Here is a 115343-nt window from a genome sequence, read left to right as displayed (position 1 = left end):
GTATTTGATGCCAGTTATGTTTGGAATTGGATGCACAAAACACAAGAGTATAACGAAGGGAAAATTTCTTTTTCAGATTTAAAAAATTTATTGACAAAATATTCCAATATCGGAGACTCTTCAATGAGAGCCTGGTTTACAAGCAATCACGATGAAAATACATGGAACGGAACCGAGTATGAAAAGTACGGTGACTTGGCAATTCCTTTAGCCGTTTTTTCTGTGACTTGGAATGGAGTTCCGCTTCTTTACAATGGTCAGGAATTACCGATGAAAACAAAACGTTTAGAGTTTTTCGAGAAAGATCCAATTCCGTGGACAGGCAATTATGAACTTCAAGATTTCTACAAAATATTATTGACTTTAAAATCTACTAATTCAGCCTTGCGAGGTGGCGATCCCGCGGCGATTACTCATCTTTTAAAAACTTCAGCAGATGATAAAGTACTGGCTTACGTTCGCAAGAATGGAAAAGATGAGGTGTTGACGGTTTTAAATTTCTCCAAAGAAAACGTATCATTTACGATTGATGACGAAAATATTTTCGGAACTTTTAAAAATGTTTTTTCTGGTCCAATAAAAGATTTTTCAAAAGATAAAAGTTTTTACTTACCGATTGGCGGTTATGCGGTGATGGAGAAATAAAGTCGGTTCAAAGAAATAAATAGGAACGAACTTTAGCCCTTTTTACTTGGCCAGATATTTAAATGACTTTAGCCAAAATTTATTTTTAAATTACAAATGAACAAATCAGAAATCCTTCAAATCATTCACGATAAACTTTCAGAGAAGATCGCAACTTTAGAAAAAATGATTTCTGAAACCCGCGCTTCTAACAACGAAACCAAAAGTTCGATGGGCGATAAATATGAAACTTCGCGAGAAATGGTTCAGCAACAAATCAACAATCTGCAGGTTCAGTTGAATGAAAATATCAATGCCCGAAATTCTTTAAAAATAATCAACACCAATCTTCACCAAACAGTTGGTTTAGGAAGTGTAGTCGAAACTGATAAAGGACTATTTTACATTGCAGTTTCATTGGGTGAAATTATATTTAATGAAAACAAAATTTTTGTTATATCTACGGAAAGTCCTTTCGGTAAAGCCTTATTTGGCAAGAGAAAGGGCGATGAGATTTCTTTAAATAATACCAAACAAACGATTCAGAACCTTTGGTAAAAATTCCTATTTTTGTAAATCATTAAATAAATTTTCAATAATTACTCATTGCTCATTATTGATTACTCATTACTTATAACACAACATGCAAAACTACCTCGACCTTCTTCAACATATTTTAGACAACGGAACCGACAAAACCGATAGAACCGGAACTGGAACTCGCAGCGTTTTTGGCTACCAACTTCGTTACGATCTTTCAAAAGGTTTCCCGATGGTGACGACGAAAAAAGTCCATTTGAAATCAATTATTTATGAATTGCTTTGGTTTTTAAAAGGTGATACCAATATTAAATATCTGAATGATAACTTCGTTTCAATCTGGAATGAATGGGCAGATGAAAATGGTGATCTCGGTCCTGTTTACGGCGCACAATGGAGAAGTTGGACAGGTGCAAACGGAAAAGTAGTTGATCAGATTACCGAAGTTATTGATCAAATTAAAAAAAATCCGGATTCTAGAAGATTAATCGTTTCTGCCTGGAATGCTGCAGAAATTCCGAACATGGCTTTAGCGCCTTGTCACGCTTTGTTTCAGTTTTATGTAGCCGATGGAAAATTATCGCTTCAATTGTATCAAAGAAGTGCAGATGTGTTTTTGGGGGTTCCTTTTAATATTGCGAGTTACGCTTTGTTATTAATGATGGTTGCTCAGGTTTGTGATTTAGAAGTGGGCGATTATGTACACACTTTCGGCGATGTTCATATTTACAACAATCATTTTGAACAGGTTCATAAACAACTTTCCCGCACACCGAAACCTTTACCGACCATGAAATTGAATCCGGAAATTAAAAATATTTTCGATTTTGATTTTGAAGATTTTACTTTAGAAAATTATTCTCCAGATCCGGGAATAAAAGCACCAGTTGCGATTTAAAAATATAATTAAAGTGGAGTAGTATAACTTCACTTTTTTTGTAACTTTTCTTTTAAATTAGATACCAATCATTTAATGAAATCATTAAAAATTAACCTCGAAGAAAATGCTGATCTCGGTAAGTTAACCGAACTTTTAATTTTGATTAAAGGCATCAAGTCTGTTGAACTCATCAATCATGAAAATGATGAAAGCGATTTGAAAAAAGCCGTCAACAAAAGCAAAGAACAATTAAAAAGTGGTGACTATGAATCGTTTGTGAATGATTTGTTCGAAACCTTTGTCAATAAGAAATCTTAAATAGAAAACTACACTTTAAATATGAGAAAACTAATTATATCCATTAGTTTAGTCGGGATTTTCTTTTCCGGAAATATCTTCGCACAAACCAATACTTCTGGTAGAACAGAAATTTATCAGCAAACGCATACGCTTACAACCGAACTTAAACATACCAAACTAAAGGTGAAGTTTGACTATGAAAAAGAACAGATGGCGGGTGAAGAATGGCTTACTGCTGCGCCTTATTTTTATCCAACCGATTCTTTGGTTTTGGATGCGAAAGCGATGTTGATTCACGAAGTTGCATTGGATAAAAACGGAACAAAATCTCCTTTAAAATTTGAGTATAAAAATGATATGCTCAAAATTAATCTGGATAAAACCTATACCAAAAATCAAGATTATACGGTTTACATTAAATATACGGCTCGTCCGAATGAGGTTTCACAAAAGGGAAGTGCTGCAATTAGCGATGCCAAAGGATTGTATTTTATAAATGCGCAGGGAAAAGATCCAGATAAGCCAACACAAATTTGGACTCAAGGTGAAACTGAAGCAAGTTCTGCCTGGTTTCCGACAATCGATAAACCGAATCAAAAAACAACTCAGGAAATCTACATGACCGTTCCCGATAAATACGTGACTTTATCGAATGGTTTAATGAAATCTTCCACCAAAGAAGGCAATGGTTTGCGAACTGACCATTGGGTAATGGATAAAAAACATGCACCGTATTTATTTTTCATGGGAGTTGGTGATTATGCAATAGTGAAAGACAAATGGCGAAATATAGACGTGGATTATTATGTTGAAAAAGAATACGAACCTTATGCAAAACAGATTTTTGGCAACACCCCAGAGATGTTGGAGTTCTTTTCTAAAAGATTGAATTACGATTATCCGTGGTCCAAATTTGCTCAGATGACTGCGAGAGATTATGTTTCAGGTGCCATGGAAAATACAACTGCCGTTCTTCACCAAGAATCTGCGCAACAAAAACCTGGAGATTTAATCGATGAAAATGGTTGGGAAGATACCATTGCGCACGAATTATTTCACCACTGGTTTGGTGATTTAGTAACGGCTGAAAGTTGGAGTAATTTAACGGTTAATGAATCTTTTGCAAACTATTCTCAATATTTGTGGAACGAACATAAATACGGAAAAGATATTGCTGATTACGGTTTGATGAAAGAAAGTAAAGGATACATGATGGATCCTTCTAATCCGACCAAAGATTTGGTGCGTTTCAATTATCATACGCGCGAAGATATGTTTGATGGTGTTTCTTATAATAAAGGAGGTGCAATTCTTCACATGTTGCGAAATTATTTAGGCGACGATGCGTTTTTTGCTGGCTTAAACGATTATTTGAAAACCAACGAATATGGAACCGGTGAAGCACAGCAACTTCGTTTATCATTAGAAAAAGTTTCGGGCAAAGATCTGAACTGGTATTTCAACCAATGGTATTACGGCAGCGGACATCCCAAACTTAGTTACACAACTACTTTCGAACCGGTGAAAAAACAAGTTACGGTAACCATTAACCAAAATCAACTTGGCGACAAATTTCAGTTTCCGTTAGCGCTTGATTTATATGAAAATGGAAAACCGACCCGTAAGAATGTTTGGGTAAATGCGAAAGAGAAAAACAATTTCACTTTCACCGTTTCAAAAAATCCTGAATTGGTTAATATTAATGCAGATGGAGTTTTGCTTTCAGAAATTACCGAGACCAAAACACCGGAACAATATTTTACGCAATATCAAAATTCAAAGGAATTTTTGAGCAGGTTTAATGCGGTTGAAAATGCTGGCGAAAACGCTGCTAAAAATCCAACTGCATTAAAAACTTTGGTTGCTGCTTTAAAGGATTCTAATTTTAGAATTAGAATGAAAGCCTTGAGTGGGTTAGATTTATCAAAACCTGATCAGGCAAAAGTGGCAATTTCTGAAGTGGAGAAAATGGCTTCTGCCGATCCGAAAACTTTGGTTCAAGGTGCAGCAATTTCTGCTTTAGGAAAAACAAAAGACAAGAAATATCTTTCACTTTTTGAAAAAGGAATGAACGCTGTTTCTAATTCGGTGAAAGCAAATTCCTTGGCAGGTATCGCAGCGGTTGATCCATCAAGAGTCACAGTTTTGGCAGAAAAGATTGACTTAGAAGGAGCGAGCGATGATTTGATTGCAGAACTTTTACCCATTATTGTGAAAAATAAAATCGAAAAGCAAATGTCGGCTATTGCATCAACTGCAGCGTTTTATCCGTTTCTAAAATTCCAGAATCCAGAATTGGGAGCCGCCGCAGAAGATGGTTATAACTGGATTATGAGTTCTGATAACTTGAAAGCAACCGAAAACATAACCAAAGTTTTAGGTCAGGTTAAAGGTCAAATCGGGAGCAATCCACAAGCGAAAATGATGATTGTTCAAATTTTACAAGATGGACTATCTAAAAAGATGCAGGTTTTAAAAGCGAATCCGAGCAGTACAACCATTAATGCTCAGATTGATTTAATTAATAGAATGATTGAGAATTATAAAAAATAGATTTTGCTAAATATAAAAATGACTCTGGAATTGGTTCTGGAGTCGTTTTTTTTGGTGCAATATTTTAAAAGACATACTTTTTTTAAGTTGTCCATTGATCGTTAACCACTGCGACTAAATAAAACGTTCTATCTAATTCCTCGAAAACGAATCGCAAGCAATTCCAGTCCATGCCGCCGTATTCTTCAGAACCAGGGATGTAATTTTCTGTGAAATATTGGGTTGGATAAACCTTTTTTAGGTTGTTCAAAGAATTTCCGTTGCCTTTAAAAGTGTTAAAATAAAATTCACCTTTAGTAAAGTCTTTTCTGAAAACCCAATCTTCTAAATATTTTCTAATAGAAAGTACGAGTGGATCACCAGTTCCATCTTTTTCGCCCCAGGTAAATTTAATAGTGCTGGGCGCATACTTTAAATAATCTTCTTTCGTGAACCGCTTGTCTTGTTTTGGATTAAGGTGAGCATACATTGAAAACTGAACCCCTTTTTGCGGATGGATGTAATTTGAAAATTTTGCGAAATCTTTAAACTTCAAGGTTGACAGGATTTCGTGGTTCAGCATTTTCAAACTTTCTTCTTTGTTTAAAGTTTCACTTTCTGTAGTTGTTTCAGCCATTTTAGTAGAGTCAATCGGAATAACTGAAGTATAATCTTTCTTTGAAATTTCGGAATTGGTTTTGCTTTCTTTGGAGCAGAATACCATTGAAAAAAGGATCAATATATAAACGAGTTTTTTCATAGTGTCAGATCTTTGTTAATGAAATTAGTTTCTTTAAAAATAGGAAAATATAAATAGAAAGTTTTAACAGAACTTTACCACATCATTCATTTTAGATTTTTTAAATTTGAGTAAATCATTTTTCTATGGCATATATTGATTATTACAAAGTTTTAGGCATTGATAAAAAAGCGACTGCCGACGAAATAAAAAAAGCCTACCGGAAATTGGCACGGAAATACCATCCAGACGTAAATCCTGGTGATAAGGAAGCGGAAAGAAAATTTAAAGAACTTAATGAAGCCAATGAAGTTCTGAGCAATCCGGCGAATAGAGCCAAGTATGATCAGTATGGTGAACACTGGAAACATGGCGAACAATATGAACAGGCTCAACAGCAACACCGCTCCCATCAATCCAGACAAGGTGCGAATTATGGTGGGTTTTCTGAGTCAGATTTTGGCGAAGGTGCCGATTTTTCTGATTTTTTCCAAAGCATGTTTGGCGCAGGTAGTGGCGGTTTTTCAGGAAGTTCTAGAGGAAGAGCCTCTGGTAAATTTAAGGGTCAGGATGTGGAAGCAACATTAAATTTGCATTTGCGTGATGCTGCGAAAACACATCAGCAAACTTTTGATATTAATGGCAAGAAAGTAAGAATTACCATTCCGGCAGGGATTGCTGATGGCCAGAAAATTAAACTAAAAGGTCACGGAAACCCAGGTCATAATGGCGGACCTAGTGGAGATTTGTTTATTACTTTTAATATTGCAGAAGATCATCAGTTTAAAAGAATAGGCAATGATTTGACTGCCGATCTGGAAATCGATTTGTATACGGCAATTCTGGGTGGCGAAACATTAGTGAAAACAATAGATGGAGCCGTAAATTTAAAAGTGAAGCCAGAAACGCAGAATGGAACCAAGGTTAAATTAAAAGGCAAAGGTTTTCCGGTTTATAAAAAAGAAGGAGAGTTTGGTGATTTGTATGTTACTTACGTGGTGAAAATACCAACCAATTTAACCGATCAGGAAAGAGAGTTATTTCTTCAACTAAAAAAAATATCGAAATGAGCGACAGAATATCACGCGAAGAGTTGGTGAGAATCTACAATATTGAAATCACTTTTTTTGATTCATTGGAAGAAGCAGGCCTCCTTAAAACTGAAACAGAGAACAATACTACCTATTTACGTTATGACGAACTAGCAACTTTTGAAAAGTTTACTAACTGGCATTATGATCTAGAAGTAAATCTTGCCGGTTTGGAAGTGATCCATCATCTTTTACATAAGATTGAAGAACTTCAGCACAAAAAAATTAGTCTAACTGAAAATATAAATCTGTAAAGAAAAGCGGTTTTTTATTCGAATATTATATTTTTAACATCAAAAATATAACGATATTTCATTGGTTGATTTTTTTATGTGAATATATTTTATTTTATTTGTAATACATTTAAAAAATTATTTATATGAAAAAACTTTTACTATCGTGCTTTTTAGCACTTGGAATTGGTGCAAATGCACAGTACAATTATGTCGGGGACTTCGAGGGAAGTGCGGCTATCTATGGACAATTTGGAACGGGTAGCATTACGGCGGCGGCTGCTTGCACCGGTTCATTTGGTGGGCAATTAGCACCCACAGCTGTAACAACGCAGACTGGTTGGATGATGCAATTGGAGGAGGTAACACTTTTGAATCCTGCACAAACAAACAATAGCCAGGCAGCTACTGTGACGATCGGTTATAAAAAAGATTCTGGTCCAGTTGGAAGTGTGGTCCCAATGTTATTTGTATATGACGAAGATGCTGATTCATGGAGTTTAGTTCAGATTGGTAATCCTGTAGCTGTAACCTCTGCTGCAACTACCACTTGTGCAACAATTACCGGTACAATTCCTGCTGGGGTTATGACTGCAGATGGTGTTTATGGTGTAGGTGCGTGGTATATAAGAACATCAGGAACCGGAAATGTTTATTTCGATAATATTTCTATTGTTCAAGATATTGTTGCTACCGCTCCGGCTTGTACTATATTCACGGCTCCTTTGGATGGTTCTACTGTTGGTTATGGAGCGTTTAATATGAAGTGGGCTCCAACAGCTACAGCAACTGCATACAAATTGACAGTTGGAACAACTCCAGGTGCTTCAGATGTATTTAGTGGTACTATTACAGGTGGTGTTACTAATAAGTTCGTGCCAGTACAGAAAAACAAAACTTATTATGCAAAAGTAGTTCCTACGAATGCTAATGGGGATGCAACAGGTTGTACTGAAATTTCATTTATGACTAATTCAACACTTGATTATTGCGCAGTAGATGTTACAACGCTTAATCCAAATTATGAAAGAATTTCTAATGTTAAATTTGCTAATATTAATAATCCTTCAACTGCTGTAGTGGCATATGAAGATTTTACATCGATTGTAGCAAATGTGGTAAAAGGTAAAACTTACCCAATGACTGTAACCATTACTGGTTTCGATACCGATAAAACAAGTGTGTGGATTGACTATAACCAAGATGGCGATTTTAGTGCTAGTGAAAGAGTTGATCTTACAAGTACTGCATCTGCTACTGGAAATATTGCAATTCCAACTACTGCACTTACAGGTAATACAAGAATGAGAATCAGAGTAAATTATTCTACTGCTCCTGAAGCTTGTGGGACTACGTCGTATGGTCAGGTTGAAGATTATACCGTAAATATTGCTGAGCCTACATTACCAAACTGTACAACGGTTACTGCAGCGCCGCTTCAGGCTCCAAATACAACATTAACTTGGGTCGAAGATTCGATGGCTACAGGATATAAAGTTTATGTAGGATCTACTCCGGGTGCGACAGATATTGCTAACGGTGTAGTTGTTTCTACGCTTAACTTTGTAGTAAATGGACTTCAGAGAAACACAGCCTATTATGCTAAAGTTGTTCCAACGAACAGTCTAGGAGATGCTTCAGGATGTGCCGAAATTACATTCACGACTCCTGCAAACTGGACTTACTGTGCGGCTACACACACTACTGTTAACGCAGATAGAATTTCTAATGTAGCATTTGCTAACATTAACAACCCAAGTACACTTACGACTGTACCAGGTGGTTATGAAAACTTTACTGCTGTTGTTGGAAATGTTGTAATTGATGGAATGTATCCAATATCTATTACTGCAGCAAGTGGTAATGCAAATGACAAGGTAAAAGTTTGGATCGATTATAACCAAAATGGTGTTTTCGAAGATTCTGAAATGACCCTGTTAACTTACGCAAGTATTACCTCATCAACTGGAAATATTACAATTCCTTCAGATGCATTACTAGGGAATACTCGTATGAGAATCAGATTGGCAAGACAAGCAAATGCTGCTTCAATTGTAGCTTGTGGTAACATTTCTGGGCAAGGTAGGACTCAAGACTACACAATTAACGTAGCAGCTCCAACTCAGGCGACTGCTTCAGTTTCTAAAAACAGCGTTTCTGTTTATCCTAACCCTTTCCAGGATGTATTGAAAATTTCTGATGTGAAAGGAGTTAAATCAATCTCTGTAAGTGATGCTTCAGGAAGAGAGGTTAAGAACATGAAAGCTTCTGCTGAACTGAACCTTTCAGACTTGAAAACAGGAATGTACATGGTTACTCTTCATATGGAAGATGGAACTGTAAAAACGTTCAAAACGATTAAAAAATAATCTTTAGTTATTATTTATATAGGAGCCGCCTCATTTTTGAGGCGGCTTTTTTGTTGAAAATTGGCAAGATTTATTTTTTATTTAAAGGCTGACTGTAAACAGGATTTCAAAATAAAAACATCTTAAATATGAATGTGGCAATGAAAATTAAAAAACCTTATGAATAATTAATCTTATTATTTTTTTATGTGACTATATTTCATTTTATTTGTGATACATTTAAAAAATTATTTACATGAAAAAAATTCTACTAGCGTGCTTTATGGCACTAGGTATTACATCAAACGCTCAGTACAACTATACTGGCGATTTTGAAGGGGGCGAAAATCCTGGACCAGGTTATGCTCAGTTTGGTGGCGGTGCTGTGGTTGCCTCAGCAGCGTGTAACGGAGCGTTTGGAGGAGAGATTGCAATTAGTAACACTTATACCAATTCAGGCTGGATGGTTGATACAAGTGATTTGCCACAGACTGGAAACGGGCAAAAGGTTAGTCTAAGCGCAAGTTATAAAAAACCTGCAGGTTTTGTAGGAACGATCTCCTTAGCATACTTTGTTTATAACGATGCAACAGACAACTGGACAGTATATCCGCTTGGAACCGCAACAAGTTTAACTGCACCAGCAATTACATCATGTACTACGCTAACAGCAACAATTCCTACAGGAACATTGCAGCCTAGTCAAAAGATAGGATTTGGAGTATGGATTGTAAAACCTGCTTCAGGTGGTGTGAATGGAAGTGTTTACGTAGATGATATTACAATCAGTCAAGAAATTGTTAACTCTGCACCAGCATGTACATCTTTAGTAACGCCTGTTGAAGGTTCTACTATTTCGGGTGGAACAGGTTTATTTACTTGGGCAAGTGCAGACAAAGCGGTAAATTATAAATTAACTGTAGGGACTACTTCTGGTGCTTCAGACCTTTATAATGGAACTGTTGCAGGAACTTCAGCAAATGTTCCACTACCGACCAATAAAACTTTATTTGCTAAATTGGTGCCATCTAATAATGTTGGCGATGCGACAGGTTGTACCGAAGTTTCCTTTAGTACAAATGATCAGATTGCTTATTGTGGTCCAATCATTACGACCCTACCAGGATCGGCCTATCCAATTTCTGCGGTTACTTTTGCCGGAAAAGGACCTAATACTTCAAGTGCGACAGTTGGTTCTGTGGGTTATGAAAATTTTACAAGTTATGTTTTTGATGCGGTTGCGGGTAACACTTATCCATTATTGGTATCAGGGACAGGATTGGGTGCAAACAGATTTGGTATGACTGTGTGGATTGACTGGAATAACAATGGTAACTTTGATGATGCTGGAGAGCAGTATTTTGTTGCTCCTGGAACTCTTCTGGGTGGTACTGGTGCAGTCGTTAATTTGACAGGAAATATATCTGTTCCAGCTTCTGCTACTCTTGGGAACAAAAGAATGAGAATTAAGTACAATTTCAGCAGTTCTACTACTGCTTTACACGAAGCTTTATCTACGGCTTGTACCAATATGGGTAACGGTCAGACTGAGGACTATACCATAAATGTTATTGAACGTACTTTACCAAGTTGTACATCTGTTACAGCATTGCCGCTTCAAGCTCCTAATACAACTTTGACTTGGGTTCAAGATACTATGGCTACAGGATATAAAGTGTATGTAGGATCTACTCCTGGAGCAACAGATATTGCTAACGGTGTGGTTGTTTCTACGCTTAGTTTTATGATAAATGGACTTCAGAGAAACACAACCTATTATGCTAAAGTTGTTCCAACGAATAATTTGGGAGATGCTTCAGGATGTGCTGAAATTTCATTTACTACGCCAGCAAACTGGACTTACTGTGCTGCAACTCATACGACTGTAAATGCAGATAGAATTTCTAATGTAGCATTTGCAAATATTAACAACCCAAGTGCACTTACAACTGTACCAGGTGGCTACGAAGACTTTACTGCTGTAATAGGAAACGTAGTTGTTAATGGGATGTATCCAATGACTATTACAGCAGCAAGTGGTAATGCAAATGATAAAGTGAAGGTTTGGATTGATTATAACCAAAATGGTGTTTTCGAAGATTCTGAAATGACTTTATTAACTTATTCAAGTGTTACCTCATCAGCTGGAAATATTACAATTCCTTCTGATGCTTTACTAGGGAATACCCGTATGAGAATCAGATTAGCAAGACAAGCAAATGCTGCTTCAATTGTAGCTTGTGGTAATATTGCTGGTCAGGGTAGAACTCAAGACTATACAATTAACGTGGCGGCTCCAAATCAGGCGACTGCTTCTGTTTCTAAAAACAGCGTTTCTGTTTACCCTAATCCTTTCCAAGATGTATTGAAAATCTCTGATGTAAAAGGAGTTAAATCGATCTCTGTAAGTGATGTTTCAGGAAGACAGGTTAAGAACATGAAGCCTGCTGCTGAATTAAACCTTTCAGATTTGAAAACCGGGCTGTATATCGTTACTCTTTACATGGAAGATGGAACGGTTAAATCGGTTAAAGCAATCAAAAAATAATATTTTTTATTATTAACATAGGAACCGCCTCATTTTTGAGGCGGTTTTTTTTATTGAAAATTTTCAATATATCTTCTTTATTTGAAAATGCGAATTGTAAAAAGAGAATTATTTTTAAATTAGAATATGGTAACAAAATGTAAAAAATATTATGAATAATTAGTATAATTATTTTTTTATATGAATTTATTTCATTTTATTTGTGATACATTTAAAAAAATATATTTATATGAAGAAAATTTTACTATCGTGCTCTTTAGCACTGGGAATCTTTGCAACTGCTCAGTTTTCCCAAAATTTTGATGCAGCGACAACAGTACCTGCAGGTTGGACAGTCATAAACGGTGGTGATCCAAATGGTTTTACTTTTGGTATTCCTACAACTAGCGCTGGTGTTCCAGCAGCTCACAGTGGTGCTAACGTTGCCAGAATTGCATTTAATGCTGCCGCTCACGATGATTATTTAGTTACCCCCGCAATTACCGTAGTCGCAGGTGTTAATGACAGGATTTCATTTTGGGTAGCGAGTTATAGTAGTGCTTATTTGGAAAATTATAACGTTATGTTGTCAACAACAACTCCAACTGCTGAAGCTTTTACTACAACACTTAAAGCGACTTCTAAAGCACCGAATGCTTGGACTAAAGTGAGTTTAGATCTTACTCCTTATGTTGGTCAAACGGTGTATGTTGGTCTTCATGCTGTAGATACGGATCAATTCCATTTATACTTTGATACTGTTGTGAATGATACAGCGCCAACAACTATTCCTGCTTGCACATCAATTTCATCACCTGCAAATGGTGCAACTGCTGTTACTGTAAGACCAAACTTCACTTGGAGTAATTCTGAATTGGCAGATGGTGGTTATAAATTAACAGTTGGAACCACAACAGGTGCAAGCGATGTAGTAAACGTAAATTTACCAGCGAGCACAACTTCTTATATTGCACCGACCTCGTTAACACCATTGCAAGCGAATACTACTTATTATGCGAAAGTAGTAGCATACAACGGTGTTGGTGATGCAGAGAATTGCGTAGAAACTACTTTTACAACTGGCGCAAATCCTCTACAACCTTATTGCGGACCAATGGCTACTAATGCCCCTACACAACTTGCTCCTATTACTTCTGTGATTTTTGCAGGAGAAACGAAAACCTCAGATGAAACAGCAACAACTGTCGGGGTGTTCGATCTTAATCAAGCATTTTTAAATCCTAGTTTTTCAGTAAAAAATAACGTTACTTCTGTTCCGTTAACTATTGAAGGTATTGCTCTAGGCGGTGGAAATGGTTGGGCAATGTCAGTATTTGTAGACTGGAATGATGACGGTGATTTTGTTGATGCAGGTGAATCATACTTTAATACTACGGCCACAATGAAAAGAACAACCGTAGTTTCTGCAACAAACAAAGCTACTTTAACTGGTAATATTACCATTCCAGCAGGAACTACTTTTGGTGTTAAGAGAATGAGAATTAAGTATAACTTCTCTGGGACTACAATAAATCTTCCGCTTACGACTGCTTGTACCGACATGTCTAATGGTCAAGTTGAAGATTATACAATCAATTATGAAGAGTTTTTAGCCGTAGGAAATAATACGAAAACTTCGTTGTCTGTTTTCCCTAATCCTTTCCAGGATGTATTGAAAATTTCAGATATTAAAGGTGTTAAATCAATTTCTGTTAGTGATGTTTCAGGAAGACAGGTTAAAAATATGAAGCCTGCTGCTGAACTGAACCTTTCAGATTTAAAAACTGGAATGTATATCGTTACTCTTAACATGGAAGACGGAACAGTTAGATCATTCAAAACAATCAAAAAATAATAATTAGTTATTATAAAGTAGGAACCGCCTCAATTTGAGGCGGTTTTTTTTATTGCTTATTTAATGATTTAATGGGGGTTTCCATCAATATTAAAATATAACTAATATAAACTTTAAATAATTTAAAATTTTACTACTTTGTATTGCATAATACTAAAATGTTTTTATATCTTTGCATTGTAAGATTGGTTAAAACGATTCATTTTAGTAAGGATTGATTTTAGATAATCTTGCAAGTAATTATTAAACTAATTAATAACCCATAAATAATGAACACAGAAAACACCAAAGCGCAAATGCGAAAAGGAATTCTGGAATTCTGTATTTTAAGTTTAATTAATGAAAAAGAAATGTATGTCTCTGATCTCATTGATGAACTGAAAAAAGGAAAACTAGATGTGGTTGAAGGAACTCTTTATCCGCTCCTTACCCGATTGAAAAACGGCGAGTTTCTTTCCTACCGCTGGGAAGAATCTACCGGAGGGCCACCCAGAAAATATTACCAGTTGACCGAAAAAGGGAAATTATTCCTGACAGAACTGCTCAATACCTGGAATGAACTTACAGATTCTGTAAACCAAATTACTAAAAACAATAACCCAATGAACGCTCCTGAAAATTCGTTCGAACCTAATAACTAAAACGATGAATAAGACACTCTCAATAGGACTTGCCGGTTTCTCTTTCACCATAGAGGAACACGCCTACATAAAACTTAGCGATTATCTTGCAGCTCTTAGAAGTTCTTTGGATGTAACCGAAGCAGATGAAGTGATGCACGATATCGAAATTAGAATGGTCGAGATTTTTAAGGATGCACTCGGAAAAAGAGAAGTAATTAATGATACTGATGTTGAAAGAGTAATTGCTCAAATCGGCACCCCAGAAAAGATTGAAGAACAGGAGGAAGCTTATTTTTCCGAAAAAACATCGAAAGGTAAAAAAGAACAAAAATCTTCTGCAAACTTCAATGGGCAGAAACAATTGTTCCGTGATCCTGAACATGAGAAAATTGCTGGTGTTTGTGCTGGTTTAGCACATTATGTCGGTATGGATATCAGCGCGATGCGTGCTATTTGGTTAGGAATTGCAATTTTAGGAATTTTTACAGCCGCGATCTCTACCTCATTAATCATTCTTATTTATATCATTCTTTGGATTGTTTTGCCGAGAGCAGAAAATGCAACCGATTTTTTGAAAATGAAAGGGAAACCCTTAAATTTCGATAACCTTAAGGAAGAATCAACCAAAATTGTACAGTTTGCAAATGAATCTACACAGAAGGTAGGAGCGTTGTATAACGAAAATAAACCTTACATCAACAAAGCAGGTAGTGGACTTTGGGCAGTGGTAAGATATTTTCTGGGAGCGATTTTAGCAATGATGGGACTTTCATTACTAGTAGGGTCATTTGCAATCCTAGGTTTCGGTTTTAGCGGAACCAGTAATATCAACTTTTTTAGCAACCTTGGATTTTATTTGCAAGACAGTAATCTTGGTTTCATCGTAATTGCATTGTCGTTTTTGACTGCTTTTATTCCAGGACTCATCTTTACCTATTTGGCAATAAAGTTATTTTCTCCCAAAACCAAATTTAATAATACAGGATATGTGATCGGGGCTTTGGTTTTACTATGGATTGGTTTGGGGGCTGCAACAGGTTTTTCTGCCATCAAATTCAAAACACAATACAGCGGAACCAATGATGATACAGAGAATGTAGCCATCAATACGACCTCAGATTCTATCCTTATAGATATGAAAAAAGTAGTCATTCCACAAAACTTTAAATCATATTGGGATGATGTTTATTCTGATGGGAAAACCATTTATAAAGAGGATTACCCAAGATTAGATGTTACCAGAAAAGATGTAAAAGCGCCGTATCTTGAAATCAAAAAAAGAGCAGACGGTTATAATTTGCCGATGAGAGTAAATGTACCATTGGAAATAGTTGACAATAAAATTACACTTCCAAATTACTTCTCTTATCCATACACCGATCGTTTCCGGGATTACCGGGTTGATTATGAGTTGGTTATTCCGAAACATATGAAAGTTGTTTCGTTAAATGATGAACGTGGATTTTCGGTTGATGATGATGAGTATAATGATAACAGTAACAATAATACAAATAGCAGCGAAGATGATGACTCGGTAACCGTGAAATCAGGAAAAAATTCAATCATCGTTCCTTCTGATAATGCAGATTCTATTATTGTTAATGGTAAAAAAGTAGGTAAAAAAGAAGCAGAACTCATCATCAAAAAAATGAAATTTAATTCAGATGATGTTGAGAATGTAGATATCTCCATTAAAAATGGAAAAAAAGAAATCTCCATCAAAACTAAATAATGAATAGGAAATATTTAATAAAAATTAACATTTACGAAATTCTTTTTATAGAATTTTATTCTTAATTTCGTACAGTTAATTTATAACAGATTAATTAACACCTAAAAATCTCGTATTATGGTACAGTTTGTTTTAGAAATAGCAATTAAGATAATAGATTTCGTTAGCAGTTTATTATTCTAAGAATATTAATTCAATATCTTTGTAAAGTATAACCAGTTGAGTTTGGTTATACTTTTTTGTTTAAAAACTCACTAAAAAATACTGGTTTTCAATTCCAAATTTTCAATTTTATGAAAAAACTATTCGGTAAATTAATGCTTAAGATTCTCGGCTGGAAAGTTGTTTTAGAAGGCGACGTAGATAATCTTGATCGTTGCATTCTCGTTGTAGCTCCACATACTTCAAATGACGAATATATGTTGGGTAACTTCGCTTATTGGTCTTTAGGAAAACCCTTGAAAGTTATTATTAAAGATCAACATACCAAAGCTTGGTATGGCTTTTTAATCAAAGCAATGGGTGGTGTAGGAATTGATCGTTCCCAGAAAAATGATTTGGTAAAGTTTGTGGTTGACCTCTTTAAAAAGGAAAGTTTTTCTTTGGTTATTACTCCAGAAGGAACTAGAAGTTGGGTGCCAAAATGGCGAAAAGGATTTTACCATATGGCGATCAATGCAAAAGTGCCCATCGTAATTGCTTCTGGTGATTTTAAGGAGAAAACGATTTATCTGGGTAAAAAGATTTCGGTGGAGGAATTAGAAACCAGATCTTATGAAGATATCATGACCGAACTCGAAGAATATTATACCCACAGAACCCCGAAAGTTCCTGAAAATTGGAATCCGAAGATTTTCTAATTTTAACAAGTAATTTATGGAAAACAAAGAACAAATCTTAGAAAAATTAAATAACTGGGGTGGCGAATCCTTAGGAAAAACTTTAGATATTATTTTTACTGATGTTACTGATGATTCGTTAACTGCAACAATGCCAGTAACGCCAAGAGTTCATCAACCTTACGGAATTATGCACGGTGGTGCGAGTTGCGTTTTGGCAGAAACTTTGGGCTCTTGCTTATCAGTAATCCACGTTGATACGAAAAAATTTGCTCCTGTTGGAACAAATATTAACTCAAATCATTTGCGAAGTAAAAAAGACGGGATCGTAACTGGGACTGCAAGATTCATTCGAAAAGGAAATACCATGCATGTTTCCGAAATCGAGATTCGCGATGAAAAAGGAACGCTCATTAATCATACCACGATGACCAATAATATTATTCCGCGCTAAATATTACGAATTGATGTTGTGTTTCCGATATCCTTTTTCTGACCAAATTTTTACAACTGAAGAAAACTCAAACAGTAATCTGGTTCGTTTTGTGTCATTTAACAATTCAGAACAGGTTGATTTTAAAGGAGATATTAAAGAAATTTCCTTAAATCAATTTTTAGAAGATGAGGTTTTTTCAGATGTTTCGTTATCAGAATTAATTGATTTTGAGGAAGAAACAGAACCGCATTATTTAGAAAAAATTCAGCAGGTTATTGAATTTGTTAAAGAAAACAGTCTCTCTAAACTGGTTATTTCCCGTAGAAAATTGGTGAGGTTAGAGCATCAAAAAATCAGTTTATCTCAAACTTTTCTTAATCTTTGCAATTCTTATCCAAATGCCTTTGTCTATTTTTTTATTAAAAATGATCGATGTTGGATTGGCGCATTTTCAGAAGTTTTGGGAAGGTTTAATAAAAAATCGTCTGAGTTTGAAACGATGAGTTTGGCCGGAACAATTCCCATAAATGAAAACTGGACGACCAAAGAAATTGAAGAACAACAAGCGGTTACGGATTATGTTGCAACGGTTTTAAAAGATTATTCTGCTCAGGTTACCTGTTCTGAAACGCATGACCATCCTTCCGGAAACATCAAACATTTACGAACTGATTTTAAAGCGAATATCAAAAGCGAAGAGGTAGAAAAATTAATTTCAGACTTGCATCCTACTCCAGCTGTTTGTGGTTTCCCGAAAGAATTTTGTAAAAATGCAATTGCGCAGTTTGAAGAGCATTCACGCGCTTTTTATGCGGGTTATATTAAAGTAGAAGATGAGGAAACGATACAGTATTTTGTCAATTTAAGATGTGCGGAGATCTTCCGGAATGCCGCATTATTATATGTCGGCGGTGGCATTACCGCAGAAAGTTCGCCCGAAAAAGAATGGCGGGAAACAGAACTGAAAGCAGAAGCAATTTTGAAAAATTTATCTTTTACTTAAAATCTGACTTTCTTTTTTTCTATCTAAATGAAAACCGAGAATTTCTGATTTTTCATCAAAAACACACGCAAGCTTTTAGTGAGTAAACCCCATTAAGAAACTCACGAGCATGATTCCTAAAACGATTAAAGAAATGATTACATAAGTGTAATCTTTTTCTTTAATGTAACCAATCATTGCGAAAATAATCCTTACCAAAGGAGTGAAAATCAGTAGTAAAATTCCCAGTTGAATAATCCCAACTCCTTCAAAATTTAAAAGAGAGATCCAGAAGTTTCCCCAAATATTTTCTCCCGTAACTTCCAAGGAAGTGTAATTGTCGGGCATTTTAAAACCTTCTGTAAAAAGTTTAATAAAACCAAACAGAGACGTGATTACAGATAAAATTACGCCAAGTCGCAGAAGGTTTCCTACGGAACGGTTAAGGTCGATATCGGTAAAATGACTTTTCATTTATTTGAAATTTTTGGTAATACCGTTATACATCATATAAATCGAAAGAATGGTAACTACAATTCCGAAAATAACTTTCAATTTTTTAGTTTGGGAAACAATTAAAGTTTTCGACCCGATGTAACTTCCTAAAACCACACCGATTAAAACAGGTGCCACGATCACCGGAATGATTTCGCCACGTTGAAAATAAATGAGTGAACTTGCCACCGCAGTTACGCCAATCATAAAATTACTCGTGGTTGTAGAAACTTTAAAAGGAAGTCGCATCATATTATCCATGGCTAAAACCTTTAGTGCGCCAGATCCAATTCCTAGCAATCCGGACATTGCACCGGCGAAAATCATCATCAGAAAACCTGGAACGGTGTTTCTTGCAGCGTAATCTTTAATAATTCCATGATCCGGGAAAGTCCCATACAATTGAAGTTTGTCTTCTAAACTCCCTTTAATTAAAGGTTCTTGATGATCAGGTTTTTTCTTCAGATTTAATATGACGGTAAGAATTAGGATACTGGCGAAAATAATTCCGATGGTGTTGGGATTCAATATTCCCGAAATCATAGCACCAATAATTGCACCGGTTGTAGTGGCAATTTCTAAAAACATTCCGACTCTTACGTTGGTAAAACCTTCTTTTACGAAGGCAGCCGCAGCACCAGAAGACGTTCCGATGACCGAGACCAAAGAAGCACCAATTGCATAATGCATCGGTATTCCAAAGCCAAGAGTTAATAATGGAATGATGACAACGCCGCCGCCTAAACCAGTTAAGGATCCCAGTAATCCAGCGGCAACGGCTCCAAAGAACAGAATTAATATTTCGGTCATGTCACAAATTTAAGTAATTTGAAACTTTTAAATAAACTTTTTAGACTTAAAATTTTATAGAATTTATTTAAACCGTATTTTTGTTTTTTCCCCTACAATGAAACTATTCCATATTATTCTTGGCGCCACGCCAAATGGTAGAAATATCGAACAACACGATGTTTTCTTCGGTATTGCCGAAACGTTGAAAGATCTTGTTCCTGCCGTGAAAAATTTTTGGCCCGAAGCCAAAGGTAAAATTCACATCGACTGTTACCAAGAAGTAAAATTTGTAGATGGTTTCGAAATCGAAATCGTTGAACGAAAAGTAAAGGAAGATGAAAATCAACTTTTTTTCATCAATCTTGGTGGGTATCAGGTTGGGCAGTTTCAGGAATTTCATGAACAGTTTTTAATGGTTGGTAAATCCATGTCAGAAATTATTAAAAGAGTAAAACAAACTACTTTTTATAAAACAATGGGTTTCGAAAATGCAACGAGCCATATCGACGATAAACACGGGGTTGACATTGATGATATTTTTAAAGTAAATGATATTTTGCCTTTAGAAATGAAAGAGAAATATTCGATTGTATTAAAGAAATCTGTAGCAGAAGTTCAGGAAAATAAAACCGCAATTGGTTATTTAAAAATTGATAAATTAAAGTAAAGATGAAAATAGGAATTTTAGGTGGTGGACAATTGGGCAGAATGTTAATTCAGGAAGCCCTGAAATATGATGACGAATTTTACGTCTTAGATCCCAATGAAGACTGTTCCTGCGCGCATATTTCTTTTTTCACCAAAGGAAACTTTAATGATAAACAAGATGTTCTCGATTTTGGAAAGGATAAAGATGTTGTTTCCATTGAAATTGAACATGTGAATGTAGAGGCGTTAGAAGAACTGGAAAATCTAGGAATAAAGGTGATTCCGAATTCTAATATTATCAAAATTATTCAGCAGAAAATTTTGCAGAAACAATTGTATAAACATCATCAGATTCCAAGTCCGGATTTTCAGGTGATCCAATCTTTAAAAGAGGAAATTAGAATTGGTTTTCCTTTTGTTCAAAAACTTAATACAGGTGGTTACGATGGCAAAGGTGTCCAGGTAATTCAGTCTGAAAATGATCTTGAGAAAATGTGGGATGAACCATCAGTCTTAGAAAATTTAGTAGATATTGATAAAGAACTCTCTTTGATTATCGCAAAAAATGAACAGGGTGAAATCAAGAGTTTTCCTGTGACTGAAATGGTTGCAGATCCGAAATTGAATTTGTTGGATTTTAATATTTGTCCGACCCAGATTTCAGATGATGTTCAAAATCAAATCAATCGTATCGCAGAACAATTTATGAAAGCAGCAGATTCGGAAGGACTATTTGCCATCGAATTATTCCTAGATAAAAGTGGAAAGGTTTGGGTTAATGAAACGGCGCCAAGACTTCATAATTCTGGTCATCAAACCCAAGAGGGAAATGCAAATTCTCAGTTTGAACAATTCTATCGGGTACTTAAAAATCTTCCTCTTGCAGATACCTCCAGTTTTGGATTTTCCGGAATGTTGAACTTGGTCGGAGAAGAGAAATCCTCTGGAAAAGTACAATATGAAGGTTTAGAAAATGTATTGAAACTACCAAATACTTACGTGCACCTTTACGGAAAAACAGAAACCAAACCTGGGCGAAAAATGGGACATATTAATGTTTTAGCAAATTCACGCGAAGAACTTTTAGAGCAACTAGTTTATATTAAATCTTTGGTAACAGTTACTGCATAAGGGTTTCTATTTTCATCTTTAAAACCTGCTCATAATTCTAATTTTTGTAATAACTTTATAGGACAAAAAACTTTGATTATGAGCAATATAGACACAATTCTCACCCGTAAGGGAAGTTCTTACATTACTGTAGGACCGGATTCTACCGTTTTAGAAGCTTTGCAACTGATGGCCGATCAAAATGTGGGCTCAGTTGTCGTGCAGGATGCTGAAAAATATCACGGAATTTTCACGGAAAGAAATTATTCCAGAAATGTTATTTTGAAAAACCGACATTCTTCCAATACCAAAGTGCGCGATGTGATGTCCGTGGATTTACCCGTACTTAACACGCAAGATAGTTTAACCCACTGTATGCAGTTGATGGCCGATCATAATCTACGTTATCTTCCAGTAATGGATCAGGAAGAAATGATGGGAATCATTTCAATTACCGATGTTATTAGAGAAAAAGTAATCGATCAAAAAGAAGTCATTCGGCATCTTAAAGAATATATTCAGGGTTAAGTAAACTTTTATTTTTTGGCAAACATCCCTTTTTGATAATTGGTGATGAAAACTCCGCAGATAATTAAAACCGTTGCCATTATAAAAGTGAGAGAGATTGGTTCGTTGAGAATCAGCCAACCCAGGAAAATAGCAATGATAGTATTCACATAAGAAAGGATAGAAATCTGCGTAGGTGTGATTTTTTTCAGAGCATAATGAAAAGCGAAAAAAGCGATAACAGAACCGAAAATTGCTAAATAAATGGTGGCCAAAATACTTTTGGAACTCCAGGTAAAAACTGTAATTTCATCTGAAGCAATGAAGCCGAAAATAATCTGAACGATTCCCGCAAAACTAAATTGATAGAAAAGATTAAGGGAAATATTCTGCGGCAAATGATTGGTTTTTTTGGTGTAAATAGTTCCGAATGCCCAGCCGCCAATAGCGATGAAAATATAAACCACGCCCATTCTGTATTCGGGATTGAGTAAATCTTGAAGTCCATCTTTGAAAATTAATAAGATTCCCGAAAAACCAAGCAATACTCCTACTAAACCGCGAATACTGAATTTTTGCATGCTAAAAACGATGCTTAAAATAAAAACTGCCAAGGGAGAAGTAGAACTGATGAGTGATGCTAAACTGCTGGTTAAATGCTTCTCGGCAACCGTTGTCATTCCATTTGCGACCACCAGCATCAATGACGCCAGAATGATTTGGTTTATGTAATTCTTCCACCCGATCCATTTTAAATTTTTGGTAAAAAGAAGAACAACCAATAATATAATTCCAGCTAAAAACTGACGAAGTCCAGCCACAAACCAAGGTGGAATAGTTTCTACAGCGATTCGAATCCCTAAAAATGTAGTTCCCCAAACCAAAGCTACAATTACAATGGCGAGGACTAATTTGGGATCTTTGAACATTTAGAAACTGAATTATAAAGTGGAAATAATAAATAGGATTTCGTTGCAAAAGAACAACTTTGCAAAGGTAGATTTTATCACTGCAATAGCCAACAACGATTTAAATATAATTTTCTTTCGGAAACTTCTTCGGATTTTCAACTATTTTTGTAGTCTTTTAAAAATCTTTAATATTTAGGAATTATAAAATGGGAGTAGAAATAGAAAGAAAATTTTTGGTTAATCATGAGAAATGGGAAGAGGTCAAGAAACCTGCGGGAGAATTTTACAGACAGGGATATTTATTGACGAATCCGAAGAAAACAATTCGCGTACGACAAACTTCTGAAAAAGGTTTTTTGACCATCAAAGGAATTTCTTTTGGTGCAACAAGAGCAGAATATGAATATGAAATTCCGTTTGCGGAAGCCAAAGAATTATTGGATCAATTTGCAGTTGCGGAACTGTCAAAAATAAGATATAAGATTTCCATCGATAATCATGTTTGGGAAGTTGACGTGTTTTCTGGGAAGAATGAAGGATTAATCGTAGCAGAAATCGAACTGAAAAGTGAAGATGAAAAGTTCGGTATTCCAGATTGGATCGATGGAGAAGTAACAGGAGAAGAAAAGTATTACAATTCAAAATTGGTTACTAAACCATATAAAGATTGGCATTAATTGATATGTAAAATAATATCACTTTAAGCATTTGCGCGGTACTTTCCCCAGTTTTACTTTAATAGAAAAACAAAACCCTTACTTTTGCACCAAATGCAAGAAAATCAAATTATCATCATCGGCGCTGGTCCTGCAGGATTAATGGCTGCACAGATTTTAGCCGAAAAAGGTTTCAAAGTTCATGTTTACGAACAAAATAAAGCTGCAGCCAGAAAGTTTTTGGTGGCTGGAAATGGTGGATTTAATTTGACTCATAGTGAAGAATTGGATTCTTTTATTCAAAAATATGAAGACATAGAAATACAAAATATGGTGATAGAATTCGATAATAAAAAAGTTGTTGAATGGCTTTCTAATCTGGGAATTACCACTTATATCGGAAGTTCAGGCAAGATTTTTCCTACCAAAAATTTCAAACCGATTCAGGTTTTAAAAGCATGGCTGGATCGTTTGGAAGAACTTGGGGTCAACATTCATTACGAAAACACCTTTCTGGATTTCGATGATTCTTTAATTTATTTTAAAAATAATAGCGGAGATTTTTCAGTTAAATATTCAAAATTAATTTTAGCCATGGGCGGCGGTTCTTGGAAAAAAACAGGTTCTGATGCTAAATGGGTGGAAACATTAACGAAGAAAAATATTACAATAATTCCTTTGCAATCTGCCAATTCTGGTTATAATACGCCAGAAAAATTTCATTCATTACAAGGTCAATACCTAAAAAATATTAAAGTTTCATTTGGTAATCAGGAGAAAATTGGTGAAATCGTTTTCACAAAATATGGCATCGAAGGAAGTCCAATTTACTACATGAACCGTTATACCCGAAAGCATGATTTCCCACTAATGCTCCATATTGATCTAAAACCTAATTTGTCGGAAACCGATATTTTGGAACAATTAAAAGGGAATTCAAAAATAAGTTCGGTTTTAAAAAGGAATTTAAAATTATCTACAACCGCCATCAATGTTTTAAAAACATTGGATAAGGAAAGTTATCTTGATATCGAAAACCTAGCAAAAACCATCAAGAAATTTCCAATTGAGATTTTGAGTTTTAGACCAATTGATGAAGTGATTTCTACTGCAGGCGGCGTCGCATTTTCTGAACTGAATTCTCAACTTGAATTAAAGGATTTCCCGAATGTTTATTGTGCGGGAGAAATGATTGATTGGGAAGCGCCAACAGGCGGTTATCTTTTGCAGGCGTGTTTCAGCACAGGAGTTTTTGTTGCTAATTCGATTGTGAATTCCTAATTATTTTTTTTAAATTCTGTTATAATTTATCTCAAAATTAATCTGCGTCATCAGTAAAATCTGAGACAGAATGTATTAAAAATGATTACAAATGAAGCAGGTTTTTTAAATATCCATTTCAGAACCTCTAAATTTTCTTAACTTTAAACCTTAAAATTTATACTAAAAATGGTCGGAATAATAATGGGCAGTCAAAGCGATTTGGCAATAATGGAACAGGCAGCAGATTTTTTAAAATCTTTAGAAATTCCATATGAATTGACTGTCGTATCAGCGCACAGAACGCCGGAAAGAATGTTTGAATATGCAAAATCTGCAAAATCTCGCGGCTTAAAAGTTCTGATTGCTGGAGCGGGCGGAGCGGCGCATCTTCCGGGAATGGTGGCGAGTTGTACAACTTTGCCCGTGATTGGTGTTCCGATTTTATCTTCTAACTCTATTGATGGTTGGGATTCTGTATTATCAATTTTACAAATGCCGTCTGGAATTCCTGTAGCAACGGTTGCTCTGAATGGTGCAACAAATGCCGGGATTTTGGCAGCGAAAATCTTAGGTTCTTCAAATGGGGAGATTTCCCAGAAATTAGAGATCTACCAGAATTCTTTAAAAGAAAAAGTTCTAGGAACGGTTACTGAAATTAGTAAAAAACACCCGAATCATTTTGATGAATAAATATTTAAACTGACAAAAAAAGACTTCACAACGAAGTCTTTTTTTATATAGTAAAGAAGGTTTTTTAAAATTTACAAAATTCCAATATGTTCCATGCACCATTTCATTTTGTCATAGGTTCTTTTAATATCGTGATCCAAACCAATTGACATACGGATTAATCCTTGTGAAAGTCCCATTTCTTTCTGTTCTTCTTCTGGGATTTCCGATGATGTTGAACTTCCTGAGCAAGAGAATAATGTTTTGTAGAAACCAAGACTTACGGCTAAATAACCCAAGTTTTCTTTTTGCATTAATTCCATTAACTCATTTGCTTTTTCTGTGGTTGTTACATCTAATGTTAATAAACCGCCGAAACCATATTCTGCGTTCATCATGCTTTTGAAGAGTTCGTGTTGTTTGTGACTTTTCAAACCTGGATATTTTACTACAAGCCCATCTTTTTCAAATTGTTCCGCCAAATATTGTGCATTTTCACTATGCTTTTTAATTCTGATGTGAAGCGTTCTCAAGTTTTTAAGAATACTCGCCGCACGGAAACTGTCTAAAGTCGGTCCCAGCAACATACAAGCGCCAGAATTCACATCTTTCAAATTATTAATAAATTGAGTAGAAGCACAAACAACTCCTGCAACTGCATCACTACTTCCGTTAATGAATTTAGTTAAACTGTGAATCGTAATATCGGTTCCCAAGGTTTGCGGAGAAATCGAAAGCGGAGAAAAAGTATTGTCAACAATCAATTTAAGGTTATGCTTTTTCGCAATTTTTGAAAGTTCACGCAAGTCAGCAATTTCTAAAAGCGGATTGCTCACCGTTTCACAAAAAAGAACTTTTGTATTTGGCGTAATCGCATTTTCAACTGCTGATAAATCGGTGATATCAACAAATGAAGTTTTGATATTATAACCAGGCAAAAAGTTTTTCATGAAGGCATAAGTTCCGCCATAAATGGTACGGCTCGAAATAATATGATCGCCACCTTTGCAGAGTTGAAGCAGAGTAGAAGTGATTGCGCCCATTCCGGAAGCGGTCACATTTGCACTTTCTGTATTTTCCATTTGTGCCAAGGCTTCTCCTAAATAAAGGTTGCTTGGTGTAGAATGTCTTGAGTATAAATAACAACCTTCTGTATTTCCTTCGAAAGTATCGAACATGGTTTTCGCAGAAAGAAATGTATAAGTCGAACTGTCAGATATTGAAGGGTTTACGCCTCCGAATTCTCCAAAATATTGTAAATCCTGAATGTTATTTGCTGCATCAAAGTTTTCCATAATAGTAATTTTTGTTTTGATAAAAGTCAGTGTTTTCAAAATCAAAAACAATTATTTTAAATATATTTAGAAAATGAATCTATTGTATTCATGATTATTAGATTTAAATTTTATATTTGATGAATAATAAAAGTATTAACCGAAAATATTTCATTTGATGTTAGATGCAAAAGATAAAAAATTACTGATTTTACTGCAGAATGATTCCAAAAAAACTACGAAAGAATTAGCCAACGAATTAGATTTATCAGTGACGGCAGTTTTTGAACGCATTAAAAAATTAGAGAAGCAGCAGATTATCAAAAAATATGTTGCGCTGTTGAATAATGAAAAGGTTCAGAAAAATTTCATCGTCTTATGTCATGTGAAGTTGGTTCAGCATAAAAAGGAATACATCTCTCAATTCGAAAAAGAAATCACGCAGTTTCCTGAGGTTTTAGAATGCTTTCACGTTTCCGGAGATTACGATTATATCCTTAAAATTTGCGTGCGCGACATTCAGGAATACCGAGAATTCATGGTAAGTAAACTGACGAATCTACAACATATCGCCAGCACACAAAGTTCTTTTATGATTAAAGAGGTTAAAAATTCAACCGTGATTGAACCTTAAAAGTTAAGATTACTTTTGAAAGAAATCCATTAAATCCATATAGTTTTTTTGATTCACGCCGTGCCCGCTCATATATTCACGGAAAGAAAAATAGGCACTTAAGTCGTACAATAAGTCTGCAGCTTTTCTGCCCCAATCCAATGGAATAATCGCATCATCGGTTCCATGAGAAATAAAGAACCGTAATTTCTCGATTTTCTTTTTGTCTTTCACCATATTCGTTAACAACTTCTCTTCAGCGTAACAACTCATACAAGCAACCTTTGTAAATAAATCAGGATTATTCAGGGCCAAAGCGTAACTCAAAATTCCACCTTGCGAAAATCCGCACAAATGCGTTTGATTATCTGTTAAGCCGTATTCATTAGAAATTTTCAAAATGTTTTCTAAAATTGCTTCTTGTGATTCTTTGGCTTGGGCAACATCGATTCGGTTTTCTTCATTCATTAAATCAATATCATACCAAGAATATCCTTCGTAATTCGTACTGAAAGGCGCTCTGAAACTTACAATCAACCAATCTTCTGGTAATGTTGGAGCGAATGAAAATAGATCTTCCTCATTGCTTCCATAACCATGAAGTAGAAGGAGTAAAGGCGTTTTTGAGGTAATATTTTGAGGTTCGCGAACGATGTAGTGTAAATCCATTTTGCAAAGATAATAATTTAGGTTGAAGGTTGCAGTCATTAGGTTTCCAGTTGTACTATTTACCAAATAAGAAATTAAAGTCAATAGAATGTTTCTTAAAAAATAGGCGCATTATTTTGAATGACTTTCAAATTTGTAATCTGTTTATTTTAATAATATCTTTGTAAAAATTAAAATTATGAGTGATACCGTACTTTGTCCGAAATGTCAGTCAGAGTTCACCTACGAACAAGATGATATGATGGTGTGTTCACAATGTTTCAATGAGTGGAAACCTGGAGAAACTGCTGATGAGGATAAGATTTTAGATGCTCACGGACATGAATTACAAAATGGAGATTCTGTAGTCGTGATAAAAGATTTACCTGTGAGAGGTGCGCCGAAACCTGTGAAAGCAGGAACCAAAGTAAAGAATATTCGTCTTCGTCCCGGAAATGATCACAATATCGATTGTAAAATTGATGGTTTTGGGTCGATGGCTTTGAAATCTGAGTTTGTGAAAAAGGCATAAAAAAAGGAAAAATTTGGCAGGGTTCCGTTTCGAAGACTAGTTGTACAAATGAATTGCACTAATTTCGTCTCAGGGGCAGAAAGAGAATTAACCAAAAATTTCCTTACGTTTTGAATAACAAATCTAAGAATTGTTTTCGAATAATAAAAGAGAGATGAGAAAAGTCAAGTATCAATTCGCAACCCTAGAATTGGCTTGACTTTTTTCTTTTTTAAAGATTGATTTTAATTAAATTTTCGACTTTTTCCGGAGTGTAAATAATGAGTTTTTTACCATTCATTGAAACCTTCGTCCAGAAGTGGCTTCCAGAAAAACGACTTTCTAGAACTTCAACTTCTTTCCCATCGTCTGTAATTTTGATTTCATGCGGATACCAAAAATTTTTCTTTAGGTTTAATGATTTTTTTTCTTCGTCTGAAAAAACATTTACTTCACCAAAAAGTTTCGCAACATATTCATTATAAGGATTATTGTAAGTTTCTTCTGCATTGTCATTTTGAATTAATCTTCCTTCTTGCAAAACAATAATCTGATCCAGCCAAGGCATCACTTCCTGAATTTCATGAGTAGAAATGAGGAGTGAAATATTCTTTTCCCGAACGTAATTAAATAATCTTTCGCGCAATTCAATCTTTCTGGAGAAGTCGATATTGCTAAATGGCTCATCTAGCAACAATAATTTCGGCATTACGGAAAGTGCTCTTGCGATGGCAACTCGCTGCATTTGTCCACCACTTAAATATTTAGGTAAAGTATTTTCGAATTCTTCAAGACCAACAACTTTTAAAAGTTCTTGTATTCTTTCTTTTTTTTCTTCTAAATTAATATTTGATATAAATTTCCCCACATTATCAGCAACAGTAGAATAGGGCATCAAATCATAATTTTGAGCCACCAGTTTCATGTTTTCTTCGCCGGGAACCAAATTTTTTGTAGGACCTAAAATAGGGGAGCCATTAAATATAATAGTACCTTTTTCCCATTCCAAAAGACCATAAATTAAATTGAGAAGTGTAGATTTTCCACATCCGCTCTCACCCGCCAGAGCTATAATTTTTCCTTCCTCAACTTTTAGATTAAAATTATGAAAAAGTCGTAAATCTGGTCGATGTGAAAAAAATAGATTCTTAATTTCTAGTAGCATGTTGCAAAAATAACATATTTGTCTTTAATACCGATATTTTTATTATTTTAGCCAATACAATTTAATTTAAGTTTTTTAATGATGAAATCAGTTAAAAATTCAATTTTTCTCGCTCTTTTTTCAGCGATGATCTTGGTCTCTTGTGCCAAAGATAAACCTTTGACAAGCGAATCGGCAGATGTAGAAACAACCAGTCATGGTGCAACTTATGTGGTAGATACTCTGAACAGTAGAATCGAATGGAAAGGTTATAAAGTCGTAAAGACAGAACAGTCAAGTCATTTCGGCACCATTAAATTTGAAAGTGGAGATTTAACCGTGAAAGACGGAAAACTGGAAAGTGGCAAATTTGTGGCAGATATGAATTCATTGACATCTGTTGATTTAAAAGAAGACGCAGAACAGTTAGCAAAACTAAATGGTCATTTAAAAAGTGGAGATTTCTTTGAAACAGATAAATTCCCAACTGCATCTTATGAAATTACCAAAGTTTCAGCAAAGGAGTCTGGCGATTACAATACGATTCTTGATGGAAACTTAACCATCAAAGGAATTACAAAGCCAGTTCAGTTCAATGCAAATGTTTCTGTAAAAGATGGTGAAACAAGTATTGCCACAGAACCTAAAGATATTAAGCGCGAAGATTTCGGTGTGAAATTTCAATTGCCCCTTGCAAACGGTTTAATTAAAGATGAGGTGAATCTTCAGATTTTAATTAAAGCCATGGAAAAAAAATAAGATATTGATCTTAATTAAAATAAAGAAATCCGTCTCATTTTTTGGGACGGATTTTTTTGTTTAAATTTATCTCTAATAATGAAAAGTAAACTCACCAAAAAATATTATGTACCAGGATTGATAAGCGCACTTATCATCCCGCTTTTTTTTTGGTTTTACGGAACTAGAGAACTGCAACGGCCCATTCCAAATATTATGGATTTAGGTTTGCCTGCGAAATACAATCCGAATATTCCATTAAATGAGCAATTTTCTGTTGAAACCTTTAAAAATTGGAATTATAAAAAGATAAAAGTTGCTTCTAAGGCAAAAGAAAATTCAAAATTCTATGTTTCAGAAATTAAGAATCTTCAAAAAAGGAATGAGAAAAATACGGGGATAGAATTTATTCTTGATGACGAAAATTCATATAACGATTTTGTATCTATTTTAAATGATTTATCAATTGCAAAACACCAGATTTATGGTTTAGATTTAGATAAAACAGGACATGTCTTTGCTTTAGTGGATTATCAAGATTCACGAGCAAAAAAGGAAGAAATCGAATGCTTACTTTGTAATGATGCTATTGTAAACTACGTCGATAATCGGTCGGTTGTTGAAAGAGTTTTTCTTTCAAATATTGTCGAAAAATATAGAGCATTATCCGAAACTCTAACTAAAGAATCATTATATCTTCTATTCGGATTTCTTATTCTTCTAACTGTTTCTATTTTAAACATCAAAAAATTCATATAAAAAAAGGTTGCCTTTCGACAACCTTTAATTTATTACTTCGCTGCTGGCAGCGGGTTTGCTTTTTTCGCTTCTTCAAATACGGAAAGCGGAATGTGGCAATATCCACCCGGATTTTTATCTAAATAATCTTGGTGATAATCTTCGGCTTTGTAGAAGTTTTTCAAAGGAATCGTTTCTACGACAACCGGTTTATTATAATTCTTAGCCAATTTTGCAACTTCAGTTTTTACAATGGCTTCTGTAGTCTCATCGGTAGAATAAATTCCACTTCTGTAATTATCTCCAATATCGTTTCCCTGTCGGTCTATAGTTGTAGGATCAATTGATTTAAAAAAGAGATCAATTAACAATGGCAAGTTTACTTGATTAGCATCATACTTTACTTTCACCGCTTCAGCGAAACCTGTCGTGTGACTGATTACCTGTTCATAAGTAGGGTTTTTAATCTTTCCGTTTGCATATCCAACTTCAGTATCTACAACGCCTCTTACGAGTTGAAAAAGATGTTCCGTTCCCCAGAAACATCCACCAGCAAAATAGATTTCTTTAATGTTTTTACCTTCCATATTTGTTTCATTTTTTTTGTTTTCTGCAATAGGTTTTGCTTTGGCTTTCGAGCAAGAAAAGGAGGTTGCCGCAAAAATGCCAACTCCAAAGATAAATGCCAAGAGTGTTAAAATATTTTTCATTTTTTGATTGTTATTTTTATTCATTGTGTTTGAATTAATTTTAGTGTACATGCAAATATAAGGCTGAAATTTAAAGGAATTAGAAGTAATTATCTATCGCTCTCATTTCAATAATTAGAAATTTTCTACTGACAATTTTATATACGAGAACAATTCGAATTCGGTTTTTCGTGAGTAATTTAAAAATGAAAAATTTTAAAAATGAATATTTTTAAATTCGCGAACACATTATTCGAGAGTCATTTTAAAAATCATTAAATTTGCCAACTTATATATACGCTAAAGCCAATTCAATCATGACTTCACAACAAATAAGACAACAGTTTTTAGATTTTTTTAAAGAAAAAGGGCATCTTATCGTTCCTTCCGCACCAATTGTGTTGAAAGATGATCCAACTTTAATGTTCTCAAACTCTGGTATGACGCAGTTTAAGGATTATTTTCTGGGTTATAAAGAACCGAAATCTCCCAGAATTGCGGATACCCAAAAATGTTTGAGAGTTTCCGGGAAGCACAATGATCTGGACGATGTTGGTCGTGATACTTATCACCACACCATGTTTGAAATGTTGGGAAACTGGTCGTTCGGCGATTACTTTAAAAAAGAAGCGATTGATTATGCGTGGGAATTGTTAACAGAAGTTTATAAAATTCCGAAAGAAAATCTTTACGTAACTATATTTGAAGGAGATACTTCTGAAAATTTAGACCGCGATAACGATGCTTACAATTTCTGGAAAGCACATATTTCTGAGGACCGAATTATCAACGGAAATAAAAAAGATAATTTCTGGGAAATGGGCGAAAGCGGACCTTGCGGACCTTGTTCAGAAATTCATATCGATATTAGAACGGAGGAAGAAAAAGCCAAAGTTTCCGGTTTAGAACTAGTAAACAATGATCATCCACAAGTGGTGGAAGTTTGGAATTTGGTTTTCATGGAATTCAATAGAAAAGCAGACGGAAGTTTAGAAAAATTACCATCCCGACACGTTGATACCGGAATGGGTTTTGAACGTTTGTGCATGGCTTTACAAGGCAAAACTTCGAATTATGATACCGATGTTTTCATGCCTTTAATTACTAAAGTAGAAGAACTTTCAGGAAAAAAATATACCGGAATTTTAGAAGACGAAAAAGATATTGCAATTCGCGTTGTGGTTGATCACATCCGTGCAGTTGCTTTTGCGATTGCCGATGGACAGTTGCCTTCAAACGGTGGAGCAGGTTATGTGATCCGTAGAATTTTACGTCGTGGAATTTCTTACGCTTACCGGTTTTTAGGAATGAAAGAAGCCTTCCTTTATGAATTGGTTGCTATTTTAAAAAACGAAATGGGTGCATTTTTCCCAGAGTTGGTTAAACAGGAAAAACTGGTTACAGAAGTTATTAGAGAAGAAGAAATATCGTTCTTAAAAACCATCGAACATGGTTTGAAAAGAATTGATTTGGTCATCAATGAAACACTTTCTAAAAACCAGAAAACTCTTCCAGGTACAGCGGTTTTCGAATTGTATGATACGTACGGTTTCCCCGCAGATTTATCCAGAATCATCGCCGAAGAGAAACAATTGACTGTTGATGAAGTTGGTTTCGAAGAGGAAATGAACAAACAGAAACAGCGTTCAAAAAAATCATCAGCACAGAAAGTGTACGACTGGGTTGTTTTAGAAGAAAAAACAGAGTCTTTTGTTGGTTACGACCACACAGAAAGTGAAACTTATATTACGCGTTATCGAAAAGTTGAAAATAAAGACGGTGAGTTTTATCAAATCGTATTGTCGAAATCGCCTTTCTATCCCGAAGGTGGTGGGCAAGTTGGTGACAAGGGAATTTTAATTCCAAGTTATGCGGAAGGTTTTGATATTTCAAATCCAAGTGTTTCAGAAATTAAAGATTGTTCAGAAATCATCGAAGTTCTGGAAACGAGAAAAGAAAATAATCTGATTATTTCTTTAATTAAAGAATTACCGAAGGATGCTGGTGCAGTTTTCTACGCTAAAGTAAATGAATCGGAAAGAAAAAATACGCAGGCAAATCACTCAGTAACCCATTTGTTGCACGAAGCGCTGCGTGAAGTTTTAGGAACACACGTTGAGCAAAAAGGTTCCTTCGTAGGTCCTGATTATTTGCGTTTCGATTTCTCCCATTTTTCTAAAATAGATGAGGAGCAATTGAAAATCGTAGAGGAAAAAGTAAATGCGAAAATCAAGGAAAATATTGCATTGCAAGAATTCCGTGAAATTCCAATTACTGAAGCGATGGAAAAAGGAGCAATGGCTTTGTTCGGTGAAAAATATGGCGATAAAGTAAGAATGATTCAGTTCGGTTCTTCTAAAGAATTGTGTGGAGGAACGCATGTGAAACATACGGGAGAAATCGGTCATTTTAAAATTCAGAATGAAAGTTCAACTGCGGCAGGAATCCGTAGAATTGAAGCGATTTCCGGTGATCAGTCTGCGGCGTATTTTAGAAATTTAGAAACCCAATTAAAAGAAATTTCTTCTTTATTAAAGTCGAAAGATTTAATAAAATCAGTTGAGAAATTGATTGAAGAAAACACATCTTTAAAATCTGAAATTGAATCTTTGAAAAAAGAAAAAGCAAAATCAGAAACCTCAAACTGGGCGAATGATTTCGTTCAAAAAGAAGATAAAAAATTATTGGTCAAGAAAGTTTCGCTGGATGCCGGAAGCGTGAAAGATATCGTGTTCCAGTTGAAGAAAGATATTCAGAATTCAATAAGCATCATTATTTCTGATGCCGGCGAAAAACCAATGATTACCGTTGGCGTTTCTGCGGATTTAGAATCGAAATACCACGCGGGAAATATCGTTAAAGATTTAGCGAAAGAAATCCAAGGCGGCGGCGGCGGAAATCCAGGCTTTGCAACAGCAGGCGGAAAAAACATTGATGGTATAGAAAACGCCTACCAAAAAGCACTTGCTTTATAAAAAGATAAAAACATCTATTAAAAAAAATCCCGATACTTTGAAGTTTCGGGATTTTGATTTTTATAAAACCAGTAAATTTAATTTTCTTTAATCTCAACAGCGTATTGCAGTTTGTTCAGTTTCTCTTCTAATTTAAGAATGTCTCTTTCTATTTTCTCTAATTTCAGATTGCTTCTTCTCAAGTCTTTATTAGCAGATTCGGTTTGTCTTAAAAGTTTTGCTGCATTTCGGGCATCTTTCGCGGTAGTTTTAGGATCAGAAGGGGAGAATTTATTCGTAGTCTTATCGGCTTTTTTATCAAAATATTTAACTTCGTCGGCAATCTTAATATTGTTCTGTCTTTCTTTTTCCAAATCGATTTTTTTTGCCACCAGATCAGCATTAAGTTTTACAACTTGAGATTGTTGTTTTAATGTTTTCAGATCTTGCTTTTGCGCATTTCCATTAATTGAAATCATAACGAAACCTAAGGCGAAAAGAAGTGCGATGAATTTTGTTTTCATTTTGTATTAAACTATTTTTTAATTGGCTGCAAAAGTAATTTAAAAATTGATGCGATCGAATTTTTATCCATTGAATTTTACTTTTAGTTGTATTGATTTTTAAGCACAAAAAATCCCGAAACTTTAAAAATTTCGGGATTTGTTATTTATAATAATGTACTTATTTATTTCCACCTCCTCTTGCTACTAAAGCAATGATAACGATAATAACTAAGGCTCCAATTACCCAAACCAAAGGATTGCTCATCCAATCTCCGCCCATTGATTCATTTCCTTTATTGATGTCAACATCAACTTTTAAGTCCGGCGCTTTTTCCTGGGCTTTTACTAAAACTACAGCAAGGTTTGCCATAACTGCTAATGCGAAAATCTGAATCTTTGAAAGTAAATTAGTACGTGTCATATCTTTATTTTTAATGTTAATGATTTTTAACTTTCTAAAATCATACCAAAAAAAATCACTGTTATATTTCTGATTCGATAAACTGAAGATTTAAAACTTGAATTCCATAAGGAAATCATCCATTACAAAGCCATTTCCGATATCAAAAACTTCTTCGTGATACACCTGAAATCCTTGTGATTCATATACTTTTTTCGCGGGATTATTTTTGTTAACATTTAAGATAATTCGTTGATCTGAACTTTCTTTAACTTTTTCTTTTAAGAAATCCAGTCCTTTTTTTCCCAGACCTTTTCCTTTAAACTCTTTTAAAAGATATATACGGTGAAGTTTGGCCGTGCCTTTTTCATAATGATTTTCAAAGCCGATAAATCCAGCATTAACATCATCATTTAAAATCAAATAATAATGATAGTTTGGATTTTGCAAGTGATTCGAAATTTCTGAGTGAGAATACATTTCGCTTAACATATAGTCGATTTGCTCTTTCGATAAAATCTTTGCGTAAGCCGAATTCCAGGATTTTTCTGCAATTTCCTGCAGAAGTGGAATGTCTTTTTCAGATGCTTTTTTAAAGGAAATCATTACTGTTCTTTTTAGATTAACTCAATTCAAATAAAGTGATTTCGGGTTCAATACCGACTCTTCCCGGATATCCAATGACACCAAAACCTCGGTTTACGTAAAGTGATTTTCCGTTGCTTTCATATAAATCAGCCCATTTTTTATAACGGTATTGCACCGGAGACCAACGAACATTTTTCAAATCCAGACCAAACTGCATTCCGTGCGTGTGACCAGACAGCGTTAATTGTACGTTTGCTGGATGATCTTTTACAACCGCATCAAAGTGCGTTGGATCATGACTCATCAGGATTTTGGCGGCTTCTGGCGGAACTCCGTTAGATGCTTTATCCAAATCACCATATTGTGGGAAAGGTTTTTCGCCCCAGTTTTCTACACCAAGTAAATAGAGTTTTTCGCCGTTTTTCTCAATAATTCGATGTTCATTTCGCAGCATTTCGAAACCAGCCTGTTTTTGTAATTCAATAAGATTTGGAATATTTTGCTCTTTTTCGTGCATTGATTCCCAAGCGCCGTAATCGCCGTAATCATGATTTCCAAGGATTGAGAATTTTCCGTCGTTTGACTGAATGCTTTTGAATAAAGGGACAAAAGGTTTAAATTCATCCGCATAATTGTTAACCATGTCACCCGTAAATAAAACCAAATCTGGTTTTTGCTCATTAATCATATTAATGGCGGTCTGCAATTTGGCGGGATTAAAAAAACTTCCGGAGTGAACATCTGAAATCTGAATGATTCTATAGCCTTTAAAGCTTTTGGGTAAACCTGCGATTTTCAATTTTACTTTTCTTACGCTGTGACGGTATTTACCTAAGATAACACCATCTAAAAATAAGCCTGAAAGTATTGCAGCACTTCCTATTCCTAAGATGCTTAAAAATTTGCGGCGTTCCGGAAAATGGTTTTCACCTGAACCAAATGATTGAAATGTAAACTGAAGTGCTCTACTTATGTCCCCAATTAAAAGAAAAAAAGCGACAAGAAGTTTAGGAAGCATAAAAACCATGAAGACTGATGAAATAAGTTGTACCCGAGAATGGTCGCGTTCTGTTCTTTTAAAATTCAGTACTTCATAGAGAAAAAACAAATAAACCAAGATCGTAATTGTCCAATAGGCAATTCTTAAATAATTATTGTTGGTTAGGGTTTTAAAGGCTTGGTAAGCGTAGAATTCCAGAGCGAACAGAATTCCGGTGATGATTAAAATATTTCTTTGCATGTCTGATTTAGTAAATAAAAAAGCACAAAAACAAATTTTGTGCTATTCTTTATATTTAAAGTTTTTGATTAGGGAAAACGATACACAATCGCGTTAATATTCATTCCGGCTCCTACCGAAGTAAAGACAATATTTCCTTTTTCTTTGAAAGATTGTCCTTTCATTTCTCCTTTTATAATAAGGTCGAACATCGTTGGTATCGTGGCCACAGATGAGTTTCCTAAATACTGTATGGTCATTGGAGAAACTGCGTGATCGTAATCGGTTCTGCCGTACAACTTAAATAAACGCGAAATCATAGCATAATCCATTTTCGCATTTGCTTGATGAATGAGGATTTTATCAATATCGTCGATCGTTAAATTCGCTTTATCAATGGTTTCTTTAATCGCATCTGGAACATTTTTCAAAGCATATTCATAGATTTTACGACCATGCATTCTGATGTATAAAGGTCTTCGGTCTTCATCCTTTTTTAAGGAAGGTGAATTTTCCAAGTAATTTAATTCCGGGCCATTATCGCAAATTGTAGAATCAGCAATAATTCCGACATTCTCGTCGTCTGTCGCTTGTACTACAACCGCTCCGGCACCGTCGGCAAAGATCATTTTATTTCGGTCAAAAGCATCTGTAACTCTACTTAAAGTTTCGGACCCAACCACCAAAATCAATTTTGCTTTTTTTGCTTTAATAAGAGTATCTGCGAGAATCATCGCTTCAACCCAACCCGGGCAACCAAAAATCATATCGTAATTTACGGTTCTTCGGTTTTTAATGCCGAGTTTATTTTTTACTCTCGCTGACATGGAAGGCATAAAGTTAGTCATTCCATTTTTATCAACTTCGCCGAAGTTGCTGGCATAAATGATATAATCGAGATCTTCTTGGTCGATGTTCGCGTCATGAATTGCTTCTTTGGCAGCTCTGTAACCAAGATCAGAATTAAATTCATCATCTTCCAGATAACACCTTTTTTCTATTTCGGTGATTTCTACAAATTTTTGAATGATTTCCTCATTAGGTTTGTCGATTAAGTCACCCTCATCTGTATAAAAAACAGAATCCATGAAATGGTCTTTAGTGATTACCTTTGTAGGAATATAACTTCCTGATCCGATTATGATTGTGTTAGGCATATATTTGAATGAAAAATTTAAGGCAAAGTTAATCATAATATTGTATCGTGGAGAAACAAAATTATTATTAAATTTGCAAAAGTTTTTTTACCAGAATATTTTTATGAAAATGAGCGCATCTACCAAAGGTTTAATAATATCCATCATCACCGTTTTGGTTGCGTTTGGTATTTACAATTTCTTTTTAGCCAAAAAGAATTATTATCTTGTGGACAATCCGACTGAGAAAACTTATTATTTTAATATTAATAATGGAGAGCAAAAAACAATTACTGGCGGCCAACAATTTCAAGTAGATTTAAAAAAAGGAAAAAATGATATCAAGGTTTTTGATGGTCAAAAGAAACTTTTGTTTGACTCTGCTTTTGTAGTAAAGAAAAACCGTGGATTAGTTAATATTGCTCATGAGGATTATTATATCAATGAGCAGTTTTATGGTTATGGTCTTAATAAAGATTCATTAATTGCAGTAAGAAAACAAACCACCATTGATGGGAAATTGTACGTGAATTCGCCAGTGCGTTTTAATAAATTGTATACTGATGATTTTTACTATAATTTAGATGAGGATTATGATGCTGTTGTAAAAAACATTCAAAAAGTAGAATCGAGAACAAAGATATTTCGAAAAGCAGATTTTTTGAATTACTATAAAGAATACTATAAATTTTAATAAACATATTTTGAACCAAGTTACCCCTTATAACACCGAAGCCGGAAAGAAAAAAGAAGTCGAAGATATGTTCGACAACATTGCGCCGAAATATGATTTATTGAATCATGTTCTTTCAATGAAAATTGATGTTCTCTGGAGAAACACTTTGGTGAAATGGATGAGTGCTGACCAACCAAAATTAGTTTTGGATGTCGCCACTGGAACGGGTGATTTGGCAATTGCAGTACAAAAAGGAACCGGTGCTAAGATGATCGGTTTAGACCTATCTCAGCAAATGTTAAATGTTGGTATTGATAAAATCAAAAAGATTAATTTAACCGATCAAATTGAAATGATTAAAGGAGATGCAGAAAATCTTCCTTTTGAAAGCAATAAATTCGATGCGGTTTCCGTTGCTTTTGGAGTGCGTAATTTCGAAAATTTAGAAAAAGGTTTATCTGAACTAAAGAGAGTAGTTAAGGAAAACAAGAGCGTTTACATTTTAGAGTTCTCTAAAGTTGAAGGATTTTTAGCTCCGTTTTATATGTTCTATTTCAAAAATATTTTGCCTCAAATTGGTAAATTAGTTTCGAAGGATAATCGTGCATATACGTATTTGCCAGATTCTGTAAATGCTTTTCCATTCGGAGAAAAAATGAAAACGATTCTGTTGAATGTTGGTTTTAAAAAAGTAGAATACAAGAAATTAAGTTTAGGAATCGCAACTATTTATAAGGCAACCAAATAATATGGGGAACACTTTTTTCAGAATTAGTATTATTACAGCATTTCTACTCTGCAACTTTGCCGATGCTCAATTGTTCCGAACCAAAGACCGGATGGATAATCTGGAAGATTTTGATGACCAAAAAATGAGTTATGGTTTTTTTCTTGCAGCCAATAATTTCGATTATAAATTAGTGCTTCATCCTAAGTTTGGAATGAGTCAGGATGGTAAGAAAAATTTAGTGCAAACAAAATCGGCGTACAGTTTTGGTGCCGGCTTAATTGGGAAATTAAGGTTGAATGATAATTTTGATTTAAGAATAGAACCGGGTTTACAGTTTGTAGAACGCGAAATTTATTTTGATACGCAGTCCAACGATTTTTTCGCGGGTGGAACTCCAGCAAATCAACCGTTTGCTCCAATTACTTTAACAGATGCCGATAAATTACGAACCGTAAAATCTACTTATGTCGATATTCCATTATTGATTGAAGTTCATGGAGACCGATGGTACAATTCTCGTCCGTACGCGGCTGCAGGGGTAAACTGGATGATGAATTTACAATCCAACAGCAAATCAGAAGACGATAATCAGCAAGGAATTTTCCGAACTACAGCAAGTAATTTTGCGTGGTCTGCAGAAATTGGAATGCAGTTTTATTTCAGTAGATTTAAACTGACTCCAGGTTTCAGAGGAACCTTTATGATTAATAATGAGTCGGTTGCAGACAATGCTCAAACACCGCCTTACTGGTCATCTGCAATATCTGGCGCAAAAACCAGAGCGTTTATGTTCGTCCTTAAATTTGAATAAAAAGGGAATATTCATAAAATATAAAAGAGAAGATTTTTAGAATTTTCTCTTTTTTTGTGTCAATACTCTTTGTGAGGATTTATATTTAAAATTATCAAACTTCTTTCTTTTTTAAGAAGACTTTATTTGATCTGAATTTGACTGAAATTTATCGTCTTTAGACTTCGTTAAAAGTAATTTGACTGATATTTAGAAAGTTTGTAAAATTAGTAGTCAATAAGTGACTCTTTCAAATTAATTTTTTATATTTTTGCTAAAGAGTTAGAATAAATTAGCCTGAGAAATGCTCCAAGAATTAGAGAATAATTTTACGTTTTTAGAAAAAAAGATTTTGGCGGTAAGTAAAAATTATCAAAATCTTAACGAAAGTTATTTAGAACTAAAACGGGAGAACGAGGAGTTGAAGATGAAATACGAAGAGGAGAGAAAGAGAAATCAGGTCTTAGCAGAAGAACAAAAAAATATAAAACTTTATTCAGCAATATCAGGAAATCCAGACCATAACCGATTGATGAAAAGTCATATCAACCGATTAATTAAGGAAGTGGATTATTGTATCGCAGAACTTCAAAACAGCGGGTTGTAATGGATGTAAGAAGAATTACCATAACGATTGCCGGAAGAAGTTATCCGCTCAATGTACCCTCCGCAGAGGAAGAAACCCTGCGCAAAGTGGGCAAACAGATTGAAGCGATGATTAAAGATTTTGAACAGAATTTTGACGTTAGAGATAAACAAGATGCTTTAGCAATGTGTTGCCTGAAACTGGGAACCAACGCAGAAGTAGCCCAAGTCAATAACGATAAAAATATTAAAGATTCCACCGAGCGGTTGAAAAATATCAATCAGTTCCTGGAAGAGTTGGATAAGTAGATTTTTCTTTTCCAATCAACGACTGCCTACAATAGTTCTAACACATTACAGGTAAACTCAACGCAAAACTATTACCGAACGAAAGTTTATTTAATGGCGTGCCGACTTGCTCGGATTACAGAAAATAAAAAACAGTTCAAATCGTGTTGATTAGGAGTTTACTCTAAATCCGTGAATTATTGTAGGCTTTTTTTTAACCAATAATCAAAATTGAAAGATTTTAAAATGAGATTTTTTTTAATTTAACGACTTGATTTTTAACATATTAATATTAAAACTAAACATATATGACAACACTTATCGCTATTATTATCGGTATTGTTTGCTTAGGTATAGGAGCAGTAATTGGAATGGTTTTTTCCAAGAGTGGTCTTAATGCAAAAGCAAAATTCATCGTAGAAGATGCAAAGAAAAATGCCGAAAACCTTATAGAAAAAGCCACTGTTCAGGCAGAATCAATTAAGAAAGAAAAGCATTTTCAGGCCAAGGAAAAATTCATGGAACTGAAATCGCAACATGACGCAGACATTCAATCCAGAGAAAAGAAAATGCAGGATTCTGAAAAAAGAATCAAAGACAAAGAACAGAAACTGAATGATGAATTAAGCAAGACCGGAAAATTAGAAAAAGACCTTGACCGACAAATTGCAGACTACAGTAAAAAGCACGAAATCCTGGAAAGAAAACAACAGGAATTAGATGCAGTAACTGCTCAAAAAGTGGAGATTTTAGAAAGAATCTCAGGATATTCTGCAGAAGATGCGAAAAATGAACTGGTAGAAGCTTTGAAAGCAGAAGCCAAAACAAGAGCTCAGGCTCACGTGCAAAACATTATGGCTGAAGCGCAATTGAATGCTAAGCAGGAAGCCAAGAAAATTGTAATTCAAACCATTCAGAGAATTGGGACAGAACAAGCCATTGAAAATTCGGTTTCTGTGTTCAATATCGAATCTGATGAGGTTAAAGGAAGAATTATTGGTAGAGAAGGACGTAATATTCGTGCTTTAGAAGCAGCTACAGGTGTTGAAATCATCGTTGACGATACGCCGGAAGCAATTTTACTTTCATGTTTCGATCCTGTAAGAAGAGAGATCGCAAGATTGTCGCTTCACCGATTGGTAACCGATGGTAGAATTCACCCAGCCAGAATTGAAGAAGTAGTTGATAAAACTAAAAAACAGATTGAGGAAGAAATCATTGAAGTTGGTAAAAGAACTGTAATCGATTTAGGAGTCCACGGACTGCACCCGGAATTGGTGAAAATCGTGGGTAGAATGAAATTCCGTTCTTCTTATGGACAGAACTTATTGCAACACTCGAGAGAAGTTGCGAACATCGCCGGAACGATGGCTGCAGAATTAGGTCTCAACGTTAAGTTAGCGAAAAGAGCAGGTTTACTTCACGATATTGGTAAAGTACCGGAACAGGAATCTGAATTGCCACACGCGCTTTTAGGAATGCAGTGGGCTGAGAAATACGGGGAGAATCCAGAGGTTGTTAATGCAATCGGTGCTCACCACGATGAAGTAGAAATGACCACACTATTATCGCCAATCATTCAGGTTGCCGATGCAATTTCCGGAGCAAGACCAGGCGCGAGAAGACAGGTTTTGGAATCTTACATCCAAAGATTGAAAGATCTTGAAGCCGCAGCATTAAGTTTTGATGGAGTTTCAAGTGCCTATGCAATTCAGGCAGGAAGAGAACTTAGAGTAATGGTAGAAAGTGGAAAAGTGAATGATGACCAGTCATCTCAACTTTCTTATGATATCTCAGAAAAAATTCAGAACGAATTAACGTATCCAGGACAAGTTCGAGTAACAGTAATCCGAGAAACAAGATCTGTGAATATCGCGAGATAATCCTTCAAAATATTTTATTTAAAAACTCCTTTCAGAAATGAAAGGAGTTTTCTTTTTTTAAGTTTTAACTATCAAACGGAAGTGTGCTTCTATTTCACGTAAAGGATTTCTTTCAGTAAATCTTCTTGCTTGATTTGAACTTTTGATCGCATATTTCAACTTGCAAAACTTGCTATGTCTTAGATAAATCCTTTGAAAATTTTAAAGAAGATTTGTCATCATTAAAGCAAAAAAAGAATGATATAATCCCTTTGGCTTTCAAAGTTTTTTCTTTTGATGTTGCCTCAAAAAAACAAATTGAAATGTATAAACTCGCTTTAAAATGTAAATATCTTCACCTGCAACCTTCCATGATATATAAGTTCACGGCATATTTTCAGTTGCGCTTTTCACCGGTTTAAACACTTTCAAATCTCTATAGGATTATTCGGTAGCATTGCTCTTAATTTCTATTTTTGATCATCACATAACCCGATAATATTCTACCATCAGAAAGACTGATGTGATACCAATAATTACCGCTTGCTAATTTTCTACTTAAATATTCTCCATTCCAAGAGAAAGGACCTTTTACTACGCGGTCTAACACAACTGTTCCAAAACGATCAATTACTTTTACTTTAGAGCCGGGATAATTTTCTATTCCTTCTATTTTCCAGTCGTCATTGATTCCATCGCTGTTGGGTGAGAAGGCATTATTGATTTTGAAGATAGTGAACTCTTTTTCTGCAACTGCACATGGTTGCAGACCACTTCTCACGAATGCAATATGATTTCCGTTGGGAACATTATAGAAAATAGTAGAGGATTGCCAAGAGGTTCCGTCTATCGAGTACTCCAGCATTCCACTTCCCGTCGCAATAATTAGAACCATACTGTTTTCTATTTTAATGTCGGTAATTAAAGGGAAATCTACTTTTTTCACCACTACAGATTTTGTCGTGCTGCAGCCGGAAAGATTGGTAACTGTAATCTGATAAGTTCCGTTTTGATCAGCATTAATGGTTTGTTGTGAACTTATTTGCGTTCCATTAAATTTCCATACATAAGAACTTGTTCCTGTAGAATTGCCTGCATCAAGTTGTACAAAACTCTCCGGACAATATTCTGCGGTTGCCGGCAATGGGACGACTGGCGAAGCATTAAGGGGAATGGTCAGTTTTACTTTCGCTGAACATCCCGACGCTGAATTTATTTCTACAAAGAAATTATTTTGCCCAGTTTGTAAATTAAAGTTTGCAACATCGGTAATCACCTGGTTATTCTGGTTGTAATAAATATAAGTGTAAACGGCTGAATTTACGACCAAATCAGTTTCGTACTGTGTTAAATTTATTTTTTTAGTTCCATTTTCATCTGAACATAAAGGCACGGCAGTGAAGTCCGTGGCCGGAATATTTGTGATAACCAAAGATACGGTGACCGCAGTTCTCGGAACACTTTCGCAGCCTTGACTGGTTTGAGTGGCAAAGTAGGTCATTCCATTTTGAAGAAGCGTATTTCCCGGAAGAACGGTACTCCCAGAATTGCTGCTATACCATTTTATTTGACTTCCTGTGATCACCAGATTCGCCAATGTCGCATTTTGACTTGTACAAAATTCCTGAAGAGAATTTCCGGTTGGTGCGGGAGTGGCGATAATATTCACGGTTACCGGAGTTCTTTCACTTTCACACGAATTTACGGTTTGAGTTGCATAATAAGTACTGCCGTTCATCAATGGAGTAGTGCTGGAAATGGTATTTCCCAAAACTGGATTTGCATACCACTTTACATTCGTTCCCGTAACAGTAAGGTTGGCAACGGTTGCATTTTGTTGTATGCAGAAATTTTGTATAGCATTTACAGCCGGTTTTGGTGTTGGATTATTAAAAACATTTACCACTACAGAAGAGTTGATCGATTCGCAACCGAGGGAATTCTTAATTTTAAGAAGATAAGTTTTCGGCAACAAACCTTTGAAAGTATTTGAGTTTTGCCAAGTCAATCCACTATCAATACTGTAATGTGACGCACTTTCATTAATGATAATTTGGGCCGATGAATTCGAGCAGTCAATTTGTTTTACGGTTGCTGTTGGCCTTACTGGCGTATCTGCGGGAGTATTTATGGTTACTGAAACGACTCCTGATTCGCAACCTGCACTGTTTTTAACCTTCAGTTGATAGGTTCCCGGCGAAAGTTGTCCGGAATTTGAACTTGAAGAATAAGTTGCTCCATTATCAAAACTGTACAGGTGTTCCGTAGAAGTTATGGTAATATTTCCAAAAGGACTAACACAGGAAGTAGGATGCGTAACTGCAAAAAGTGGGAGTGTGGGTGCATTCGGTGATGCATCAACAGTAGCCGAAGTTGCTGGAGATGAGCAACCATTTGCATCTAACTTGATCCGGATTTGATAGGTTCCCGGAGTGAGATTTGCAGAAGCAGTGTTAACCCAAGTCGCGCCATCATCAAAACTATATAAACCTGCAGCAGAAATCACGGCTACAGTTCCCCAGGACGCTGCACATCCAGTCGGTTGAGTTACGGCAATCTGTGGAGCGTTAGGTGTGATGGGCTGCGCATTTACCGTTGCAATTCCGGCATATGAAATGCATCCTGCATTATCTTTAATCATCAAATTATATGTTCCCGGTCCTATATTAGATTTAGAATTAGAGGTGCTATAAGTAAGCCCGTTATCAAAACTATATTCTGCGGCGGTTGTTGTTATTTGTATCGTTCCTAAAGCAGTTGTACAATTTGGTTGCGTGATATTAAAGAGTGGAGCAGGCAAAGGTGCCGGAGTCGTAACCGTAGCGGTTGTCACATCTGAAATACAACCTGCGGCATTTTTTATTTTGATTTTATAATTACCGGGGAGCAAACCGCTTTTGGTATCTGAATAAATAAAAGTTAACCCATCATCAAAACTGTAGGTTGATGCAGAGGTCGTTACTGTAATTGAACCTGTAGAAACGCTGCAGGTGGGTTGTGTAACTGTTAACGCAGGTGCTGCAATGTTGATTCCTGAATTTAGGGTAACAGCAACAGCAATAGATTGGCAACTGGAACTGTTGGTTTTTATTCTGATGATATAAGTCCCTGCCCCGATATTTTTTTTCACCGGATTGGTAGTCCAGGTCGCACCATCATTAAAGGTATAACTGCTACCGGGTGTGGTAATCGTAATGCTGCCATCGGTCGCGTCACATGCGGTTGGCTGTGTTACCGTAGCCACAGGAGTGGTAGGAATCGGCGGTGCAGAATTGATGTAGGCATATGCACCTTGCGAAATACATCCAAAAGAATTTTTAATTAGAAGAGTATAACTTCCAGAATTTACGTTTGTTTTTACGGGATTGCTGGTCCAGGTCGCGCCATTATCAAAACTGTAAAGATCCGCTATCGTATTGATGAAAATGCTTCCTTTCGGTGCCGAACAGGTTGGCTGAATTGTGGTGACGCTCGGTGAATTCAAATAAAATTTATAAATTGATGCACTGGCAGATGTTGAAGTACAACCCGCAGAATTTTTGATTAAAATGTTATAATATCCGGGTGTAGGATTTAATAAAACGGGATTCGTTACCCAGGTTACTCCATTATCAAAGGAATATTGTGCTGCTTGAGAAACCACAGTTATGCTTCCGTTGTTGGTGCAAGTAGGTTGCACTACTTTGATTAAAGGACGCGATAAGTAAAAAGCATTGATGTAAATACTCATATCGTAAGGATTAGAAGTACATCCTTGTGCATTTTTAATTACAATATTAAAGGAACCCGACGATAAATTGGTCTTTTCGTTGACGGTACTCCAAGTTTGTCCACCATCAAAACTATAGGAAGAAGCACTCGTCATAATTTTTATGCTCCCTTTATTACCACAGGTTGGCTGAATAATTAAAACATCTGGTTTTGGTAAATAGTATTTAACCAAACTTAGAGATGTTCCATACGAAATTGATTTACAGCCTTGTGAGTTTTGAACCATCACATTATAATAACCATCGCTAAGATTGGTGAAAGTAGGTGAGGTGCTCCAGGTCTGGCCGCCATTAATACTATATTGGGTGGCTGGCGTTGTGATAGAGATGGTTCCACCAACGCCACAACTTGGCTGGGTACCTGTAAAACTAGGGATCGGAAGGAAGAATTCTAGCATATTTACCGAAGTATAATTTGAAGTACAGGTGCCGTTTTTAACTTTCACGTAATAATATCCCGGAGAAACATTATTTAAAACGGGTGAAGAACTCCAGGTATTCCCATTATCGAAACTGTAAGAGGTGGCTGGTGTGGTCACGGTAATTTTTCCTTTAACTCCACAGGTTGGTTGAGTAACATCCACCGTCGGACTGGCAAGGTCGGTCGTGTTCATATAAACACTAATGGTGTTTGATTTACAATTTGCGCTGTTTTTCACGACTAAATAATAACTTCCGGCAGGTAAATTGTCAAACACAGGATTGCTAGACCAGGTATATCCACCATCGATACTGTAACCAGCGGCGGTAGAAGTAAAGGTGATGTTTCCGATATTCCCACAACTGGGACTCACAGCAGTATAAGTCGGATTATCTAAATAAATTTGATTAAAATAAACGTAATTACTTTCCGACACGCAATTTTGGCTGTTCTTAACCATCACATTATAACTGGACCCGGTTAAATTATTGAAAACATTCGTTGTTACCCAGTTCGTTCCTCCATTAATACTGTAAAAACTCGCAGAGGTATTGATGGTAATGCTTCCTTTGGTGGTACAGGTTGGCTGAATTACCGTTGTTGAAGGCATCGGTAATTTTACTTCAGATAAGGAGACGCTTTGTGGGTTCGAGGTGCATCCTAAACTGTTTTTAGTCATGATTTGATAAGTTCCGGCCGGCAAACTTTTGGTGTTCGTTGTAACCCACGTAACCCCATTATCAAAAGAGTAAAAATCTGAAACACTGTTGATGATTATGTTTCCATTACTTCCACAGGTTGGTTGTACTGTAGTTATAAAAGGCAATGGCAGTGTCGGTGGATATAAATAAACCAATCTGGACACTGATTGGCATCCTGCTGCATTCTTTAATTTTATGTTGTAATTTCCTGCAGGTAGATCTTTCATATTGCTGGTTCCCCATGTCACTCCATTGTCGAAACTATAGAAATCTGCTTCTGTTTTAATGTAAACTGTTCCGTTTTCTCCACAGGTTGGCTGTATCGATTCATACTCTGGATAGGTATTCTGAAAGGTCTGCAGATAAATACTTTGAAAATAGGAAGTACAACCTAAATTATTTTTAATACCCACAGAAAAATTTCCAGACAGGATATTGGACAGAACATTTGTTGTAACCCAAGTTTGTCCACCATCGAAAGTATAAAAATCCGCGGCAGTATTAATAGTGATACTTCCAGGGACAGAACACGCCGGACTCACTACGGTATAATCGGGATTTCCTAAAGTATTACTCGATATTAAAATAACGGCTGGATTTGATATACATCCTGCAATATCTTTGGTTCTAATGGTGTACGTTCCCGGTTGTAATCCGCCTGCCACAGCATCTGTGACCCAAGTTGAACCATTGTCAAAACTATAATAAGCGGCATTACTGGTAACGGTAATTTTCCCGGTATCTCCACAAAATCTTGGTTGTTCAGAGTTAACGTTAGGATACGGGGTTAGCGATGGTACAATGGTAGCCGACTGCGCATAAGAAGTACAGCCTTTCACTGTCTTAATCAATACCTGATAAGTTCCGGGATACAATCCTGTCTTTGTGGAGTTGGTTACCCAGGTTACTCCATTATCGAAACTATATTCTGAAGCAGCCGAAGTTACTTTAATGGTTCCTGTAGAAACAAAACAAGAGGGCTGTGTAATTTCCAGAGTTGGTGTTACCGCAGTCTGACTAGGTTCTATCGATACGGTTGCAGTATTCGAACACCCAAAACTATCAGTCACGGTTACTGAATAGATCCCAATATTTGTTACCGTAATATTTTGACTGGTTTCTCCCGTACTCCACAAATAAGTGGCTCCCGAAGATGCTTTTAGTACCGTACTTCCCGAACACACATTCAGAATTCCTGAAATGGTGGCAGTGGGATTTTTAACTTCAAGATTAACAGGAATAATTTTATAACAACCTGCATCTCTCGATACTCTTATATAAATAACTGCCGAAGGTGAATTGTAAGTTGTAAAATTTGCGATCGAGTTCGTGTTGTTAAAGGCATTATCGAAATTTTTAAAGTACGTAAACGTAAGACCCGCCGTGGAATTGACGACTTGTGAATCAAAAGAGGTTAAGTTAAAATCTTCGAAACCATCGTGGTTAGTATCGCATTTTGATATTTTTGCGGTGTTCACATTTAAATTACAGTTAGAGGAGCAATTTAAAAAACTGATATCCCAGCCGTCATTTGCATCAGGGTCATTTGCAGAAGCGAAGATTTGCGTATTGCCACTACTGCCGCAACCTCCCGCAGAACCTGCCACATCAAAATCTGCCGTAACACCCACATTATAATTGCCGCTCGAAATATCTGGAAAGTTCTGTGCTAACAGTGAAAAACAGAATTTCTTATTCGCCGTATCCAAAGAGGAAGTCGCCGTCGTTGTATAAACCACCGCTTCAGCAGCATTATATACTTTTAACGTTAATTTTTTTAACGTTGCACTAATCCCTCCTGAATTTGGCAAAGTATAATTTCCGCAAACACTGATAGGAAGAGTGGGACAAACTGCATATAAAGGATCCAGGGTAACCGATCCTACGAAATTTTCATTGGATTGCAGCAAACAGATATCATCTACATAAGCGTACCCGAAATGTCCGCCCAGTCCGCAACGGGATGCCATGAATTCTACGGTAAACTCTTCATTATTCGGGATCGAAGAAATATCTAAAATCCCTGATTGCCAGTTCGCAGTATACAATGTTACATAGCCATATCCACCTTCTGGAACTTTGGTGAAAATACAGTTTTTCTCATCTCCAACCAAGCAAAATTCGCTGACAACTACTTTGTTTTTATCTAGGATTCGAGCCTTAAAGAAGGCCTGATTATCCGTGTGGCTGGTATCATAAACCGACTGTAAGACGGCTTTGTAATTGAATTTTAAGAAATTTTCATTATTAGTTTTGAATCTCCTTCCCTGAGCAATTGCACCGTATGTTCCGGAGTTTTCATAATTTAATTTTAGGGCATATTGATCAAATGCTTTAATGTCACCCATGTAACCATCGATAAGATTTGCCGGAACCGAGGTTGCCATTACAAAATTATTCGTCGGATTATATTGCGGAATAGCCGTGTCGCCCCAGTTTGAAATAGATTTACATTGTGTGGGTCCTGGTGGATCGCCAATGTTATAAAGAAAATTTTTAATGAAATTACTTCCGCCGATGTTCTCCACTTGCTCAAAACCACCATTGGTGCACATTTCCACGGCGGGTTGTGTCGCTTTTAACTGGTTTTTATTTTCTAACTGAATTTTCTGATTTCTTGTTTCCAGAAATTTAATTTTCTCCGCATTATCGGTGATTATTTTTCCGGATTTATTTTCGAACATTCCATTCCGCAGGTAGTTTTCGGAATCGGAGTTTTTGATTTGAGAATAAATGAATTGGTAGGTGAAAAGTAAAAAGAACAGGTAGAATTTCTTCATTCAGTAGATATTATATTCAAAAAAAAATTTCTTAAAAAAATCTTAAATGATTCTTAAAAGAAACTTAACAAATATAATTTAAAAAACCTTTATATTTTAATTTGATTAAAAGAAATTAAATAATTGTTTGATATTTTTGAAAAAACTTCAATGAGGTATGAAATAACGTTAAATCCCTATCGCATTTATAATGATAATTGTTTTCAAGGATTTAGAAATTTGAATATAAGGCAGTTGGATTAAGTAATGTTTTTAAACAAAACAATTGGTTTGAAAATCCTGTTAAATGAGTAGATGATATTTTTAAAGTTGCTTAAATTTTACATAAAAGGCTTCATCTCATCCTCAATTTTCTTTCTTAAATCCATCAGTTTAATCGCATATTTTTCCATCTGCATATCTTGCGCGGTTTTCGGTACAAACTTCGGAACTTCAACAGAATTTCCTTCATCATCAACCGCTACAAAAACAATGATACAGTGTGTTTTCTTTTCGAAAGCTTTCCTTTTGATATTGCGTGAAAAAACATTGATGGCAATATGCATACTCGTTTTTCCGGTGTAAATAACTTCGGCTTCCACTTTTACAATATGTCCAATTTTAATGGGCGAATAAAACCTAATCCCACCAACATAAACGGTAACGCAATAACTGGAAGCCCAGGAACTCGCACAGGCATAACCGGCTTGGTCAATCCATTTCATTACACTTCCACCGTGAACATTACCACCATAATTTACATCGCTCGGCTCCGATATAAACTGAAAAACTGTTTTATTTTGCATAAATCTTTATTAAAACTTAAAGATATTCATTTAATTTTTAAAATCTTGAATTTATCCCTAAATTTGAAATATGCAAAAAGTATTTTACCTTAAAACCTGCGGAACGTGCACCAAGATTTTAAAGATGTTCGATCTTTCTGACTGGGAATTACGTGAATTGAAAAGTTCACCAATCACTGAAGAAGAACTGACCCAAATGTATGAACACTCAAAATCGTACGAGGCACTTTTCAGCAGAAGATCAACTCAAATAAAAGTCAGAAACATTGATGTTAAATCATTAGAAGAAAAAGATTTTAAAGAATTAATATTAGATCATTATTCGTTTCTGAAACGTCCGGTTTTCCTTACAGATAAAGAAATTTTTATTGGGAATGATAAAAAAAATATCGAAAATTTAGAACAGTTTTTTAGCGGAAAATGATAAGATTATTATTTATATTATTTTTCTCTGTAAATCTTTCAGCGCAAACGGTTTATAAAACGCCGTCCGGTTCTAAATATCATTTGTCGAGTTGCAGAATGGTGAAAAATGTTTCGTCTTCTATTACTTTAAATCAAGCGTTACGATTAGGACTTAGTTCCTGTAATATTTGTAAACCATCTTTTAGGCAAACTTTAGGAATAGTTTCAAAACCTAAAAAAACTGCGGGAGTCAATTCCTATAACAGATGTTATGCAACCACGAAATCAGGTTCGCGCTGTAAAAGAAATACCCGTATTGGAAATAATTTCTGTTTCCAACATCTACCTAACTAAGTCAATATTTCATTTTTACAAAGGAATGAATGTTAATTTTATGACTTAATGTCATTTAAATCAACAAGTTATGAAATGTTGTCTCTTAAATTCAAACGGCATTTTATTTGTGAACTTCTAGATAGATTAATCATAAATGTTTAACCCCAAAAATTAAATACAATGAATAATTTAAGCAGAAGAAACAGTTTTTTTGACGACTTTTTCACCAAAGATTTAATGGATTTTAATAGAAGACCATTTGCGGAAGATTCTTTAACCATTCCATCTGTCAACGTAAAAGAAGAGGAAAATGGATTTGAAATTCAGGTCGCCGCACCGGGAATCAAAAAACAAGATTTTAAAATTAACCTGGATCGAAATGTATTGAGTATTTCAAGTGAAAATAAATCGGAAAATGAAGAAGTAGACAAGGACGGAAAATTCACCAGAAGAGAATTTAATTACAGTTCCTTCAGCCGTTCTTTCACCTTGCCAGAAATGGTTGAAACAGACAAAATTGAGGCAACTTACGAAGATGGAATCCTAAAAGTTTCAGTACCGAAAAAAGAAATTCAATCTCCAATATTGAAAACAATTGAGATTAAATAATATTACAGTAACTCACAAAAAAAGCGACTGATTTTTCAGTCGCTTTTCTGTTTCCTATATTTCAAAATGGACTATACAAAAGGAGTCTTCACCACTTTCGCTGGAACATTTTTATTTCTAATCTGGATAAAAATATCAGAACCGACTTTGTTGTGATCAGTCGCCACATAAGCCAACCCAATTCCAATTCCTTTCATCGGACTCATCGTTCCCGAAGTCACTTTTCCGATTTCATTTCCTTCAGCATCAACCACCAAATAATCATGTCTTGGAATCGCTCTTTCCTGCATTTCAAAACCGACTAATTTCTTCGTAATACCTTCTTCTTTTTGTTTTGCAAAACGCTCTTTGTCTACAAAATCTTTATCGAATTTCGTGATCCAACCTAATCCTGCTTCAAGCGGAGATGTCGTATCATCGATATCATTTCCGTACAAACAGAACCCTTTTTCCAAACGCAAAGTATCTCTGGAAGCCAATCCACACGGTTCGATTCCAAATTCTTCACCTGCTTCAATAATAGCGTCCCAAAGTTGTAGAGCATCTTCATTCTTAAAATAAATTTCAAAACCGCCACTTCCGGTATAACCTGTATTCGAAATAATAACGTCAGAAACTCCCGCAACCGTTCCCACTGAAAAGTGGTAATACGGCATATCAGAAAGATTCACGTCCGTTATTTTTTGCAAAGTTTCCGTCGCTTTCGGACCTTGAATTGCCAGCAAAGACATTTCATCTGATGCATTGGTTAATTTCGCTCCAAATTTTTCATTATGTTTCGAAATGTGCGCCCAGTCTTTTTCAATATTCGAAGCATTTACCACCACAAAATATTTTTCATCAGACATTTTGTAAACGATTAAATCATCAACAATTCCACCATTTCCGTTCGGTAAACACGTATACTGCGCCTTTCCATCTTCGAGTGTATTTACATTATTTGTCCCAACATACTGCAGCAAATCTTTTGCAGCAGGACCTTCTACGAAAAACTGACCCATGTGTGAAACATCAAAAACGCCCACTTTCTCACGAACCGCAAAATGTTCCTGCGTTACGCCAGCATATTGCACGGGCATTTCAAAACCTGCAAAAGGCACCATTTTCGCACCAAGCGACACATGTTTGTCAAATAAAGAAGTTCTTTTCATATTTTCTTTTTATTAATTTATTTTTTTAGGAGCAACCCAATTTTCGCTTTTTTCAAAACCCATCCCGCTGTCCGTTATATCCACTCACCGCTGTCGCGGATTCGTGGGATGCCACTTCCATCGGGGCTATAATAATTTTTCGTTTCTCTTTCGAAGGATTTTTGTAGAAGATTTATTGAGTTCTTGTGTAATTGAGTTCAACAAATTACCTTCAACTATCAACTACAACCTGTCCTTATATTCCCCCAGAATAATCTTAAACCATTCTGTAAAGTTTTCCGGATTCGATTCCATTTCTGCATCCAGCGCTTCCATGGTAATATATCTGATTTCCGAAACTTCTTCTTCATTCAAAGAAAATTCTCCGTCATAATTTCCCGTAAAAACGTGGTCGAGTTCATGTTCCCAAAGATTTCCGCCAACATCTGCTTTATAAATGAAGTGAAATTTTGGAGTGAGTTCCATTCCTTCAATTCCCAACTCTTCTTTTAATCTGCGTTGAGCGGCTTCAAGATAAGTTTCACCATCTCTTGGGTGAGAACAAACTGCATTCGTCCACTGATTGGGGGAATGGTATTTTTCGGCGGCTCTTTTTTGTAAGAGCACTTCTCCTTTTTCATTAAACAAAAAAACAGAAAAAGCACGATGCAAAAGACCGTTTTCGTGCGCCTGCATTTTATCCATTAAACCCAAAACCTCATCTTTTTCCGAGATTAAAACTACTTGTTCTTCCATCCTCACAAAATTAAGATTAATAAATCTATTGGGGAAATATTTAACTCCAATTTAACCTTCAAAAAAAGGAAAAATCAGGACTCAATTTTTCCAGAATAGACTGAATTAGAGATTCTTTAAAACTGATTTTAGCTACAGGAAATGACAGTAAACAAAAGAAAAAGCCTCAATGCATAATGATTGAGATGATTTAATAGTCTGAAAATCAATGAAATTTTGTAATTTTGCATCTTAAATTTTGATGATGGAATTAGAATATAAAGATCATGTGAGCCCAATGCTGAAAGGCGATGTTAAGAATTACCTAATCGATATCGATGGTACAATTACCGATGATGTTCCCAACGAGGAACCGGAAAGAATGGTGGATTGTGTGCCGTATTTAGATGCCTTAGAAACAATCAACCGCTGGTACGATCAAGGTCATATCATTTGTTTCTTCACCTCCAGAACCGAAAATTTAAAACAGATTACTATCGACTGGCTCGATAAACATGGTTTCAAGTACCACAGCGTTTTGTGTGGGAAACCACGCGGTGGAAATTATCATTGGATTGATAATCATATTGTTAAGGCGACAAGGTACAAAGGTAAATTTACAGATTTAGTAGAGAAAACAGAAACGATTGAGGTTTTTAACGATTAAAATATAGGATGAAGATATTAGCAAATGACGGTTTAGATCAATCAGGTATTGATGCTTTGACAGAAAAAGGTTTCGAAGTAATTACAACTAAAGTTCCACAGGAGTTTTTAGCGGATTTTATCAATGGTCATCAGATAAGGACACTATTGGTAAGGAGCGCAACGGAGGTTAGAAAAGATTTGATTGATGCTTGCCAGAGTTTGGATATCATCGGACGTGGTGGAGTAGGAATGGATAATATCGATGTGGATTACGCCCGTTCGAAAAATATTCATGTCATCAATACACCGGCGGCTTCTTCGGCTTCTGTAGCAGAACTGGTTTTTGCGCATTTGTTTAGTGGCGCAAGATTTTTGCAGGATTCGAATCGCAAAATGCCTTTGGTTGGCGATACCCAATTTAACAAACTTAAAAAATCCTACGAAAAAGGAATGGAACTTCGTGGCAAAACCATCGGTATTGTCGGTATGGGAAGAATCGGCCAGGAAGTTGCCAGAATTGCTTTAGGTTTAGGAATGCGTGTTATTGCCGCAGATAATAATATCGGGAGAGCCAGTATAAAAGTGAAGTTTTATAACAACCAATTTATCAACGTTGATATCGAAACAGAACCTTTGGGAGATGTTTTGAAACATGCAGACTTTATTACCCTTCACGTTCCGGCGCAAAAAGATGGTTGCATGATTGGTGCGGCAGAATTTATAAAAATGAAAAATGGGGCAGTGATTGTAAATTGCAGCCGAGGTGGTGTTATCGATGAACAAGCCTTGATTGATGCGCTTGACTGTGGCAAGATTGCGTTTGCAGGTTTAGATGTTTTTACCAATGAACCAACACCTTCGAAAGAAATACTGAACCATCCCAAGATTTCACTAACTCCGCACACGGGTGCAAGTACAGTGGAAGCGCAAGACCGAATCGGACTTTCGTTAGCAGAGCAAATCTGCAGTATTTTACAGACCTACTAGAAAAATTAATTTCGCAATAAATAAAAAGACGCACTGAAAAGTGCGTCTTTGTTCATTAATAAAGAAAAACTATGGTCTGTTTTTCAATAAGTCTCTGATTTCTGTTAATAATACTTGATCATCAGTTGGTCCAGCTGGTGCAACTTCTGCAGGTTTGTTTACTTTGCTTACTGCTTTGATTACTATAAACAAAACAATTGCAATAATCAAGAAACTAATAACTGCAGAAAGGAAATTACCATATTTCACTCCGTGCCACATCAATTCAGAAATGTTTTTTAGGTTTGCAGCTTCCAAAGCAGGATTCAGCAATAATGGAGTAATTACGTCATCTACAAAAGAAGAAATAATTTTACCAAATGCACCACCGATAATTACAGCTACAGCCAAATCGACTACATTCCCTTTGAATGCAAAATCTTTAAATTCTTGTACTAATCCCATAATTTTATGTTTTAATTTTTAATAGAGTAAAAATAGTTAATTAAATTATAAAATTTAGAATTAATCCGCAAAATTAACCCTTGCTATAATAGAATTTGATAAAATTATCATACGATGTAAATTTTCATTAATTTTATATAGAATAATAATTTGACGAAATGAAAATTTTTTCAGCCCTCCAAATTAAAAAATGGTATGCTTTTACCATTTTAAATAACCCAATCTCTTCCTTACAGTTAATGGAGATTGCGGCAGATTACTGTGTGGACTGGCTTTTGAAAAAATATGAAACGAAGAATTCTTTTTCTGTTTTCTGTGGTAATGGAAATAATGGTGGAGATGGTTTTGCAATCGTGAGATTATTATATCAGAAAGGCTTTAATGTCATTGTGTTCACAGATCAGAATCAAAATTTTTCAACTGATGCTTTGGCCAATTTTGAAAGGTGCAAAGAGATTTCAGGAATTGATGTTTTGGATTTTGAGCAGGTCAAAGGTTTTTGTTTTAATGAAAATACAGTTATTGTAGATGCTATTTTTGGAATTGGATTAAATCGAAATATTGAAGGAGAAGCAGCAAAAGTAATTTCCATTCTTAATGATTTAAACTTTGCGAAAGTTGCGATCGATATTCCATCAGGATTAAAGGCGGATGAAATGACCGATGAAAATGCGATAGTTTTTAAAGCAGATGAAACTTTGACTTTTCAAACCTGGAAAAAATCTTTTCTTCATCCAGAATCTGGCGTCTTTTGTGGCGGAATTCATGTATTTGATATTGGTTTAAATAAAGAGTTTCAGGTTAATGAATTAACAAGCAATTTCATCATCGAAGATTCATTGATCCAAGAAATTTATAAACCCAGAAACGAATTTTCTCACAAAGGAATTTATGGCAAAACAACCATCGTTGCCGGAAGTTACGGTAAAACAGGAGCAGCAGTCCTGTCTACTATAGCAGCATTACGTTCTGGAAGCGGATTAACATTTATTCTAGCACCAAAATGCGGTTATGAAATTTTACAAACTAATTGTCCGGAAGCAATGTTTATTTCTGGCGGTGAAAACGAAATCATCAATTTTGCAGTTGAAGAAAATTCAAGATTGGGAATCGGTCCAGGTTTAGGAACTCATTCTCAAACAGAATCTTCTTTTTTGCAATTTTTGAAATATTATGAAAAACCATTAGTATTAGATGCAGACGCTTTAAATATAATTTCCACCAATTCAGATCGATTAAAGCTAATTCCAAAAAAATCAATCATCACACCTCATCCAAAAGAATTTGAACGGCTTTTCGGAAAGACAGCAAACTCCTTTGAGCGCTTAAATCTTGCCCGACAGAAAGCACAGGAATTACAAATTTACATCGTCTTAAAAGATCATCATACTCAAATTATTACACCTGATAATCAGGTTTATTATAATATTACCGGAAATTCGGGAATGGCAAAAGGCGGAAGTGGAGATGCTTTATTAGGAATTATCACTTCACTTTTAGCTCAGAATTATTCACCAGAACATGCAGCGATTTTTGGAGTATGGCTTCATGGGAAAGCCGGTGATTTCGCCGCAGAAAAGTTTTCAAAAGAAGCCATGTTGCCATCCGATTTAATTAATGAATTGGGAACAGTTTTCAAATCTTTAAATTAAAAAAAATCCCTTCAAAAAATTGAAGGGATTTAGTTATCAATAAAATTTTAAATCTATTCTGGTTTCTCGTTTTCTTCTTCCGTTAATGGTCGGTTTTTCGAGGTAAACATAATAACGAATCCCGCCAGCATAAAGGGAATGGAAAGAACTTGTCCTGTGTTTAATCCAGCGATATGAATAAATTCATCACCTTGTGGCTCTTTGAGGAATTCTACAAAGAAACGAATCGCCCAAAGGATGATAAAAAACAATCCGAATAACCAACCTTGCTGGTATTTTTTGCGTGTGTATCGGTATAGAATCCACAATAAAATAAAGAGTAAAAAATAACCTCCTGCTTCAAATAACTGAGTCGGATAACGGGGAACAATTGCTCCGTATTCTGAACTTTGCTGCGGAAATAAAATAGCAAACGGAGAATTTTCCGGTGCTGGTTTTCCGATAATTTCAGAATTAAAAAAGTTTCCCATTCTTACAAAAGCGCCGCCTAAAGCAACTGGAATTCCGATTCGATCATAGACCCAAAACGGATTTTTCTTAATGATTTTTATACTGTAATATAAAGTAGTAAATATTAAAGCGATGGTTGCTCCGTGACTCGCCAATCCAGAAAATCCGGTGAATTCAACATGTGGTTTTGTGCGAATCGGTAAAAATACAGACCAGAAATCTTCTTTGAAAAGTTCGGGCTGATAAAAAATAACGTGTCCCAATCGTGCTCCTAATATCGTTCCGATTAAAGTCCAGGTAAAAAGGGGTTCTACATATTTTAAGTTAACATTATCGATTTTATAGATTTTAGTCATGATATAATAACCTAATCCAAAAGCGAAAATAAACATTAAACTATAGTAATGAAGGGTAACTGGTCCTAAAGGAATTCCTGTGGACGGATCCCAGGTCGAATATAAAAAAGTCAGCATATTATTGAATTCAAAAATTTAAATGATTATTAATGTTTACATTTTGGGGGAACAGGATCATAACCCTCGCCGCCCCACGGATGACATCTTGCAATTCTTTTTGAGCCTAGCCATAAGCCTTTAATCGGGCCGTGAACTTTCAGTGCTTCTATCATATAATGAGAGCACGTTGGTTCGTAACGACAGTTTTTTGGCAATAACGGTGAGATGAACCACTGATAAATTTTTATCAGTACAACCAAAGGAAATGTGATGATTTTGTTAAACATTGCGTTGCAAAAATAACTAAATAGTTTAAATTTGCTTTAAGTTTATGTTTAAAGTTACTATACTATCAATTAAGTATCTTTGATTTTTAAATTTGAATGCATTATTTTTTGTACAAAACTTCAATTTTCTATCTTGAATTCTAATTCTCCACTTGCCGAAAGACTGCGACCAAAAACTTTAGATCAGGTTTTGGGACAGGAACATTTGACCGGCAAAAACGGTCCGATTCGCAAAATGCTGGAGAATGATACTTTAAACTCTCTATTATTTTGGGGACCGCCCGGAACTGGTAAAACAACTTTAGCAGAAATAATTTCTGAAACGTCGGGTAGAAAATTCTATAAACTTTCCGCTGTTTCCAGTGGGGTGAAGGATGTTAGAGAAATTATTGAAGAAGCAAAAAAACAAAACCTCTTTTCTGGAAAATCACCCATTTTATTTATTGATGAAATTCACCGGTTTAATAAATCTCAGCAGGATTCATTGCTTCATGCCGTAGAAAAAGGCTGGATTGTTTTAATGGGCGCGACTACGGAGAATCCGAGTTTTGAAGTGGTTTCCGCGTTGTTATCTCGCTCGCAAGTGTATGTTTTAAAGAGTTTGGATTATGAAAAATTAGAACAACTCATCGCGATATCTTTAAATAAATACAATGAAGAGGAGCATACTGATTTCAATATAAAAGATAAAGAAGCCTTGATTCAATATTCTGGTGGCGACGCGCGGAAGTTGATCAATGCTGTAGAAAATGTTTTGAATCAATTTAAAAATTCTGATAAAAAGGAAATTGTTAATGAAGATGTACTTTCTGTTTTGCAGGAAACGATGGCGCTTTATGACAAAAATGGTGAACAGCATTACGATATAATTTCTGCGTTCATTAAATCAATGCGGGGTTCGGATCCGAATGGTGCCGTTTATTGGTTAGCGAGAATGTTGGTTGGTGGCGAGGATATTAAATTCATTGCCAGAAGAATGTTGATTTTAGCCTCAGAAGATATTGGTTTGGCCAATCCAAATGCCTTGGTGATGGCGAACAATTGTTTTCAGGCAATCAACGTAATTGGAAATCCTGAAGCCCGGATTATTTTGAGTCAAACTGCGGTTTATTTAGCGGTTTCGCCAAAAAGTAATTCTACTTATTTAGCCATAAATGATGCGATTTCAAAGGTGAAACAATCCGGAAACCTTCCCGTTCCATTACATTTGAGAAACGCACCAACGAAATTAATGAAGGATTTGAATTACGGAAAAGATTACGATTACGCTCATTCTCACGAGGGGAATTTCGTGGATTTAGAATTTCTTCCGGAAGAATTGAAAGGAACTTCTTTCTATAAACCAGGCAATAATTCTACCGAAAATAAAATTGCCGATCAACTCAAAAAGAAGTGGAAGGATAAATATTGATCCACCACATTATTAAATTTATAGAAATAATTTACTGACTCTCAGGCTTTTTAATTATCTTTAAATTAAATTGATAAGCATGAGAAATTTTTATTCTATACTAATTCTTCTAATTTTTTTCTCAAGATTTACGGCGCAACAAACGCTTGAACATCAGTCATTGATTGAAAGAGAATTGAGTTCTTATCAAAAAAAGTCCGATTTCAATATCAATCCAAATACCTTAAATTACGATCTTCAATATCAACGAATGGAGGTGAGCCTTGATCCAGCCGTGACTTATATTTCCGGCTCTGTCACTTCTCATTTTTTGTCAAAGGAATCGATGTCCGCAATTTACTTTGATTTTACAGATCAGATTCCAGTTTCAGAAGTTACTTATCATGGTTTGTCGCTGGCTTTTCAACAACTTTCTACCAAGGAATTAAAAATCGATTTTCCCAATTCGATTCCAAACAATACTGTAGATTCACTGACGATTCATTATTCCGGAGTTCCAGATAATATTGGGCGAACCTATTTTTATGTCGGACAGCAAAATGGCTCGCCGGTTTTATCGACGCTTTCTGAACCTTATGGAGCGCAAAACTGGTTTCCTACCAAGCAAAGTATGAATGATAAAATCGACCATTTCGATTTCAAAATTACGACTCCAGATCAATACAGTGTTGCTGCAAATGGTTTATTAAAATCAGAAACTCTTTTAAGTGGAAATAGAAAATTAACCTTTTGGCGAACGCAATATCCGATGGCTGCTTACTTAGCAGGACTTTCGATTGGTGATTTTGTTAAGTTTAATGATACGATCGGAAATGAATCTTTTCCCTATGTTAATTATTTGTATTCGGATACAAGTACGAATCCAGCGGTTCTTGATAATCTAGAATGGACCAAAGAAGCGATGGCTATTTTAGAAACTCATTTTGGACCTTATCCTTTTGCGAATGAAAAATATGGTCACATGCAATTTGCGGTAAGCGGTGTTGGAATGGAACATCAAACCATGTCGTCTATGGATTCTTTTGGGAAAGCGGGCATTGTACACGAATTGTCGCATCAGTGGTTTGGTGATAAAATTACGTGTGGTTCCTGGAACGATGCTTGGCTGAATGAGGGTTTTGCGATTTTCTCAGAATATGTGGTCTATGAAAAAAATATGATGACTCCAACAGAATTTTTAAATCATCTGCAATTTCATCTTAATTCCATAACCAGTTTGCCTGGCGGAAGTGTTTATATTAAAGATTCAAATTTAGGAGATATTTCAACTATTTTTAATGGAAGATTAACTTATCAAAAAGGAGGTTTTGTTTTACGAATGCTGCAGTGGATTTTGGGCGATGATGAATTTTTTCAAATGATGCGGGATTATGCATCAAATCCAAATTTCGCTTATAAATATGCCACAACTGAAAACTTTAAAAATCAAATTCACACCAGTACAGGAAAAGATTTCACCGATTTTTTTAATGATTGGGTGTACGGCGAAGGATATCCAAGTTATGTGATTAAGTGGAATCAACCCATTGCAAATCAAGAGATTAATTTTTTAATATCTCAAACTCAGAGTCATTCATCCGTTAATTTTTTTGAAATGCCTTTGCCTATAAAAGTTACTGGAACGAATGGAGAAGTATTAAATTTAGTTTTAAATAATACGCAGAATAATCAGCGTTTTTCAGAAATGATCAATTTTAAAGTGGCAAGTGTTTCCTTTAATGATGAACTTCGAATTATTGAAAAAAATTCTACAGTCAATTTTGATCCTTCTTTATTAAAAACAAATTCCAGTCAAAAACAGGAAGTGCTATTATTTCCAAATCCAGTGAAGAATGAAATTAATTTTAAAGGAATTTTAACCCCAACTTCTTATAAGATTTATAGTGTTGATGGAAGGTTGATCGCAAAAGGAAATTACAATCCTGGAACATTAATTAAAGTTTCAAACCTTAAAATTGGTATTTATTTTATTAAAATTAATGATCAAATAATCAAATTCCAGAAGGATTAACTTTCTAGCAAATACTCTTTATAATGTCCCAGAAATTTTACGGTTGCCCCAATCGATTCCAGTTCTTCCAAAGCGTTTTTCGATAAAACAGGATGCCATTCGTTGGCGATATTCATAAAGAAAAAATAATTTCCCAAACCTGTTTTTAAAGTTCTACTTTCAATCTTCGAAAGGTTCATTTGTCGCCACGCAAATACAGAAAGTACTTGATGCAAACCTCCAGCGTGATCTTCGGGAAGCGTTATTAATAAAGAAGTTTTCTCAGAAGTTTTCGGAAAGTTGAGTTGCAGTAAATGATCTGTTTTCGAAATCACAATAAACTTGGTGTGATTCTGCTCAAAATCCTGAATATTGGAGTGAAGGATTTTTAACCCATATAATTTTGCAGCATAAGAATTCGCAATGGCTGCCCATTTTTCCTGAGGATTTTCTGCCACCAATTTTGCCGCTGCAGCAGTAGAGCTGAAATCACGAGTTTCTCTATTTTTAAAATGTTCGTGACGAAAATGAAAAGTTTGTCCCAACGCTTGCGGATGAGAAATAATCGTATCGAAATTCTCGTTTTCCGGATGAATCATTAAATGATGGGCAATTGGCATTACGACTTCGGTTTCAATAAAAATACCATCAAAATCATAAAGATAATCCAAGGTCATTGAAACCGTTCCTTCAATGGAGTTTTCTAAAGGAACAACTGCTTTATCAACTTCGCCATTAATCACAGCATTAAAACAATCTAAAATGCTGGATTGCGGAATAAGTTCATTTTCAGGAAAAATTTGGGAACATGCTAATTGAGTAAAACTGGCGTGCGGACCGAGGAATGCGATTTTCATAGAACAAAAATAAAAAAGGCATTCGAATAGAAGGCCTTTATTAAACTTAATTTTAAAATTTATTCAGATTTGTAAATTTCTGACCTTTCGGAAATACCGTTATTATTAAAGGCTTCAATTTGAAAGTAATATTCATCAACGCGATCTGCACCTGTAAAAAAATATTCGTTTTTGCCGTAAACCATAATGCTTCCGTATAATTTATCAGGTGATTTTCCGAAGTAAATAACGTAGCCATCTGCGTTTTGGTTTTGTTTCCATTTCATCCAGATGCTTCTTCGTTCGCCATATTTTTTTGGATCTGCTCGCAACGGAACGAAATCTTCTACTTTGCCTGGTTTTTCACCGGCACCTTTTCCGAAAACTCTAAATCCACTTAAGGCAAATTTACCTGTCGGCATTTTTAGATTTTCCATTTTTAAATATCTTGCTTTTGCGGGAGTTTCTAATTCGATATAATCATGTGGAACATCCGTCTTGTTTTTGCTTTTATCAATTAAGGTTCTCCAGTTTTTACCATCATTTGAACTGTAGATTTTGTACTGATGCATTTTGCCTAAAGTTTTCCCTTTGAATTCTGCATCTTGATCGGCGTAATTAATCTGGATGGCATTAATGGTAGAAACTTCGCCAAGATCAGTTTGAAAATATTCACCAGCATTTCCTGATTTTGCAGACCAATAGGTTTTAATGTCTTCATCTACCGCCAGGTTTGGTTGATAGCCGCCTAAGGTTGAAGAAACCTGTACTGGTTTTTGATAATTCAATAACATCCAACCCGGGAATAGTCCTTTCGTGAAATCTTTTCCCTGCGCAAATTCAGGAAGCAAAGTAGGATAGTCGCCGTAAGCGGTATTGCTATACATCACGTCATCTTTATCAAAACCTGCCGGCCAGATTCCCAGTCTTCTTTCGAAATTATTTTTAACCGAAATAAAAATGGTGGAGACATGCCAATAATTTCCGTAATTATCCTGGAAAGTTGAACCGTGTCCAGCGCCTCTTGCAAATCCACCTGGTTTATAAGAAAACGGATTGTGCTTTTGGTATTCATAACCTTCCAGTGGATTTTTGCTCACATAAATTCCATCAGCATAACCACTGAATTCCGTGGCAGGAGCACCGTATTGCATGTAATATTTTCCATTGTGTTTTGTTACCCAAGCCCCTTCAATAAAAGGTTGCAGAAAAACATTGTCATTGTATTCGCCAAATCTTTCCCAGCCGTGATCTTCCGGTTTTAATTTAATGATGGGTTTTACATATCCTTCAGACTGCATTGTTTTGGTATTGATTTCAGTTCCCAGAAGTGGCCATTCATTACTTGACCCCCAATACAAATAGAGTTTGTCTTTGTCTTCGTCATAATGAAATGCAGGATCCCAAGCACCAACTTTTAAAGTATCAACTGCAATCTTCCAGTCATCTGTTTTTGGATTAGTAGATTTCCAGATTGGGAAATCTGATTCCCAAGTGGAACCGTAAACATATAAAGTATCTTTCATCGCCCAAACTGCGGGAGCATTTAAATCGTGGGTGTATTTGTTGTCTCTCAAGAATTTCCGAGAAATGAATTTCCAGTGGAGCATATCGTCGCTGTGCCAATATCCTTCTTGGTTAGTAGAGAAAAGATAAAGGTCATCTTTAAAATTTACAATCACCGGATCTGCAGTCGCTCGGTGTTTTCCCTGTTTTGAAAATACATCAAATGGCGTGTAACCGTAATCAATATTAATAGGATTGCAGTAAGTTTTTTGTTGTGAAAACGCAATTTGAAATGTCAATAATAAAATAAAAGAGAGATTGAAACGAAAGTTCATGAAGTGCTTTTTTGAATGAGAGTAAAGGTAATGACTTAAATTTAATTTCGAAGAATTTTAATAGAACAAAGGTTGATAAAAAAATCCGCGACGTTAACAAACGGGGCGGATTTAGTATTTAAATATTGAAAGTGTTTTGTTTTTTCTTAATTCATCGATGTTTCCGAAACTGATATTTCAGGCAATGAATAAATATGAGATTTTGCACGGAGTTCTACAATTTTCTTTACGTAGTTTAAATCTTTCGCCTCGTCAATTGTCATATCTTCAAATTCATAAATTTTGACCGCTTTATTCTCTTTGAAAGATTTTGTTACGTTTTTAAATTCTTCTTCAGTTTTTACAGTAACACTTGTAATCAAATGATCTGGAGTATTATTCAGTTCTACCTTTTGAGATCCAAAAAGTCTTTCCCAGAAATTTTTCTTTACTTCCGGCGCATTATCTCGGTCGGTTCTGTAAATGATAAAATCTTGGTTTTTGATTCCTGATTTTTCTATTCCTGCGGTAACTTCTTTGATGTTTTCTTGACTTGGAAAAAGACCAACAATCGTGTAGTTCATGATAAATGTGTTTTAGTTGTTAAATTCTATGCAAATATACACTGATATTAATTTGAAAAGGCCAATATTTTAAATATTAACAGAAAGTTGACAAAAATCAGTAATATTTTTATTAATATGATAATTATCTATGAGTTCGATTTTTTAAACTCCCGAATTGATTATCTTTACCACTCGAAAAAATAAACGTTATGGAAATGAATATTCTTCTTGCTTCAACTTCTACACTTTTTGGTGGGAATTATCTGGAATATATTAAAACTGAAATTGCAGAACTTTATAAAGGAATTGATGAGATTATTTTTATTCCCTACGCAAGACCGGGAGGGATTTCGCATGGTGATTACACCAATATTGCAAAAGAGTTTTTTGCCCAACTTAATATAAATGTAAAAGGTTTGCATGAATTTCAATACCAACGACTCGCGCTTTACGATGCAAAAGCATTTTTCACGGGTGGGGGAAATACCTTTTTATTGGTAAAAAGTTTATGGGAGTTGAATCTAATGGCCGGTTTAAAAGAAAATGTAGAAAACGGAAAACCTTATTTGGGAACGAGTGCAGGTTCTAATATTGGCGGCTTGAATATGAAAACGACCAATGATATGCCGATTGTTTACCCACCTAGTTTTGACTGTATGGGTTTGGTGCCTTTTAATATTAATCCCCATTATTTAGATCCGAATCCTGATTTAAAACATAACGGAGAAACCCGCGAAACCAGAATCAAAGAATTTTTAACTCAGAATGACACCAGAGTGATTGGACTTCGGGAAGGAAACTGGATCCGTAAAATTGGAAATCGAATTACGGTAGAAGGTACTGAAATGACGAGGATTTTCGAGAAAGATAAAGAACCTTACGAGGTTGAACCTGGAACTGAGTTATAATATTCCGAACGATAAGAATTATAAAAATCTCAAGTCTGCTTTTTCACTATTCTTAAAAATAAATAAAAATATTTTGAATAATGTAATTCAAAAGGAAGTTCCAGATTTTAAAAGCTTTTTGCAATTAGAAATATCGGTCAAAAAGAAAAAAAATAATCTGAGTTCAAAGTTATTTAAGGTTTCAGAAATTTTATTCTTTCCAATTTTTCTGGATGAGGTTCATTAAAAAATCCGGACACTTTACGATCTTATTTTTTTTTGAATCTAAGAAAAATAAGGTCGTTTTTGCCTCCGTAATTTTCTCTTTAGAATCATTATAAATTTCATATTCAAATTCGATTCTTACCCCTGGGATTTTTTTAATAAAAGTATGAATTTCGAGATTTTGATCGTAGAGGGCTGGTTTTAAATACTTAATGGAAAATTGGGATACGGGCAACCAAATTCCAAGTCGTTCGATCTCCTCATATGGCATACCAAGTTCTCGAAAAAGTTCTACCCGACCCACTTCAAAATAGGTCGCGTAATTGCCGTAATAGACATATTTCATAGGGTCGGTTTCGGCGTAACGAACTCTAATTGTGTGTGTTGTGTGTATCATCTTAAGTATTCAATTAATCATACAAATATATTTCTAATTAATCAATAGCACAAAGATTTTTTTTTGACGTTTAAAAATTACATCTTTGTCTTCCCGTCAAAATTAACAAGCGAAGGAAAAATTGCAGCAAGAAAATGGATGAAAATTTAACTATAATTTGGGAAAAATGTCTGACGTTTATGAGGGATAACCTTAACGCGGCGGAAGACAATACTGACCTAAAAAAACTCGAAAATTCTTTTGATTTATTGTTTGATAATGTACAACCTGTATCATTAATCAGCAATAATTTAACCCTACTGGTTCCGAGTGATTTCTACAAAGAATATATAGAAGATAATTATTTATCATTGCTCTCTGCTGCACTAAAAAAGAACATTGGAAAAGGAGTAAAACTTTGGTATTCCGTAATGGAAAATAAACCAGCTGGACAAGAGAAGCCAATTACCATGAACGTAAAAGGCAAAAGTGTACCGACTCCAAAAATGCAGGAAACTTTGCCACCATCATTTTCATCGAACGTCATCAATCCATTTGTCGTTCCGGGAATGAAGAAAATTAATATTGATTCTAACCTGAAAGCAGATTTTTCATTTGACAATTATGTAGAAGGGGAAAGCAATAAATTTGCTTCAACCGTTGCAAAATCTATTGCGAAAAGACCTGGTGCAACTGCTTTCAATCCATTATTTTTATATGGAGGTTACGGAGTTGGGAAAACCCACTTAGGACACGCTGTAGGTTTAGAAGTTAAAAACGCATACCCAGAAAAAGTAGTTCTTTATTTATCATCCGAGAAATTTATTCAGCAATTCGTTTCTGCTGCGAAAGCACATAAACAAACAGAATTTGCGAATTTCTACCAAATGGTTGATGTTTTAATTATTGATGATATTCAGTTCTTATCAGGGAAAAAATCTACGCAAGACAGTTTCTTCCACATTTTCGATTATCTGCACCAAAACGGAAAACAGATTATCTTAACTTCTGATAAAGCGCCGGTTGATATTCTTGATATACAGGATCGTATTGTTTCCCGTTTTAAATGGGGACTTTCAGCGGAAATTAAATCTCCGGATTTTGATACCAGACGTAAAATCATCGTTGATAAATTAAGTCGTGACGGAATCGTTCTTACAGAGGACATGCTCGATTACCTTGCCTCAGAAGTGAAAACCAACGTTCGCGAACTAATCGGGGTTATTAATTCTGTGATTGCTTATTCGACCATTTATAAGTCAGACTTATCATTGGAACTTCTGAAAGAAACCATCAGCAAGATTGCGGCTAATCAGAAAAAGGTTATCAATATTCCTTACATTCAGGATGTTGTTTGTGAATATTTCGGTATTCAAAGAGAACAATTGTTATCGAAAACACGTAAAAGAGAAATCGCATTACCAAGACAGTTAGCGATGTATTTTGCAAAGGAATTCACCAATGCTACCTTCAATAAAATCGGCGAAGAAATGGGCGGAAAAGACCATTCAACCGTAATGTACGCTTGCGATACGATTAAAGATGTTTCGAAAATCGACAAAGAAATTAAGAAATACGTAAAAGAATTAACTGAAAAAATCAAGCAGTAAATTTTATTACCATCATAGTATACAAAAGGAGTTTTTTTAAAAATTCCTTTTTTTATTTGTATTTTGCATCTTTATAAAAAGTCAATATGAAAATTTTAATGGTTTGCCTTGGCAACATTTGCAGAAGTCCTTTGGCAGAAGGTATTTTACAATCTAAACTTCCTGAAAACTTCATCGTAGATTCTGCCGGAACGATCGATATGCACGAAGGTAAAAATCCAGATCAACGGTCGATTAAGACCGGACAAAAGTATAATGTTGATATTTCTCAACAACGCTCAAGACCATTTACAGAAAATGATTTCAAAGAGTTTGATCACATTTACTGTATGGATCGAAATAATTTAAAAGACGTTTTGTCTCTGGCAAAAACGGACAGCGATCGAAATAAAGTTTCTTTAATTCTCGAAAATAATCAGGAAGTTCCGGATCCTTATTGGGGTGGAATGTCTGATTTTGACGCCGTTTATCAAGAGTTAAAAAATTCAAGGACTCAAAAATTCAATTACAAAAAAAACCAATTCCTCACAAATGCTATTTCTAATTCCTGCTTACTTATCAGAAAACTCACCGATCGATTATTTCGCTCCGGCGGTGAAAGAGTATATTTTAAAGACCGATTATTTCTTCGTGGAAAATGAAAAAACTGCCAGGAAAGTGATTAAGTTTTTTGCACCGGAAAAAAAACAATCAGATTTGAAACTGTTTCTTTTGGATAAAAACACAGAAAGAAAAGATTTACAGGAAGCCCAAATGTTGATGGTTAAAGGACAAGACTTCGGTTTGCTTTCAGAAGCCGGATTGCCTTGTATCGCAGATCCCGGGAATTTGATGGTGAAATGGTGTCATGAAAATGGCGTAAAAGTGATTCCCATTAATGGACCTTCATCGATTATAATGGCTTTAATTTCTAGTGGATTTAATGGTCAGGAATTTACCTTTCATGGTTACTTACCAATCGATAAATCTGAGAAAAAATCGAAAATTAAATGGTTGGACAGTCAGGTTCAAAATACGGGATTTTCCCAAATCTTTATGGAAACTCCTTATCGTAATAACCAGTTGTTTGAAGACTTGTGTAAGAATCTTCCGCCGCATGCAAAGTTGTGTATTGCGGCAAATATTAATGATCCGAAGGATGAGTTCATTAAAACTTTAACCATAAAAGACTGGCAGAAAAACAAGCCAGAACTTCATAAAATTCCGGCTGTTTTTGTGTTGGGAAGATAAACATTAACAACCATTAACATCGCCTTTGCATCATTGTTGTTTAAATAGTATTTAAGTTAAAAAATAAATATTATGAAAGATAGAAAAGTAGCAGGTCTGTGGATCGATACGCAAAAAGCAATTCTCGTAAAAAATCATGATGCACAAAATACTTCTGATTTCAAGTTATGCGAACCTATAAAAGCGGAAGTGCAAGGTTGGAATAGCAGTGAGAAAAATGCAAATAATGCAGAACAGACCAACCGAATGAAGTTCTTTAAAGAAATTGATCACATGATTGAAAATACTGAAGAATTGTACATCACCGGTCCAGGTCAGGTTCAGGAAGAATTCAAAAGATATCTTCACGAAACAGCACAGTTTAAAAACCTGAAAATTACTTTAGATACCGCACAACATATGAGCGATGAAGAAGTTTTAGAAACAGTTAAAAAACATTTTGAGAATAATTAAAATTTTCCGTAGCAAAAAGGTCAGATATTTCTGACCTTTTTCTATTTGTTATAATGGTATTTGTAACCGTTATTTACATCTTCACCTAAATACAAATCGGTTGTATTTATGCTTTCAACAATTAAATGCGGATCATTACTTAAATTAAGAAACAGTTTTTCTAAATGATCAGTATTCGTTACCCCTAGACCTAAATAGTAAGTTCCTTCGCTTACGACTTCTCCATTTTCCTTAATGGTATAAAGGGATTCTGCGGTTAAAGTCATCGTTCTGGTAATACCGGTGTTTGCAGGAGTTTGGTTTACGTTATCAGTTCCGCCAGTTGTTGAAACCCAGGTCCAAACGCCAACATATTGTTCGTTATCTGTTTCATCTTCTCTCGTACCACATGAAAAAAGAAGGAGTAAAAATGCGGACAGAAGGATGATTTTTTTTATCATGATCTCAGTTCTTTTAGAATTAATATTCCGCAAATTTAAGGTTTTTAGTAGGTTTTGCTCTTTTTCTAAGCGGTAGAAACTCAAAAGATGAGAGAAGTCATTTTAATATTTAAGGTTCAGTTTCTTTAAAATAAAGTGAAGCAGCCAAATCGGACCAATCAAGAGAAACTGTAAATCTTTCAAGAAACTCGGTTTTTTACCTTCCACTTTATGTCCATAAAATTGTCCGATCCAAGAGAGAACAAAAACGACAACAAAGAAAATCCAGGATTGATGTTCAAATTTGACATTTACAAAATATACCAGATGTTCCATCAACAACATTATAAAAATCATGATGACGGTAATTCTCCACGACAGTCTGAAATAAAATATCGTTACCAAAAGAACTGCAATAATACTCACAATGCTGATGCACCCGAAATATTGAACACAAAAATGGGGTGCTGGAATTAATGAAATGAATCCTAAAATCGACCAAAATATTAAAGGAACACAAATCCAGTGAATCATCTCGTTCGTATGATTTTGATGGCTTTCACCGTATTCGGCAAAGAGTTGATCGATCTTTCTCATAAGTTTTGATGGTTTTGTTAGCCTAAATTAATCATTCTTTTAATAAAAAGATTATTTTTTTTAATAATATGTTTCGTGAATTGACTGTCGCTCATTATTTCCTTATTTTTGGCGAAATTATATGACAATGAAAGATTTAATGGGACAGGCGATTTGGGATTTTTACCATAATCAAAGTCCCGAGAATTTATTAACCGAAACCTCCATTTCAGAAATTGATGATTTGCCAGTCGATTATCTTTTCCGCGATTTTGATGAAATGAATTTGCTGGAACAAAAAGCCCTAGAATTATCGAAAGGAAAAGTTTTGGATATTGGCGCAGGAGCCGGTTCGCACAGTTTGTATCTTCAAGATGAAAAAGGTTTAGATGTTTTAGCCTTAGATTTCTCCCCAAAATCAATTGAGGTTTGTCAGTTGCGTGGCGTGAAAAATACGGTGTGTTCAGATATTCTTCAATTTTCCGGTGAAACATACGATACGGTTTTGTTGTTAATGAATGGAACAGGAATTTTTCAAACCTTAGATAAAATCGATTTATACTTAGAAAAATTACATTCACTTTTAAAGGACGACGGACAAATTTTAATTGACAGCACCGATATTCTGTACATGTACGACCGGGATGAAGATGGAGGCGTAATGGTTCCCGCCAATCATTATTACGGCGAAGTCGATTACTTCATCCATTATAAACTCGACACAGAAAAACCGATTAAATGGTTATATCTGGATTTAGAAACATTGAAAAGAGCCGTTGAAAATAACGGATTTACGATTGAAAAAATTCTGCAGGAAGAAGATTCTTTTTTAGCGAGATTAACGAAAAAAGACCTGAATTAATTTCAGGTCTTTTTTTATTTATTGGCTTCGTTAAGTGAAACGCCTTTGCGTTAAAAAAAACATAGTATCAAGAAATTAATTATCCAATCTCTATACCGTTTTCTACTTGCTTTTCAGGAGTTACAAATACTAATTTTCCGTCAGCGTCATTTGTTAAAAGCAACATTCCCTGAGATTCGATTCCTCTGATTTTACGTGGCGCAAGATTTAACAAAATCATGACTTGTTTTCCAACGCATTCTTCCGGCGTGAAACTTTCAGCAACTCCAGAAACAACGGTTCTTACATCAACTCCAGTGTCTACGGAGAATTTCAATAGTTTATCTGCTTTCTCTACTTTTTCTGCAGTCAGAATTGTAGCCGTTCTTAAATCTATTTTGGTAAAATCATCAAATTGAATTTCTTCTTTCATCGGGTTGGCTTTAGGATTGGTTTTTTTGTTGGATTCTTTGGTGTTCTCTAATTTCTGAATTTGAAATTCAATCGTTTCGTCTTCAATTTTAGAAAATAATAATTCTGACGGATTAATTAAATGTCCGGTTTTGATCAATACTTTATTGTTTTTAATGTCTGTCCAATTGAGTTGAGAAACATTAAACATTTTCTGTAATTTCTCCGCACTGAAAGGAAGGAATGGTTCACAGATCTGTGCTAATCCAACTGCGATTTGTGCTGCAATAAATAAAGAACCTGCGGCTTTTTCCGGATTGTCTTTAATCGTTTTCCAAGGTTCTTCGATCTGAAGATATTGATTTCCGAAACGTGCTAAGTTCATCATTGAAGTCAAAGCATTTCTGAATTCATAGTTTTCTAAAAAATTTTCAACTTCGGTAGCGGCTTTCGTGATCTCGTTTAATTCTTCTGCATTTTCATTTCCGGCTGGAACAACTCCGTCGTAATATTTATGAATCAGAACAGCAACTCTATTAATAAAGTTCCCGAAAATTCCCACCAATTCAGAATTGTTTTTGGTTTGAAAATCTTTCCAGGTAAAATTATTGTCTTTGGTTTCCGGAGCGGAAGAAAGAAGTGCATAACGCAGAACATCTTGCTGTCCCGGGAATTCCTGAACATATTCGTGAGCCCAAACTGCCCAGTTACGGGAAGTTGAGATTTTATCGTTTTCTAAATTTAAAAATTCAAAGGCTGGAACATTCGTCGGCATAATATAATCGCCGTGCGCTTTCATCATCGCCGGGAAAATAATACAGTGGAAAACAATATTGTCTTTTCCAATAAAATGTACCAAATCTGTATTCTCATTTTGCCAGTAATCTTTCCAGTCTTTTCCATTTTTTTCTGCCCATTCCTGAGTGAAAGAAATGTAGCCAATCGGCGCATCAAACCAAACATAAAGCACTTTTCCTTCTGCATTTGGAAGAGGAACAGGAACGCCCCAATTTAAATCACGAGTCATCGCTCTTGGTTTCAAACCATCGGTCAACCATGATTTTACCTGTCCGTAAACATTGGGTTTCCAGTCGTCTTTATGACCTTCGATAATCCATTCATTCAAAAAATCTTCGTATTCATTTAAAGGAAGATACCAGTTTTTAGTTTCCTTTAAAATGGGAACATTTCCGCTTAACATTGATTTTGGATTGATCAATTCTGAAGGCGAAAGGGTAGAGCCACATTTTTCGCACTGATCACCATAAGCGTTTTCATTGCCACAATTCGGGCAAGTTCCTACGATGTAACGGTCTGCAAGAAATTCATTCGCTTGCTCATCAAAGTATTGTTCTGAAACTTCTTCGATAAACTTTCCTTTATTATATAAGGTCTTGAAAAAATCCTGACTCACATCGTGATGTCTTTTAGAGGTCGTTCGGGAATATTCATCAAAAGAAATTCCCAAATCTTCGAAAGATTGTTTGATGATTCCGTGGTATTTATCAACGATATCTTGTGGAGTCACGCCTTCTTTTTTAGCACGAATTGTAATCGGAATTCCGTGTTCATCGGAACCGCATATAAAAGCAACGTCTTTTCCCAATCTTCTTTGAAATCTTGCATACACATCGGCGGGAATATAAACTCCGGCTAAATGGCCAATATGAACCGGTCCGTTTGCGTACGGCAAGGCCGCCGTAATCATCTTTCTATCTGACATCATGTTTGTCTATTTTTTGCAAAGATAAGGGTTCTGAGAGTTAATTAAAAATCATTGTTTCTTTAATGATTATTTTTTACCCTACATATGCCGAGGGTATTTTTATAGTACTTCCGATTTCAGATTATTGTAAGGAAACAGGAATTTGATTTATTTTTACTGTCCATTTTTTTATATTTATAAATAATGATTTTGATGATCAACGAAATATTGTTGATTTCACTGTTATCTCATGTAAATCATTTATATTTAACACCTTTAAGAATCTTAAATATGAAAAGGTTAGTTGTTTTGTGCTTGTTGGGTATGACTTTCAACTTTGGTTTTTCGCAAGGGCACCGTTTTATTTATGAATTGCATTTCAAAAGTGATTCTACAAAAAATAAATTTGATTCCATAAAAGTTATTTTAGATGTGGGCAAGGAAAATACCAAGTTTTATGATATGGAATTTTTACGGATTGATTCTATACGCAAGAATACACTCGAAAATTGGACGATGAACAGTCCTTCCCAACAATTGACTAAGAGAAAGAAAGGAAGTTCTATTAATCAGAATTATAGAGACAACCTTTTTGATTATTTTCTGATTGAATCTAAAGATGAAATGAAGTGGAAGATTTTTCCTGAGATTAAAAAAGCAGGGGAGTACAATCTACAAAAAGCAACCACAGATTTCGGAGGAAGACATTGGATTGCCTGGTTTTGCACCGAAATTCCGATTAATGAAGGTCCTTACAAATTCCAGGGATTACCGGGTTTAATTTTTGAAATTTCAGATTTTGGCAATAATTATTCCTATAAATTAATCGGCAATATAAAATTAGAAACTGACTTTGATACCACTGACTTTCTGGAGACTCATTATGGGGAAAAACCTGTAAAAATCACCAATAAAAAATTCAATGAGATCAAACTTAATTACTTCAGCGACCCTTATTCCTGGGCCAGAACAGCGGAGGAGTGGAGTGTGAATTTCGGGGACGGAAAAGTGTACCACACGAAAGAAGATATTCCGTATCTAACGAAAAGAACGCAGGAGGAATTGCGTAGAAATAACAACCCGATAGAACTTGATACCGCTCTTCCATATCCTTTAAAATAAAAAGTTGATTGCGCTTTTTTTTTGTTTTATTTTTCTGTTGTTTTTACATTCAGAAAGTAGAATCCGCATTTTTGGATTCACCACTGAGAATTCCGACCTCCAGATTTTACTTTATAGGAAGATATTGCTTTATCCATCAACTAGAATCACGGTTTACGGAAAATATTTGTTAGTTTTAGACCATTAATAATTATAATTTAAAAAAATATGAAAAAGAATATCGTATTTACATTAATCGCATTTCTATTGGTTTGCTCTAATTCTCTTTTCTCTCAGAAGAAAGGGTTTTATGAAAATGTTCAGAAAAAGAATGTTGGTAAAGTTTTAGATGATTTGAATCTTTACGCCTCAAAGGCTGACTTTAAAAATTACTTTAAACTTTATGCAGAAGAGTCAACTTTTATCGGGACAGATGCCAATGAAGTCTGGAATAAAAAAGAATTCATGGATTATTCTAAACCGCATTTCGAAAAAGGAAAAGCCTGGAATTTTACTTCATTAAAAAGAAACATCACTTTTAGTGCTGATGGAAAATATGCGTGGTTTGATGAATTACTAGATACCCAAATGAAACTTTGTCGCGGAAGTGGCGTTCTGGAAAAAATCGGAACGCAGTGGAAAATCAAACAATATGTCTTATCGATGACGGTTCCCAATGATGTGAGTAACGAAATTATTAAAATAAAAACACCAATTGAAGATGTAATCATCTCTGGTTTGAAGAAATAAAATAGGTTTTCTATTATTTAAAAAACTGCATCAAAAACGACTTTAAAACTGGAGTTTCACTTGTGGTAATATCTTTTACCGAAGTCATCAGCGTGATTGTTTTATGGGTTTTTATTTGATTTAAAAAACCTTCTGTCTGAGTGTTTTCTTTGAGTTCTTTTAAATATTTATTACTGAAAACTGCAAAATCAATTTCTTTTCCGTGGTAAGATTTTCGCAATTCTGTTGAAGGTGCAATTTCCTTTGCCCATAAATCGATCTGTGCATCTTCCTTTTTCACTCCTCTCGGCCAAAGTCGGTCGGCGAGAATTCTGAAACCATCTTCTTTGTCGGGATTATCGTAGATTCTTTTTTCTGAAATTTTCATCTTTATAAAATTTATTAAAATTAATGAAAATGATTTATTTTCTAACTCTTTGAACTTTAAATCCTCGAATGTAACGTTTGAAATTTCAATATTTAATTTCATAAAACGATTAAATAAAAAAAGCGAACAAAAAAATGCCCGCTTTATTGTAGATTTAATATTCTTACTATCCTTCTTCTTCCTCCGTAACTGTAGATTCTTTTTTGCATTCAGCAGAACAATGAGAGCAACCGCAATTTCCTCCAAATATTTCGGCATTGCATCCGTGTGCACATTGAGTTGATGTGCATTTACAAGTTTTTCCTTCACTAATCAATGCTGTTTCATCACCGTTCGTAGAGAATATATGTGCTATACTTATTCCATTTGTTGATTTTGCTTGCAATACATAAATAGGCTTATTAGCGTCTTTTTTATCCTTTTCGGATTGAGTTAGTTTTCTTAACTTAATATCAGATAGTTTTTGATTTTTTTCAAGTCCAGCATCTCTGCTTATTCTATCAATTATCTTATTGCTCGAAATGTCTCTATTTAAATCGGACTTTGTAGTAAATCGATTTGAAAGAGGATTTACAGTATCAATCGTTTTAAATGCTGTCTCTCTTGCTCCACAAGAAAATAATATTATTACCAATAATAAAATAGATGAGAAACTAAATAGTGTTTTCATAATAAATAATTTATTTGGTTATTATAGTAAATGTAAAAAAAAACCTTTATGATTATTAAATTAGACAAAATTGATGTTTATTTTTATTAAGTTTTAATATTTGTTTGAAATCAGAACATCTACAATTTCCTGGGTGGTATATTTAAAAAAAACGTAATTAACAAAAAATAGGCTTTCAGTTAAATTAAAAGTTTCTTATCTTAAATCAATGTTTTTCAATACGTAACATGTTATTTTTGTAGAGTAATTAAAGAGTAAATATTTTAAAATAAAATAAAACAGATATGAAAACAATTTATCACAAATCAGATTCTCGTGGCTATGCAGATCACGGTTGGCTGAAATCTCACCACACTTTTAGTTTTGCGAATTATTACAATCCTGAAAGAATGAACTTCGGAGTTTTACGTGTTCTTAATGACGACCAGGTTGCTTCGGGAATGGGCTTCGGAACGCATCCACATCGTGATATGGAAATTATTTCAATTCCTTTGGAAGGTGATTTGGAACACAAAGATTCTATGGGCACTACTTCCGTTATTAAAAAAGGAGAAATTCAGGTGATGAGTGCTGGAACCGGCGTGCAACACAGCGAATACAATAAAAAAAAAGACGAACTCGTTAAGTTTTTACAGATTTGGATTATTCCAAACAAAATGAATGTTGAACCGCGTTACGACCAAATCAGCATTAAAGAAGGTGAGAAGTTAAATGATTTCCAGCAGATTCTTTCTCCCAATCGGGACGATGAAGGAGTTTGGATTCACCAAAACGCCTGGTTTAATTTAGCAAAATTTGAAAAGGGAAATTCAAAAGAATACAAATTACACGATTCAAAAAATGGCGTTTATATTTTCGTTTTAAGGGGTTCAGCCAAAGTCGGCGACCAAAATTTAGAAACCAGAGACGGCTTCGGAATTTGGGAAACTGACGCTTTTACTTTAGAAGCCACGGAAGATTCAGAAATATTATTAATGGAAGTTCCCATGGATTTACCGAGAATGTAATCATTCGTTGAAATAAGATAAAATCAAAAAACGGGTTGCAGTGAATGCTACCCGTTTTCTTTATTATTTTAAAGCCCTTATTTCTTTACTAAAGAGTACAGTTTCTTTCCGGCACTTACGATTGCAAACATTCCTAAACCTGCGATAATTCCATAAAGAGCGTGTTTTGCCATTTCGGTCACGTGCGGTAAAAACCGATGAACCAATTCGATATTGTGGTCAAAAATTCCACCTGAAACTAATAACAAAGCAATCGTTCCAATAATTGATAAGGCTTTGATAATCATGGGCAAGGCTTTCACTAACGCTTTTCCCAAAAAATTAAAAAATCCTTTGTTGTGTGATTTTTCAATAAGTTTATAACCGGCGTCATCCATTCTTACTATTAAGGCTACAATTCCGTAAACTCCCACGGTTGCTAAAATTGCTACGATGGAAACGGTCACAATTTGTATTGGTAAAGATTTTTCCAAAACTGAACCTAAAGCGATAATCACAATTTCCAAAGACAAAATAAAATCGGTCGTAATCGCTGATTTCACTTTTATTTTTTCAGCAGTTTCAGCACTTACTCCATTTGAAAATTCTTCATTTTCTGCTTCGTGCTTCTCTTTTTTATGAAACAGATATTCGATGATTTTCTCCACGCCTTCATAAGCCAGATAAAGTCCGCCCAAAATAAGAATGAACTTAATCGCCGGCGGAAAAATAAACTGCAACAAAAAGGCAATCGGAATAATAATCAGTTTATTCACAAAAGAACCCTTCATGATCGCCCAAAGAACCGGGACTTCACGTGAAGACAAAAAGCCAGTTGCTTTCTCAGCATTCACGGCTAAGTCGTCGCCCAATATTCCTGCCGTTTGTTTGGTCGCCACTTTCGAGGCAACTGCAACATCGTCCATTAAGGCAGCAATATCATCCAATACCGCAAAAAATCCTGAAGCCATATCTATTTCTTTGTCGCAAAAATAAAGAATTCCAACTAATATTTTCATTAATAATTAAAATCAACGCAGAATTTAATTATTAAAAATTATAGAAAAATTATCATTTATAATTTTAGAATCAGGTTTAAAAATCTTATTTTCGCAGAACTAAATTTTTAAAAGTGAAACTGCATTTATTACATTCACCAAAAGAAATATTCCAAGATTTTGGAAATGTAATCGACGCTGAAAAATAAACAAAAAGCCGACGGTCAAAATGACTGTCGGCTTTTTTATTTTATTAAAAAGAATTATTTTAGAATCATAATATTAAAGAAACAAAAATGAGCAATACCTATAAATCTGCGGGTGTCGATAAAGAAGAAGGTTACAAAACCGTCGATAAAATCAAAAAGGCCGTTGCCGAAACGCACAACAAAAATGTTTTGAATAATCTCGGAAGTTTTGGAGCATTCTACGAAATCGCTGGCTACAAAAACCCCGTTCTCGTAAGTGGAACCGATGGAGTAGGAACCAAACTGAAAGTGGCTTTAGATTCTAAAAAATACGATTCTATCGGTGTTGACTGTTTTGCAATGTGTGCCAACGATATTTTATGTCACGGTGCAAAACCTTTATTTTTCCTCGACTATTTAGCCTGTGGAAAATTAGATGCCGACATCGCCGCCGAAATTGTAATGGGAATGGTAAAAGCATGTAAAGACAATAATTGTGCATTGATCGGTGGCGAAACTGCAGAAATGCCGGGAATGTACAAACCGGGCGATTATGATGTTGCAGGTTTCTGCGTCGGAATTGTAGAGAAAGATCAAATCATCGACGGTTCTAAAATTAAACCAGGTTGCAAAATTATCGCTTTACCAAGTTCAGGATTTCACTCGAATGGATTTTCTTTGGTAAGAAAAATATTTACTGATTTCAATGAAGAGTTTGAAGGAAAGCCTTTATATGAAACACTTCTTGTTCCGACCAAATTATATTACCAGCCGATTCATAAAATTTTAGAAGAAGTTGATGTTTGTGGAATTGCCCATATTACCGGTGGTGGAATTATCGAAAATATCCCTAGAATTATTCCTGAGAATTTGTGTGCAACAATCGATGCTTCAAAAATTAAAATTCCTTCCGTAATGCTCGAATTAGAAAAACGCGGAAATATTGAGCGCATGGAAATGTACGGAACATTCAATATGGGAGTTGGAATGGTTGTGGTGATTGATGAAGAACATGCTTCAAAAGTTTTAAATCTTATTGATGATGCTTACGAAATCGGTGAAATAACAGAAGGTCCGGAAAAAATACAGTTAATTTAATGTTTTAAAGAATCGATAAGTAAAAGGTCGAATTGAATTACTCATTATCCAATACTTATTATTAATATAAATGAAGAATATCGTAGTTTTAGTTTCCGGCGGCGGAACGAACTTACAAAGAATTATCGATGGCATCGACAATGGAGAAATTCCGAATGCAAAGATTTCTTTGGTTGTTGCTGACCGTGAATGTTTTGGATTGCAGCGTGCAAAAAATCATGATATTCCAGTTCAATTAGTTCCAAGAGGAAAAACCTTCTCCTCTGAATTAAAACAAATTCTTCCTGCAAAAACAGATTTAATTGTCCTTGCAGGGTTTTTATCGATTTTAAATAAAGAATTCTGCGAATCATTTGACGGGAAAATCATTAATATTCATCCTGCCTTATTACCAAAATTTGGTGGAAAAGGAATGTGGGGCCATCATGTTCATGAAGCCGTTTTAGAAGCCGGTGAAAAAGAAAGCGGCGCAACCGTACATTATGTAACCTCAGGAATTGATGAAGGCGAAATTATTCTCCAAAAATCATTTGCAATTTCCGAAAACGAAACTTTAGAAACCTTAACCGAAAAAATTCATACCATAGAATATGAGATTTTTCCAAAGGCAATAAATTTAGTTTTAAATAAATTATAAAACACCAAGCCACGAAGTGGCGATATCAATAACATAGGGTGAAGCCCTATGGAAGAAATCAACAGCATAGGCAAAACCCTATGAAAGGATATATAAATATCAAAAACCGAATTCCGAAGGAATTCAACAATAATAACCGTCGGTGAAACCTACGGAATTAAAAAAAACAATCACCGTTGGTGAAAGAACGGATCTAATAAAAAGTAAAAAACGAAAGAAAATGTCAAAAAAAAGAGCGCTCATCTCCGTTTCCGATAAAGCCGGACTCGTAGATTTTGCAAAGTTTTTAGAAGCAAACAATTACGAATTAATTTCCACGGGCGGAACTTTTAAACATTTAAAAGACGCCGGTTTAAATCCTATTCAAATTGATGAAGTAACTGATTTCCCAGAAATGTTGGATGGTCGCGTAAAAACATTGCATCCAAAAGTTCACGGCGGATTGCTTGCAGTTCGTTCGAATGAAGAACACATGAATACCGTTCAAGAACACGGAATCGGATTAATCGATATGGTTGTGGTGAACTTGTATCCGTTTTTCGCTCATGCAAATACCGATATTTCTTTAGAAGATAAAGTAGAATTCATTGATATTGGTGGACCTTCAATGTTGCGTTCTGGTGCGAAGAATTTTCAATCTGTTGCTGTAATTACCAATGTTGAAGATTATGCTTTGGTTCAAAAAGAAATTGAAGAATCAGGTAACACAACTCTAGAAACCCGTAAAAAATTGGCCGGAAAAGTATTTAATCTGACTTCTGCTTATGACGCAGCAATTGCTCAAATGCTTTTAGATGAAGATTATCCACAATACTTAAACGCTTCTTATCAAAAAGTTTCCGACTTAAGATATGGCGAAAATCCACATCAAACTGCGGCGTACTATACTTCAACAACTGAAAACGGTGCGATGAAAGATTTCGAAATTTTGGGTGGAAAAGAATTGTCCTTCAACAATCTTCGCGATATGGATTTATGTTGGAAAGTTGTTAACGAGTTTAAAGACGAAATGGCTTGTTGCGCCGTAAAACATTCTACACCTTGTGGCGTTGCGATCGGAACAACGGCTGTGGAAACCTATAAGAAAACATTCGAATGTGATCCAGTTTCTATTTTTGGTGGAATTATTGGAATGAACTTTAAAGTAGATTTAGCCACGGCTGAAGAATTAAGTAAAACATTTTTAGAAATTGTGATGGCGCCGGATTTCGGTGAAGATGCTTTAGAATTTTTGAAAAAGAAAAAAAATCTGCGAATCATTAAAATTAAAAATCCAGTTACCGATAAACAAACTTGGGTGAAAATTGATGGTGGAATGTTAGTTCAGGATAATGACAATCAGTTTTCTGATGACATTAAAACAGTCACCGTTTTCAAACCAACAGCCGAACAAGAAAAAGCCTTATTATTTGCGCAACGTGTGGTGAAATATGTGAAATCAAATGCGATTGTTGTTAGCAACGGATTCCAGGCATTGGGTATTGGTGGCGGACAGGTGAACAGAATCTGGGCAACTGAACACGCCGTTGAAAGAGCAAAAGAAAAATTTCAGGGAGATTTAGTTATGGCTTCCGACGCCTTTTTCCCTTTCCGGGATGTCGTTGATTTTTGTGCCAAAGAAGGCATCAAAGCAATCATCCAACCAGGTGGAAGTATGCGCGACGAAGAAAGCATTGAAGCAGCCAACGAACATGGTATTCCAATGATGTTTACGGGAATGAGACATTTTTTGCATTGATTTTGCTATACTTAAATAGAACGGAATTTTTTTCCAACTAAATTTGAAATCCACTTTCAAATTAGTATTTTTGTAAAACACAAACAAACAGTAAAATTTGAATTCGCTTTAAATGAAATTTGATTTAGTCAATAAATCAAGGAAGCGGTTCCATTAAACATTAATAAATAAAGACAAATGAAAATATTAATCGTAGGAAATGGCGCCAGAGAATCTGCCATCGCTCTGAAATTAAGCAGCGATAAAAGAATTTCTAAATTGTATTTCGCCAAAGGAAATGCAACCACAGAATTGCTGGGCCAGAATATATATGAAGACAGCATCGAAGGATTACGTGATTTCGCTATCAAAGAAAGAATAGATTTGACCATCGTCGGTCCGGAAGCACCTTTAGTTGCTGGGATTGTGGATGAGTTTAAGAAACATAATCTTAAGATTTTCGGCCCTAGAAAAAGAACTGCAGAATTAGAAGGAAGCAAAGCCTTCTCTAAAAAATTCATGCAGACGCACAATATCAAAACTGCGAAAGCAAAGGTGTTTGAAGCCTACCAAGACGCAATCGATTATGTAAGAACACAAGAATTTCCTTTGGTAATCAAAGCAAGTGGACTTGCTGGTGGAAAAGGGGTGGTGATTGCCGACGATTTAGCCGAGGCAGAAACAACCATTCACCGATTTATGATCGACAGAATCTTTGGTGATGCTGGAATTCAGTTGGTTATCGAAGAATATTTAAGAGGTTTCGAGGCTTCCATTATTGCCTTCTCTAATGGGGAGAAATTATTTCCATGTATTCCAGTAAAGGATTATAAAAAAGCCGGCAATGGTGATACGGGTCCAAATACTGGCGGAATGGGAAGCGTTGCTCCAAGTCCGGAATTTACCGACGTTCACCAGAAAGATTTTGAAGAAAATATCTTGAAACCTACTTTAGAAGGACTTCACTCTCAAAATATCCGTTTCAAAGGTTTTATCTTTTTTGGTTTAATGGTCACCAAAGACGGAACTTATTTGCTCGAATATAACATGAGACTGGGTGATCCGGAAACGCAGGTAATTTTGGCTTTGATGGAAAATAATCTTTATGACGTGATCATGGATTGTTTAGACGGAAACGACATCGAACTGAAATTCAGCGACAAAAAAGCAGTTTGTTTGGTGATGTGTTCCGGCGGTTATCCGCGTCAGATCGAAACTGGTTTTGAGATCAGAAATATCGAAAAAGTAGAAGATAGCCAGGTTTTATTTGCCGGAGCAAGAATGAAAGGTGATAAAATTTATACCGATGGTGGGCGCGTTTTGAGTTTGGTCGCAACCGGCGATTCTTTCGACGAGGCACGCAAAAAAGTGTACCAGGGTGCCGACATCATTCATTACGACTACGAATATTACAGAGAAGATATCGGCAAGTTTTAACTCCTAAGGCGTGGTTTTCCACGTCTTTTTTATTTTTGTTTCTAGAAGCCGGGAACCTGCTCTCCGTTACAATTCCTCATTCGGCGCTCGCTTCGCTCGCGCCTCATTCCGGGATTTTCACTGCGATCAGGGCTAGGGATTCGGTTATAAAAACAAAATTATTTTTCTTAAATTAACTAACACCTAATTACTAATACCCAACACATACATATGCAAAACGGAATTATCATCCTCGACTTTGGATCACAATACAATCAACTTATTGGACGAAGAATCCGCGAAATGGGCGTTTATTCAGAGGTCCTTCCTTTCAATACCCCTTTAGCAGAAATCCTGGAGCGTGAACCGTCCGGAATAATTCTTTCTGGCGGACCAAGTTCTGTAAACGCAGAAAATGCGCACTTGGTTGACATAGCATTATTCGACCGAAATATTCCGGTACTCGGAATTTGCTACGGAATGCAGTTAACAACGCATTTACTCGGCGGAAAAGTAAAGAAAGGAGAAAAAGGCGAATACGGAAAAGCCAAACTTCAAATCCAGAAATCAAATACTTTACTTTCAGGAGTAAGCCGTTTCTCAACCGTTTGGATGAGCCATTTCGATGAAGTAGAAACACTTCCCGAAGGTTTCGTGATCAATGGAATGACCGACGTAATTTCTGCCATCTCCGACGAATCAAAGAAAATTTATTGCGTGCAGTTTCACCCTGAAGTTTCTCATACCGAAGAAGGTTCGCGAATGATGGAGAACTTTGTCTTCAATGTTTGTAAAGCACCCCAAAACTGGAAACTCACCAATTATATCGACGAAACAATTGCTGATATTAAAGAAAGAGTTGGCGATCAAAAAGTAATTCTAGGACTTTCGGGAGGCGTAGATTCTTCGGTTGCTGCCGTTTTAATTCATAAAGCAATTGGCGATCAGTTACAATGTATCTTCGTTGATACCGGACTTTTAAGAAAAGACGAAGGCAAAAAAGTAATGGAAAATTACGGTGAGCATTTTAACCTTAAAATTAAAATGATCGACGCTTCCGAAAGATTTTTATCCAAACTCGCCGGCGTTTCAGATCCGGAAGCAAAACGTAAAGCTATCGGAAACGAATTCGTTGCGGTCTTTGACGAAGAATCGCATAAAATAGAAGGAGCAAAATTTTTAGCCCAAGGAACAATTTATCCGGATGTGATTGAAAGTCAATCGGTAAAAGGTCCATCGGCTGTCATTAAATCTCACCATAATGTGGGTGGACTTCCGGAAGAAATGGATTTCGAATTGCTTGAACCTTTGCGTGAACTCTTTAAAGATGAAGTTCGTAAAGTAGGAGAGGAATTGGGTATTCCACATCATTTGGTTCACCGTCATCCGTTCCCGGGACCTGGTTTAGGGATCAGAATTCTTGGTGCAGTCGATGCTGAAAAAGTGAGAATCCTGCAGGAAGCCGATGATATTTTCATCGAAGAATTGTATAAAAATGATTTGTACGATAAAGTTTCGCAGGCATTTGTCGTCTTACTTCCTGTAAAATCTGTAGGAGTGATGGGCGATGAAAGAACGTATGAATACACCGCAGTTGTTCGTTCAGCAAACACGACTGATTTCATGACGGCAACCTGGAGCAGACTTCCATATGAATTCTTGGATACTATTTCCAATAGAATCATCAATGAGGTTCGAGGTATTAACCGTGTTGCTTATGATATTTCAAGTAAACCACCGGCAACGATCGAGTGGGAATAAGCATTGAATTAAATATAAAAAAAGGAAGTAGAATTGAACTACTTCCTTTTTTTTTCGATTATTTAGCGCCTCCACCTTCTTTTTCTACATTGGTTTTGGTGTTTTCTTTCACTTTCTGGTTTCCAAATCTTTTTACCAAACTGAAAGCAATTCCATACCAGTCAAAAGCAGAAATATTTCGAAAAGTTCCAATCGGTGCGAAGGTCGTTCGGTCAGAACTGGGTTTCAGGAAAATATTATTTAATCTTATGGTCGCCTCTAATTGCAAAGGTTCGAATATTTTTGTGGCAGAAAAAGTGTGAAAAATATTGTCTTTATTTCCGACAGAATTTCCGCTGTTCTGACTGTAAACCCCGACCCACGCATTTAAATTGATATTCTTTCCGAATAAATTGGTGTACGATATATTGGTAGATCCATTAATGTTGGTAATATAATTCTTGGCATTCAAATTATTACGTGTGTTGAAGTCGCTGTTATCGGTATAATTAGCGCCAACATTAAGATTAATACTGAGTTTGTTCTTTAGAAAAGTTTGATTCGTATTAAAGTTAAGTGAATATCTTTCGGTACGTCCATCAAAATTGGTAGGAACGCTAACCGTTTTTCCATCTTCTATGATATAAGAAGTCCAATAGTCATGATTGCTGAAGTAATAGGTTCCCGAAATAAAATACTTCTTATAAAGTCCCAGTTTTAAGGTAAACCGATCACTTGGGTTCGCTTGTAAATCCATGTTCCCACGGTAATATGTTCCGTCGTCACTGGGTTGTAGAAAAGGATTAAATTCAGAATACCACGGTCGCCAAATATTATGATTGTAAGTAGCGCTAAGATTATAATTCTCTGTAAATGCATATTTTACAAGCAAATCCGGTAACAAAGTGTTGTAGGATTTCGTTTTTTCCACATTTCCTACATCCTGTCTAATGGTATAAGAAATATTCTCAAAGCGCAAACCAATTCTGGTTTCTAATTTCTTAAAAAAAGTTTTGGTAAAATTCGCATACAGTGAATTTAAATTATCTGTATATTGAAAACTATTGCTTCGTGTTTCATCAAAAACAAATCCACCATTGGTAAGATTGAAATAATCCGACGGCAGGATATTATCTTTAAAGTCCATTTTCCCTCCAAATTCCAACTGACTTCCTTCTTTACCAATCGGTTGGGAATAATCAACTTTCAGATAATATTCTCGCTCCTGATTGTTTTCCATAATTCTCGCTCCGACCGGAATGGGATTTGAACTGAAATTGGTTGTAAAATTATTTTGATTTTCGGCACCGCTGAAATTAATTCCAACATTAATATCTAAAATTTTATTTTTTTCTTTATCGTAGTATTTATAGAAAAGATTGCTGCCCAAATTATCGTATTTGCCCTGCGTATTCTGCTGTCTGATGAAAGAATTTTGAAATTGATCACCGATATAATTTTTCCCATTTACGTCAGAATCATTATTACGGTTAGAGTGATTGTATTCGAAAATAAATCCTAAATTATTTTTGTTGGTCAGTTCCAGTTCAGAAGTCGCCGAGAAAGAAGGACCGCGATATATGCCAACACTTTCCGAATTAATATAATTTCGGGCGCTATTTTCATAAAAGAAATTTTCCTGATTATTGGAATAGGTGTTACTGTTATCGCTATAACTTCCGGTAAGCGTTTGAGTAAAGTTTTTTTTATGGTAATTTAAATTAATATTGGAATATTGAGAATTTTTGCTGCTTTGGTTATTATTAAAGGTAGCGCTTCCTTTAATTCCCTCATTTTCATTTTTCTTTAAAATGATATTAATAACCTGGCCGGTGGTTTCGTATTTTGAGGACGGACTTGTGATCACCTCAATTTTCATCAAATTTTCGGCTGGAATTGTTTTCAGATATTCTTTCAATTCTTTTCCGGTGAAAACTGATTTTCGGTCATTAATATAAACGGTTACACTTTCACCTTCAGATTTTATCACATCATTGTTGTCGATACTTACAAGCGGAGTCATTCGCAGAACTTCCCAGGTTGTATTTCCCGCTAAAATTGAACTGTTAGCAACATTGAAAACCGTGCGGTCTGCTTTGCTTTCTACGGTGGGTTTTCGAGCAATTACCGTAACTTCTTCGATGTCTTTTTGCTTAATAGTATCTTGTTTCGATTGTGCCGTAAAAATTGCTGAGTAAAAAAGAGTAGAGGTAAAGAGTATAGATTTCATTCAATAGTTTATATTTTTATAGACAACCCGCAGTAGAGTTTTGTTACACGGCTTTTATTTTATTTAATAAGTTAGTGTGCGGAAAAATCTAAATGTTACTTGAATGAGAATATATATATTTAATTACTCCACTTTTATCCCCTTATTTCTTAAGCGGAATTTTGAATAAGGCGTTTTAATTTTTAAAGTATCTGGATATTCATAATTTTTAACTTCATTTTTATTAAAGTTATATTTCATTATAAATGGAACTTTGTCGTAAGAATTTCCCAGGACAACTGCGACAGAATCACCTTTCCAATACGCATCTTCAATCCAGTAAGAGGGACCGAAAAATGCAATTTGTTTCGCCTCTTTCTTTTTGAAATCTACTAAATTCACTTGCTGATCGGCTTCAAATCCAGCACTTCCATCGGGCATTAATGTCCATTGATAACTGTCGAAATCCAGATATTTAGTTTTACTGTTATTAAAAACGAAGAACGGTTTGTAGATTTCGTTGAAGCCTTTCTTATTCATGATAATAACAGACGATTCCTGATAAGAAATAGGAGAGGTTTGTTTTAACTGAAAATTTTCAAGAATGAAATTGGGATTATACTTTTGATAATACTGAAACCAAGGGTGAGAATAAAGACTGTCAGTAACTTTTAATTTAACAGAGTTTTCAACTTTTCGTGATTCTGTATTTTGACCAGGATTTATTTTTTCCTTTTTATCACAGGAAAAAACCAGCAGCAACATTAGGAATATAAAACCTTTCATTCTTCCAAATTACAACATATTATAATCCTGTCAAAAAAACTATCTTTGCAAAATGGAAAAAATGACCTTTGCCGATTTCGATCTTCCCGAAAAAATTCTTAATGTTTTAGCGGATTCTAATTTATTTGAACCGACACCGATTCAATTGAAAACCTTGAGTCCTATTCTTTCAGGTCGAGATGTGATGGGAATTGCACAAACCGGTACCGGAAAAACTTTAGCGTATCTCCTTCCAGTTCTTAAAACCTGGAAATATAATAAGAGTGGAAATCCAACCGTTCTTATCCTTGTTCCAACCCGTGAACTGGTGGTTCAGGTGGCTGGAATCGTTGAGCATTTAACTAAAGATATTACTGCCCGGGTAATCGGGATTTACGGTGGAAAAAATATTAAAACTCAAAAATTACTTTTTGCAGACGGTTGTGATATTCTTGTTGGAACGCCTGGTAGAGTAATGGATTTGGCGATTGACAACGCAATTTCTTTAAAAGAAGTTTCAAAACTGATCATTGATGAATTTGACGAAATGCTTAACTTAGGTTTCAAAGCACAGTTGACGCATATTTTCCAGATGATGAAAGAGAAGAGACAAAATATTCTTTTTTCTGCAACCATGACCGAAGCAGTTGATGCTTTACTCTATGAATATTTCTCAGGTCCGATGGAAATTTCATTAGCGAAATCTGGAACTCCATTAGAAAAAATTGAGCAGATTGGGTATAAGGTCGAAAACTTTAACACCAAAATAAACCTGCTTGAACATTTATTAAAAACAGACGAAGACTTTTCAAAAGTTCTTATTTTCTGTAACAATAAAAAGCACGCCGATTTATTATATACCAAAATCGAGGAATTATTCCCGGATCAGTTTGATGTGATTCACTCCAATAAATCACAGAATTACCGTTTGAATGCGATGCGCAGTTTTGAGAAACAGGAAGTTCGCGGTTTGATTACCACCGATATTATGGCGCGTGGTCTAGATATTTCAGATATTACGCACGTTATTAATTTTGAAATCCCGGAAGTTCCGGAACAGTATATCCACAGAATTGGTCGTACGGGTCGTGCAGATAAAAATGGTATTGCCGTTTCTTTCGTTACTGTAAAAGAAGAAGTTCAATTATTGGATATCGAAGTTTTAATGGATAAATCGGTAATCATGAAAGAATTCCCGGCTGAAGTTAAAATCAATCCAGTAAAAATCGCTTCTGAAAAAGATGAGGTGGTAATGAAAAATGCACACACCGTGAAGTTAGAAGAAGGTGGTGGCGCATTCCACGAGAAAAAAGACAAAAATAAAAAAGAAAACTGGGGTGGACCACACGCCAGAAAAATTCCGAAAAAAATCGGAGCCAACCGTGCGCAGGAAAAAGCGAAATCAAAAGCGAAGAGAAAAAAGTAATTCTTTATTTAAATCAAAGAATCATCTACGACATAAAAAAGCGTTCTGAAAATTTCAGAACGCTTTTTGTTTTTACCAGCCGCCGCCACCGCCACCGCCGCCTCCACCGCCAGAGAATCCGCCGCCACCTGAACCACTTCCAGAACTGGAAGGTTGGGTAGAAGAACTCGCGATCGATTGCGATAAAGAAGAACTTAACGTATTGGCGAAATTCATATTTATCATCGAACTGCCAACATACCAACTCGAATGGTATTGCTGGTTTGCCAATGATGAGGTCTTCAACATATTTTGAAATTTTTGACCCCATATTTTATCAACACCTAAAACCATCGCGTAAGGCAACATTTTTTCAAAAACCTCTGGCGTCATTGCTGGTGGATTATGAAATTGTAATGTTTTTTCTTCTGCCGTTCCCAAGTACATTTTGAACCCTTCAATGAGAGATTGGGTTTCTAATTTTTCAGGAGTAGGCTGTTTGATGAGGTATTGAAAAAGAATAATACTTATAAAACCGAATATCAAGAATCCATAACTTGCATAGAAACCAAGATTCTCTGATCGTGTTGTGTCTAAGGAAAATAAGGTGAATGAAATTAAAACCAAACCAACTGAAATGAGGGCGAAAAGAACTTTCACTACGGTAGATCTTTCGAAATAGATAGAAATAAATATCCCGAAAAATAGTGCCGCAGCGCCCAGTGGAATCCCAGCACCTACATGCACATCGCTATAACTTGTTTTGTAACTGAAAAATAATCCAAGTCCATATAATACTGAAATAATTAAAATCGGAAGGTAGAGTTTATTGTAATTATTCCCTTTAGATAAAAAAGCATCGTGCTGAAATTTCAAACTTGCTTTAAAATCATTAACAGCGTATTCTATTTTAGAATTATATTTTCCATCAAAAGTTACCGTTTGTGAACCATCATCAAATAGTTTATTCATCAGGTTGATTTCCTCTTTCGGTAAAGTCTGATCCTGTTCTTTTATTTTTTGTAAAGTATATTCTTTGCCACCGAAAATCCCTAAAATTCTTTTATCATTCTCAATGATTTTGAGGAAACCTTTAACCGCCAAGTTTACGATTGATGCTGAGATCATCTGCGCCGAATAATAATCGTTCTCCAAATACCCCAAAGATGCCGGCGATAGATTTTGGGGCGCATTAAACTGTGGATAAACAATTGGTTTTTGTGGATCGATTCCGTACTTCTGCCAACTGGTATAGAAATATCCAAATAAACCCAGAGCTGCTGCAATCAGCAGGCCTAAAACTCCATATTTTTCCAACATTCCTGGTGGAGGGGGCGGAGTAAAAATTCCTTTATTAAAGCCAACAGCGATAGTTAAACCTTCATTTTGACCTAAGTTTTTTGCAGACCATTCTACCGTGTTTTCAGTTGTTTGATTTCCGATACAATTGGAAGTGGTTGAGCCGTAACTTCCCGTATAACAAGATTGCTGTATGATTTTTGCACCTGCAGGTAAAGTAACTTTCGCTGAAATTTCATCCACCGGGAAATTCCATAATGCACCGTTTACGTTCCAGTAAAATTCATCATAATCCTTAAAGAATCCAATTTGATCATTCGTTTTATATTTTAGTTCATAATCGTAAACCCCTGGAGATAAGATGATGTCTTTGTCGCCGAAATATATGCCGTAGTCGTCACTCGTTTTTTCGGTGTGATAGTTTTCTTTCAAACCATTTTTTCGAACGGAAAGGATATCATATTTAATTCTGATTTTTTTTCCATTTATATTTCGCCATAAAGGAAGTGAACGAAAAATTCCTCGCTTTATAATATTGCCATTTGCATAAACTTTAATATTTTCAGTAATCGTGGTTTCGGCATCTTTAGAGATTGTAATATCAGAATGAAATGCTAAAATATGTTCGTAATTATATGCCTCATTTCCAGTTGAGTTCACATCCTGTGCAAATCCCAAACTGAAAATCAGTAGGAAAAATCCTATGAATAAACGTTTCATGGTTTTAGAATTTAATGCTCGGCACCACGCGCTCTGCTATATTATCTAATTCAAAGAAGGCAGATTTGGTGAATTTGAACATGTTCGCAATAAAATTACTTGGGAAAGTATCCACCAGGATATTGTTTTCCCGAACAGTTCCATTATAATATCTTCTTGCTTTTTCGATGTCGCCTTCTAGAGCAGAAAGTTCAGTTTGAAGTTGTAAGAAATTGGTGTTTGCTTTTAGATCCGGATATTGTTCGGCAACAGCATTCAGATTCATCATCGCCTGATTCAGATTTTTTTCTGCGGCTTCCTTTTCCTGAATAGTGTTTGCGCTCATTGCTGCTGCTCTGGCACGCGTTACACTGTCAAATGTTTCTCTCTCGTGCGTTGCATAACCTTTTACGGTTTCTACTAAGTTAGGAATTAAGTCATGCCTTTTTTTCAACATCACATCGATGCTGCTCCAAGCTTCCTGGACCATTGTTTTTAATTTAACCAAGCGGTTGTAGATTGAGATTCCGTAAAAGAAAAAGATGGCGATCGCCGCCAGAAGAATTAAAATAGCAGTCATGATTTAGAGTTTTTGGTTGTTAATTTTTATAATAAGGTTTAATACTTCGTACTTTGATAGGTAATAAAACCAATGTTAAAGTTACAAATATTAACATTAATAAAAGAAACGGCTAAAATAAACTATCTTTGCAAAAATTTTTGGGCTTGAAAAGTTCGAGTAACCCATTAATAATAACATTATTAAACAAAATTTTATGTCGAATATCGTCGCCATAGTAGGACGTCCCAACGTTGGGAAATCCACCCTTTTTAACCGTTTTCTAGAACGTAGAGAAGCAATCGTAGATTCAACCGCCGGAGTTACCAGAGACCGTCATTACGGAAAATCTGACTGGAACGGAGTTGAATTCACTGTAATCGATACCGGAGGTTACGAAGTTGATACTGAAGATGCATTCCAGGGAGAAATTATCAAACAGGTTGAATTAGCGGTTGATGAAGCAACCTCAATTATTTTCATGCTGAATGTTGCTGAAGGTTTAACAGATACAGATATCGAAATACACGAAATGTTGCGTCGTTCGAATAAGCCGGTGTATATCGTAGTTAACAAAGCAGATTCTGCAAAAGAAGAATTGGCTGCAACTGAATTCTATCAGTTGGGAATTTCAAAATATTACACCATGTCTTCTGCAACAGGTTCCGGAACCGGAGAGTTGTTGGATGATATCGTAAAAGATTTCCCCACTACCGAATACAAAGATCCTTTCGAAGGTTTACCTAAAATTACGATTGCAGGAAGACCAAACGTTGGAAAATCAACTTTAACCAACGCACTTTTAGACAAAGAACAAAATATAGTAACTGATGTTGCTGGAACAACGCGTGATTCAATCCAAACTTTATATAATAAATTCGGACATGAATTTGTTTTGGTTGATACCGCCGGAATGCGTCGTAAAGCCAAAGTAAAAGAAGATTTAGAGTTCTATTCGGTAATGCGTTCTGTTCGTTCGATTGAGTATTCTGATGTTGTGATCATTATGGTTGATGCTACTTTAGGATGGGAATCTCAGGATATGAATATTTTCGGACTGGCTCAGAAAAACAGAAAAGGAATTGTAATCGTTGTCAACAAATGGGATTTGGTAGAAAAAGAAACCAATACAACCCGTGACTTCGAAGCAAGAATTAAAGAAAAAATTGGTCAGTTTACGGATATTCCAATTCTTTTTGTATCTGCTTTAACGAAACAGAGAATCCTAAAAACCGTAGAAGTTGCGATGGAGGTTTACCAAAACAGAGCGAAGAAAATTAAAACTTCGAAACTGAATGAAATTATGCTTCCTATTTTTGAGAAAACGCCGCCACCAGCATTGAAAGGGAAATACGTGAAAATTAAATATTGCGTACAACTTCCAACTCCAAGTCCGCAGTTCGTATTTTTCTGCAACTTACCCCAATACGTAAAAGAAGCCTACAAAAGATTTGCGGAAAACCAACTTCGAAAAGAGTTCGGATTCACCGGAGTTCCTATTGAAGTCTATTTCCGTCAAAAATAAAAACCCAAGCCTTTTAGATTTTATCTAAAGGGCTTTTTAATACTTAAAATTATCACGAACTTTGCAACCTAACTTATAGCAATGATAACAATTCTTTCAGACAATTTCTCTTTAGTAAATACTTGGATTAATGAACTTCGCAATGTAGATGTTCAAACTGACCGATTAAGATTCCGCAGAAATATGGAACGTATCGGCGAAATTGCCGCCTTTGAAATCAGCAAAGGATTAGAAACCGAGGAAATTGAAATCACGACACCTTTAGATAAAATTAAAGCCAAAGAAGTTGCGGTGCAACCTGTAATTACTACGATATTGAGAGCAGGTGTTCCTTTGTTTCAGGGAATTTTAAATTATCTGGATAAAGCAGATTGTGGTTTCGTTGCCGCTTACAGAAAACATGACGCTAATGATTATTTTTCCATTAAACAGGATTATTTAACTTGTCCGAGCGTTGATGGAAGGCCGTTAATCGTCGCAGATCCAATGTTGGCAACAGGAGCAAGTTTAATTGAGGCAATAAAGGATTTATTAAATCACGGGAAGCCAACACAACTTCATATCGTTGCAGCCATCGCATCTCAGCAAGGAGTTGATGCCATTCAAAACGCCTATCCTGAAGCGAAAATCTGGGTTGGAGTGATTGACGAAAAACTAACTTCAAAAGGATATATCACGCCAGGATTGGGTGATGCAGGAGATTTATCTTACGGCGAGAAATTACAGAGATAATCATCTTTAATGTCATATCATTTAAAAAAAATCTGTGTAAATCCGTGGGATCTGTGAGAGTAACAATGCACACAGATTTCACAGATTTGCACAGATAAATATATAATCTTGGAAACTCCTTCTCTTTTTGATAAGGAGTTTTTTTAGTCCATCGCCATTACCAAAACGCTTACTTTATTATTTCCTTCCTTTAAAATTTGCCAGGCCACGGCGCTCATCGTATTTCCAGTCGTGAAAACATCATCGATTAATAAAATATGCTGATTTGAAATTTTCTTGTTAATTGAAAACAGATTTTCATTAAAAGTTCTTTGCTCGCGTCGTTTTTTGGCTTGTGCTTTTTTGTAGAAATTCCTTTTAATTAAAGTGTGATCGCACGAAATTTTCAATTCTTTGGAAAGTGAGTCTGCAAACAAATGCAATTGATTATAACCACGTTCTTTCTCTTTTTTCGGATGAAGTGGAACCGTTGCCAAAAGATCAATTTTCATAGAATTGAAATCAATTTTTTCTAAAGTCCAGTTTGCGATGATTTTTCCGATTTTCTCCCGGCTGCCGTATTTTAACTGATGAATAATCTTTTGACTGGTGCTTTCTTCCTCAAACTGCATCAGCGCGAAAGCACTTTCAATAGGAAAAAGTAACCGACATTTCTCCAGTAAAAGATTGCTTTCGGAATGGTGATGATGCGTAAAATGAATCTGATCAAAACACAATTCACAAACCACTTCTTCATGATGAATGATTCGGTTGCATTCCAAACACCGATTCGGGAAAAGTAAGTCGACTAAAAACATACTTCATTTATTTACTGAAAGTTACGATTTAGTTTTGAATTTAAATCTGGGAAGAATTGTAGTGAATAATGATTATTTATTTTTGGAATTTAATTCTTTTGTAAATTTAGAAATCAAATCATCCAGTTGGTCACCATAAATAATTTTTGCATTTTCGTAAGTTTGATTTTCGGAAAGTTGCAAAAATTTGTCTTTATCGTATTTTATCAAAAACCCTACAAATGCTCCGGAAATTGGATAAAGCAAACTTTCATCGATCTCTTTTCCATCTTGCCACATTTTCTTAATAGAAACCGGATTTAAAATGTTGATTTCCTTTGCACTGGTCATTTTATCATTTTTGTTCTGATCAAAATATACCGCAATTCCTTCATTGATAAATCTTACTTTCAAACTGTTTGGATTTCTCCAATGAATGATGTTGTGAGCGATTTCATGTCCTGCAGATTGATTTGTTCTGTTGTGAGAAATACAAAATTCTGGATTTGTAAATCCTAAATTTTTGTTTAAATATGGATTGTGATTACCTGGTAAATCCCAAACAAAAAAGTCAATTTTCTTTGGAAGTTCAGATTTAAAAAAGGAATTAATCTTATCGAAAGCGTCTTGTCTTGAAGATACAATTGATTTAATATTTTCTTCTGAAATCGTATTTTGGAAATGGAAAATCAGGTTTCTTGACTCCACATTTTTCCAATCTTTGTATAACTCATCAAACCCAAACAGAATTCCCCAATATTTTAATTCATTGTCTGAGTTTTTAGTTCCTGGAATTTCTTTCGCCTTTTCATAAACATTTTTCGCCTCATAAATCTTGCCAAGTCCATAATACGTTTGGATTGATTCAACTGAAATCCAGGCTTTTTGCCAGTTTTCATTACTAAGAACCTTTGCTTTCTCAATAAATAATTCAGCATTTTTGTAATCTTTCTTTTGATTGTACGCTTTCGCAAAAAGAAAATTCATTTCAAATGAATCGGAATCGTTCTTTGAGTTTTGTCCAATTTTAATTGCTTTATCCGGCTGATTTAATTTTAATGCTTCCATCATTTGCTTTAATTGAGAAAAGCAAAGTGTTGAAATTGCAACTAATAGGAGTGTTAAATATTTTTTCATATTTAAACAATAAGGTAAAATTAAGATTTAATATTTTTCTTAAAGCATTTCTTTCCGAATCTTCTGAATCGATTTCTTCATATTTTCATTAAAGATTTCTTTCTCCAGTCTTGAGGGTGGCGCCTGTCGAACCTCGCAATCCGGAATGCTGCAGACTTCGCAAGTTACACCAACATTTACGGTTTTAATCTGATCACTTTTTGCAAATTTAATTTTCTTTAAAGAATTAGAATTCAATAAAATTCCCACACAATAACTTCTGTTTGTTCCATCCGAAAAAGGGTTTTTCTGTGAAGTGGAAATCACCAGATAGGTCAATCCGCTATCTTTATAATGAGAGATTTGAGCATCGGTAAGTTTTTCGTTTTCTTTTAAATTTGAAAGATTTTTTACCGCAATCCAGCGTCTGCAGTAATGTTCGTTCGTTGCATTTGCGTGCGGCGCTTGTTGCTGATTCAAATGCAATTCCTTTAAAATCTGAATTTTATCTGAATTTTTCTTCTTCGTGAAACAGAGATAGAATAGATCTTTAATTCCCAATTCTTGCGGGAGAATGTTCGTTAAACGGTAATAGAAGGTTTCCGGCGAGTTCGTAAATTCTTCGATTAGATTTTCAAAAAGTTTTGGATTCCATTCTGGGTTTTGAAAAAATTCGTTGATTTCCTGGGCTAATATTTCTTTGCGAATCAGCAAACATCCAGCGAAATAAGAAACATAATAGTTATTTAAAAGTTCTTCAAAACTTGTGAAATCTAACCAGGAATACGTGTTCGGACGGGGATTTAGATTCATTACATTAAACCCGATTTCTTTCGCCAGGATAAATGTTTTCTGATCTTCATCTAAAAGTTCATTCAATAAAAGTAATTTCTTTTCCGGAATATAAAGCGACCGTAATTTCCCCGAAGCGCCGTATTGTTCCAAATCCAGAGATCTGATTTCGTACTCAAATTGTATTTTTAAAATATCTTCAAATTCACCGGATTTTGGTTTGCTAGAAATGTTATTTTCCAGAATATAAGCCTTTGCTTTTTCCTCAATGTCCGGAAAATAATTATCATGCAATTCCTGAAAACTTCTAATCACGGCAAAGAAAAAACGCTCTTTACTTAAATTGTAATTCTTTGAAATTTCAATTAAAGTATTGATAAATGCAGTGACTTTTTTCGGAGCATCGCTGATGATGCTGATGAGGTTTGTTTTATTAATTCCAAAAAGGTCAAGCGGAATTTCTTTGAAAAAATCGGACTGTATAATTTCTGCAATCGGCGCTAAACTTTTATCAAGTTTTGTAGAAACCAAATCGTCATAAGTGCAATTCAGCGCTGTGGCAAGTTGTGCAATTTTATCGTGCTTCGGATATTTTTTACCGTTTTCAATCTCATTTAAATAAGATTTAGAAACGCCTGTTAAATTCGCCAGATCTTGTAAAGAAAAATTCTTCTTTTGTCGGAACTGCTTCATTTTCAATCCGAAAACTGTTTTTATAAAATCACTGTCGCTTGCCATTAAGTAAAATTAATTTATACTATTTCTAAATAGATTGTAAAATCCGATGAATACAAAGGTAAATAAAATTATGCGGTTGTTCGCATAATAATTATTTTATAATTTTAGCGAACGTTCGCTGTTAGTGAATATTTTTTGCCTAAGTTTGTAATACCAAATCATTAAAGTTTATACAAAATGGAAACGGCAACACAATTTCAAATTCTTCCTCAAGAACAATACAACGACCTCTTTACTTCCGAATTAGTGAGTTTCTTAACCGCACTTCATTCGAAATTTAATAATGAAAGAATTGCGCTTCTTCATGCGCGGACCATGAAACAGGTAGAATTCGATCATCATCAGCTTCCTAAATTTTTACCTGAAACGGAGGAGATTAGAAATGGTAATTGGGTTTGCAATCCTTTGCCGAAAGATTTGTTGGACAGGAGAGTTGAAATTACGGGACCGGTTGAAAGAAAAATGGTAATCAATGCTTTGAATTCTGGCGCATCAACTTTTATGGCCGATTTTGAAGACAGCAATTCTCCCACTTGGGAAAATTGTATGGAGGGACAAAGAAATCTTTCTGATGCAATCAACAGAACTATCAGTTTTGAAAATGAAAACGGAAAAAGATATGAACTGGGTGAAAATTTAGCCACGCTTTTAGTTCGTCCGCGAGGTTTGCATCTAGAAGAAAAAAATATTGAATTTAATGGTGAAAAAGCCTCAGGTTCTTTAATCGATTTCGGAATTTACTTTTTTAGAAATGCGAAGAAACTAATTGATAATGGAAGCGGGCCTTATTTTTATTTGCCAAAATTAGAACATTATAAAGAAGCGAAATGGTGGAACGACGTTTTCAGATTTTCTCAGGATTATTTAGAAATTCTACAGGGAACAATTAAAGCCACGGTTTTAATTGAAACCATTACGGCTGCTTTTCAACTCGACGAAATTTTATATGAATTAAAAGAACACAGTTCAGGTTTAAACTGTGGACGTTGGGATTATATTTTCTCTTTCATCAAAAAATTTAGAAATCTCCCAGAATTTTTGGTTCCGGACAGAGATCAGGTTACGATGGCTTCTCCTTTTATGAGTGCTTACTCGAAAAGAGTTATTCAGGTTTGTCATAAAAGAAATGTTCACGCGATGGGCGGAATGGCCGCTCAAATTCCAGTTAAAAATAATGAAGCAGAAAATGAAATCGCTTATGCGAAAGTTCGTGCAGATAAAGAACGAGAAGTAAAAAACGGACACGACGGAACTTGGGTCGCCCATCCAGGATTAGTTTCTGTGGCAAAGAAAATCTTTGATGAGTTTATGCCGACGCCAAATCAAATCAATAAAAAATTTGAAGAGTATCATATTTCTGAAGAAAATCTCCTTGAGATTCCAAAGGGAACGATTACTGAAAATGGCGTTAGAAAAAATATTAATGTCGGCATCTTATATATAGAATCTTGGTTAATGGGCGTTGGCGCTGCGGCTTTATATAATTTAATGGAAGACGCTGCAACCGCAGAAATCTCCAGGACACAAATTTGGCAATGGCTTAAAAATCAAGCGAAACTGGACGACGGCAGAACATTAATGCCCGAAATGGTTTTGAACTGGCAGGAAGAAGAACTTGATAAAATTAAAAATTATGTCGGTGAAGAAAGATTCAATAATGGAAAATTTGAACTAGCAACCGAACTTTTTGATGACCTTATTCTAAATGACAACTTTGCAGAATTTTTGACATTGAAAGCGTATCAGTTTATTTAAGAGCCAAGGAAAAAGTAAAAAGAGCCAAGAGGAATAAAACCACAAAAGTCACAAAAGTTTAAGTTAATCTTTATTCTAAAAGTACAAAAAAGAACATTCCCTTTGCAAGTGAAATCGAAGATTCGACGAAGTCAAACGCCTTTGAGTCCGTAATTTCAGAAGTATATTATTCAAAAAATCTTTGCGCCTTTGCGTTTAGAATTTAATACAAATCACAAAAACAAATCGATATGAACAAGCAAGAACAAATCCAGCAACTGGAAAAAGAATGGTTAGAAAGTCCAAGATGGAACGGTATCAAAAGACCGTATTCCGCAGAAAAAGTATTGAAACTTCGAGGTTCTTATAAACTCGATTATACGATTGCAAAATTAATGTCGGAGAAATTATGGGAGAAATTAAACAACCAGGATTTCGTGGCAGGATTAGGTGCTTTAACAGGAAATCAAGCAGTACAGGAAGTTGATGCAGGTTTAGAAGCAATATATCTTTCAGGTTGGCAAGTTGCCGCAGATGCGAATTTGAGTGGCGAAATGTATCCAGATCAAAGTTTGTATCCTGCGAATTCAGTTCCGTCTGTTGTGAAGAGAATTAATAACGCTTTGTTGCGTGCTGATCAAATTCAGTCTGTGAATGAAGTTAAGAGTGAAGATTGCAAAGATTATTTAGTTCCAATCGTAGCAGATGCAGAAGCAGGTTTTGGTGGAAACTTAAATGCTTTTGAACTGATGAAACAAATGATTGAAGCCGGAGCAGCCGGAGTTCACTTTGAAGATCAATTATCTTCTGCTAAAAAATGTGGACATTTAGGTGGAAAGGTTTTAGTGCCAACTCAGGAAGCGATTAACAAATTAGTTGCGGCTCGTTTGGCAGCCGATGTTTGCGGCGTTCCAACTGTTTTGGTAGCGAGAACCGATGCTGATGCTGCAGATTTATTAACTTCAGATATTGATGATAGAGACAAAAGATTCGTGACTGGGAAAAGAACGACTGAAGGATTTTATGAAGTGAATAATGGAGTAGAGCAGGGAATCGACAGAGGTTTGGCTTACGCTCCTTATGCCGATTTGATTTGGATGGAAACTTCAAATCCGGATTTGGATTATGCGAGAAAATTCGCCGAAGGAATTCACGCAAAATTCCCCGGAAAAATGTTGGCGTACAACTGTTCACCCTCTTTCAACTGGGCTGCTAAATTATCAGTTCCCGAAATGGAAACGTTCCGCGAAGAATTAGCCGCTATGGGTTACAAATTCCAGTTCATCACTTTGGCCGGATTCCACGCCTTAAATACTTCGATGTTCGAGTTGGCTTTGGCGTACAAAGAAAGAGGAATGGCCGGTTACAGCGAATTGCAGGAAAGAGAATTCGCCTTACAATCCAAAGGTTTCCGCGCTGTGAAACACCAGAGTTTTGTCGGAACGTCTTATTTCGATGAAGTTCAAACGGTCGTAACAGACGGAAATTCTTCAACAACCGCTTTGGCTGGCTCAACTGAAGCAGAACAGTTTCATTAAGTAAAACACAAAAATTCCATAAATTTTAATTGTTAGAAAATTCCTTCCCTTTTTGGGAGGGGATTTTTTTTTAGAATAAGTTGAAATCTTTTGTAACCTTTCTGTACTTGCTGTACTCTATCTATTTGTAAGCGGTTCGGAGCGGTTTTATTTTTTGATGTTTCATGAAATGCTGTGAACTTCTTATTCACTTTTTTAAGGAAAGAAATTCAAGATTCGAAGAATTTTTTCTTTAAAAATTAAAGCATATCATTCTTAACTTAAAAATCAACAAAATGAAAACGCTAAAAAATTTAGTATTATCAGGGGCAGTGCTATTGTCTGCATTGTTGTCCTCTGTCGCAGTTTCTGCACAAACCGCCAAGACTCCACAACTTACAGATCCTGAAATTGCTTCTGTTGCAGTGACTGCCAACCAAGTAGATATAGATTATGCTAAAATTGCATTGAAAAAATCACATAATAAAGAGGTCATCAACTTTGCTACAACGATGGAAAATGACCATACTGCTGTGATTAAAATGGCGGTAGATCTGGTAACGAAATTAAAAGTAACTCCACTATCCAATGAGGTTTCAAAATCTTTATTGGCTGGGGTAGTAAAAGAAAAAGTAGTTTTAAATGCTAAAACAGGAAAATCATTTGATAAAGCGTATGTCGATAATGAGGTTTCTTATCATGAGGCTGTAATTGGTGTGGTAGAAAATACGCTTATGCCACAGTCTAAAAATGCAGAAGTAAAAGCACTGCTTCAAAAAGCATTACCAATCTTTAAAACGCATCTTGAACATGCAAAAATGCTTCAGAAAACATTGAAATAAAAGATAATGTATTCCTTAAAACATTTTTTTAAAGTAGGATTTTCAGCATTTGCGCTAGTAAGTTTGTTGAATGTCACGAGTTGTAATTCCGGATCCAAAGATGATACGATTCCTGAAGAAACTACTGCACCAGTTAGTGCCACTGCAGAATCTCCGGCCAGTATGTCAACTGTTGATTCAGCATCGGCTGCCAAAAATTTAACTGCTGCAGAATCCAATTCAAAAGCAGAAACTCATGTGGTAACCATCGAAAATATGAAATTTAATCCCGCAACGATTACTGTAAATAAAGGCGATAACGTAACTTTCATTAACAAAGATATTGTAGCACATAATGCAACAGAAGTACAAAATACCTGGGCATCGCCAATGTTACAAACTGGTCAATCCTGGACTTTCAATCCGGAAAAAACAGCAGATTATTATTGTACGGTACACGTCGTGATGAAAGGAAAGATTATTGTAAAATAAAATTTTCCTCCTTTTTTTAAATGATAGAAGAACTTCAGAAAGTATTGAAAATGAATTTGTTGTAATCGGTTTAAATTTCTATTAATTCATCTTTTCTTTATCAGGAATAATGGGTTATTAGAGTTGTGAAGTCGGTTTTAATTTAGTCTCTCATTTTGCTAAATTAATTATTTTGAAAGAAATATTATCGTACATTTATAATCATTAATAATGAATCATGTCCCAATTAACCACCATTAAATCAATTAAACATCTCACTCATGATGTTCTGCAAATCGTACTCGACAAGCCTGCAGGTTTAACTTATATCCCAGGACAGGCGGTAGATATTGCACTTAATAAACCGGACTGGAGCGACAAAAAAAACTGCTTCACTTTTACGTCTGTGCCGGAAGATGATCATATAGAATTTACCATCAAAACCTATCCGGAACATAAAGGTATGACCAATGAATTACTTTCTTCTAAACCGGGAGATGAGGTGATTATTTATGATTCTTTTGGAGATATACATTTTAAAGGAGCGGGAATATTTATTGCGGGTGGTGCTGGAATTACACCGTTTATTGCGATTTTAAAGAATTTAGAAAAACAAAATCAGCTGAGTGGAAATAAACTTCTTTATGCGAATAAGACAAAGGCAGATATCATTTTAGAAGATCGCTTTACCTCAATGCTTGGAAAAAATTTCATCAATATTCTTTCGGATGAGGATTTGGAAGGATATGAACATGGGTATATATCGGCGGATTTAATTAAAAAATATTCCGAAGAACATTTAAAATATTATTACCTCTGTGGTCCGCCTCCAATGATGAATGCGGTTGAAGGCCATTTAGCATCTTTAGGAATCGGCGAAGAATTTATAGTCAAAGAAGGTTTTTAAACTAAATTTCACTCATTTAATATATTGTGCTCAAGTTATATTTTTTAACTTGAGCATTATTTAGCCAAAAAAACAAATATGAAAAATTACGCATTAATAACTGGAAGTGCCGATAGAATCGGAAAAGCAGTCGCAATTCATCTTGCAAAGCAAGGTTATAATTTGGTTCTCCATTATAATTCCTCGAAAGAAAAAGCCCAAAAAGTGAAAGATGATATTGAATCTGGTTACAGCGGTTTGAAAGTTGAATTGCTGCAAATTAATTTTTTAAAAGAAAATGATTTTAATCAAATTTTTCAGGATTTAAAAAAGAAAAAAATCACCATTGAAATTTTAGTTAACTGTGCGTCAGATTTTATTAAATCAAATTTTAAAGAAGAGGGAAGTGAACTTTTAGATAAAGAGATGACCATTAATTTTAAAATTCCTTATCTGCTAACAAAAGCATTTGCAAAGGTTTACGGAAAAGGAAATATCATTAATTTCGTTGATACCAAAGTTACCAAAAATAGTACGGTGCATCTCGATTATATTTTAAGTAAAAAATTATTGAAAGATTTCACCCGAATTTCTGCCGTAGAATTAGCTCCCGACATTCGGGTAAATGGAATTGGACCAGGCTTAATTCTGCCACCAGAAGGTGAAGATGAAAGTTACTTAATGAATTTGGCTCAGAATATTCCGTTAAAGACCATTGGTAATTTAGAGGAGATTTTAAAAGCGGTTCAATTTATTCTGGACAGTAAATTCTTCACCGGGCAAATTTTATATATTGATGGTGGTGAACATTTGGTTTAAAATTAAGTATTTTTGGAAATAGAATCGTTCCAATTCCATTGTAGGTTTTGATTTTATGAACAAAACCTAAATAAACATTAAATAAGAAATAAAATATGGGTGCAACCTATAATCCAAAATTATCCATTGTTCGGGTAGAAAATTTACGTCTGAGAGCATTTATCGGTTTCATGGATTGGGAAACTGAAAAGCTGCAAGATATCATCATTTCTTTCTCCTTTAAATATGATACTGCTTTGGCATCAGAAACTGATGAGGTAGAAAATGCGGTGGATTATAAAAACATTACGAAGGGAATTATTGATTTTGTAGATCAAAAAAGTTTTCATCTCATTGAAGCTTTGGCGGAGAAAATTTACACTTATATTCAATCTTCTAATGCCGGGCTGCAAGATATCTGGGTGAAAGTTGAAAAACCAAATGCTTTGCGTTTCACAGATAATGTGATGGTTCAGATTGATGGTTCAGACCGATACAATACCGCAGTAATTGCTTTAGGTTCAAATATTAATGACGATGCAAACTTTACTAAAGCTTTAGCGCATCTTCAGCAATTAGGTTTTATCATGCAGCGTACAGAATTCATCAAAACGAAACCTCTCAAATTTGAAGATCAAGCAGAATTTTTAAATGGAGCAATTCTTCTTCATACTAAAAAAAGTTTGTCTGAAATAAAAATGCATTTAAAACAAATTGAAGCATTATTAGGAAGAGTACGAATTGAAAATAAAAATGCGCCGCGAGAAATTGATTTAGATGTTCTTACGTACAATGGATTCATCATTGACAAAGATATTGAAGAACTGCCTTTCCTTATTGATTTTGTGCAGCACCTTCAGCCTGAGATACAACTTTAGGATTTAGAAAAACATAAAGAAATTATAAAAAAGCGTCTCGCCAAATATTTGACGAGACGCTTTTTATTTTTAATGTTCTCTTCTAACAACTTCAACAGGTTTCAGTTTGATCAGTTTCATTTTATCTAAAAGAATCATAATGTAATAAGTAACATCGATTTCGTGCCATCTTACGCCACCGAAGTTCGCTCTGCCACCGTGTTTGTGGTGATTGTTATGGTAACCTTCGCCCATCATTAACCAGTCGAAACGGAAAAGATTTTTAGAAGTATCAGAAACTTTGAAGTTGGTATAACCGTAGATGTGTCCGAACCAATTGATGATTACACCGTGAATTGGCGCCATCATATAGGCAACAGGTAACAAAAGCCATTGCCACCAAGCGGTTGCAAAAAAGTAGAAAAATACGGTGTACGCAATTCCCCATGCTAATCGGGAACCCCAAGAACTGGCGAATTTATCGAAACCTTCCCACTGAGGAACATTCTTTGTAAATTTTTCTTCGATGATTGCTTTCTGACTGTTAATGTCTGCATAAATTTTCTTTGTACGCCACATCATCGAAAATAAATTGTCGTCGTATTTCGGTGAGTGTGGATCTTTCTCCGTATCTGCGTAAGCATGATGCATTCTGTGCATAACGCCATATCCGTAAGCTGAAAGATAGTTAGAACCTTGTGTAACCCAAGTTAAAACATAACATAATTTTTCCCCAAACTTTGACATTTTGAAGGATTGGTGAGCCGCATATCGGTGCAGAAAAAAAGTTTGAAAAAATAGTCCCGAATACCAAAGGACAATGATGAATAGGATGATAACCATAGTATATATTATTTCACAAAGATACGAGGAAAACCCTAAAGATGAAAGCCGGAAATCATCCGGCTTTCACAATTGTTTGTTAATACTGATGAATATCAGTTTTATTTAAATAGCTTTTACAATGAAATAATTCTTCTTTCCTTTTTGTAGTAAAAGGAATTTGCCATCGATTAAATCTTTTTCAGCAATTTCGAAAGTCTCGCTTACTTTTTCTTTATTAATGGAAATTGCATTGCTGGTCAATTCTCTTTTTGCTTCTCCTTTAGATTTTAGGAAACCAGATTTGTCAGAAATTAAATCAATGATATTGCTTCCAACAACTTCAGATTTTAAGAGCTCCTTTTGTGGAACTCCTTCAAAAACTTCTAAGAAAGTTGCTTCATCCAAACTTACTAACTCTTCTGCAGTAGAACGCCCAAATAAGATTTCGGAGGCTTTCACTGCTTTTTCAAATTCTTCGCGGTTGTGAACCCAAACTGTCACTTCTTCGGCTAGTTTTTTCTGCAACTTTCTTTCGTGTGGAGCAGTTTTATGATCTTCAATTAAAGTTTCAATTTCTTCTTTACTTAGGAAAGTGTAATATTTAATGAATCTTTCCGCATCCGCATCCGTTGCGTTTAGCCAAAATTGGTAGAATTTATAAGGCGAAGTCCTTTTCGCATCCAGCCAGTAATTTTCACCTGCTTCAGATTTTCCGAATTTAGAACCGTCGGCTTTTGTAATCAAAGGCATCGTTAAAGCAAATGCTTCTCCCTGAACTTTTCTGCGGATTAATTCTGTTCCGGTGGTGATATTTCCCCACTGATCAGAACCACCCATTTGCAGCCTCATATTTTTCTCTTTGTACAAATGAAGGTAATCGTATCCTTGTAATAATTGGTAAGAAAACTCGGTGAAACTCATTCCTTCTGCGCCACCTTCTCCGGTAATTCTTTTCTTCACCGACTCTTTCGCCATCATGTAATTCACGGTGATATGTTTACCGGTATCACGAATAAAATCCAGGAAAGAAATTTCTTTCATCCAGTCATAATTGTTCACCAATTCGGCACTGTTCGGTTCTGATCCGTCAAATTTCAAAAACTTTGACAATTGTTTTTGTAAACAAGCAACGTAATGGTTTAGTGTATCTTCATCTAAAGCATTTCGCTCATTAGATTTCCCAGAAGGATCACCGATCATGCCGGTTGCGCCACCTACTAAAGCGATTGGTTTATGACCGTGTTGCTGATAATGCGCCAGAACTTTGATAGGGATTAAACTTCCGATATGCAACGAATCTGCGGTTGGATCAAAGCCTATATACGCTGTGGTCATTTCCTTATTCAGTTGTTCTTCGGTTCCTGGCATCATGTCGGCAAACAGGCCGCGCCATTTTAGTTCTTCAATAAAAGCGTTCATTATTTTGCAAATTTTATAAGACGCAAAGGTAGGGATTTTGAATGGATGACAGAGGAGACATCAATTCTAATTTCCTATAAAGCATAGAAAGGGGATAAATTACAGTAACTAATTAGTTATTGATAAGAAGATATTTTATGTTTGTCGGAAATATTCTATTATTAAATTTCACCAAAATTTGTGGCTGGTCTGTTTTTTTCATATCTTTTTTATACTTTATTTTTTAGGAAAAAGATATTATTTTTTCACTATTAAAATTTGATCAAAAATTTTATGGAAAATCACCAAAATAAAAAATGGATTATCATTTACAGTTCAGTTGCTATTGCTTTGATTGTTCTTTACTACGTCGTGAATCTGCCCATATTAGAACCATGGAATCACTATGTTCCTTTTTTGCGAAAACTGAGTTTAAGTTTGTTTTTAATCTCAATTATATTTCTGATCAGTAAATTAATTGAACGGTTAATTTATAGTCAAAATCACATTGAAGGTGATCGTTATAATCTTTTGAGAATTGTGAAGTTTCTTGCTTTAGTTTTCAGTTTGATTGTTGCAGCCTCATTTTTATTTCAAAACCTTTATGCTGCTGCAGTGAGTTTTGGTTTGATTTCTTTGGTATTAGGTTTTGCTTTACAGGCGGCAATTGCTTCATTTATTGCTTGGGTTTATTTGGTGTTCCGGCGTTCTTATTTAGTAGGCGATCGAATTCAGATCAAAGGGTTCCGTGGAGATGTGGTTGAAATTAATTATCTGGATACTTCTATTTTGGAATGCTCCGGAGATTATTTGGGGAATGACAGAAGAAGTGGCAGAACCATTCGGTTTCCTAACAGTTTAATTTTGCGCGAAGAAATTATTAATTATTCAGGCCCACAAGTTCCATTTATCTGGAATGAAACGGCGATTCAGATTTCCTATACCAGTGATCTGCAGTTTGTAGAGGAGTGCCTTTTAGAAGCAGCACGAAAAGATTTCAAAGAAGAGTATCCACAATACAATATGAAAAAACATGCGCAGTGGGAACCGGCAGTTTATTTCCGAAACAACGTTTATGCCTGGATGGAAGCGGTAGTAAGTTATCCCGTGGAACCAAACGATACTACCGGCCGGCGAAACCGAATTTTAAAATATGCGTTACCAAAGTTGAATGAAGCGCCTGATCAAGTACAATTTCCGGAAGGAGTGGCGAGATAAAATGGCCTCTTAAATAAAATTTGTAATTTGCTCAAAATCAACACGCTTTGAATAGTTGTATTAAATTTTAATTGACTAATTTTGCACCCGCAAAAAAGGAACAAGTTATGAAAAGAGTTGGTGAGCACAGAAAGCTTCTTGGGGTTGATAAAACTGCAACATTAAAAGATTTAAAAACAATTTACAGAAATACGATGAAGGATGCGCATCCTGATAAATTTGTAAATGATGACGAGGCAAAATTGGAGGCAGAAGAGAAAAGCAAATCGGTGATTGAAGCCTATCACTTTTTGGTGAGCATTAATCCAGAAACGCAAGAAAAATACAAAGAAGAATATACCGAAACGATTGCAAAATCGAATATTCAGGATTTTGATTATGAAAAACAGATTTTGAAAGTTCAGCATTTGAATGGTAAAATGTATGAATACATCGGAGTTCCGAGAAATACGTATATCAAAATGGTCAATGCAGATTCGCCAAGTCGTTTCGCCAGAAGACACATTTATGGAAACTATATTTACCGAAAAAACGGTGAAGCAATGGAAGATTAATTTTCTTTTGTTTTAAAATTTTAAAAAGCACAATCTTGGAGAAGATTGTGCTTTTTTATTTTTTGAAATTTATAAAAAAAACGAGTTGATTGTAGATAGGAAATAGTTTAAAAGATGATTTATTATCTTTTTATCAATCAAAATATTTTCTCAGTATTTGGTTATATTCTTTTTTTTCTCGATTAATTCCTTTTTTTTAACTGGTTTGCAAGTCTCTTAGTTTTAAAAAAAAGACGTCCCAAAAGGACGCCTTATATTTTAAGAATTTCTTAATTCTAAAGTACAATTGATTAATAGCTTCTCAATTTACCCATGACAGAATCCAGCGAGTTTTTCATTTTGTTGGTAGCATCAGTCACTGCTTGATCGATGGAGTTTCCTTGTCCAGTAACTGCAATCGGTTGCATTCCTTTGAGGCGTGCTTCCAAAACGCATTTCTTATCATTTTCTCCTTCTTTGCTGGCATTTTCATCGCTGATTTTCACTTCTAGTCGGGTCAAATGTTCACTGAATCTTTCGAATGCACTTTCTAAATCTGCTTTCATGTAAGATCTCATTTCTTGACTTCCTGAAATGTTGTGGTCCGTGTTAATTAAGATTTCCATTTTAAATTCTATTTTTTAATGATTTAATAAGTTATTTTTTGACTCTTTTATAAAGATAAGAATTAGAAATATAATGAGAAACATTATTGACCTGTTTAACATCAGATTAACAAAATCACCCTTGTACATTAACATACGATAAGATTTAAGTTATTCAAATTTTGGATTTATAACATTCAGAAATATCTTTTAACCTTGATTTACTCCTATTAAAAGAGTGAATCGCACAGTTTCATTAAGCAACGAATACGCTGAAATCTAAGTGTCAGAACTACAAATAATTTATTTTTGAATAAGAAACAGTTTAAATTGTTTTTTATTTCTTTCGTTCCTCCAGTAATTCCAATTCTTCAATCTGGTCTGCAATTCTTCGGTTATATCTGTTCACTTTTCCGGGAATAAGAAATAGATCCAGGAAAGCCCAAATTCCTAAACCTCCAGCAGTGATCCAAAATAAAATTTGAGTTCCCCACCGTCCTAGGTAGGCGTAATGACAACCCAGAAAAAACCAGCATAAATAGGCGATTCCTGATGATTTCATTTTAGACATGAGGTAATATTTGTTCATGATTTTAGTTTTTAATTATTTCCAACTTAAGTGTCGATTTTTAATTCAGAAAAGTTGGCGCTCAGGGTTGGATTTTCTTTGGTTAGTTTTTTAATGGTCAAATCCTCGGCTTTATTGTTTTCCGAACAAAGATTGTTTTTCCGAAGACAAAGGAGATCTTTCGTTTTTTGAAGATGATCGATTATTTTATCGATTTCGTCAATTGTCATTTTAGATTTACGGATTGCCAGGATTCTTTTTAGAAATAATTCAACTGTTTATTTCTTACTTAACAATAGAATTCACTCAAATATAATTACAATCTTGCTTATTGCCAAATATTTCTTTTTTGGATTTTAAGAAAAAAGTATGTTATCGATCAAAATTAAAAACCTCATTCAAAATTTATTTTTAAATGAGGTTTTTAAGTGAATTAAGAGTTGTTAAAATTTTTATTTAATTGCTGTAATATTTTCCAAGTCCGGCCGCATCAAAGGTAAACGCACTTTCGTTTTCAGATTTGTCTAATTTTTTATTCAGCGTTAAAGCCCATAAAATAAGTTCTTTGCAGAAGTCTTTATCTTCGGTACTGAAATCTGCAGCATATTCTTCTACCACTTCTGAGAGCGGAGGAATACTGTTGAGTTTTTTATAAAATTCCTTATCGGTATCGTCGTAATTCAATTCTAGTGAATTTTTATTAAACCACTTGATCACGTCGGTGTAAGGTGTTTTAATTCCTTCTTTCTCCAATTTTGGAATGCGTGGGAAAATCATTTCAAATTGAGTCATGACTGCTTTGTCGATCAACAATTTCGCTACATGATCTGCACCTTCCTGTTCGCCTTCGTAAACCAGTTCAATTTTTCCGGTGATGGATGGAATAATCGACATGAAATCTAACAAGCGAATCGTGGTTTTATCTGCATCTGATTCAATCAAACGTAACTTTGCAGCAGCCATTAAATTTTCCATGGCGCTGATTGTTAAACGAGCACTGACGCCACTTTTCGCATCCACGTATTCACTATCTCTGGCAGCAAATGCGACTTCTTCTAAAAGATCTTTTGCCAGATTAGGAACCTGAATCTGGGCTTTATCTTCTGCTGAAATCTGGGCTTCCTGTTCGGTGATGTGCCGAGCAAGTTCGATTGTTTTTGGATAATGTGTGAAAATCTGAGAACCGATTCTGTCTTTCAAAGGCGTTACAATACTTCCTCTATTCGTGTAATCTTCCGGATTTGCGGTAAAGATAAACTGAATATCCAACGGCATTCTCAATTGAAATCCACGGATTTGAATATCGCCTTCCTGCAGAATATTAAATAAAGAAACCTGAATTCTCGCCTGTAAATCGGGCAATTCATTCAACACGAAAATGCAACGGTTTGCTCTCGGAATCATTCCGTAATGCAAAACGCGTTCATCGGAATACGGAAGTTTTAAAGTCGCTGCTTTAATCGGATCGATATCCCCAATTAAATCCGCCACGTTTACATCTGGAGTTGCCAGTTTTTCATAAAAACGATCCGAACGGTGAACCCAAGAAATCATCGTTTCATCGCCTTCCGCATCAATTAAATCTCTTGCGTATTTTGAAATCGGATTGAAAGGGCTGTCGTTGATTTCAGATCCTTTGACAATCGGCATATTTTCATCGAGCAAACTCACCATGCTGCGTGCAATTTTGGTTTTAGCCTGTCCGCGCAATCCTAAAAGATTGATGTGATGTCCCGCCAGAATTGCTTTTTTTAATTGTGGAACTACCGTGTCTTCATAACCCCAAAGTCCTTCAAATACAGGTTCTTTTGCTTTAATCTTCGCAATTAAGTTTGCTTGAATTTCCTGGTTAATGGTTTTATGTTGGTAACCGGAATCTTTTAATTCTTTAAATGTGATATCTTTTTTCATGTAATTTAATATTATTTTTTCTGACAAAGACGCAAAGGTTAAAACGCAATGAACGCAAAGGTTTTAATCGTCTTTCAGTAATGTGATTGTAAGTCTATTATCTATCCCTCTATTATCTATCCCTCTATTATCTATCCGTCTGTTTCTATCTGTCTTTTAAATTCTCCTGATTCTATTCTTCTCGTAATCTTCAAAAATCATTTCGCCCAAACCAGAAAGTCCGGTCAGGAATGCTTTACCCTGGTTTTGTGCCGTAAATGCTTCCACGAATTTTCTTAAATAAGGATCTTGAGCGATCATAAAAGTAGTGATGGGAATTTTAAGTTTTCTCGCCTCCGCGGCTTTATGGAGACATTGGGAGACAATGAATTCGTCAAGACCGTTACTGTTCATATAAAATTCTCCAGAAGGTAATTTTATGCAACTCGGTTTTCCATCGGTGATCATAAAAATCTGCTTGTTCGTATTTCGTTTTCTACGCAGAATATCCGTCGCCAGTTCTAAACCTGCAACGGTATTCGTATGATAAGGTCCGACTTGTAAATAGGGAAGATCTTTCACTTTAATGGGCCAGGCTTCATTTCCAAAAACAATAATATCGATAGAATCTTTTGGATACTTGCGTCTGATCAATTCTACCAAAGCCATGGCGACTTTTTTGGCGGGCGTAATTCGGTCTTCACCATACAGAATCATCGAGTGGCTGATGTCGATCATTAAGACCGTGCTCATCTGCGCTTTATGTTTTGTTTCTTCTACGATGAGGTCGTCTTCGGTTAATCGAAGGTCTGAAATGCCATTATTAATTTGGGCGTTTTTCAAACTTTCGGTCATGTTTAAAGTTGAAAGATCATCACCGTATTGAAAGTTTCTGTTTTCGCCATCGCGTTCATCACCAACGCCCACTTTTTTAGTGTTGTGATTTCCGATTCCCGTTTTTTTCAGTTTTCCGAAAATCTGATCTAAGGCAAATTCACGTAAAGCCGCTTCCAGTTTTGCAGTTAAAATATTTTTGCCTTTTCCGGTTCCGGTGTTGCCGTCTTTGGGATTGATTTCTTCTTTAATGTAACCACGCTTTTTCAAATCCTCTTCAAAATCTGCCAAAGTATATTCATCGGTGAAAATATCGTATTCTTTATCGAGCATTTCCAGCCATTCGAAGGCTTCTTCAATATCGCCGGAAGTGTGGGTCAGCAAATCTTTAAAAACGTCAAAAACCCGATCGAAATGAGAAACTTCTTCGGGAGTATATTTTTTGAACGTAAAACCTTTGCCGAAATTTAAATCTTTATTCTTCATTTTCTATCTCTCAATTAGTGCGATTAAAGTATGGAAATATTGTTCCAATGATGCTTTTTGAAATATAGAAAAATCTAATGACGGTTATTTCAATTGAGCGACAATTAGTTGTCCTTTAAATCAATAACTTTTCCTTCTTTAAAACTTTCCAAAGCCGCTTCGATGATTTTCATATTCTGAATAATTTCTTCCGCAGGTGAAGGTAATGGATTTCCGAAAACGATATGTTCGTAAATTTCCTGGTAAT

General features: G+C 35.3%; 111 protein-coding genes (2 of these 111 only partly in view). 66 read left to right on the top strand and 45 right to left on the bottom strand.

All coding sequences use genetic code 11. From position 1 onward, the window contains the following. The 5 genes from PUH65_RS05640 to PUH65_RS05620 all read left to right on the top strand — a co-directional run. Positions 1 to 645: the 3' portion of an alpha-amylase family glycosyl hydrolase gene (locus PUH65_RS05640; protein WP_305518838.1), read on the top strand. Its footprint begins 630 nt before the window's first position; only the last 645 of its 1275 coding nucleotides appear in the window; its start codon lies beyond the left edge, outside the window; it ends in the stop codon at positions 643 to 645. A 96-nt stretch (positions 646 to 741) separates the two neighbouring features. Continuing rightward, complete coding sequence (locus tag PUH65_RS05635) at positions 742 to 1182, top strand: GreA/GreB family elongation factor (RefSeq protein WP_305518837.1); 441 nt, start codon at positions 742 to 744, stop codon at positions 1180 to 1182. An 85-nt stretch (positions 1183 to 1267) separates the two neighbouring features. Further along, complete coding sequence (locus PUH65_RS05630; protein ID WP_305518835.1) at positions 1268 to 2062, top strand: thymidylate synthase; 795 nt, start codon at positions 1268 to 1270, stop codon at positions 2060 to 2062. A gap of 75 nt (positions 2063 to 2137) precedes the next feature. Then, positions 2138 to 2362, top strand: coding sequence for a hypothetical protein (locus PUH65_RS05625; protein WP_305518834.1), 225 nt, complete (start codon positions 2138 to 2140; stop codon positions 2360 to 2362). 21 nt (positions 2363 to 2383) lie between these two features. Then, positions 2384 to 4897, top strand: a complete 2514-nt coding sequence (locus tag PUH65_RS05620) for a M1 family metallopeptidase (RefSeq protein WP_305518833.1) — start codon at positions 2384 to 2386, stop codon at positions 4895 to 4897. A gap of 82 nt (positions 4898 to 4979) precedes the next feature. Here the strand turns inward: PUH65_RS05620 and PUH65_RS05615 are convergent, their stop codons facing one another. Continuing rightward, complete coding sequence (locus PUH65_RS05615) at positions 4980 to 5636, bottom strand: hypothetical protein (protein WP_305518832.1); 657 nt, start codon at positions 5634 to 5636, stop codon at positions 4980 to 4982. Positions 5637 to 5761: 125 nt separating this feature from the next. On the opposite strand from PUH65_RS05615, the gene PUH65_RS05610 reads away from it, so the two are divergent. From PUH65_RS05610 to PUH65_RS05565, 10 genes are all read left to right on the top strand, one after another. Then, positions 5762 to 6685 (top strand): J domain-containing protein, encoded by a 924-nt coding sequence (locus PUH65_RS05610; protein WP_305518831.1) that lies wholly within the window; start codon positions 5762 to 5764, stop codon positions 6683 to 6685. Further along, positions 6682 to 6960, top strand: a complete 279-nt coding sequence (locus PUH65_RS05605) for a chaperone modulator CbpM (RefSeq protein WP_305518830.1) — start codon at positions 6682 to 6684, stop codon at positions 6958 to 6960. Before PUH65_RS05610 ends, PUH65_RS05605 begins: the two co-directional genes overlap by 4 nt. A gap of 125 nt (positions 6961 to 7085) precedes the next feature. Then, on the top strand, positions 7086 to 9308 hold the full coding sequence (locus PUH65_RS05600) for a GEVED domain-containing protein (protein WP_305518829.1): 2223 nt from the start codon (positions 7086 to 7088) through the stop codon (positions 9306 to 9308). Positions 9309 to 9543: 235 nt separating this feature from the next. After that, positions 9544 to 11835, top strand: coding sequence for a GEVED domain-containing protein (locus tag PUH65_RS05595; RefSeq protein ID WP_305518828.1), 2292 nt, complete (start codon positions 9544 to 9546; stop codon positions 11833 to 11835). 229 nt (positions 11836 to 12064) lie between these two features. Beyond that, complete coding sequence (locus PUH65_RS05590; RefSeq protein WP_305518827.1) at positions 12065 to 13669, top strand: T9SS-dependent choice-of-anchor J family protein; 1605 nt, start codon at positions 12065 to 12067, stop codon at positions 13667 to 13669. Positions 13670 to 13938: 269 nt separating this feature from the next. Beyond that, the gene (locus PUH65_RS05585) at positions 13939 to 14310 is read left to right on the top strand and encodes a PadR family transcriptional regulator (RefSeq protein WP_305518826.1); all 372 of its coding nucleotides are present in this window, start codon (positions 13939 to 13941) and stop codon (positions 14308 to 14310) included. Between the two features lie 4 nt (positions 14311 to 14314). Further along, a complete protein-coding gene (locus PUH65_RS05580) occupies positions 14315 to 16024 on the top strand; it encodes a PspC domain-containing protein (protein WP_305518824.1) in 1710 nt (569 codons plus the stop codon). A gap of 293 nt (positions 16025 to 16317) precedes the next feature. Beyond that, positions 16318 to 16884 (top strand): 1-acyl-sn-glycerol-3-phosphate acyltransferase, encoded by a 567-nt coding sequence (locus PUH65_RS05575; protein ID WP_305518821.1) that lies wholly within the window; start codon positions 16318 to 16320, stop codon positions 16882 to 16884. 16 nt (positions 16885 to 16900) lie between these two features. Continuing rightward, entirely contained in the window at positions 16901 to 17317 is a 417-nt protein-coding gene (locus PUH65_RS05570) for a PaaI family thioesterase (protein WP_305518820.1), read from the top strand. A 13-nt stretch (positions 17318 to 17330) separates the two neighbouring features. Further along, positions 17331 to 18302: a chorismate-binding protein gene (locus PUH65_RS05565; protein WP_305518818.1), complete on the top strand. Its 972-nt coding sequence runs from the start codon at positions 17331 to 17333 to the stop codon at positions 18300 to 18302. Positions 18303 to 18377: 75 nt separating this feature from the next. Here the strand turns inward: PUH65_RS05565 and PUH65_RS05560 are convergent, their stop codons facing one another. Beyond that, positions 18378 to 18755 carry a DUF1634 domain-containing protein gene (locus PUH65_RS05560; protein WP_305518816.1) on the bottom strand — a complete coding sequence of 126 codons (378 nt, stop codon included), beginning with the start codon at positions 18753 to 18755 and terminating at the stop codon, positions 18378 to 18380. Beyond that, positions 18756 to 19586 (bottom strand): sulfite exporter TauE/SafE family protein, encoded by an 831-nt coding sequence (locus PUH65_RS05555; RefSeq protein ID WP_305518815.1) that lies wholly within the window; start codon positions 19584 to 19586, stop codon positions 18756 to 18758. 97 nt (positions 19587 to 19683) lie between these two features. On the opposite strand from PUH65_RS05555, the gene PUH65_RS05550 reads away from it, so the two are divergent. The 3 genes from PUH65_RS05550 (at position 19684) to PUH65_RS05540 (ending at position 21854) form a co-directional block, all read left to right on the top strand. Then, on the top strand, positions 19684 to 20235 hold the full coding sequence (locus PUH65_RS05550) for a DUF1543 domain-containing protein (RefSeq protein ID WP_305518813.1): 552 nt from the start codon (positions 19684 to 19686) through the stop codon (positions 20233 to 20235). Positions 20236 to 20237: 2 nt separating this feature from the next. Continuing rightward, on the top strand, positions 20238 to 21347 hold the full coding sequence (locus PUH65_RS05545; RefSeq protein ID WP_305518812.1) for a 5-(carboxyamino)imidazole ribonucleotide synthase: 1110 nt from the start codon (positions 20238 to 20240) through the stop codon (positions 21345 to 21347). A 78-nt stretch (positions 21348 to 21425) separates the two neighbouring features. Then, complete coding sequence (locus PUH65_RS05540; RefSeq protein WP_305518811.1) at positions 21426 to 21854, top strand: CBS domain-containing protein; 429 nt, start codon at positions 21426 to 21428, stop codon at positions 21852 to 21854. An 8-nt stretch (positions 21855 to 21862) separates the two neighbouring features. Here the strand turns inward: PUH65_RS05540 and PUH65_RS05535 are convergent, their stop codons facing one another. Continuing rightward, on the bottom strand, positions 21863 to 22762 hold the full coding sequence (locus tag PUH65_RS05535; RefSeq protein WP_305518810.1) for a DMT family transporter: 900 nt from the start codon (positions 22760 to 22762) through the stop codon (positions 21863 to 21865). Positions 22763 to 22950: 188 nt separating this feature from the next. Between PUH65_RS05535 and PUH65_RS05530 the strand changes: the two genes are divergently transcribed. From PUH65_RS05530 to purE, 3 genes are all read left to right on the top strand, one after another. Continuing rightward, positions 22951 to 23421, top strand: coding sequence for a CYTH domain-containing protein (locus tag PUH65_RS05530; RefSeq protein ID WP_305518809.1), 471 nt, complete (start codon positions 22951 to 22953; stop codon positions 23419 to 23421). A 93-nt stretch (positions 23422 to 23514) separates the two neighbouring features. Then, a complete protein-coding gene (locus PUH65_RS05525; RefSeq protein ID WP_305518808.1) occupies positions 23515 to 24681 on the top strand; it encodes a TIGR03862 family flavoprotein in 1167 nt (388 codons plus the stop codon). Between the two features lie 168 nt (positions 24682 to 24849). Further along, positions 24850 to 25353 carry a 5-(carboxyamino)imidazole ribonucleotide mutase gene (gene purE, locus PUH65_RS05520; RefSeq protein WP_305518807.1) on the top strand — a complete coding sequence of 168 codons (504 nt, stop codon included), beginning with the start codon at positions 24850 to 24852 and terminating at the stop codon, positions 25351 to 25353. 71 nt (positions 25354 to 25424) lie between these two features. Here purE and PUH65_RS05515 read toward each other — a convergent pair whose 3' ends face one another. Then, positions 25425 to 26627 (bottom strand): aminotransferase class I/II-fold pyridoxal phosphate-dependent enzyme, encoded by a 1203-nt coding sequence (locus tag PUH65_RS05515; protein WP_305518806.1) that lies wholly within the window; start codon positions 26625 to 26627, stop codon positions 25425 to 25427. A 154-nt stretch (positions 26628 to 26781) separates the two neighbouring features. Between PUH65_RS05515 and PUH65_RS05510 the strand changes: the two genes are divergently transcribed. Then, entirely contained in the window at positions 26782 to 27240 is a 459-nt protein-coding gene (locus PUH65_RS05510; protein ID WP_305518805.1) for an Lrp/AsnC family transcriptional regulator, read from the top strand. Positions 27241 to 27249: 9 nt separating this feature from the next. Here the strand turns inward: PUH65_RS05510 and PUH65_RS05505 are convergent, their stop codons facing one another. Further along, positions 27250 to 27888 carry an alpha/beta hydrolase gene (locus PUH65_RS05505; RefSeq protein ID WP_305518804.1) on the bottom strand — a complete coding sequence of 213 codons (639 nt, stop codon included), beginning with the start codon at positions 27886 to 27888 and terminating at the stop codon, positions 27250 to 27252. 178 nt (positions 27889 to 28066) lie between these two features. Between PUH65_RS05505 and PUH65_RS05500 the strand changes: the two genes are divergently transcribed. Further along, positions 28067 to 28399 (top strand): zinc ribbon domain-containing protein YjdM, encoded by a 333-nt coding sequence (locus PUH65_RS05500; protein WP_305518803.1) that lies wholly within the window; start codon positions 28067 to 28069, stop codon positions 28397 to 28399. A 211-nt stretch (positions 28400 to 28610) separates the two neighbouring features. Here the strand turns inward: PUH65_RS05500 and PUH65_RS05495 are convergent, their stop codons facing one another. Beyond that, positions 28611 to 29543, bottom strand: a complete 933-nt coding sequence (locus tag PUH65_RS05495; protein WP_305518801.1) for a sulfate/molybdate ABC transporter ATP-binding protein — start codon at positions 29541 to 29543, stop codon at positions 28611 to 28613. A 78-nt stretch (positions 29544 to 29621) separates the two neighbouring features. Here PUH65_RS05495 and PUH65_RS05490 point away from each other — a divergent pair, with 78 nt between their 5' ends. Together PUH65_RS05490 and PUH65_RS05485 are read left to right on the top strand one after the other, a co-directional pair. Then, positions 29622 to 30281: a YceI family protein gene (locus PUH65_RS05490; protein ID WP_305518799.1), complete on the top strand. Its 660-nt coding sequence runs from the start codon at positions 29622 to 29624 to the stop codon at positions 30279 to 30281. 78 nt (positions 30282 to 30359) lie between these two features. Further along, the gene (locus PUH65_RS05485; protein WP_305518798.1) at positions 30360 to 31019 is read left to right on the top strand and encodes a hypothetical protein; all 660 of its coding nucleotides are present in this window, start codon (positions 30360 to 30362) and stop codon (positions 31017 to 31019) included. A 32-nt stretch (positions 31020 to 31051) separates the two neighbouring features. On the opposite strand, the gene msrA is transcribed toward PUH65_RS05485, so the two are convergent. Continuing rightward, a complete protein-coding gene (gene msrA / locus PUH65_RS05480) occupies positions 31052 to 31708 on the bottom strand; it encodes a peptide-methionine (S)-S-oxide reductase MsrA (RefSeq protein ID WP_370692017.1) in 657 nt (218 codons plus the stop codon). 296 nt (positions 31709 to 32004) lie between these two features. Here msrA and alaS point away from each other — a divergent pair, with 296 nt between their 5' ends. Next, positions 32005 to 34662: an alanine--tRNA ligase gene (gene alaS / locus PUH65_RS05475; RefSeq protein ID WP_305518896.1), complete on the top strand. Its 2658-nt coding sequence runs from the start codon at positions 32005 to 32007 to the stop codon at positions 34660 to 34662. A gap of 77 nt (positions 34663 to 34739) precedes the next feature. On the opposite strand, the gene PUH65_RS05470 is transcribed toward alaS, so the two are convergent. The 5 genes from PUH65_RS05470 to PUH65_RS05450 form a co-directional block, all read right to left on the bottom strand. Continuing rightward, entirely contained in the window at positions 34740 to 35165 is a 426-nt protein-coding gene (locus PUH65_RS05470; protein ID WP_305518797.1) for a hypothetical protein, read from the bottom strand. 160 nt (positions 35166 to 35325) lie between these two features. Then, on the bottom strand, positions 35326 to 35568 hold the full coding sequence (locus PUH65_RS05465) for a hypothetical protein (protein WP_305518796.1): 243 nt from the start codon (positions 35566 to 35568) through the stop codon (positions 35326 to 35328). A 90-nt stretch (positions 35569 to 35658) separates the two neighbouring features. Next, positions 35659 to 36153 (bottom strand): GNAT family N-acetyltransferase, encoded by a 495-nt coding sequence (locus tag PUH65_RS05460; protein WP_305518795.1) that lies wholly within the window; start codon positions 36151 to 36153, stop codon positions 35659 to 35661. Positions 36154 to 36169: 16 nt separating this feature from the next. Next, the gene (locus tag PUH65_RS05455; RefSeq protein WP_305518794.1) at positions 36170 to 37375 is read right to left on the bottom strand and encodes a metallophosphoesterase; all 1206 of its coding nucleotides are present in this window, start codon (positions 37373 to 37375) and stop codon (positions 36170 to 36172) included. A 68-nt stretch (positions 37376 to 37443) separates the two neighbouring features. After that, positions 37444 to 38511 (bottom strand): 3-oxoacyl-ACP synthase III family protein, encoded by a 1068-nt coding sequence (locus PUH65_RS05450; RefSeq protein ID WP_305518793.1) that lies wholly within the window; start codon positions 38509 to 38511, stop codon positions 37444 to 37446. Positions 38512 to 38614: 103 nt separating this feature from the next. Here PUH65_RS05450 and PUH65_RS05445 point away from each other — a divergent pair, with 103 nt between their 5' ends. The 6 genes from PUH65_RS05445 (at position 38615) to rny (ending at position 43442) form a co-directional block, all read left to right on the top strand. Further along, on the top strand, positions 38615 to 39184 hold the full coding sequence (locus PUH65_RS05445) for a hypothetical protein (RefSeq protein ID WP_305518895.1): 570 nt from the start codon (positions 38615 to 38617) through the stop codon (positions 39182 to 39184). A gap of 10 nt (positions 39185 to 39194) precedes the next feature. After that, on the top strand, positions 39195 to 39914 hold the full coding sequence (gene ubiE, locus PUH65_RS05440; protein WP_370692016.1) for a bifunctional demethylmenaquinone methyltransferase/2-methoxy-6-polyprenyl-1,4-benzoquinol methylase UbiE: 720 nt from the start codon (positions 39195 to 39197) through the stop codon (positions 39912 to 39914). Position 39915: 1 nt separating this feature from the next. Next, positions 39916 to 40707 (top strand): porin family protein, encoded by a 792-nt coding sequence (locus tag PUH65_RS05435; RefSeq protein WP_305518792.1) that lies wholly within the window; start codon positions 39916 to 39918, stop codon positions 40705 to 40707. Between the two features lie 283 nt (positions 40708 to 40990). Continuing rightward, positions 40991 to 41293: a hypothetical protein gene (locus PUH65_RS05430; protein WP_305518791.1), complete on the top strand. Its 303-nt coding sequence runs from the start codon at positions 40991 to 40993 to the stop codon at positions 41291 to 41293. After that, on the top strand, positions 41293 to 41580 hold the full coding sequence (locus PUH65_RS05425) for a cell division protein ZapA (RefSeq protein ID WP_305518790.1): 288 nt from the start codon (positions 41293 to 41295) through the stop codon (positions 41578 to 41580). Before PUH65_RS05430 ends, PUH65_RS05425 begins: the two co-directional genes overlap by 1 nt. A 287-nt stretch (positions 41581 to 41867) precedes the next feature. After that, positions 41868 to 43442 (top strand): ribonuclease Y, encoded by a 1575-nt coding sequence (gene rny / locus PUH65_RS05420; RefSeq protein ID WP_305518789.1) that lies wholly within the window; start codon positions 41868 to 41870, stop codon positions 43440 to 43442. Between the two features lie 442 nt (positions 43443 to 43884). Here the strand turns inward: rny and PUH65_RS05415 are convergent, their stop codons facing one another. Further along, entirely contained in the window at positions 43885 to 51093 is a 7209-nt protein-coding gene (locus tag PUH65_RS05415; protein WP_305518788.1) for a T9SS type B sorting domain-containing protein, read from the bottom strand. 320 nt (positions 51094 to 51413) lie between these two features. After that, positions 51414 to 51878: an acyl-CoA thioesterase gene (locus tag PUH65_RS05410; RefSeq protein WP_305518787.1), complete on the bottom strand. Its 465-nt coding sequence runs from the start codon at positions 51876 to 51878 to the stop codon at positions 51414 to 51416. A gap of 70 nt (positions 51879 to 51948) precedes the next feature. Between PUH65_RS05410 and PUH65_RS05405 the strand changes: the two genes are divergently transcribed. The 3 genes from PUH65_RS05405 (at position 51949) to PUH65_RS05395 (ending at position 53228) form a co-directional block, all read left to right on the top strand. Continuing rightward, positions 51949 to 52302 (top strand): arsenate reductase family protein, encoded by a 354-nt coding sequence (locus tag PUH65_RS05405; RefSeq protein ID WP_305518786.1) that lies wholly within the window; start codon positions 51949 to 51951, stop codon positions 52300 to 52302. Continuing rightward, on the top strand, positions 52299 to 52637 hold the full coding sequence (locus tag PUH65_RS05400) for a hypothetical protein (RefSeq protein WP_305518785.1): 339 nt from the start codon (positions 52299 to 52301) through the stop codon (positions 52635 to 52637). Before PUH65_RS05405 ends, PUH65_RS05400 begins: the two co-directional genes overlap by 4 nt. A gap of 162 nt (positions 52638 to 52799) precedes the next feature. After that, entirely contained in the window at positions 52800 to 53228 is a 429-nt protein-coding gene (locus tag PUH65_RS05395; protein WP_305518784.1) for an Hsp20/alpha crystallin family protein, read from the top strand. 71 nt (positions 53229 to 53299) lie between these two features. Here the strand turns inward: PUH65_RS05395 and gcvT are convergent, their stop codons facing one another. Then, the gene (gene gcvT / locus PUH65_RS05390) at positions 53300 to 54379 is read right to left on the bottom strand and encodes a glycine cleavage system aminomethyltransferase GcvT (protein ID WP_305518783.1); all 1080 of its coding nucleotides are present in this window, start codon (positions 54377 to 54379) and stop codon (positions 53300 to 53302) included. Between the two features lie 222 nt (positions 54380 to 54601). After that, complete coding sequence (gene idi, locus PUH65_RS05385) at positions 54602 to 55114, bottom strand: isopentenyl-diphosphate Delta-isomerase (RefSeq protein ID WP_305518782.1); 513 nt, start codon at positions 55112 to 55114, stop codon at positions 54602 to 54604. 244 nt (positions 55115 to 55358) lie between these two features. Between idi and PUH65_RS05380 the strand changes: the two genes are divergently transcribed. Further along, on the top strand, positions 55359 to 55760 hold the full coding sequence (locus PUH65_RS05380) for a phosphoheptose isomerase (protein WP_305518893.1): 402 nt from the start codon (positions 55359 to 55361) through the stop codon (positions 55758 to 55760). 8 nt (positions 55761 to 55768) lie between these two features. Further along, positions 55769 to 56728 carry a D-2-hydroxyacid dehydrogenase gene (locus tag PUH65_RS05375; protein ID WP_305518780.1) on the top strand — a complete coding sequence of 320 codons (960 nt, stop codon included), beginning with the start codon at positions 55769 to 55771 and terminating at the stop codon, positions 56726 to 56728. Positions 56729 to 56797: 69 nt separating this feature from the next. Here the strand turns inward: PUH65_RS05375 and mscL are convergent, their stop codons facing one another. After that, a complete protein-coding gene (mscL, locus tag PUH65_RS05370; RefSeq protein WP_305518779.1) occupies positions 56798 to 57172 on the bottom strand; it encodes a large conductance mechanosensitive channel protein MscL in 375 nt (124 codons plus the stop codon). A 158-nt stretch (positions 57173 to 57330) separates the two neighbouring features. On the opposite strand from mscL, the gene PUH65_RS05365 reads away from it, so the two are divergent. Then, positions 57331 to 58824 (top strand): NAD(P)H-hydrate dehydratase, encoded by a 1494-nt coding sequence (locus PUH65_RS05365; RefSeq protein ID WP_305518778.1) that lies wholly within the window; start codon positions 57331 to 57333, stop codon positions 58822 to 58824. Between the two features lie 53 nt (positions 58825 to 58877). On the opposite strand, the gene lgt is transcribed toward PUH65_RS05365, so the two are convergent. After that, positions 58878 to 59747, bottom strand: coding sequence for a prolipoprotein diacylglyceryl transferase (gene lgt, locus PUH65_RS05360; protein ID WP_305518777.1), 870 nt, complete (start codon positions 59745 to 59747; stop codon positions 58878 to 58880). A 29-nt stretch (positions 59748 to 59776) separates the two neighbouring features. Continuing rightward, positions 59777 to 60016 (bottom strand): membrane protein insertion efficiency factor YidD, encoded by a 240-nt coding sequence (gene yidD / locus PUH65_RS05355; protein ID WP_305518776.1) that lies wholly within the window; start codon positions 60014 to 60016, stop codon positions 59777 to 59779. Positions 60017 to 60149: 133 nt separating this feature from the next. Between yidD and PUH65_RS05350 the strand changes: the two genes are divergently transcribed. Beyond that, on the top strand, positions 60150 to 61427 hold the full coding sequence (locus PUH65_RS05350; protein ID WP_305518775.1) for a replication-associated recombination protein A: 1278 nt from the start codon (positions 60150 to 60152) through the stop codon (positions 61425 to 61427). A gap of 79 nt (positions 61428 to 61506) precedes the next feature. Then, positions 61507 to 63438: a M1 family aminopeptidase gene (locus PUH65_RS05345; RefSeq protein ID WP_305518773.1), complete on the top strand. Its 1932-nt coding sequence runs from the start codon at positions 61507 to 61509 to the stop codon at positions 63436 to 63438. Here the strand turns inward: PUH65_RS05345 and pheA are convergent. From pheA to PUH65_RS05330, 3 genes are all read right to left on the bottom strand, one after another. Beyond that, positions 63435 to 64274 (bottom strand): prephenate dehydratase, encoded by an 840-nt coding sequence (gene pheA, locus PUH65_RS05340; RefSeq protein WP_305518772.1) that lies wholly within the window; start codon positions 64272 to 64274, stop codon positions 63435 to 63437. The two genes, PUH65_RS05345 and pheA, sit on opposite strands and share 4 nt — an antisense overlap. Positions 64275 to 64333: 59 nt before the next feature. Then, positions 64334 to 66094, bottom strand: coding sequence for a discoidin domain-containing protein (locus tag PUH65_RS05335; protein WP_305518771.1), 1761 nt, complete (start codon positions 66092 to 66094; stop codon positions 64334 to 64336). 146 nt (positions 66095 to 66240) lie between these two features. Further along, a complete protein-coding gene (locus PUH65_RS05330; protein WP_305518770.1) occupies positions 66241 to 66657 on the bottom strand; it encodes a hypothetical protein in 417 nt (138 codons plus the stop codon). 197 nt (positions 66658 to 66854) lie between these two features. On the opposite strand from PUH65_RS05330, the gene pepE reads away from it, so the two are divergent. Beyond that, the gene (gene pepE, locus PUH65_RS05325; RefSeq protein ID WP_305518769.1) at positions 66855 to 67547 is read left to right on the top strand and encodes a dipeptidase PepE; all 693 of its coding nucleotides are present in this window, start codon (positions 66855 to 66857) and stop codon (positions 67545 to 67547) included. A 190-nt stretch (positions 67548 to 67737) separates the two neighbouring features. Here the strand turns inward: pepE and PUH65_RS05320 are convergent, their stop codons facing one another. Next, positions 67738 to 68148: a thioesterase family protein gene (locus PUH65_RS05320; RefSeq protein ID WP_305518768.1), complete on the bottom strand. Its 411-nt coding sequence runs from the start codon at positions 68146 to 68148 to the stop codon at positions 67738 to 67740. Positions 68149 to 68282: 134 nt separating this feature from the next. Between PUH65_RS05320 and dnaA the strand changes: the two genes are divergently transcribed. The 4 genes from dnaA to PUH65_RS05300 all read left to right on the top strand — a co-directional run bounded on the left by dnaA (position 68283) and on the right by PUH65_RS05300 (position 71420). Next, positions 68283 to 69737 (top strand): chromosomal replication initiator protein DnaA, encoded by a 1455-nt coding sequence (dnaA, locus tag PUH65_RS05315; RefSeq protein ID WP_305518767.1) that lies wholly within the window; start codon positions 68283 to 68285, stop codon positions 69735 to 69737. Between the two features lie 86 nt (positions 69738 to 69823). After that, positions 69824 to 70378, top strand: coding sequence for a low molecular weight protein-tyrosine-phosphatase (locus PUH65_RS05310; RefSeq protein WP_370692015.1), 555 nt, complete (start codon positions 69824 to 69826; stop codon positions 70376 to 70378). Beyond that, complete coding sequence (locus PUH65_RS05305; RefSeq protein ID WP_305518766.1) at positions 70269 to 70967, top strand: SAM-dependent methyltransferase; 699 nt, start codon at positions 70269 to 70271, stop codon at positions 70965 to 70967. Before PUH65_RS05310 ends, PUH65_RS05305 begins: the two co-directional genes overlap by 110 nt. 72 nt (positions 70968 to 71039) lie before the next feature. Continuing rightward, on the top strand, positions 71040 to 71420 hold the full coding sequence (locus PUH65_RS05300; RefSeq protein ID WP_305518765.1) for a hypothetical protein: 381 nt from the start codon (positions 71040 to 71042) through the stop codon (positions 71418 to 71420). 41 nt (positions 71421 to 71461) lie between these two features. Here PUH65_RS05300 and PUH65_RS05295 read toward each other — a convergent pair whose 3' ends face one another. After that, entirely contained in the window at positions 71462 to 71860 is a 399-nt protein-coding gene (locus PUH65_RS05295; protein WP_305518764.1) for a hypothetical protein, read from the bottom strand. A 102-nt stretch (positions 71861 to 71962) separates the two neighbouring features. Then, positions 71963 to 72436, bottom strand: coding sequence for a DUF962 domain-containing protein (locus PUH65_RS05290; protein WP_305518756.1), 474 nt, complete (start codon positions 72434 to 72436; stop codon positions 71963 to 71965). A gap of 127 nt (positions 72437 to 72563) precedes the next feature. On the opposite strand from PUH65_RS05290, the gene PUH65_RS05285 reads away from it, so the two are divergent. After that, positions 72564 to 73277, top strand: coding sequence for a bifunctional 2-polyprenyl-6-hydroxyphenol methylase/3-demethylubiquinol 3-O-methyltransferase UbiG (locus PUH65_RS05285; RefSeq protein ID WP_305518754.1), 714 nt, complete (start codon positions 72564 to 72566; stop codon positions 73275 to 73277). A gap of 79 nt (positions 73278 to 73356) precedes the next feature. On the opposite strand, the gene metG is transcribed toward PUH65_RS05285, so the two are convergent. Continuing rightward, on the bottom strand, positions 73357 to 75390 hold the full coding sequence (gene metG / locus PUH65_RS05280) for a methionine--tRNA ligase (RefSeq protein ID WP_305518891.1): 2034 nt from the start codon (positions 75388 to 75390) through the stop codon (positions 73357 to 73359). A gap of 273 nt (positions 75391 to 75663) precedes the next feature. On the opposite strand from metG, the gene PUH65_RS05275 reads away from it, so the two are divergent. Both PUH65_RS05275 and PUH65_RS05270 read left to right on the top strand, forming a co-directional pair. After that, complete coding sequence (locus PUH65_RS05275) at positions 75664 to 76494, top strand: GLPGLI family protein (RefSeq protein ID WP_305518752.1); 831 nt, start codon at positions 75664 to 75666, stop codon at positions 76492 to 76494. Positions 76495 to 76701: 207 nt separating this feature from the next. Next, the gene (locus PUH65_RS05270; RefSeq protein WP_305518750.1) at positions 76702 to 77223 is read left to right on the top strand and encodes a nuclear transport factor 2 family protein; all 522 of its coding nucleotides are present in this window, start codon (positions 76702 to 76704) and stop codon (positions 77221 to 77223) included. Positions 77224 to 77236: 13 nt separating this feature from the next. Here PUH65_RS05270 and PUH65_RS05265 read toward each other — a convergent pair whose 3' ends face one another. Next, complete coding sequence (locus PUH65_RS05265; RefSeq protein ID WP_305518748.1) at positions 77237 to 77590, bottom strand: DUF488 domain-containing protein; 354 nt, start codon at positions 77588 to 77590, stop codon at positions 77237 to 77239. 166 nt (positions 77591 to 77756) lie between these two features. Further along, positions 77757 to 78260, bottom strand: a complete 504-nt coding sequence (locus PUH65_RS05260) for a hypothetical protein (RefSeq protein WP_305518746.1) — start codon at positions 78258 to 78260, stop codon at positions 77757 to 77759. 284 nt (positions 78261 to 78544) lie between these two features. On the opposite strand from PUH65_RS05260, the gene PUH65_RS05255 reads away from it, so the two are divergent. Continuing rightward, the gene (locus PUH65_RS05255; RefSeq protein ID WP_305518745.1) at positions 78545 to 79267 is read left to right on the top strand and encodes a pirin family protein; all 723 of its coding nucleotides are present in this window, start codon (positions 78545 to 78547) and stop codon (positions 79265 to 79267) included. Positions 79268 to 79344: 77 nt separating this feature from the next. Here the strand turns inward: PUH65_RS05255 and PUH65_RS05250 are convergent, their stop codons facing one another. Next, on the bottom strand, positions 79345 to 80217 hold the full coding sequence (locus tag PUH65_RS05250; RefSeq protein ID WP_305518890.1) for a DUF808 domain-containing protein: 873 nt from the start codon (positions 80215 to 80217) through the stop codon (positions 79345 to 79347). Positions 80218 to 80540: 323 nt separating this feature from the next. On the opposite strand from PUH65_RS05250, the gene purM reads away from it, so the two are divergent. From purM to guaA, 5 genes are all read left to right on the top strand, one after another. Beyond that, a complete protein-coding gene (purM, locus tag PUH65_RS05245; protein ID WP_305518744.1) occupies positions 80541 to 81530 on the top strand; it encodes a phosphoribosylformylglycinamidine cyclo-ligase in 990 nt (329 codons plus the stop codon). 70 nt (positions 81531 to 81600) lie between these two features. Next, positions 81601 to 82167 carry a phosphoribosylglycinamide formyltransferase gene (gene purN, locus PUH65_RS05240; RefSeq protein WP_305518743.1) on the top strand — a complete coding sequence of 189 codons (567 nt, stop codon included), beginning with the start codon at positions 81601 to 81603 and terminating at the stop codon, positions 82165 to 82167. A 220-nt stretch (positions 82168 to 82387) separates the two neighbouring features. After that, positions 82388 to 83905 carry a bifunctional phosphoribosylaminoimidazolecarboxamide formyltransferase/IMP cyclohydrolase gene (purH, locus tag PUH65_RS05235; protein ID WP_305518742.1) on the top strand — a complete coding sequence of 506 codons (1518 nt, stop codon included), beginning with the start codon at positions 82388 to 82390 and terminating at the stop codon, positions 83903 to 83905. Positions 83906 to 84082: 177 nt separating this feature from the next. Beyond that, the gene (gene purD / locus PUH65_RS05230; protein WP_305518741.1) at positions 84083 to 85321 is read left to right on the top strand and encodes a phosphoribosylamine--glycine ligase; all 1239 of its coding nucleotides are present in this window, start codon (positions 84083 to 84085) and stop codon (positions 85319 to 85321) included. Between the two features lie 210 nt (positions 85322 to 85531). Continuing rightward, on the top strand, positions 85532 to 87061 hold the full coding sequence (guaA, locus tag PUH65_RS05225) for a glutamine-hydrolyzing GMP synthase (RefSeq protein ID WP_305518740.1): 1530 nt from the start codon (positions 85532 to 85534) through the stop codon (positions 87059 to 87061). A 58-nt stretch (positions 87062 to 87119) separates the two neighbouring features. On the opposite strand, the gene PUH65_RS05220 is transcribed toward guaA, so the two are convergent. Both PUH65_RS05220 and PUH65_RS05215 read right to left on the bottom strand, forming a co-directional pair. Then, positions 87120 to 89270, bottom strand: a complete 2151-nt coding sequence (locus PUH65_RS05220) for an outer membrane beta-barrel family protein (RefSeq protein ID WP_305518739.1) — start codon at positions 89268 to 89270, stop codon at positions 87120 to 87122. Between the two features lie 123 nt (positions 89271 to 89393). After that, a complete protein-coding gene (locus tag PUH65_RS05215) occupies positions 89394 to 90035 on the bottom strand; it encodes a hypothetical protein (protein ID WP_305518738.1) in 642 nt (213 codons plus the stop codon). Positions 90036 to 90087: 52 nt separating this feature from the next. On the opposite strand from PUH65_RS05215, the gene PUH65_RS05210 reads away from it, so the two are divergent. Next, entirely contained in the window at positions 90088 to 91440 is a 1353-nt protein-coding gene (locus PUH65_RS05210) for a DEAD/DEAH box helicase (RefSeq protein ID WP_305518737.1), read from the top strand. Between the two features lie 72 nt (positions 91441 to 91512). On the opposite strand, the gene PUH65_RS05205 is transcribed toward PUH65_RS05210, so the two are convergent. Both PUH65_RS05205 and PUH65_RS05200 read right to left on the bottom strand, forming a co-directional pair. After that, complete coding sequence (locus tag PUH65_RS05205; protein WP_305518736.1) at positions 91513 to 93438, bottom strand: DUF2207 domain-containing protein; 1926 nt, start codon at positions 93436 to 93438, stop codon at positions 91513 to 91515. 4 nt (positions 93439 to 93442) lie between these two features. Then, positions 93443 to 93997, bottom strand: a complete 555-nt coding sequence (locus PUH65_RS05200) for a LemA family protein (protein ID WP_305518735.1) — start codon at positions 93995 to 93997, stop codon at positions 93443 to 93445. A 196-nt stretch (positions 93998 to 94193) separates the two neighbouring features. On the opposite strand from PUH65_RS05200, the gene der reads away from it, so the two are divergent. After that, entirely contained in the window at positions 94194 to 95501 is a 1308-nt protein-coding gene (der, locus tag PUH65_RS05195) for a ribosome biogenesis GTPase Der (protein WP_305518734.1), read from the top strand. An 81-nt stretch (positions 95502 to 95582) separates the two neighbouring features. Next, a complete protein-coding gene (gene upp / locus PUH65_RS05190) occupies positions 95583 to 96233 on the top strand; it encodes a uracil phosphoribosyltransferase (RefSeq protein WP_305518733.1) in 651 nt (216 codons plus the stop codon). Positions 96234 to 96376: 143 nt separating this feature from the next. Here the strand turns inward: upp and PUH65_RS05185 are convergent, their stop codons facing one another. The 3 genes from PUH65_RS05185 to PUH65_RS05175 form a co-directional block, all read right to left on the bottom strand. Continuing rightward, positions 96377 to 97030: a ComF family protein gene (locus PUH65_RS05185; RefSeq protein WP_305518732.1), complete on the bottom strand. Its 654-nt coding sequence runs from the start codon at positions 97028 to 97030 to the stop codon at positions 96377 to 96379. 72 nt (positions 97031 to 97102) lie between these two features. Next, a complete protein-coding gene (locus PUH65_RS05180) occupies positions 97103 to 98146 on the bottom strand; it encodes a lipopolysaccharide assembly protein LapB (RefSeq protein ID WP_305518731.1) in 1044 nt (347 codons plus the stop codon). Between the two features lie 39 nt (positions 98147 to 98185). Beyond that, positions 98186 to 99655: a helix-turn-helix domain-containing protein gene (locus tag PUH65_RS05175; RefSeq protein WP_305518730.1), complete on the bottom strand. Its 1470-nt coding sequence runs from the start codon at positions 99653 to 99655 to the stop codon at positions 98186 to 98188. A gap of 177 nt (positions 99656 to 99832) precedes the next feature. Between PUH65_RS05175 and aceB the strand changes: the two genes are divergently transcribed. The 7 genes from aceB (at position 99833) to folK (ending at position 106760) form a co-directional block, all read left to right on the top strand. Further along, a complete protein-coding gene (aceB, locus tag PUH65_RS05170) occupies positions 99833 to 101410 on the top strand; it encodes a malate synthase A (protein WP_305518729.1) in 1578 nt (525 codons plus the stop codon). A gap of 230 nt (positions 101411 to 101640) precedes the next feature. After that, positions 101641 to 102927: an isocitrate lyase gene (gene aceA, locus PUH65_RS05165; protein WP_305518728.1), complete on the top strand. Its 1287-nt coding sequence runs from the start codon at positions 101641 to 101643 to the stop codon at positions 102925 to 102927. Positions 102928 to 103202: 275 nt separating this feature from the next. Beyond that, positions 103203 to 103748, top strand: a complete 546-nt coding sequence (locus PUH65_RS05160; RefSeq protein WP_305518727.1) for a DUF4142 domain-containing protein — start codon at positions 103203 to 103205, stop codon at positions 103746 to 103748. A gap of 6 nt (positions 103749 to 103754) precedes the next feature. Next, positions 103755 to 104219: a plastocyanin/azurin family copper-binding protein gene (locus tag PUH65_RS05155; RefSeq protein WP_305518726.1), complete on the top strand. Its 465-nt coding sequence runs from the start codon at positions 103755 to 103757 to the stop codon at positions 104217 to 104219. 217 nt (positions 104220 to 104436) lie between these two features. After that, positions 104437 to 105105 carry a flavodoxin reductase gene (locus PUH65_RS05150; RefSeq protein WP_305518725.1) on the top strand — a complete coding sequence of 223 codons (669 nt, stop codon included), beginning with the start codon at positions 104437 to 104439 and terminating at the stop codon, positions 105103 to 105105. Between the two features lie 78 nt (positions 105106 to 105183). Beyond that, positions 105184 to 105903: an SDR family oxidoreductase gene (locus PUH65_RS05145; protein ID WP_305518724.1), complete on the top strand. Its 720-nt coding sequence runs from the start codon at positions 105184 to 105186 to the stop codon at positions 105901 to 105903. A gap of 95 nt (positions 105904 to 105998) precedes the next feature. Then, positions 105999 to 106760, top strand: coding sequence for a 2-amino-4-hydroxy-6-hydroxymethyldihydropteridine diphosphokinase (folK, locus tag PUH65_RS05140; protein WP_305518723.1), 762 nt, complete (start codon positions 105999 to 106001; stop codon positions 106758 to 106760). A 69-nt stretch (positions 106761 to 106829) separates the two neighbouring features. Here folK and PUH65_RS05135 read toward each other — a convergent pair whose 3' ends face one another. Continuing rightward, a complete protein-coding gene (locus PUH65_RS05135; protein WP_305518722.1) occupies positions 106830 to 107582 on the bottom strand; it encodes an acyl-CoA desaturase in 753 nt (250 codons plus the stop codon). 105 nt (positions 107583 to 107687) lie between these two features. Next, on the bottom strand, positions 107688 to 108983 hold the full coding sequence (gene tyrS, locus PUH65_RS05130; protein WP_305518721.1) for a tyrosine--tRNA ligase: 1296 nt from the start codon (positions 108981 to 108983) through the stop codon (positions 107688 to 107690). A gap of 273 nt (positions 108984 to 109256) precedes the next feature. Between tyrS and PUH65_RS05125 the strand changes: the two genes are divergently transcribed. Together PUH65_RS05125 and PUH65_RS05120 are read left to right on the top strand one after the other, a co-directional pair. Continuing rightward, positions 109257 to 110180: a mechanosensitive ion channel family protein gene (locus PUH65_RS05125; protein WP_305518719.1), complete on the top strand. Its 924-nt coding sequence runs from the start codon at positions 109257 to 109259 to the stop codon at positions 110178 to 110180. Positions 110181 to 110287: 107 nt separating this feature from the next. Next, on the top strand, positions 110288 to 110734 hold the full coding sequence (locus tag PUH65_RS05120; RefSeq protein ID WP_305518718.1) for a KTSC domain-containing protein: 447 nt from the start codon (positions 110288 to 110290) through the stop codon (positions 110732 to 110734). A 290-nt stretch (positions 110735 to 111024) separates the two neighbouring features. Here the strand turns inward: PUH65_RS05120 and PUH65_RS05115 are convergent, their stop codons facing one another. The 6 genes from PUH65_RS05115 to PUH65_RS05090 all read right to left on the bottom strand — a co-directional run. After that, complete coding sequence (locus PUH65_RS05115) at positions 111025 to 111339, bottom strand: HPF/RaiA family ribosome-associated protein (protein WP_305518717.1); 315 nt, start codon at positions 111337 to 111339, stop codon at positions 111025 to 111027. Positions 111340 to 111655: 316 nt separating this feature from the next. Continuing rightward, positions 111656 to 111907, bottom strand: a complete 252-nt coding sequence (locus PUH65_RS05110; protein ID WP_305518716.1) for a TM2 domain-containing protein — start codon at positions 111905 to 111907, stop codon at positions 111656 to 111658. Between the two features lie 26 nt (positions 111908 to 111933). Further along, a complete protein-coding gene (locus PUH65_RS05105) occupies positions 111934 to 112116 on the bottom strand; it encodes a hypothetical protein (protein ID WP_305518715.1) in 183 nt (60 codons plus the stop codon). A 226-nt stretch (positions 112117 to 112342) separates the two neighbouring features. After that, a complete protein-coding gene (locus tag PUH65_RS05100; RefSeq protein WP_305518714.1) occupies positions 112343 to 113797 on the bottom strand; it encodes a sigma 54-interacting transcriptional regulator in 1455 nt (484 codons plus the stop codon). Positions 113798 to 113953: 156 nt separating this feature from the next. Beyond that, complete coding sequence (locus PUH65_RS05095) at positions 113954 to 115096, bottom strand: VWA domain-containing protein (protein ID WP_305518713.1); 1143 nt, start codon at positions 115094 to 115096, stop codon at positions 113954 to 113956. Between the two features lie 104 nt (positions 115097 to 115200). Then, on the bottom strand, positions 115201 to 115343 hold the 3' end of the coding sequence (locus PUH65_RS05090) for a Gfo/Idh/MocA family oxidoreductase (RefSeq protein WP_305518712.1). The gene runs 922 nt beyond the window's last position; the window shows 143 of its 1065 coding nt (coding positions 923–1065); its start codon lies off the right edge, out of view; its stop codon occupies positions 115201 to 115203.

Origin of the sequence: Kaistella sp. SH40-3, from assembly GCF_030686865.1 — a bacterium.
Lineage (GTDB): Bacteria > Bacteroidota > Bacteroidia > Flavobacteriales > Weeksellaceae > Kaistella.
The sequence above is the reverse complement of the archived record's forward strand: the minus strand, read 5'-3'. Positions and strand labels throughout refer to the sequence as shown.

Bases quoted from the DNA above. Each gene is read 5' to 3' on its own strand.
- PUH65_RS05550 (WP_305518813.1), top strand. From the start codon at position 19,684: ATGAAACTATTCCATATTATTCTTGGCGCCACGCCAAATGGTAGAAAT.
- PUH65_RS05555 (WP_305518815.1), bottom strand. From the start codon at position 19,586: ATGACCGAAATATTAATTCTGTTCTTTGGAGCCGTTGCCGCTGGATTA.
- PUH65_RS05560 (WP_305518816.1), bottom strand. From the start codon at position 18,755: ATGAAAAGTCATTTTACCGATATCGACCTTAACCGTTCCGTAGGAAAC.
- PUH65_RS05575 (WP_305518821.1), top strand. From the start codon at position 16,318: ATGAAAAAACTATTCGGTAAATTAATGCTTAAGATTCTCGGCTGGAAA.
- PUH65_RS05505 (WP_305518804.1), bottom strand. From the start codon at position 27,888: ATGGATTTACACTACATCGTTCGCGAACCTCAAAATATTACCTCAAAA.
- PUH65_RS05255 (WP_305518745.1), top strand. From the start codon at position 78,545: ATGAAAACAATTTATCACAAATCAGATTCTCGTGGCTATGCAGATCAC.
- PUH65_RS05205 (WP_305518736.1), bottom strand. From the start codon at position 93,438: ATGAAACGTTTATTCATAGGATTTTTCCTACTGATTTTCAGTTTGGGA.
- PUH65_RS05295 (WP_305518764.1), bottom strand. From the start codon at position 71,860: ATGATAAAAAAAATCATCCTTCTGTCCGCATTTTTACTCCTTCTTTTT.
- PUH65_RS05215 (WP_305518738.1), bottom strand. From the start codon at position 90,035: ATGAAAGGTTTTATATTCCTAATGTTGCTGCTGGTTTTTTCCTGTGAT.
- PUH65_RS05450 (WP_305518793.1), bottom strand. From the start codon at position 38,511: ATGCCTAACACAATCATAATCGGATCAGGAAGTTATATTCCTACAAAG.
- purH (WP_305518742.1), top strand. From the start codon at position 82,388: ATGTCAAAAAAAAGAGCGCTCATCTCCGTTTCCGATAAAGCCGGACTC.
- pheA (WP_305518772.1), bottom strand. From the start codon at position 64,274: ATGAAAATCGCATTCCTCGGTCCGCACGCCAGTTTTACTCAATTAGCA.
- PUH65_RS05495 (WP_305518801.1), bottom strand. From the start codon at position 29,543: ATGCTACTAGAAATTAAGAATCTATTTTTTTCACATCGACCAGATTTA.
- PUH65_RS05260 (WP_305518746.1), bottom strand. From the start codon at position 78,260: ATGAAAACACTATTTAGTTTCTCATCTATTTTATTATTGGTAATAATA.
- PUH65_RS05460 (WP_305518795.1), bottom strand. From the start codon at position 36,153: ATGATTTCCTTTAAAAAAGCATCTGAAAAAGACATTCCACTTCTGCAG.
- PUH65_RS05590 (WP_305518827.1), top strand. From the start codon at position 12,065: ATGAAGAAAATTTTACTATCGTGCTCTTTAGCACTGGGAATCTTTGCA.
- PUH65_RS05380 (WP_305518893.1), top strand. From the start codon at position 55,359: ATGGAATTAGAATATAAAGATCATGTGAGCCCAATGCTGAAAGGCGAT.
- rny (WP_305518789.1), top strand. From the start codon at position 41,868: ATGACAACACTTATCGCTATTATTATCGGTATTGTTTGCTTAGGTATA.
- PUH65_RS05435 (WP_305518792.1), top strand. From the start codon at position 39,916: ATGGGGAACACTTTTTTCAGAATTAGTATTATTACAGCATTTCTACTC.
- PUH65_RS05410 (WP_305518787.1), bottom strand. From the start codon at position 51,878: ATGCAAAATAAAACAGTTTTTCAGTTTATATCGGAGCCGAGCGATGTA.
- PUH65_RS05525 (WP_305518808.1), top strand. From the start codon at position 23,515: ATGCAAGAAAATCAAATTATCATCATCGGCGCTGGTCCTGCAGGATTA.
- lgt (WP_305518777.1), bottom strand. From the start codon at position 59,747: ATGCTGACTTTTTTATATTCGACCTGGGATCCGTCCACAGGAATTCCT.
- purN (WP_305518743.1), top strand. From the start codon at position 81,601: ATGAAGAATATCGTAGTTTTAGTTTCCGGCGGCGGAACGAACTTACAA.
- PUH65_RS05400 (WP_305518785.1), top strand. From the start codon at position 52,299: ATGATAAGATTATTATTTATATTATTTTTCTCTGTAAATCTTTCAGCG.
- PUH65_RS05120 (WP_305518718.1), top strand. From the start codon at position 110,288: ATGAAAAGAGTTGGTGAGCACAGAAAGCTTCTTGGGGTTGATAAAACT.
- PUH65_RS05535 (WP_305518810.1), bottom strand. From the start codon at position 22,762: ATGTTCAAAGATCCCAAATTAGTCCTCGCCATTGTAATTGTAGCTTTG.
- PUH65_RS05220 (WP_305518739.1), bottom strand. From the start codon at position 89,270: ATGAAATCTATACTCTTTACCTCTACTCTTTTTTACTCAGCAATTTTT.
- PUH65_RS05620 (WP_305518833.1), top strand. From the start codon at position 2,384: ATGAGAAAACTAATTATATCCATTAGTTTAGTCGGGATTTTCTTTTCC.
- PUH65_RS05125 (WP_305518719.1), top strand. From the start codon at position 109,257: ATGGAAAATCACCAAAATAAAAAATGGATTATCATTTACAGTTCAGTT.
- PUH65_RS05545 (WP_305518812.1), top strand. From the start codon at position 20,238: ATGAAAATAGGAATTTTAGGTGGTGGACAATTGGGCAGAATGTTAATT.
- PUH65_RS05375 (WP_305518780.1), top strand. From the start codon at position 55,769: ATGAAGATATTAGCAAATGACGGTTTAGATCAATCAGGTATTGATGCT.
- PUH65_RS05110 (WP_305518716.1), bottom strand. From the start codon at position 111,907: ATGAACAAATATTACCTCATGTCTAAAATGAAATCATCAGGAATCGCC.
- PUH65_RS05115 (WP_305518717.1), bottom strand. From the start codon at position 111,339: ATGGAAATCTTAATTAACACGGACCACAACATTTCAGGAAGTCAAGAA.
- PUH65_RS05265 (WP_305518748.1), bottom strand. From the start codon at position 77,590: ATGAAAATTTCAGAAAAAAGAATCTACGATAATCCCGACAAAGAAGAT.
- aceB (WP_305518729.1), top strand. From the start codon at position 99,833: ATGGAAACGGCAACACAATTTCAAATTCTTCCTCAAGAACAATACAAC.
- PUH65_RS05615 (WP_305518832.1), bottom strand. From the start codon at position 5,636: ATGAAAAAACTCGTTTATATATTGATCCTTTTTTCAATGGTATTCTGC.
- PUH65_RS05310 (WP_370692015.1), top strand. From the start codon at position 69,824: ATGAAAATTTTAATGGTTTGCCTTGGCAACATTTGCAGAAGTCCTTTG.
- purM (WP_305518744.1), top strand. From the start codon at position 80,541: ATGAGCAATACCTATAAATCTGCGGGTGTCGATAAAGAAGAAGGTTAC.
- PUH65_RS05105 (WP_305518715.1), bottom strand. From the start codon at position 112,116: ATGACAATTGACGAAATCGATAAAATAATCGATCATCTTCAAAAAACG.
- dnaA (WP_305518767.1), top strand. From the start codon at position 68,283: ATGGATGAAAATTTAACTATAATTTGGGAAAAATGTCTGACGTTTATG.
- PUH65_RS05135 (WP_305518722.1), bottom strand. From the start codon at position 107,582: ATGGTTATCATCCTATTCATCATTGTCCTTTGGTATTCGGGACTATTT.
- pepE (WP_305518769.1), top strand. From the start codon at position 66,855: ATGAATATTCTTCTTGCTTCAACTTCTACACTTTTTGGTGGGAATTAT.
- PUH65_RS05335 (WP_305518771.1), bottom strand. From the start codon at position 66,094: ATGAACTTTCGTTTCAATCTCTCTTTTATTTTATTATTGACATTTCAA.
- PUH65_RS05515 (WP_305518806.1), bottom strand. From the start codon at position 26,627: ATGGAAAACTTTGATGCAGCAAATAACATTCAGGATTTACAATATTTT.
- PUH65_RS05285 (WP_305518754.1), top strand. From the start codon at position 72,564: ATGAAAGATTTAATGGGACAGGCGATTTGGGATTTTTACCATAATCAA.
- guaA (WP_305518740.1), top strand. From the start codon at position 85,532: ATGCAAAACGGAATTATCATCCTCGACTTTGGATCACAATACAATCAA.
- PUH65_RS05470 (WP_305518797.1), bottom strand. From the start codon at position 35,165: ATGAAAACAAAATTCATCGCACTTCTTTTCGCCTTAGGTTTCGTTATG.
- metG (WP_305518891.1), bottom strand. From the start codon at position 75,390: ATGTCAGATAGAAAGATGATTACGGCGGCCTTGCCGTACGCAAACGGA.
- PUH65_RS05585 (WP_305518826.1), top strand. From the start codon at position 13,939: ATGAACACAGAAAACACCAAAGCGCAAATGCGAAAAGGAATTCTGGAA.
- der (WP_305518734.1), top strand. From the start codon at position 94,194: ATGTCGAATATCGTCGCCATAGTAGGACGTCCCAACGTTGGGAAATCC.
- PUH65_RS05405 (WP_305518786.1), top strand. From the start codon at position 51,949: ATGCAAAAAGTATTTTACCTTAAAACCTGCGGAACGTGCACCAAGATT.
- PUH65_RS05500 (WP_305518803.1), top strand. From the start codon at position 28,067: ATGAGTGATACCGTACTTTGTCCGAAATGTCAGTCAGAGTTCACCTAC.
- PUH65_RS05635 (WP_305518837.1), top strand. From the start codon at position 742: ATGAACAAATCAGAAATCCTTCAAATCATTCACGATAAACTTTCAGAG.
- PUH65_RS05580 (WP_305518824.1), top strand. From the start codon at position 14,315: ATGAATAAGACACTCTCAATAGGACTTGCCGGTTTCTCTTTCACCATA.
- PUH65_RS05290 (WP_305518756.1), bottom strand. From the start codon at position 72,436: ATGAGAAAGATCGATCAACTCTTTGCCGAATACGGTGAAAGCCATCAA.
- PUH65_RS05150 (WP_305518725.1), top strand. From the start codon at position 104,437: ATGTCCCAATTAACCACCATTAAATCAATTAAACATCTCACTCATGAT.
- PUH65_RS05155 (WP_305518726.1), top strand. From the start codon at position 103,755: ATGTATTCCTTAAAACATTTTTTTAAAGTAGGATTTTCAGCATTTGCG.
- idi (WP_305518782.1), bottom strand. From the start codon at position 55,114: ATGGAAGAACAAGTAGTTTTAATCTCGGAAAAAGATGAGGTTTTGGGT.
- tyrS (WP_305518721.1), bottom strand. From the start codon at position 108,983: ATGAACGCTTTTATTGAAGAACTAAAATGGCGCGGCCTGTTTGCCGAC.
- upp (WP_305518733.1), top strand. From the start codon at position 95,583: ATGATAACAATTCTTTCAGACAATTTCTCTTTAGTAAATACTTGGATT.
- PUH65_RS05600 (WP_305518829.1), top strand. From the start codon at position 7,086: ATGAAAAAACTTTTACTATCGTGCTTTTTAGCACTTGGAATTGGTGCA.
- aceA (WP_305518728.1), top strand. From the start codon at position 101,641: ATGAACAAGCAAGAACAAATCCAGCAACTGGAAAAAGAATGGTTAGAA.
- PUH65_RS05605 (WP_305518830.1), top strand. From the start codon at position 6,682: ATGAGCGACAGAATATCACGCGAAGAGTTGGTGAGAATCTACAATATT.
- PUH65_RS05200 (WP_305518735.1), bottom strand. From the start codon at position 93,997: ATGACTGCTATTTTAATTCTTCTGGCGGCGATCGCCATCTTTTTCTTT.
- PUH65_RS05570 (WP_305518820.1), top strand. From the start codon at position 16,901: ATGGAAAACAAAGAACAAATCTTAGAAAAATTAAATAACTGGGGTGGC.
- PUH65_RS05330 (WP_305518770.1), bottom strand. From the start codon at position 66,657: ATGAACTACACGATTGTTGGTCTTTTTCCAAGTCAAGAAAACATCAAA.
- PUH65_RS05630 (WP_305518835.1), top strand. From the start codon at position 1,268: ATGCAAAACTACCTCGACCTTCTTCAACATATTTTAGACAACGGAACC.
- PUH65_RS05540 (WP_305518811.1), top strand. From the start codon at position 21,426: ATGAGCAATATAGACACAATTCTCACCCGTAAGGGAAGTTCTTACATT.
- mscL (WP_305518779.1), bottom strand. From the start codon at position 57,172: ATGGGATTAGTACAAGAATTTAAAGATTTTGCATTCAAAGGGAATGTA.
- PUH65_RS05465 (WP_305518796.1), bottom strand. From the start codon at position 35,568: ATGACACGTACTAATTTACTTTCAAAGATTCAGATTTTCGCATTAGCA.
- PUH65_RS05490 (WP_305518799.1), top strand. From the start codon at position 29,622: ATGATGAAATCAGTTAAAAATTCAATTTTTCTCGCTCTTTTTTCAGCG.
- PUH65_RS05305 (WP_305518766.1), top strand. From the start codon at position 70,269: ATGCTATTTCTAATTCCTGCTTACTTATCAGAAAACTCACCGATCGAT.
- PUH65_RS05320 (WP_305518768.1), bottom strand. From the start codon at position 68,148: ATGATACACACAACACACACAATTAGAGTTCGTTACGCCGAAACCGAC.
- PUH65_RS05300 (WP_305518765.1), top strand. From the start codon at position 71,040: ATGAAAGATAGAAAAGTAGCAGGTCTGTGGATCGATACGCAAAAAGCA.
- PUH65_RS05565 (WP_305518818.1), top strand. From the start codon at position 17,331: ATGTTGTGTTTCCGATATCCTTTTTCTGACCAAATTTTTACAACTGAA.
- PUH65_RS05345 (WP_305518773.1), top strand. From the start codon at position 61,507: ATGAGAAATTTTTATTCTATACTAATTCTTCTAATTTTTTTCTCAAGA.
- folK (WP_305518723.1), top strand. From the start codon at position 105,999: ATGGGTGCAACCTATAATCCAAAATTATCCATTGTTCGGGTAGAAAAT.
- msrA (WP_370692017.1), bottom strand. From the start codon at position 31,708: ATGAAAAATATTTTAACACTCTTGGCATTTATCTTTGGAGTTGGCATT.
- PUH65_RS05100 (WP_305518714.1), bottom strand. From the start codon at position 113,797: ATGAAAAAAGATATCACATTTAAAGAATTAAAAGATTCCGGTTACCAA.
- gcvT (WP_305518783.1), bottom strand. From the start codon at position 54,379: ATGAAAAGAACTTCTTTATTTGACAAACATGTGTCGCTTGGTGCGAAA.
- PUH65_RS05095 (WP_305518713.1), bottom strand. From the start codon at position 115,096: ATGAAGAATAAAGATTTAAATTTCGGCAAAGGTTTTACGTTCAAAAAA.
- PUH65_RS05180 (WP_305518731.1), bottom strand. From the start codon at position 98,146: ATGAAAAAATATTTAACACTCCTATTAGTTGCAATTTCAACACTTTGC.
- PUH65_RS05275 (WP_305518752.1), top strand. From the start codon at position 75,664: ATGAAAAGGTTAGTTGTTTTGTGCTTGTTGGGTATGACTTTCAACTTT.
- PUH65_RS05185 (WP_305518732.1), bottom strand. From the start codon at position 97,030: ATGTTTTTAGTCGACTTACTTTTCCCGAATCGGTGTTTGGAATGCAAC.
- PUH65_RS05430 (WP_305518791.1), top strand. From the start codon at position 40,991: ATGCTCCAAGAATTAGAGAATAATTTTACGTTTTTAGAAAAAAAGATT.
- PUH65_RS05250 (WP_305518890.1), bottom strand. From the start codon at position 80,217: ATGGCTTCAGGATTTTTTGCGGTATTGGATGATATTGCTGCCTTAATG.
- PUH65_RS05455 (WP_305518794.1), bottom strand. From the start codon at position 37,375: ATGCAAAGAAATATTTTAATCATCACCGGAATTCTGTTCGCTCTGGAA.
- PUH65_RS05175 (WP_305518730.1), bottom strand. From the start codon at position 99,655: ATGGCAAGCGACAGTGATTTTATAAAAACAGTTTTCGGATTGAAAATG.
- PUH65_RS05445 (WP_305518895.1), top strand. From the start codon at position 38,615: ATGAAAATGAGCGCATCTACCAAAGGTTTAATAATATCCATCATCACC.
- PUH65_RS05395 (WP_305518784.1), top strand. From the start codon at position 52,800: ATGAATAATTTAAGCAGAAGAAACAGTTTTTTTGACGACTTTTTCACC.
- PUH65_RS05425 (WP_305518790.1), top strand. From the start codon at position 41,293: ATGGATGTAAGAAGAATTACCATAACGATTGCCGGAAGAAGTTATCCG.
- purD (WP_305518741.1), top strand. From the start codon at position 84,083: ATGAAAATATTAATCGTAGGAAATGGCGCCAGAGAATCTGCCATCGCT.
- PUH65_RS05415 (WP_305518788.1), bottom strand. From the start codon at position 51,093: ATGAAGAAATTCTACCTGTTCTTTTTACTTTTCACCTACCAATTCATT.
- purE (WP_305518807.1), top strand. From the start codon at position 24,850: ATGGTCGGAATAATAATGGGCAGTCAAAGCGATTTGGCAATAATGGAA.
- PUH65_RS05625 (WP_305518834.1), top strand. From the start codon at position 2,138: ATGAAATCATTAAAAATTAACCTCGAAGAAAATGCTGATCTCGGTAAG.
- PUH65_RS05610 (WP_305518831.1), top strand. From the start codon at position 5,762: ATGGCATATATTGATTATTACAAAGTTTTAGGCATTGATAAAAAAGCG.
- PUH65_RS05270 (WP_305518750.1), top strand. From the start codon at position 76,702: ATGAAAAAGAATATCGTATTTACATTAATCGCATTTCTATTGGTTTGC.
- PUH65_RS05145 (WP_305518724.1), top strand. From the start codon at position 105,184: ATGAAAAATTACGCATTAATAACTGGAAGTGCCGATAGAATCGGAAAA.
- PUH65_RS05365 (WP_305518778.1), top strand. From the start codon at position 57,331: ATGAAAATTTTTTCAGCCCTCCAAATTAAAAAATGGTATGCTTTTACC.
- PUH65_RS05160 (WP_305518727.1), top strand. From the start codon at position 103,203: ATGAAAACGCTAAAAAATTTAGTATTATCAGGGGCAGTGCTATTGTCT.
- PUH65_RS05530 (WP_305518809.1), top strand. From the start codon at position 22,951: ATGGGAGTAGAAATAGAAAGAAAATTTTTGGTTAATCATGAGAAATGG.
- yidD (WP_305518776.1), bottom strand. From the start codon at position 60,016: ATGTTTAACAAAATCATCACATTTCCTTTGGTTGTACTGATAAAAATT.
- PUH65_RS05210 (WP_305518737.1), top strand. From the start codon at position 90,088: ATGGAAAAAATGACCTTTGCCGATTTCGATCTTCCCGAAAAAATTCTT.
- PUH65_RS05595 (WP_305518828.1), top strand. From the start codon at position 9,544: ATGAAAAAAATTCTACTAGCGTGCTTTATGGCACTAGGTATTACATCA.
- PUH65_RS05485 (WP_305518798.1), top strand. From the start codon at position 30,360: ATGAAAAGTAAACTCACCAAAAAATATTATGTACCAGGATTGATAAGC.
- alaS (WP_305518896.1), top strand. From the start codon at position 32,005: ATGACTTCACAACAAATAAGACAACAGTTTTTAGATTTTTTTAAAGAA.